The sequence below is a fragment of the Chitinophaga ginsengisoli genome (genome assembly GCF_003014595.1).
GTDB lineage: Bacteria > Bacteroidota > Bacteroidia > Chitinophagales > Chitinophagaceae > Chitinophaga > Chitinophaga ginsengisoli.
This window is the reverse complement of the sequence record NZ_PYGK01000003.1, coordinates 576,714-692,056: the sequence shown is the minus strand read 5'-3', so window position 1 is coordinate 692,056 and position 115,343 is coordinate 576,714. Positions and strand designations below refer to the sequence as shown.

Here is a 115,343-nt window from a genome sequence, read left to right as displayed (position 1 = left end):
GCCGCCCTTTAGCCAAGCAATAGAAAACAGTGATAATGAACCAGGTCGCCCGTTTCCGGGCGGCCTTTTTAATGATCTTATGCTTCCTTCTCCTGCATCCAGACTACCTTCTGTACGGCCTGATGAGGCGCGGCGAGGATGTGGCCATACAAGTCCGTCCGTCTTGCATTCCTGTATCGGTGGCCGCCGGATTGTGTAAGCTTCTCCCGCGTAAGTGTGGCAATCGCAATATCATCTCCCAGGCGTCTGCATTCCGCAATCACATCTCCGAATGGATCAAGGATCATAGAACAGCCATTCTTCAACTGATCATCATCCATGCCAATAGGATTAGAGAAGATGGCGTAAATACCATTGTCATAGGCCCTTGCAGGCAGCCACTTCATCAGCCAGCTGCGGCCTTTTAATCCGTCGAATTCAGCACGCAGGGATGTCGGATCTGTTTCGCGGGCGGCCCACAATGCCGGATCTACAAATCCTGCTCCCGGCCGGGTAGAAGGTGTACACATGGTTACGTGCGGCATGAAAATGATTTCAGCACCCAGCAATGCAGTGGCACGTACATTTTCAATGATGTTATTATCATAGCAGATTAATATACCGCATTTCCATCCCAGGAGGTCAAACACAACATATTCGCTGCCCGGTGTAAGATGCGGGTTAATGAAAGGATGCAGCTTTCGGTATTTGGCGATCAGCCCAGTTTTGTCTACACATACATAGGCTTTATACAGATTACCGTCAGCTGTTTTCTCAAACAACCCTGCCAGGATCACAATATCCAGTTCTTTAGCAATGGCAATTAAAGCCTGGATGCTTTCTCCGTCTGGAATAGATTCCGCGATGTCCGTTAATTGTTGCCGGTTCAGGTGCCTCGCAAAGGTATAACCGGTGATGGAGCATTCATGGAATGCGATCACCTGTGCGCCCTGAGATTTTGCTTGTGCAGAAAGGGAACGGATGATATGTAAATTGTAAGCTTTATCGTCGCTTCGGTTTTCAAACTGTGCAGTAGCTATTTTTATTGGCAGCATAAATGGAGTGATTATCCTGCAAAATAGGTCAACCTTGTTATCTCGGATTGTATAAATCCGACAGATTATAATTGCAGGAAATTCAGTGCCAGCGGATGTGCTTCGCGTTGGTATTGATGAGGTGTGAAACCGGTATATTTTCTGAAGTCTCTTATAAAATGAGCCTGATCAAAGTAACCACTTTCGTAAGCAATGTCTGTAAGCGTGTTTACTGCACGCATCTTCTTTACTCTTTTCGCACTGGCATTTAAGCGGGTAATACCCGAGAATTGCTTGGGCGTAAGCCCGGTATGTAGTTTGAATTTTCGTTCCAGTGTACGCTCATTCACTGACAGCGTTCTTAATAATGCTTCTATTGGCAGGGTGCCGTCATGCTTTGTAATTTCCTCCACTGCCTGCATAACAACCGCCTCGGGACACATGCTTTTCTCCAGCTGGCGCAAAAGAAATGTATCAATCAAACGGATCTGCTGGCTCAGTTGTTGCTCTTCCAACAATCTTGCGGCAACAGCATTGATGGAAGCACCCAGCATTTCATGGGCCGGGAAGAAAGAATCGCGCCATTCCTCTGCCGGTACACCCCAGAAATGATGAGCACCATAAGGCTGGAACACTACTATAATCCATTTTATATCGCCGGAAAGTGAAAGGTCGTGGTAGTTGTTGATCTGCCCGTATAGCCAGGCAGAGTGATAGGACGGGGTACCATTTGAAATATGTAAAGATGCATTTCCCAAATTGAAGACCAGCCCTGTATTGCCATCTGTAAACAGGCGGTGATGCCAGTTAACAGCCAGCCGCTCCTCCAGCACCAGGTAATGCCGGACAAAATGCGCTAAAGCAGGATGTGGCTGGATCTGCATATGGAATAATTATCTGGTGTAATTTAATATTATTAATTCATATGCTATTGGGGACATATTGCCGAAGAAACTATGCTTTTCCTTTCAACCGCTCTACCTCCTTCAACAACGTCCTCTTCTCCTTCGCTGATTTAGTCAATGTAATCGCCGTGTTATAATGATTAACGGCTTTCTCAACATCCCTGCCGGCATATAAACACCCCAGCAGTGAGTGATAATAACTATTCGCCTCCAGCCGCAACTTCTCCGCTTCAATAATCCCCTTGTCATCTCCATACACTTTCGCAAAAGCAAAAGTCCTGTTCAGGGCAGTCATAGGCGAATATTCAATTAATATAAGTTCATTGTACAGTTGCAGAATATGTTCCCATTTCTTATTGTCAGTGGGTGTTGTATGCCAGTAAGCAATGCCCGCTTCCAGGTGATATTTTGACACTTCATTTCCTGAACAGGCATTCACCAGATAGTAATTCCCTTTGTCGATCAGTTCTTTGCTCCACAGATCCTTATCCTGTTGCTCGAATAGTATGGTTTCTCCGGCTTCGTCTTCTCTGGCATCGAGTCTGGAGCTTTGATAACACATGAGTGCAAGTAGGGCATTCACTTTCGTGGAGTTTGTCAATGGATGTTCTACTAATAACAGCGTAAGGCGGATAGCTTCTGAACAGAGCTCCTTCCGGATAAGATGATTATTGGATGCAGAGAAATAACCTTCATTAAACAACAGGTACAAAGTTCTGAGCACCGTAGCAAGCCTGGATTGAATAGCATCCTCCCGTAAGGTCGTGATCTTAAAATCATCATTCCGGAGATTTGTTCTCGCCCTTAGCAAACGCTTTTTGATCGTTTCCCTTTTCGCAAGAAAGGCGTTCGCTATTTCTTCTACACTAAATCCACAGAGAATTTGCAGTGCGAGACAGATCTGTGACTCAGGAGAATTGGCGGGATTGCAAACAGCGAAGATCATCGCCAGTTGGCTGTCGTTGAAGAGCTGTTGTGTGAATGCGAGATCAGGTTCGGGTTGTTGCTCATCTGTCCGGATATTCCCTTTAACCTGTGTGTCGAAGAGCTGCTGCCGTTTGAGGAAGTCTTTGGTTTTGTTTTTCGCTACGGTGTAGAGCCAGGCCGTTGGATTAGCAGGGATCCCATGCAGACCCCAAAACTCGGTCGCCTTCAGGAATGTTTCACTGACAATATCTTCAGCTATCTCTATATGTTGCAAGCCAAAATGACGGCATAATACGGCCGTCATTTTAGCGTACTCCAACCTGAATAGATGTGGCAAAAGCTGTTGAGATGTTGCCTTTTCTTCCATTGGCGGTTAATTGTTAATCTCACGTTTTAACACTTCCCTGACCTCTACATTGCCACCAGATTTCAAAACTGGATTGTCTTTAGCCAGTTCTACTGCTTCTTCAAGGGTCTCCGTCCTGACGATCACATAGCCGGCAACAAATTCCTTGATCTCTGTATATGGGCCGTCGGTCACCACATTCCCCGGTCTTACGGTTTTAGCGCTGACGGGCGACAAGGAATTTCCTTTATCAACCAGTTTGTTCTGAGAGGCGATGCCGGCCATCCAGTTCATTCTTTCCTGCATCTGCTCTGGCGATGGCTTGAAATCAGCATTATTGCTGGTCCTGAAAATTAATACAAACTCTTTCATTACTGTGGATTTTATTGTTCCCTTCCATGACGATCAAAAGTACCCAATGGGGACACCTGAGTGGTCCTGCAAAAGTAAACGTAAGAAATAATTAATGCCAGCAGTGCAATAACAGGCGATATAAAGCTAGCCGCCGGCGCCTCAATGGCACAAAATGAAATAATGGCCGATATGACATTAATGCCAATCCCGGCATAAGCCCATTCTTTTACCCTGGTGGGAACCGGTAGCAATATTACAACTCCCCCTAGGATCTTAAATATGGCTAATGTGATCCTGAAATAACGGGGATACCCCATCCCGTTCACCGTGTCAATAAAGAATGGCAGCGCCAGTAAACCCCAGGCGCCGAAGGCGGAAAACAGCGTTACAAAGACGGTACTTGCCAGGTAGATAATTTTGTCGGTTCTTTTTGTCATAGTAGAAGTTTATTTCCGCCTATGACGATCGGAAGTCAAACACGGGGACACGACGCTCACATTATCGGGGAGATCCTAATATCCTGGGACCGGAAGAATATGAACAGATTGATGAAGCATATGGCGTGAATCTTTTCCGCCTACAGAAGATTAAACAACAGTATGATCCGAGCAAGGTGTTTAATGGTATACCAATCCCTCAATAGTAAAGAAAGCCACATCGCATTGATGTGGCTTCTTGTTTTTATGACACCCTTGTTAACCGATTGCATAAAATCCTTTCATAGCCGTTTGTTCGGCTGGCATGTTCACAATTTCTGTGTCAAAGAAAATATCATCTCCTACCTGCAATTCATACACCTGGTCCAGTCCCTGAAAGGCCACTTTATAACTGCCAGTGGCAAGTGGTGGATTTTCCGGCATAGGCGTAGACGGTAAGCCGATGAAACCTACATTGGCAGAGATGGCCAGTTGATCAATGGGTAACCAGTCTGGCACTTTATACAATGACATAATGTGGAGGAAGTCATCTTCTTCCGTCAGGTAGTGGTCAATAAAGGCCTCTTTCTCATTCCCGAAAACGATATAGGTCATATCATCAGGGTAAGGAATTGTATAATCGAAGTGACGTGCATATACGATCCTTTTGATGGTCGTTGTTACATTGTGGATAAGCGGCTTGTCCTTGTTGGGATCCGTAGGCATACCCCGGAATATGTCTGCCTGGAAGTTTTTGGTCTTACCTAAAATAACATCCGGAATAGTGAACAGATCGGTTTGCAGATTCCCTAATACATAATAATCGCCAGGATTGGTTTGGCGGTCATTCAGATAGGCTGCTCTCGCTTCTGGTGAAAGAGTTATTTCCAGTGTTACCTGGTACATATGGTTCTTCATATTGAACATTGGCAGATGGCATATGTACAATGCCTCGGTACCATTCAATATAAACCCATGTTGATCAGGTGTGTTGATAATAGCGTTTTTCATCATTAAAGACTTTAATGGTTTGGATATGATCTGATGAGTGTGATAAAAATATACCTCTTCCGGTGATGTATATACTGGGCATTGCGTTCAAGGATATGCCTGACGCATGTTATACGCTTTTATTAAAATGAGTAGCTTAAAAATGTTGTCTGGTAAATGTTAGTAGTAGAATGTTATTTTAAGGTTTTTCTGAGGTGTAAATCGAATAGAGCAATTCGCAGTTGTATTGTTAAGTTAAGGGATATTTCTAATTCACAAAAATATTTTTCATCAGTGCTGACCCTATATTAATAAGGATGGAGGTCGTCCTGTGATCTGCCTGCTATCTTTGGCGAAATGGGAGAAATCAGTGTAGCCGAAATCTTCGTAGTAAAAATGATAACCCTGTTTTTTGTATTCTTTTAATGCCAGTTTTAGTCTGCTGATCCGTTGGCAATATTTAGGCGTAAATCCGATGTATTGCAGGAAATCTCTTCTGGCTGATGCATAGCTAACCCAGTTACGCTGGCATATTTTTTCTATTTCTTTTTCTCCTTTCAGTTGTAGAGAATGAAAGGTCTTCACCAGCTGATGCAACCGCTGTACTTTCATGTAGTGACGGTCGTTGACAAAGCGTTTCAACAGCATATTCTGAAATAACTGTATCCTTTCCCTGAAATTACCGGCTGCTATTAGCTGTTCCGCCGATAGATCTTTCCCCCATAAACAGAAAAGGTCTATATGTGTATTGACAAAAGAAGCTGCCTCTTCTTTGAATAACAATGCGGCTATACCAGGTCTTAGTTTTACGAAGAAGGTGTGCATTCCCCCGGCATAAACGCCGGTATGTAAAACGGACGTATGCCCCAGCAGGTGTGCATAATTGAAAACAGCGGGCGTATCACTTCCCTCTTTTAAAGAGTGCCATGGCTGCTCATTCAGGTTGAAGGCTATCAGGGTATTGGAAGAGGGCAGGCCGTTGATGTAAAAATCTGCTGCATCAGTGTGTGGGCTGATTTCAAAATAGTAGTCAACATACTCCTGGAACGGAGCAGCCGGATAAGCAATTTTAAAAAAGTGCTCCTTTGCATCTTCTGTTAAAAGCTGACCTCTCTTCATCATACCTTACATTATTTGACTAAGATAGTCGATACCTAAACCGGATATAAAACACCGTTCCTTTTTATTTTCCAACAGCTGTTGTGTCCAGTCTACAAATCCTCCATCAGCAATTTCTATTTCCTCATCATGTATATTGATGACGGCCTTATATTGTATTCCCTGGTAATAATCATTCGGCATTACCGTTGTGTCTATAACAACAGGAAAGGTATTGTTAATGTCCTCAAAGATCTTGCCGGCCAACTGATCGCCTTGTTTATATCCCGCCCTTGGCTGCAGTTTAAAGTACTTTACCTCCATCTCGAAGACCTGCATTAATACTGTTTGCAATGCCAGAAAATGTTCCCTGATCGCATTGATTTCGAAGGCCAGATTACCAGTATCGATCCCTGCACTGACCAAACAGGCAACGGTGAAATGCGGACTATGCCCCTTGACTTTTACCGGCGGCGTACGTACATGCCGGTGAGCAGTACAATACTTCATAAGCCCCCCATCTCTCTTTTGTTTCTTCTGGTCAGCTATATGCAGGGCAATAGCATTGGTAGCATCCGACAATACTTCAGTACCTCTTGTAGCGCTGATGATTTTCTTCTGGCTGACAGGCGCAACGGCGGCACAGGTGCCCAATAAAGAAACAGGCGACAGCTCCAGGGGTACAAAGCCGCGCTGTTTCAACCATCGCAGTGTATCCAGTTCTTTTGCCCGCAGTTGCATTACATCCACCGCAACTGGCTGCACGAACCTGTTTATGCGGTATTGCTGTAATAACTGCGACGGTTTCAGCTGACCGGCTTTCCGGTCAAATACTTCCAGTAACAGCGAATTCAGTTCCGATCCCGACAGCTCTTCCGCCAGCATATTAACGAGATCGATGCCCGTTCGCTGTTGTATCTTCTCTAAAATCTCCTGCATGTCAAGACTTTAATAATGCATAAAAGTGCTCGTCGAATAGTTCATTATACTTTAATACAGCTTTCCTTTTGATCCCTTCCAGTACAAACCCGTTCTTTATCAGTGCCGCAGCGGAATACCGGTTGTAGGAAAATACACCTGCATAAATGCGGATGATCCCTGTCTGACTGAAGGCATGACGGCATACCAGCCGGATTGCTTCTGTCATGATGCCTTTATGCCAGAACGGTTCCCCCAGCCAGTAACCTATTTCTGCAGTATGCCGGTATACATCCTCCTGTGGTAGCAAACTGATGACACCTGCAAATGTATCCTGGTAATGAATGGCCTGGCAAATTCCCCATGCACCCTCCCGGGCCTTGCCGATATAAAAAACGGCGTCCTCCCTGCTATAAGGATAGGGAAATACATTTCTTAAGTTACGGGCAATTGCCGGATTGTTAGCCAGTTCTGACATGGCAGTTGCATCCGCCGGTTGCAGGTTCCTTAAAGATACACTATGTGCTCCTTCAATGATTGTATTGATGTCCATGTCGCAAAAATCGTCATTCCCTTCCGCTATGCGGGTGTAAGAAACTTACAATTTTCACGAAGCCTTAACGCTAAACCTGACGGCTAGATAAGAATAATTAAATTATTTCATTTAATTTTCGCCCCTCAAATAATTTAAATGCGAAACCAGCTTATTACATTGGCAGCCTGTCTGTCCGTTTTTTCATTCACTGCCTGCAAACATGCGCAGAAAGCAGCATCTACCACATCTGCCCCGTCAACTGCAGAAGAACTTGTTAGCACTATGTCTGTACCGGAAAAAGTAAAAGTAGGTAGCCCTGTTATGCTGAAATTTACCGTAACCAATAATTCCGGCAAGGAATTGCAGTTCTGTAAATGGCATACTCCATTCGAAAAGTTCATGAACTCTTACTTTGAGATCCAGGACAGCAAAGGCGAACCTGCACAGTACAAGGGTATCATGGCTAAAAGGATCATGCCTCCTCCGGCAGATGCTTACATCAAAGTACCTGCAAAAGGTAAGGTGTCTGCCGAGATCGACCTGCTGACAGGCTACAGGATCACCGCTCCCGGAAAGTACAAAGTGACCTACCAGGACAGCGGTATGAGTGGTCTTACCAAAGTAAATGAAGTATCATTCACTGTGACGGAATAACGCCTCACTTTGATAATCAGAAGGTCCATGGAAGTATTTTCATGGACCTTCTGCGTTAAAGGCCCCCAGATTTTTAATGAAGCCATAGAAAGTTCACCAACCATAAATTCTGTTCTGATAAGCAGGCAATTATTTATATTTTAGTTCTTCATGCTGAGGATCACCCGCCCTCATATTTTTATCATAAGCACTTTGTATGAAGAACATTGCTATTATTCCACTACTCATGATAGGCCTCTCTTACACCGCTACAGGTCAGGTGAAGAAGAAACAAAAGGCCCCTCAGGTCCCACAATTCACGGGCAACCGCGCCCCACTTTATCAGAAACCTTACATCGAACTGCCTTTAGGAGCCATCGCACCACAGGGATGGCTGAAGACCATGCTGGTCAACCAGAAGGAAGGTGCCACCGGTCAACTGGATAAGTTATATCCATTGGTGATGGGCCCGCGCAACGGCTGGTTGGGTGGCGATGGCGATCAGTGGGAACGTGGTCCTTACTGGATAGACGGACTGCTGCCACTGGCCTATATCCTGAAAGACACGATGCTGATTGCCCGGGTGAAACCCTGGGTAGAATGGACGATTAAAAGTCAGCAGCCGGATGGATACTTCGGCCCATCCCGGGATTACCCCTATGAACCAGGTATACAACGCGACAATAGTCGCGACTGATGGCCCAAGATGGTGATGCTGAAAGTATTGAAACAATATTATTCCGCTACCGGCGATCAGAGAGTCATCACCCTGCTTACTAACTATTTCAGGTATCAGCTGAAACAACTGCCCACCTTTCCGCTGGATCATTGGTCCTTCTGGGGCCGATACCGCGCCGGGGATAATCTGATGGTGATATATTGGCTGTATAATATCACGGGCGACCAGTTCCTGCTGGACCTGGCTGACCTGATGCACAAGCAGACCTTTGACTTTACGGATGCGTTTCAACGTAGCGACATGCTACGCCGTCCCGGTAGTGTTCACGGTGTGAACCTGGCACAGGGTATGAAAGAACCGGTAGTCTATTATCAGCAACATCCTGATAAAAAATACCTGGACGCTACAAAAACAGGCTTTGAAGATCTGCGGAGGTACAATGGCATGGCCCATGGCCTGTTTGGCGGTGATGAATCATTGCATGGTAACAATCCTACACAGGGATCTGAACTCTGCACAGCTGTAGAAATGATGTTCACACTGGAAAGTATATTGGAGATCAGCGGTGATGTCAGTTATGCTGATCAGCTGGAGAAGATCGCGTTCAACGCGCTGCCTTCGCAGATCGCGGAAGACTTTATCCAACGGCAATATTTCCAGCAAGCCAACCAGGTAATGGCTACCCGGTACACCCGCAACTTTGACGTGAACCATAGCGGTACAGATCTTTGTTATGGTCTGCTCTCAGGATATCCCTGCTGTACTTCCAATATGCATCAGGGCTGGCCTAAGTTCACGCAGAACCTCTGGTATGCTACCGCAGATAAAGGTATTGCCGCATTACTGTATGCACCTAGTGAAGTAACTACTTATGTAGGAGATCATACAGAGATCTCTTTTAAAGAAGAAACCAGCTATCCGTTTGGAGAATCTATCCGCTTCACATTATCCACCGGAAAGAAAACTGCATCGGTAACATTTCCTTTTCATCTGCGGATTCCTGCCTGGTGTAAACAAGCTACTATAAAGGTAAATGGACAGCTATGGAAAGAAGTGGACGGAAACCAGGTGGTAAAGGTAGATCGTGCCTGGACTACAGGTGATGTAGTGGAACTGCTATTACCTATGCAGATCTCTAAAAGCAGGTGGTATGAAAACTCCATGTCTGTAGAGCGTGGTCCTATTACCTATGCATTGAAAATAGGTGAGCAGATAAAGAAGGTAACGAATGATAAAGACCCTATTGAATATGGCGCCACTTATTATGAGGTACGACCTACTACACCGTGGAATTATGGCCTGATAGAAGTACCCGACGACAAACTGCAGGAAAGTTATGTGGTGGAAAAGAAAGACAGTACAGTCAGTTATCCATGGAAGCTGGAAAATGCGCCGGTATTGATCAGAACAAAAGCAAAACGCATTCCCACCTGGAACTTTTATAATGAAATGACCGGGCCCATTCCATATACAATGACATATGGATTGGAAACCGGTGAAGCGGAGGATATCATCCTGGTGCCTTATGGCTGTACAAAACTCAGGATCTCGCAATTTCCGGTAGTAAACAGATAAAGTTCAACCTTGTCAGTAGAACGAATTGCAATAAGACAGCCGGTACCATCAGGGCCGGCTGTCTTATATAATTTATTTAGCCGTGTACACTCTCACCCAGTCAACATAAGTATCACCCAAGACAATTTTGGATGGATCAATTGTGCCAAATTGATCGCCGCCAATAGCTGCATTCAAAGTAATGTGTTGTGTTCTGTTAAAGAACTTTGGAATGAATTGTCCGGCAGGTGTTGATGATACTAACTTCCTGATAATGTTGCCATCAAACAGGAAGGTAACAGTATCCTTCTGCCAGATTGCTTCATATACGTGATAGCAGGTAGTTTGATCTGACTGCGACTTTACATAGGTCATGGAAAGTGTATAGTCATGATCCGGCGTACCCGCCTGACTGCCATACCAGATATTGGTGTTATAAAGGTCTCGTTCTCCAAATCCTTCGATGATGTCCAGCTCTCCATTAGTAGGCCATTCACCGCCATATGACCAGAATGCAGGCCACATACCCAGGCCGAAAGGAAGTTTCATGCGTGCTGAGATGCGTACTTTAGGAGTAGCCGTAGATGCCTTAAAGTTGTAGTTGGATTCAATTCGGCCGGAAGTGAAATTGAATGTTTTTTTCGTGGAATTATCAGGATCGGTTGCACCGGTCACTCTCTCTCTTACAGGTTTAATTAACAGTTTACCATCAACGATGTGGAGGTTTTTGGGTGTATACAACTGCAGTTCGTTGTTATAGGCACCACTATTCCAGCGATCCCACTTTGTGCTGTCGAGCGTATTGAAATTGTCTTCAAATACTTTCGTGTAACCTTGTGCTTTTAATGCAGTCTCGTCCAGGTCATATTCGCAGACGCCAGGTACCTGTACTGTGGGTGGTTCAGCTGCAGCGAGCGCTGATCCATCGTTTAACCGGGGGCTTTCATCGTTCTTTTTTGAACACGCGGCAATCCCTGCTATTGCCAACAGGCAACAGGCTAACAATTGTGTTTTTCTCATGGTTATCCTTTTTTGTTTTTCTGAATAGGTGTTTAAGAACTAGACAACACCGTTAAAACATACTTTGATACCATGAGAAAAAATAACATCCTACAAATAGATATTCACCTTATATAAGTACCATCCACCTCCGAGCGGTCTTAACATAATGACTTTGTCAGGACGTAATTCCGGCAGATATTTTTTGTGAGAAGTATACAGATATCCTACCTGGTCGTTCATTATATGAAAGTCGATACATTCCTTAGGTAGGAAACCACCGGTGGTAACGTTGCTGATCAGTAACGGACTGTAGGTAGGCGTTCGCGTATCTACTAATGTGGGTGTTTCGGTTTCGGGAGATTTTGACGTCTTATTTACTTCCTTCAACAGTTGGTTAAATGCCGCTTTATGTCGCTGGAAATGTGCAATAAGACTATCATCAGGCGCTAGTTTCAAGCGTAAGCTATTCAATATAAAGGAAAACTCTTCTTTGCTTTTAAAGGGAGGATACTCCTGGTGCTGATAAATAGTAATAAGACTATCCAGCTGTGCAGAAGATATCGCTTCCATTTCCTGTTTTCTATGTTCGTGCAGGCGGGCAAGTGTAGGTGTTGCCATTGCATACATTTTCCAACGGGAACTGTCTTGGGTAAAGAAAAGATATTTATCAGTCACCTTGCCATTACTGTCCCGGGTATTCATTGCAATGACTGCTTTACTGTCTGTCTGCTGGATAAGCAGGAAGGAAGTATTTGTTGTTGCAGGCATATCCAGTCCGTTCGGATGGCCGCTATAATCGCCTGTACTGTGTTGACTGACAAAATCAGGAGCAGTTTTTGGGTCAAAGATCGCTTTTGCTACATCAAGCGGTTGAAGTGCCTGTGCGGAGCAGGAGAATGCACTTAGTATGCAGGCGGTCAGGATAAATATAGGTAGTCCTTTTCTCATCCGGGCAATTTAGCGAAAATTATCACAGGAGTTTTTGTATTATGTAGAACATAATGTTGATAACCCATGAAACACGTTACGATTCTACTGATACTATTGATATGCAGTGCATTTAATCCACCGGATAAAACAATCGTCAATGTACTGCGTGAGCAGGTACTCAAAGAAGCTGCCTGGGCGAAACAGCAGGCGCCCGTAACTGTAACTGCAGCCACTTGTACACGGAGTGCAGGAGGCAAACATGACTTTTATTCTGAAGGTGATTATTGGTGGCCTAATCCAGTGCATCCGGATAGTCCTTATATCCAGCGGGATGGTATGACCAATCCTGACAACTTTGTGGCACATCGTCATGCAATGATCCGTTTCAGCCAGATTATAGGCGCACTGGCATCCGCCTACCGCATTACTGGCAATGAAGCTTATGTCCGTGAGGCCTTACCGCATCTACGTGCATGGTTCACCGATACCGCTACGCTCATGCATCCAAACCTGCAATATGCCCAGGCTATTAAGGGTAGATTTACCGGCAGAGGTATTGGTATTATTGATGCCATCCATCTGATGGAAGTAGCACAGGGGGTACTGGTCATGCAGGACGCCGCCGCCTTTGACAAAAGCCTGTTGAAAGGCATCCGGGGATGGTTCACAGACTATCTCCACTGGCTCACAACACATCAGTATGGCAAAGATGAGATGAACGCAAAGAACAACCATGGTACCTGCTGGGTAATGCAGACCGCCTGTTTTGCCCGCTTCACCGGTGACACGGCTTTATTACGTTTCTGCAGGGATCGGTACAAACAGGTACTCCTGCCTAACCAGATGGCTGCCGATGGCAGTTTCCCCCTAGAACTGGCCAGAACGAAGCCTTATGGGTACTCTCTGTTTAACCTGGATGCCATGGTTACCATCTGTCAGATCCTTTCCGACAAGGAAAATGACTTATGGGCTTACCAGTTACCCGACGGTCGTAACATAAAAAAGGGGATCGCTTTCCTATACCCCTTTGTAGCTGACAAAGGAACCTGGCCATACAAAAAGGATGTCATGTATTGGGATGAATGGCCGGTGGCGCATCCCTTCCTGGTGTTTGGCGCAACCGCTTATCAACAGCAGGAATGGATGAATACCTGGACAAAACTGGACCACCACCCCTCCAATGCCGAGGTGGTGCGTAATCTGCCGGTGCGCCACCCCCTGATATGGTTATAGGAACAAACCATAATAGGACTCCGTAGGAGTCTCGTTGTTTGTAGCGCGGGGTGCAACCCCGGGAAACGAAATGAGCGCGGGGTGCAACCCCGGGAAACGAAATGAACGCGGGTGCAACCCCGGGAAACGAAATGAACGCGGGGTGCAACCCCGGGAAACGAAATGAACGCCGATGTGCCCCCAGGACGGCGTGACACACCCGGAACGGGCCCCCGCAAAGCGCGGCATCATACCATTCCGATATTATTTTAACATAATTCCCCTGGTCGAACAAGCATCGAACTAGCATCGAACAAGCGTCGAATCTGCGTCGAACAAGCACAAGGGTTAATCTGCTATAAAAACCTATTAAAATGCTAATATTTTTAGCATTTTGCTATTATTCCTTACCTTTGTGCCCTATGCAACTTTTTGATGATTGTGACCTGTTTGACGAGGGAAGGAGGCGTTACGTAGATTTTCAACTACCTGGTACAGAACTACGGCTTTGGGAGCAGTTTTTCTCCAAGGCGGAATCTGATAAATACTTTAGAATACTCAAAGACACCACCCCCTGGCAACAGCGAACCCGGAAAATGTATGACCGGATCCTCCCGGATCCCCGTTTAACCGCCTATTATGGAGGCGAAAAGGGAATGGAATGGACGGCAGAGCTGTTGGAGATCAAAGACAGGGTAGAAGCAGCGTGTGGTATCGAATTTAACCGGGTGCTGCTGAACTACTACCGGGATGGGAATGATTCCGTATCCTGGCACAGCGATACCTTGCCGGCAGATGGCAGGCATCACCCTATTGCTTCCGTCACCTTCGGAGAAACAAGGCTGTTTAAGGTAAGGCCTAAGAACCACGTGGGAACTTCCCTCCTGGACATTCCCTTAACCCATGGCAGCTTCCTGTTAATGGGAGAAACCATGCAGGACCTGTACGAACACCATGTCCCTAAAACTTCCAGGAAGATCGGCGCACGTATCAACCTCACATTCCGCATATCTGAGGCAGGAAAACCCGTTTATTACATTAGTTAGATAGGACGTCATAAGTTTTAAGAAAAGGGTCATATGGCACCTTAAATGGCCATTCTCCGCTATGAGCTATGTGCAACTGTTTCCTAATCGATGTAGTGTGTTTTATATCGAAATTCTTCGTACATTTGTACGCGAAATTTAAAAGCATTAATCACAATGACAAACATTCTTTCATATCAATCAGCGTTCAACGCAAGTGCTGCTATCAGGGCAGTAATTGCAAGCACCTGCATTGTCTTAATTAAGGACGGGGAGGCAGATCCTTGCCCGGATATGAGAGGTTAATTATTGTGTCTGGATATTCTTCAGAGGCCTCTTCATCCGAAGGGGCCTTTTTATTTGTCTCCCCCATTCTTCTTCAGACAATTAGACTTAGTGACATACCATCAGCAGTTACATACAACTGCTACATGTGAATCGTATGTCCACAAAACTAAGCAACATTGTATTCAACTAAATTTTCACTAACAACATTTATAACAAGCAATATGATAGCCATTATCAAAACATTGACAATATTCTTTACACGGCATGTCCGGTAACGTATAGCGCTATGCATATTGCAGCGAGCCTTCCGTTACCAGAGCGGAAGGCTTTTTTATTGCTTTAAAATCATTAGAAATGAAACGACAGGAACAATTCAGAAATATAGGGATCATGGCGCATGTGGATGCCGGTAAAACAACCGTTACAGAACGCATGCTGTATTATACAGGACTTACACATAAGTTAGGTAGTGTTGATGAAGGAAATACCGTCATGGATAGCGATCCGCAAGAGGAGAAACGTGGTATCACCATTTCCTCTGCGGCCATTACTACCTGGTGGCAACTCGATGGTAATAAATACCAGGTGAATATTATAGATACACCGGGCCACGTTGATTTCACGGCAGAAGTGGAACGTTCCCTGCGTGTACTCGATGGCGCTATTGCCGTGTTCTGTGCGAAGTCAGGTGTGCAACCACAATCTGAAACAGTCTGGCAACAGGCTAACCGTTACCATGTGCCACGCATCGTGATGATCAATAAGATGGACAGACAAGGTGCCGACTTCCGTCGTGTGGTGAAAGAGATCCGTGATGTATTACATACGAATGCCGTACCTGTGCAATTGCCTATTGGTGCGGAAGATACATTCTCCGGTGTGATAGACCTGATCACGATGCAGGCGTATGTATGGGATAGCCAGGATGGTAAAACATATACCGTCACTGATATTCCGGCGGATATGTTAGCCGAAGCAGCGCAGGCGCGTATTACTTTGCTGGAAGAACTATCATTATATGATGAAGGTATCTTCGAAAGTTATACCACTGATCCTGCTACTGTATCCGCAGAAGAGATCTACCGTGCTTTGCGCGGCACTACCTTACAGATGCAGGTCATCCCTGTACTGGCAGGTGCTGCTTACCGTAACAAAGGTGTTCAGCCTTTACTGGATGCTGTTGTGCGTTATCTCCCTGCTCCGACGGATGTGAAAGAGATACATGCAACGGATGTGGACACAGCAGAAAGCCTGCAGATCACCACTACGGAAGAAAGTCCGTTTGCTGCACTGGCCTTCAAGATCATCTCTGATGACTATGCCGGTAAACTGACCTTTGTCAGAGTATATGCAGGTACTTTACGTACCGGCGATACCGTATGGAATGGCCGTACCGGCAAGAAGGTGCGTATCAGTCGCCTGATGCGTATCATGTCTGACAAATATGAAACGGCAGATGCGATCAGTGCTGGTGATATCGGCGCGGTAGTCGGTTTGAAGGATGTGCGTACCGGTGATACCCTGTCCGATCCAGACAGACCGGTTTTGTTGGAAAAGATCAGCTTCCCTGAACCGATGATGGGGTACGCTATCGAGGCGAAGGTGGCCAAAGATGTGAACAGACTGGGCGAAGCGCTGGCGAAACTGGTAGAAGAAGATCCTACCCTGACCGTAACCGTGGATGCTGCCTCTGGTCAGACCATTCTCAAAGGGATGGGGGAATTACACCTGGAAGTGGTGCTGGAAAAGCTGGCTACCAATTACCAGTTGGAGATCAATAAAGGACAACCGCAGATCGCGTACAAAGAAGTGTTCACCAAGGCGGTGCAACATAAAGAAGTGTACAGGAAGCAGAATGGTGGTTCCGGTAACTTTGCTGAGATCGTGTTTGAACTGTCTCCGCGTGAAGACGGACAGCCTGGTCTGGAGTTTGTCAACGAGGTGACCGGTGGCGCCATCCCACGTGAATTCATTCTTTCCGTGAAGAAAGGTTTTGAGGAAGCGATGCAGAATGGTGTGCTGGCAGGTTATCCTGTACAATCGATGCGGGTACGTTTGCTGGATGGCAACATCCATGAGAAAGACTCTCATGCGCTGGACTTTGAACATGCTGCCCTGATGGGATTCCGTGTGGCAGCTGCGAAAGCGGCTCCCCGTTTACTGGAGCCTTTCATGAGTGTGGAAGTGACCCTGCCAGAGGAACATACCGGCGCTATTACGGGTGACCTGAACAGGCGTCGTGGTGTGATCAGGGGAATGGAAATGAAAGCGAGTGCCCAGTATATCAAGGCGGAAGTGCCCTTGTCAGATCTGTTTGGATATGTGACCACCTTACGCACGCTTTCTTCAGGAAGAGCTGCTGCATCCGTCACGTTCCAGGATTATCAGCTGGTGCCTAATAGCATCGCCAATAAAGTATTGGTGGAACAGTAATCAAAAGAGAAGGGGGCAAGCGCCCCCTTTTTCTATTTCTGTAATACCATGATATTGTTCATCATGAAGGCATCGCCGCCTTCCGCTACGATGTTGTAAACAGCCTGCTTTCCTCCGGCAGCTTCTGTTTTATTGACAACGGTATATGTGACGAGTGTTTTAGTGTGTTCATCCATGCAAAGCAGCTGATCGCCTGTTGTTACAGTCCCCATCTGCTTTTTACCTGCAATGGTCAGTATCGGATGATTTGGCGTTGCCTGCAATACCTTACCTGATAAGGTCACTACATGTGCACCTGCTGCTTCCTGTTCTGCTGCGTGCATAACAAGTAAACGGGTGATGGCATAGTTTTCAGCGGTATGTTTCACCAGCTCCTTCACGCGGATGGTAGTAGTCTGGTGAGTAGTCGCATCCGGACTGACAATCTCATCTCCCGGATGGATATCACGCAGCTCTTTCTGCGCTCCATTGGCCAGTGTAACCAGCTGGTCGCCCGGGAAACAGATATCCGTGCCATATGTGCCGGCTTCTTCCTTCACATTCTTCCCTGCGTTCATGCCTTTGTATAACTGGTAGCTGAATTCTTTCGAAAGTACATAAGACAGTTTCAGCACATAGTTCTTCTCTACTTTGTCAATGGCATGAATGTCCTCAAAGTATTGGTTCCAGATATCAGCATTGCTGTTGAACAGCGGCATTACAGCTGTATACAGCTTGCCGCTCTCATTGGTGTAAAAGATAACAGTTGCAATCTCCTGCATACTGTCTTTTGCCACCAACCGGTATAGATCAATTCTTTTTTTCTGACCATCATCGCCCGTAATGAAATAGGGTTTCCGCATTTCATAGCGATCCAATACATAAGCGTTGTTGAACTTTACATAAGTGTCGTTATCCAGGTCTTTTACTGTAAAGGATTTTGCTTTCACATATTCAGCAGTGGTGATAGGGCGGGATTGCGCCATTGCCTGCAGTATGCAAACAGAAGTGATTAATGTAAGCAGATATTTTTTCATACAGTCTGTTGATTAAGATAATTCCTTGAATGCAGCAGCAAATGCCTGCATTTCATCCATGCGTCCTATACTGATCCGGCACCAGTCCTGGTTGTTCAATTTCCAGTTGCGTAGGCCCACACTCCGTTTCAGCATTTCATCTGTAAAACGTTCGCCGTCCATTTTAAGGGGGAACATCACGAAGTTCGTATGAGATGGAATATAACTGTAGCCTTCCGCTTTCAGCGTATCATACAGGAATTGTTTGCTCTCCATTGTCTTTTGCACGACTTCCTGCATATAGGCATGGTCCTGATAACTGGCCAGTGCGCCGCTAATTGCAGGAGCGGAGAGCGCCGCCCAGCTACAGGATGTATGTGGCTGCAGTTTCGCTATAGTGGCAGGTTGTGCTACAATATAACCGAGGCGTAAACCTGCCAGTCCATATACTTTTGAGAAGGTACGTGCCACTATGATGTTCTGTCCTTTCTTGACACTACTGATCAATGTGGTGGCCGCTGCATCTGGCAAATAATCAATATAGGCCTCGTCAACAAATACCGTCACCTTCTGCGATACTCTTTCGCAGAATGCTTTCAGCTTGTCGTTGTCCACAATCGTGCCTGTCGGATTATTGGGATTGCAGATATAGACCAGTTTTGTCTCTGGTGTAATGGCCTTCTCCATGGCATCCAGGTCATGTGTGTAGTCTTTGGTCAGGGGTACTTTGATCCATTTGGCGTTCACCTTTTCACAGCGGGTGGGGAGATCGTCATAAGTAGGATCGGCAGTAACAACGTTGCCGCCATCCCTGCAAAGACTAACAGCGGTGCCTAACAGCAGGGGAGAAGAACCAGAGCTGAGCATCAGCATTTCCGGTGTGATGCCTTCATATGCACAGATTTTCTCTTCCAGCTCCGGCATCAATCTGATAGGATACTGATAGCTGGTCATTATGCTGTCCATAATGGCCTTTTTCGCATTGGGGGAAGGACCGAATGGATTCTCGTTGGCAAACAGTCTGGCTTTTAAGTTGGCAGGTAGTTTAGGCCCGAGCGCCATATCGTTGGCATAAGCAGGGCTATTACTGGCGATAGGACCCGTCGGTGCTGCCTGCAGCCGGCTGAGTGCCGGAGGAAGCATGGTCAATCCTCCGGTAAACAGTGCTGTGGTCTTCAGCCAGTCACGCCTGTTCATGGAGTTGGTGGTACTCATAGCAATTCGTTTTGGTTGTAAAAAATCTATGTCATCAACTGCCGGTAGCAGTGGGATAAGTGATACGTTGGTCTGTTACCCTGGCATGAATGTCAGCTACCGTTCTTCTGGCCGATTCGAAAGCGCCTGCCATCCAGGCATTCAGGTAGGTGGTGTGTTCACCTGCGAAGTATACCTGTTTGTCTGGTTGTAATAAGCTTTTGTAGTTCGTTTGCCGGGTAGCGCCGGTGTATAATGCCCACCCGCCCATACTGTAGGGCGTCTTATGCCAGCTGACGGAGAAAGACGTTTCGAACTCCTTCCTATATTGCGGATGTATCAGGCTACCTTTCTCCAATGCCAGTTTCTCGCGTTCAGTATGTGTAAGATTGCCTACCCGCTTTGCTTTCTCATGGAAGTTATAATAGCCGAGCAGGATCCCTTTTTTACTGAGATAGTCGTAAGAAGGATAGAAGATCTGTGTTAACTCATTGTTGGTATGGGTAATGCCTCCAAAGATCTGCTCATCTTCTTCCCAAAACCTTCTTTTGAATTGTAAGCCGATCTTCCCGGTGATCATATAAGGTACATAATCGATAGCCCGGCTCACATCAGAAGAGAAGTTATGCTGGATATTGCTCAACACCGGCAATGGCAGGGTACAGATACAAAGGTCCGCCTGCAGTTCGTTGCTGCCCTTCTTATCTTTATAAATGACCTTCACACCTTCCGGCTGATTCAAAATATCTGTTACTTCACATCCGAAACGGATCATCTTTCCTACCCGTTGTTCAAAGGCCCTGGCGATATTGTCCATACCACCGATAGCCTGGAACATGGTCATCTGTAGTTCATACGTATACTCCGCCACGTTATAGAAATCGGGGTCTGCCAGACCGGAGGAAATGATATCCGCCAGCCGGTGAGGATCCCCTATTTTGCCGGGTTTGTCACCTGCACCAGGAGCTTCAATAAATCCACGCCTGTCGGATGCCTTATATAGCTTGTCAATATCCAGTCCGCCTTCTGCCCGGAGGTATTCCAGGATCTTTTGCGTATCCTCTTTACTCAGGGCGGTGTCAATTTGTTGTTGATCAATCGCTTTGGCCAATAGTTCACTTGTATAACCGCGCAGGTCATTATGGATCTCCCTGGCCCTGATCTTCTTGTTTGAGAGAGGTCCCTTGCCCTCACTGAAGAAATAAGTCGCCTCGTTCACGTTATTGTATACCTGTATGGGCACACCTAATTCGCGGCAATAATGCATGGTCAGCTCATGATGATGTGGAATGCGGGAGGGCCCTGCATTGAAGTACTGGTCACTGTCGAAAGTGGCGGTTTGAGGCGCGATATCTGTTTCCTGGTGAACGGTACCCTTACGGATACTCCAACATCTTCCTCCAGCTCTGTTGCGTGCTTCCAGGATGGTACACTGGTATCCAAGTTTTGTTAACTCATAAGCGGCTGTCAGGCCTGCAAGTCCTGCTCCAAGGATAACGATACGTTTACCATTCCCATTTCCCGGAAGGTCAAAGGCATGGGCGGGTGCTTTTTGTAACATTCCCAGCGCCAGCATAGCGGGATAGGCAGCAGCCACTTTCCCTGTCTGGGATAAGAATGCTCTTCTTGAGATTGACATTTGGTTGATATAAGATAAATTCTGAATACTTCGCTTCCTGTCCTAATTTAAATATAATTGGCGACTGTTCCCGGTAATTTATTCAGATGGTATTATAAATAATATGTATATATTTTGTATATCTTGCAAAACAATTTCAGATTTTCGGATATGGGCATTTTCGCTAACTTATTTGGCCTTAGAAACAGCAAGAACAGGCAGGCTATTCCTGCCCCGGTATTGACAGACATAGAGTTATTTGACAAAGAATTCCTGGCTGCTGCCGCACGTTATACCAGCAGGCCCAAAGAAGAGATGAGTATGAGGGTCCGCTCGGAAGAAACGAATGAAGTGATTCCTTTTGCCATCGCTTTCCCGGAGGCGTTTGAAGACTGGAAGGAAGTAAAGTCGATATGGGACAGGCGTGGGATCATTTATAAGATCTTAGATAATTCCATCGGAGATTCCATGAAGCTCTGGCAGGTCATAGAGCGTTTCAACATAGACCGTTATCCTGAGCATGCCCTGAAGATGGCTGCCGAATATGCCACTGGTCCGGATCTTACAGATGCCAATTTTCACATGGCAGTGGCCCGGTCGTATTTCATCCTCACCAAATATAAGGAGGCGGAAGAGCGTGCCGAGAAAGCCTTGCACCTGGTACCTAATCATCTGAAAGCAAAGATCCTGCTGGGCGATATCTGGCATTATACGCATAAAGAAGAACGTGCGCACGAATTATATAACGAGGTGCTTCACTTCAAGTTTTTGAATGACAACCGGAAGTCGCTAACCATTCCGGAACTGGTCTGCTTCGAACAGGACCTGTTGCATTCTCCCGTATATGCCATCGCGTTGCTGAAAGCCGAATCGGCTGTCACTGAAGCCACCTGGGACGCAATAGCCGGTGAATTCTATCATTATCCACATTTCAGGGCAGCACATGCCTATTTCCTGATCCAGAAAGGCGAGCATATGAAGGGCTTCACAAAGCTGATGGTGCTAAGCAAAGAAATGCCCTGGTATAAAGAAGGAGTCATCAATAGCTACAGCCTGATGCAGCAATTAGGATTAGAGCCGCAAATGGGCGCAGATAAAGCCCGCCTGGAGGATATCATCCGCCGTGAACACTGGACGATGTGAGAAAGCAAACAACGCATTTAACAAAACACCAATAGGCTCCAGAGGAGCCGCGTTGTTTGTAGCCCGGGGTTTTTAACCCCGGGAACGGCGAAACCCGGGGCACGGGGCGCCGCCCCGGAATTTGGGATGTTCGTCTGCAGATGAATGTTATTATGTGTAACCCAGCATACAATGATCAATATTGCAAAACATATCTCGTATAACACCTTTAACCCCGTACGGTCAATCTAAAATGCTGCCTTAACATTTTCTCCCCTTCCGCAGTAATGACAATCGCCCTGGATTGCTTTGTCCTGCGCAGCCAGTCAGCCGATAACATCATATCCAGCAGGGCCGCTATTCAGCAATGGCGGAATACAGAAATGCATCGTATGGCACAATCAGCCGGGCGCGATCATGTGTTTGAGAATTATCGTTTGCGTATCGCGGCAGTGAGCAGGGACTATGGCATGTTTGAGAGGGCAGAGGTGCCGGAAGATAGTAGAATGATACATGATAAATGAATTATTGTAACTTTCCCTCATGAAGATGCGTAAATATCTGCAGGAGGGAAAGTCTGAAAATTACCAGGATGCTGAAGACAAGCAATTGCTGAAAGCGGGTGAAGTCGCTACATTATTATCCAAAAAATTCAATACTAAGATCAGTGCAAAAGAGCTGGAGCCCTTCGCTTCAGAATGGCATCATGCAGGGGTATTCAAAAGTGGAAATGGATTAAAAGGGCGTCGCGTTTACTTCTTCAGGGAAGCAGCTATCAATAATATCACCCTGGAAAAGATCCTGGAGAAAAGGGCAAAAACTGCGCAGAAGGCAGTTCCCGACAATCGTACTGTGCAGGGCTGGTATCCGCAATATTTCCGGATGACAGATCCCGTAACCCGTAAAACATTGTCAAAACCATTTGTAGGTATTTATAAAGGCCCGGCATCGAAAGCGCCCAAAGGATTTCAGGCGCTTTCGGATGAGGCTTTTGCCGCCGCAGAGCAACAGCGGGGCAGAGCACTGAAACCGGGAGAGCAACTAAAAACTATTGTTTGATGATCCTTAACGTTTCATTCTTACCTTCTCTTTCCACCCTGATAAAATACACGGCTTTCACCAGTCGGCTGCAATCGACATTCACCTGATGATGTCCTGCCGGATAGCGCTGGTTCGTCACCGTAGTCACAAGCGCACCACTGGCATCAAATAACCTGACAGCCACTCTTGTTTCCTGTTTATTATAGAAGCTGACAGTAGATGTATTCACCACCGGATTAGGGTAAACACGCGCTGCGTCGTTCACGGCTGTGTACGTGTCTTCTCCTTTATAGGCTGCTGCACTGAGCGTACCAGCGCTGCAAGCACCTGCTGAAGGACTGTTACCCGTCACTTCCAGCCAGTCTATCACGGCAAATTCAGTAGAAGAAGTCGTCTCAATTCTGACAGTATTGGTACCGGCGGCAAGTGTTGCGGTTACTGCCGCTGTGGTCGTCCACGCCGTCCAGGAACTGGTCTTCGGGAAGGATACGCTGGATACCGCTGTGCTGCCATTCACCAGCAGACGTGCACTGGTAGAAACGTTCGCGCCACCATTGGAATATCTCCATACAAAGGAATACGTTCCCGCTGATGGCACTGTGATACTATAATTCACGCCCTTCGCTGTAGCGTTGGACAGGTTGATATAATAACCGCCGTCTGCGCCGCTATAGCTGTTCTGGCGACTACCATCCGCGCCGCAATAACCGCTGGTAGTGGTTGCTGCATCATCTATGCGGAGCGTATTACCACCACCGCCATTGTTAGCGGTAAAGCTGGCAGTAACGGAGAGATTGGAATTAACCGTCACCGTCGCAGTGGTGGATATGCCACTGGCTGCACCACTCCATCCGGAGAAGGTATAACCGCTCGCAGGAGTCGCTGTTAATGTAACGACGGTACCTGCGGTATAAGAGGACGCATTAGGATTGGCCGTGACAGTCCCCCCTGTTGCCGGTGAAGCAGTAAGGCTGAGTGTATAAGTACCCGGATTGCTGGCACTGCCTGATTCCCGAGCGCCGATGTCAGGAGCAGAACCTGTGTAGGTAATGCCAGGCGCTGTTACGCCGGCATTGATCATATCACTGCCGCTCGCCAGGGCCAGGAAGTTACCCAGATTAGGACTACCGTCTGAGTTCTTGCCTACACTGGGGGTAGTAGAAATAAAATCTGCACTGCTCACTACCAGGCCGCCACTGTTGGTACTGACATTGTTCTTCCACCATACATTGCTGGATCCCACTTCAGTACCAATAGATTTATCGCTGGAGCCGGCATTAAAAGACAGGTTATTCCTGTAAGTGGCTGTGCTGCCATCCCTGAAATTGAAATTGGATTGCGCATTGTTGTAACTGGTGTTGTTGGACACTTCCATGGCGCCAGGGTTATTGTTGTCTGTAATGCCATGATGACCATTATTGAAAGCCACACAGCGACGGATAATGTGATTGACAGCAATACCTGAACCGCCCAGCTTAAAACCATTCTTATCGCCACTACCGGAAGTGCTGCCACTGCTGAGCGTACCGTTACCGTATGATACACAATTTTCCAGTGTTACAGGGCCAATAGGGCCTGTATCGGTTTTAGCATACAGATCCCATCCATCGTCAATGTTATTGTGAGAAATACAACCGCTGAATACATTGCCCGTACCACAGGTTAGTTTAGCGGCAAATCCGTCAGCATTTTCATTACCCGGGTCCTGGTTGTCAAATGCCTCACAGTTCAGGATAAGATTGTTGGAAGGCCAGGAGCTGATAGTTGTGTTGCTGGTAACATAACGACTCAGCTGCAGACCACTGTCATGGTTCTTGCTGAAAATACATTTTTCGATGATGTTGTTATTACCGGCCAGCAACATACCATTATCACCTGCACTGGAAATGGTGATGCCTGTAAAATGCCAATAATCGCCGTCCAGCACTACACCACGGTTAGCGTCTGCAATAGCCTGTCCGGAGAAGTCAAGCACAGGTACTTCGCTTGCATATGCTACAACATTCTTGTTGGCAGATGATGTACCGTTGTTGGTTGCCGGAATGATCACAGATGCAGAAAGACTGTAAGTGCCTCCTCTCAGATAAATAGTGCCTCCTGCAGAAATAGTAGCCAGTGCATTGGCCAATGTTGTGGGGGCATTGATATTTGTACCAGGGTTAGATGCTGAGCCGCCGGGGGCGACATACAGCGTGGTTTGTGCATAAGACATACCTCCTCCCAGAAGGCATGTAAATGCCAGTAGTATTAGTGTTTTCATATCGGGGATTTATTTGTTACTGAAATTACAGGATTTGATACGTGAGCGATCAGAACATAGCGTAAATATTTACGCAAACGTTCCCACTCTAAATCGGACAAGAAGGGTCACACGATAAGAAACAATCACACATCTGCTCAACAGAACAACGTAGTAAATCATCAGATGATGTGTACAGGTCTTCGTCCTGCGGCCTATAACAGTTGCACTGACAAATAGGATTCCTTACTATTATAAGCATGATGCCTTGCCTGATGAGGGGATCGGACGAACCTTCAATTCCCCCTAATACATTGAGAACTAAAGTAATTGTTTGAGAAAGCGTAAATAAATTAATACTTTAGTATCAAGAATTTACGTGAGATGCAAAAGTCCCTTTATGCCTTATGTCTCTTTTGGTTACCAGCATGCCACTCCACTATAGAGTCCTCCAGAGCCAAAGCCATTGGCATGAATAACATAGTTGAATCTGCTATAGACACAAGCGTCATGATACTTTCGTCTCCACCGGAAGATATCCAGATCATTCCTGACACTGTTCGTGTTGAGGGCCATTTCGATGGAGACACCAGTCGCGACATTGCGTATGGTGTGTTTTATGGCAGGATTGACAGTGACGCGCCACAGGAGGAAGGGGCTGAGGTGACAAGCGAAACACAGTATATTGTCCGGTTCCAGGATAACAAGATAAAACCAATGCCGGTAGTAACAGGCAGGCATATCAGGTTGGTGAACGAAGGCGATCTGGACGGGGATGGGAATGATGATATTTCCGTCTTTGTACAATCCATGCATGCCTGCATGTATACCGCCAGCACCTGGTCTTACGTTGCAGGCAGATGGATCAGGATCACTGATTACTGGAACATCCCGACTGCCTGCGATTACCTCAGTGATGAAGACCTTGAGAACAGAATTGTAATGGAAGATGGCGTGATTTACTATTTTGAAACAGACATCAATGACAAAGACCTTCCATTAGTGAAAAAAGAATTGACTTTATTAAGATAAGGTCTTACCGGTTCCTTCCTTTCTCATTCGGATACAATTGTTGTACAGGATCACTCTGCCAGAACTTCTTTGTATCAATATCCATGGCCGTCAGTTTCCCATAAAAAGCCGCCCCTGTGTCTACATTCCATACATTACAACCGTTCATTGGTATATCCACATCATAGTTGATGGTAGGGGTGTGACCAATAAAGATCTCATTAAAGACTAACAATCTTTTTGGGAATAACTTGGAATCTTTCTTGATACGCTTGTCCATGGTAATAGCCATTTCCCACAACGTTCTATCCCAGTGGTAGCTGGTGTCATATCTTTCCATGGCAGGGCCATGCATGGACGTAAAACCTGCATGTATGAACAATCTGTTTTCCGCATCGATCACATAATCTTTCATCCGGTTGAAGAAAATGATATGACTATTCTTTTGCGACTGACTATATCCGTCATAGCTGGCGACTGTCTCTCTGCCTCCATTGAATTGCCAGGTCTGGTCAGGGTATCCTCCCATTAACCACGACTCGCACCAGGCATCATGATTCCCTTTGATGAAGGTGCAATGGTATTGTTTTTCCAGCTGCATGAGATAGTCAATGACCTGTGCAGATTGAGACCAGCCATCAACATAGTCGCCCAGAAAGATGAGCTGATCATCCGCTTTCAGTTTAACCCTTTCAAGCACTTGTTCCAATGCTCTCAGTGCGCCATGTATATCCCCAATTACAAACGTCCGCGCCATTTACCTGTAAATTTTGGCTTGCAAGTTAATAATCAACTGGTCAATTGCATCTCTTTTAGCCAAAACATTTAACCAGTCGGCCGGAATTGCCTCCCAACTGTAGAGTAATCCTGCCAGCCCGCCGGTTACTGCTGCTGTCGTGTCTGTATCGTCTCCGAGATTTACGGCCTGTAGTACAGCTTCGCTGTAAGAGCCAGTATTGAGCAGGCACCAGAGCGCCGCTTCTAATGTGCGTAGCACATATCCGGTGCCATGGATTTCTTCTATGGGTAACTGTGGCAGCTCTCCTGATAGGATCTTGCTGAAGTAAGGTGCTTCACTGTTCTGCAGAAAATCTGTCAGTGTGAAGCAGATTTCTTCATATGCACTTTCTTTGGACTGTCCATTCAGTATCGCCAGGGCAAATTCGAGGTAAATAAAGCAGGCATTAACAGACCGTAGGTGTGCATGGGTAAGAGAAGATACTTCCTGTACATGTTTGAAACGTTCTTCTATGGGCATGTCTTTTATATAAAAGAGCAGTGGCAGGATGCGCATCAGGGAACCGTTTCCATTGCTACCTTCCGTCCTGCCTCCGGCAAGTGTAGGAGGAGTACCGGTTTGCAATCGGGTAATCGCTTCTGCTGTGGCTATGCCTATGTCAAATACATTTCCATGGGGTGTCCAGTAACCATAATTCTTCCAGTTAACAAAACGGTTAGCCAGATTCTGTAGATCATACCCTTTGCATAACATCTCCGCAAGACAAAATGTAAGAGCACTATCGTCAGACCAGGTACCTGCTGGTTGATGATGTGTGCCATATTCTCTCATCCCTGTAACAGGATCACGAAGTAGTAAACTCCTGGAACGGAATTCCACCGGTACTCCCAATGCATCGCCTGTTGCGACTCCCAGTAAAGCATCTTTAATAAAGTTCCTGTTGGACATTGGTCTCGTTTAGAAATTTATATACTTCGCCGGCACATGATCCGTCAGCCAGACGCCATTATCCGACAGATAGAACAGAAACCCGTCCTTATGCATCGCCCCGCTGTTAATATTAAGTATCACCGGAGCACCTCTGCGGCTCCCCACTTTAACAGCCGTTTCCCTGTCACGGCTCAGGTGCAGGTGTTGGCGGCTCATCCTTTGTAGTCCTTCTTTGTGAATGCTATCCAGAAACTTCGCTACTGTACCATGATAAAGATATTCCGGTGGCTCCTGCGGATCCAGTCCCAGGGAGATATTCACAGAATGTCCCTGGCTGGCGCGTATTTTATTATAATCTTCGCTGAAAGCGAAACGTTGTTTGTCGTTCGTGATGACTACTTCTTCTAGTTGATCAAAAGAAATGCGATGCCCCTTGGCATTCATTTTAGCGATCAGTTCATCTACATCAGTCCAGCCGTTCTCATCGAGTGTGATACCGATGACTTCCGGCTGATGGCGTAGGATCAGGCTCAGAAATTTGCTGATGCTTTTTGTTTGTTGTTCGTTCATTGTATCTATTGTTTAAGTTGGTCCCTGACTTCCATCAGGGCATATCCCAGAAGGTTCCTTCCCCGCCAGAGGCTGGGGTTCTCCGCATGTTCATGATTGGCACCCATTCCGATTCCCCAGATGCGGTCCAGTGGACTAGCTTCTACGATGATCGTATCGCCGGTACTGATCAGGAATTCTTTCATTTTGGGATATTGAGAGAATTTGAGCAGGTTCCCGTTCACTACGATGTTGAATTTTTTTGCATCCCAGATAGTGGGATCAAAATGTTGCACAAGCCTGCCCAGCTTTTTGGCAGCTGCCGGTGTAGAGGCCTTAAGTATTTTTTCTTCAGAGGCAGCATCGTTGAACAACCTTGCTTTTTCAGCCATCATCCAGTGTTCTGCTGTGGGGTAAACATGTTGTTCATCTTTGAACGCTGCTGGCCACCACTGGCTGAAACAGCTCTTGGTGACATTACCAGGTTCTCCTTTATGTCCCCAGAAGAAAGTGTAGGTTAACTTTTCCTTAGCCCGATACCTTTGTATCAGCCATTCATTATTGTATTTCATAGTTAGACATTTATCTGGAAGCTATTCTTCTTTAATTTTTTGTTGAACTTATATAGATCAGGATGCCTGTTCTGCGAGCCTTCTCTTTTCTTCCCGGTATTAATAATATATTCCGAGTCGAGGATCTTCCTTCTGAAATTGCGGCGGTCAATAGTCGTATCCAGTATACACTCATATAGTTCGTGCAACTCCGGCATGGTGAACAGATCATCCAGCAGCTCAAATCCCACGGGGAAATAGGTGATCTTGGAACGTAGGCGCTGGAGTGCCTGCTGGAAGATGCTATCATGATCAAACCCCAGAGCAGGTAATTCATTGATGTTGAACCAGCTCACGTCATTGGCCATGCTACCGGCAGCAATCGCTACTTTGGAGGGATTGACAAGCGCATAATGGGCAACGGATATGGCCCGGCCACGGGGATCGCGGTCTGGTTCATCAAAAGAGTATAATTGCTCCAGGTAAACGTCATCCATTCCCAGTTTGGTTTTCAGTACCCTGGAACAAGCATCCTTGAAGCGTTCTTCCATTTGCAGGAAGGCGCCGGGTAGCACCCAGCGGTCTTTAAAGGGCGCTTCCTTTCTGTTCAGGAGTAAAACGGACAGCTGCTGCTGACTGTAACCGAATACGACAAGGTCCACTGCAAGAGAGGGGTTCTGGTAACTATGAAAGGGTTTCATGTACTCTTTGTGTTAATCCGACGCAAAGGTAGTAAATATTCTAATATCAATTTCACAACTGCTGTGATGTAGCAGCAGACTATTATATCTTCGTGTCATCAATAAAGGAAAGACGGCCTTTTATCATCCATGAAAATTTCAATACCCTATTAAGTTAACCCCGTCACGACACAAAATGTAAACCCATGAAAAGGAAAAAAGCAAAGCGCTCATTGTTAACACTGGCAAACTTCGATAAGCACAAAAGAACATCGCAAGGAAACCGATATTAATATATTGACAGCGGACATGCTGTTAACAATGTCATCCTGTTGTTACCCCCGTTCACCCTACAAAATCAGACCACAAAATGAAAAATGTAAGATTCGCATTAATGGCGGTAGCCGTTACCCTCGCTGCCGGAACAGCGGTAGCTACCAATCTGCAAAACAAGGCTGAACGTGCTGAAATCAAGTACTACAAAACCAGTACGGGCGAGTTTGCTGTAGCAGGCATCAAAGATTATGATTACGTATGTGCATGGGATCATTTCGGTACCTGTACCTATACGTTCGACAGTGCTACCGGCACCTACAAACCAAGCGAGGCCGGCAAGATCCTGTTCCTCAGATAGAGCTGTAGAAAGAAATTATGAAACAGATGGGCTGCATAGGGTAGCCCATCTGTTGAATTTTCCATTGTTTACGTATTTATACGTAGTAAAACAGGAGTTTTTGCACTTGACGGGTAGGTTGAATTGATCGAATTTTGAGTCATCGATTTATTCATTCAATTAACCACAAACCCCAAAAGAAAATGCGTAAACATCTCTTGTTTACAGGCGTGGCTGCAATAGCTGCCCTGTCACTGTTTTCCTGCAAAAAAGATCAGCAGGCTAACCCACAATCATCTATAGGTTCCACGACTGAAACCGGCGCAAGACTAGCCGGCACAGATGAACTGGATGCTATCCTGAAAGATCTTTCACCGGATACCTACCTGTTGGCTTTTGATGGACTCCCCACCAACGACTACATTACCAAAGCCCGTTATGGCAGCCTGTCTGAAGAAACACAGTTCTTTGGCCCCGGTGGTCGCCCGCCATTCCCGGAACTGGCTAAGATCGGTTATGACAAGATCCCCTTCAGGAAGATCTGGATCAAAACCTGTCCTACCATGATCCCCATCCTGGATATTGCTTCCCGCGCAGCAGCATTGGCTCAGAAAGTTGACCCCAAACAGTTCTTTGATCTGGGTGTATATGAAGTCGGTAAAGGACAACAACTGCTTGCTACCAAGACCTTCCTGGCTGCCGGTGCACGTTTAGTGCCCGATGCGGTAGATCAGAAAGTGATCGGACAGGCAACACTGTCAAAATTCCGTTTGTCAATCCCAGCCGGTACACTTCCTTACTTTACCCGTGGTTTCTATGGCACTGCTGATATTACACAAGTGCCTACCGCTGGCGCCCGTCTGACTATCTACAACGGCCTGAAATGGGAAGATATCCTCAGAAGAAGGTTCCCCAACCTGATCGGTTGTTTCGACCCGCAGATCCTGAAAGATATCCGCGCCAATTTTGCCCGCCTGGATAGCCGCTTCGAAAAACTGAATGTTGAAGAAATAGCCGGTGGCGCCGTAATCGGATTCTAAGCTTTTCACACACGGTTCAATTGGAAATAGCATCCGGGAATGACGGCCTTCCCGGTGCTATTTCTACTCCTTTCCTGACTTTTTAAGCATCCCTTATGATATCAATAAAACATGGCTGCTGGATAGGGCTCGCCATTTTCCACCTGACGATAGCCGCCTTACACGCTGCTCACCTGGAAGAATGGACAACACACAAATCCTGGTGGCTGAAACAGATCACCGCCTATGGCGACTATACCGGCAGCGGGAATATCTTCAGCTTTTTCGCACCACATATCGGCAATGAAATAGCGGTGGTGTATACGCTGGCAGATGGAAGGGAACAGCGGGTCACCCGGCTGGAAAGCAGCAATACGGAGTGTAACCGCCGCATACAGACTATCTACAATTTCTTCAGCATAGACGAAGCCCAGTCATTGCTGGCCAAGAGCTGTGCTGCTTATATGTTACGTGAAAATCCTTCCAGCCAGATGGTACGGGTGACCGTCATCGGTAAGAGGGTACCGGATATGGCCGCCTACCGCGCTGGCGCTACGCCAAAGTGGGAGCCATTCCTGGTGAAAGATTTTAAAAAGAGACCCACCACCCTTTAAAACGTATCCACTATGCTTAGCCATCTTAAACGTTTCTTCCTGGCTCCTTCCACGGGCGAGCCACTGGCATTTTTCAGAATAGCGATTGCCCTGTTGGGATTAGTCCAGGGCGGCTGGCTGGCGGGGAGCATTACCCTGTTGTACGGCGCTAATGGACTGGTACCCTGGTCTATCAGCAGTGGTATTGTAGACCCTTATATGCCTCAATTATCCTGGTTGCAGCCATTGGCCAATGCAACAGGCATTGCGGCAGATACCTGGGTATATGTACTGATGGGAGTTTATCTGTGCAGTCTGATGGTATTACTGGTGGGTAAATTCACCCGCTACGCGGCCTTTATTGCATGGGCCCTACAGTTTACGTTTATCAACACCGGCTTTATGGCGGCATATGGTGTGGAAACGTTTATGCATATTGCCTTGTTCTATTGTATGCTGATGCCGGTGGGGAATGTTTATGCCTGGGATAACTTTTCGCGTCATACCAAACCCGTAGCTAATGAATGGAACACCTTATCGATCCGCGTCTTACAACTGCACCTGTGTGTGGTATACATTGCTTCAGGTGTTGAAAAGGCCATGGGTATTCAATGGTGGAATGGGGAAGCCATCTGGCAGACCCTGATGCAGGGACAGTTTGCCCGTTTTGATATGCACTGGATGGCCAGTTACCCGCTGTTGGCCAAGGTGATCGGCTGGAGCACACTGCTACTGGAGATGGGTTATCCGTTCTTTATCTGGTGGCGCCGCACCCGCCCCTATGGCTATCTGGCCATTGTAGGGATGCATCTGGGCATTGCCCTCTTCATGGGATTACAGTTATTCTCTTCTATCATGATCATTTTTAATACCGCCGCTTTTGGCTGGCCTTACCTGCAACGGGCCTACAAGACAATTGTACAGCCCCTGCGGGAAAGAAAACGTCTGCAAAGAGCCGGACAGCTGGCCACACAGGCATTCTGGCATCAATATGAATAATAGGGTCTGCATTCATTGTAGTCGTTAACCCCTCAGTCCTGCCACCAGGTTGATCGTCAGTGCTACCACAAAGGTATTCAGCAGAAAGGCCAGCAGGCCGTGTACCAGCACTATGCGGCGCAGCTTGCGGTCACTGATCTGCACGTCTGATACCTGGAAGGTCATCCCGATCACAAAGGAGAAATAGGCAAAATCCAGGTAGTCTGGCTCTGGTTCTTCCGGGAATTCCAGGCCTCCTGCCTGTTTTTTCACTTTATCCTCATCGTCGTCGTAGTAGATATGGGCATAGTGGAAGGCAAACATGGTATGCACCATGGCCCAGGACAACAGGATCCCTGCGATGGCTACCGACGAAAAGAGCAGTTTGTCTGCTTCTTTAGACTCGTCGGATATCATAAGCAGCAATACCATCAGCATACTGACAAAAGAGGCCAGCAGGATCACTACGAACACGAATGCCCGGCTGCCATCCTCCTTTCTGGCATATTTCCGGATCTCATCCACACTGCGGTTAAAGAACACAAACCAGCAGGTGATGTTATAGGCAAGGGCAAATACATCCCACAATAACACTACTTTAATAAGCGGCGGTAGGGATGCCGCTTGGGTAAACACAAATACCAGCCCGGCTATGCCTGCGCTGATCAATATGCGGTGTATCGGGTGCAATTTGACGAAGATTCTGCCTCTCATGGAATCGAATTATCTTTAAAGATAACTATTAGCAGGTTGTGTGCCAACGCCTGGTATTACTGACACCGAATCAGCAGATATCCCCCTTTTCGCCAATGTCAGTTGCTAGCCTTATCTTTGCCGCATGAAGTTTGAGCAGTACCATATATCCGAAGAGATTAAGAGAAGTTTAGCCGAGTTGGGTTTTAGACGTCCTACGGATATTCAATTTAAGGCAATTCCTTCCATTCTGAAGGGAGATGATGTATTGGCTATCGCACAGACAGGAACCGGTAAAACAGCCGCTTTTGCCATTCCTGTGCTGCATATGCTGCAAAGATACCATCCCCGGAAAACGAAAGGAGAAGTGAGATGCCTGGTAATGGTACCGACCCGTGAACTGGCTGTCCAGATCTCGGAAGTGTTTGAGAACATCGCGAAATACACAAAACTGAACATATTAGGGCTGCATGGTGGCGTAGACCAGGCGCCACAGCTGAAGAAGCTGGCCCAGGGTGTGGATGTACTGATTGCCACACCGGGACGTATGTTTGACCTGATCAGCCAGGGCTTTATTGACCTCGGCCAGACAGAAATCCTGATCCTGGATGAGGCAGACCATATGCTGGCCCTTGGGTTCATCCGCGATATCCGGGATGTGCTGAAACACCTGCCCCGTAAGCACCAGACCCTGTTCTTCTCTGCTACCATCGATGAAGACATCAAAGACCTGGCTTATTCCGTCGTAAGGAACCCTATCAGGATCCAGGTGTCTCCGCAGGATCCCGTATCCAAGAACGTACAGCATGCCGTAGCCTACGTGGAGATGGATGACAAGCGTTTCTTCCTGGAAAGACTGGTGAAAGAATTCCCCGATAGTAAGATCCTCGTGTTTGTACGCACAAAAGTGCGTGCGGAGAGGGTCGTAGCTGCCATGGAGCGTGTAGGTATCAAATCACTGGCTATGCATGGCGGCAAGGAGCAGGATGACAGGCTGCAGGTAATGGATGAGTTCAAGAAGGGAGATGTCAAACTCCTGATCACGACCGATGTAAACGCCCGCGGTATTGATATTCCGGATGTGGATTATGTGGTGAACTACGACCTGCCGGATGTTCCGGAGAACTATGTACACCGTGTGGGACGTACAGGCCGTGGCGTTAAAAAGGGACAGGCTGTCTCTTTCTGTAGTGAGGAAGAAAAGCCGGTGCTGGAGGCGATCCATGCCTACATTGGCAAGGATATCACCGTAATGAAAATAGACAAGAACGATTACCGGGAAACGATCAGTTTCTCTGAAGATATCCCTAATGATAACTGGCAGCTACTGCTGGATGAGCATAACAAACAGCAGGAAATGCTGAAGAAAAAGAAAAAGAAGAAAAAGTAAGCCATGTATAGTGGCTTACAATCCTTTTCTCAGCTGGTAGGTTTTCCTGACGAGTGAATGCGCCAGGTCCTCCATCTTTTTTAATGTCTCCCCTGAAATGTGATAGTAGTTTGACTGGAACGAGTTTCCTTCGAAAGCCTCTTTCTTCTGCACAGAGAAGCAGAGTGCCAGCAGGCGGAATACATCCTGCATGTTCCTGTTTTCTATAATACCCGCTTCTTTTAAGATCCTGAAGAGTGCTGCCAGCTCCGGCAGTGTCAGGCTGGTTTGCAGCTTGAAATTTTCCGGAAGGGTTTTGAATTGCTGGACACTTTTGGAAGAATGCCGTTTCATGCCCGACTGCAGGTATTTACTTTCCACCAGTAGCCATTCCTTCAGTAATGCGATAATAGACGGCGCATCATGACTATAAGCCAGTCCTTGTTTTACGGGTATCTGGCAGAGTGTTTTATGAATGAAGGACAACAGGTCCAGCTGCGTATGCGTGTCTGGCAGTTCTAATAACTGCTGACTGATATAAGAAGTGCAATAATGATAATAATCCGTGCTGTTGAAGTTGAGGGAAAAGAGTAACTGCTGCAATAAACCATGTTCCATGGTATTGTCTTCCTGCGACCAGTATTTGAGCAGTGCCTGTTGTAGTTCACGGAGGAAGTCCAGCTGATAATAATTCATCTTATTGGGTACTTCCGGCAGGAAGGCATCATACAGACCGAGGATCATCAGTTGTAGTTCTCTGCAAGTTTCGTCTGTTTCAGCAAACCAGCTGCGGATCACAGAAAGACCGGGAGCGATGCGTTGCCGCATCAGTTCCCGGTATACGTTTGGCGTGACCGCCATTTTATTATAAAACCTGGCATAGGTAAGCATGAGGTAGAGAATGAGATCTTCCAGCTGGTGGCAGATATCATTACAGAGGTAGCGCCATTCGTCGTATTCCACAGGCGCAGAAGTTTCTACTTCCAGCCAGCTGAAAGGCACGTCGTTGCAAAGCGCGGTGAGTTTTTCCTGGCAGGTACTCACATATTTATGAAGGGTTTGTTCACTGATGCCTGCAGCTAAACATTCTTCAAATTCAAGCGTGATCTCCTCTATAGCAGCCAGCGACTGTTTATGCAGGGTACTGGCTATTTCATAGGCAGATGGGTCGTCCGGGCGTGGTGGGTGCTGCATACAATCCAGCAGCCGTTGCAGTGGTAACAATGGCGTTCGCATGGAAAAATAAATTAGGAATTAGAAATCTTAACCGCCATCTCTTGCTGTTGCAGGAAAATGGCCCGGGTGTGGTGTGTGCCGCTACCAGGCCAATAGTCCTACAGCCGGGTCAACGATCAGCGTAATCGCGACGCTGAGGAAACAGTGGCATGAAGCGCCGGATGAACTTTGTGGTTACGAGGGAAATTTAATCTGTTAACCTCGCATTAACTTATTTCAATGTTGAAAGGTGTATCATTACATCCTGATTGAATTTTTTAGTCTGTATACATGTAGCCGGGCACTCCTGTCCGGCTAATTTCATGTATAGCTGATCAGGCGTGCTGTCCCGTTTTTTCTTCATGATACTCCTGTTCCGTATTGATGGACCAGATGTTATCCTTCCCTGTTTCACCAGCAATGATATTGTCTACTGCCACCATCGCTGTGAGCATGGAGTGGTCAGCGTTGTTGTACTTGTGCATACCATTCCTTCCTACGAGGAAGAGATTTGGAAAGGTGTTCACATATTGTTTCACTTCATCAAATCTTTCATAGGCGCCGAAATAAGCGGGATAGGTTTTCTCCACACGCAACACGGTAGAATCCAGCACATCGCTCGCATTGGCTAAGCCTATTTTCTGCAGTTCACGGATGGCAAGTGCGGAGATCCTTTCATCAGGCAGTTTCCAGAAATCGTCTGTTTCATTACAGAAGAATTCCATACCTACCCAGGCGGTGTTAGGATCGTTTACCAGGTAAGGACTCCAGTTGTTGAACAGCTGCAGTCGGCCTACCTTGACGTCTTTTTCCTGTATGTAGATCCAGGTATCTTTCAGCTGTAAAGGCTTCCATTTACCGGTTCGCTTATCCTGTTCGGAAAGGTTTTTAAGGAGAATGCCTACAGTGATGAAATCACGGTATTGCAGTCCGGCAGCTACCTCGCGTACATTCTGCGGAATGTCTGCCTCCATGCTGGCGATGAGCTCTTTTATAGGCATGGTGCTGAAGAAATAGTCCCCTTTTAATTCTATAGTCTGGAGGTCTTGTTTGTTGAAGGCCTCTACGGCGGTCACCTTACCGTCTTGTGTATTGACAGAGATCACGTCGTGGTGCATCAGGATGGTACCGCCCATTTCCTGTACCTGGCGGGCCACTTCTTCCCACAACTGGCCGGGGCCGAGTTTAGGGTAGAGGAACTGCTCTATCAGGCTTGTTTCGGTATCTTTCTGGGCGATGTCTCCTGGTGTTTTCTTTTTCTTTTTAACGGCCGATTGGACCGCGTGTTGGATCGCCTTGCGGATGCTCACGCCTTTGATGCGTTGTGCGCCCCATTCTGCCGGAATTTCGTGGCAGGGTACCCCCCATACTTTTTCCGTATAGTCTTTAAAGAATAGTCTGTAGAGTGTTTTACCAAAGCGGTTGATCATAAAGTCTTCCAGGCTATTTTCCGGTTTACGGGGAGATAGCTGGGCCTGAAGGTAGGAAACCAGGATAGAGATGGTGGTGCCTATTCCCAGTTTCCTTAGTGTATCGATAGAAAGCTGTATCGGGTAAGTAAAAAATTTGCGCAGGAAGTAGATGCGGGAGAGACGTTCCCTCACCAACATTACTTTGTCGCTGTTGCCGGAAGTAACGCTTTCACCGGGTGTTACCTGCCGGGATTTGTTCTGATAGCTGATGGTGAACTGTTCATTGCCTGTTTCCTGGGCAGGGAGTATGTTCAGCCACCAGTTCATCACACGGTCTGATTTTGAAAAGAAGCGGTGACCGCCAATGTCCATGCGGTTACCTTTATAATTAATGGTCTTTGAGATACCACCAATGTCTCCTGACTTTTCCAGTATTACCGGAATGATGTCGGATCTCTTCAACAATTCGTATGCGGCCGTTAATCCGGCGGGGCCAGCTCCTATAATAATAGCTTTTCTTTTTACAGGAACCTGGCTATCTGTTTGTGGTATTAAAATGGGTTGATCCATGGGCTAACTTTTGGAGAAACTATTAAATGGTAGTATGCAGTTTTCGTTCTTTCCAAAGGTAGTTGTGCCAGGCAGAAGAGAACTTAGGAGATGAGGAGAAAAACTTTGGAGGGAAGGGTATAGGGGGCATAAAAAAAGCTCCTGACGGAGCTTTGTGGTGAACAATGCAAAATGAAATTTACATGCTTCTGCGCAATGCAGCCAGATTGCAGCCGTAGTGCTTTTCCACGTCTCTGACCATGTCTTCTATGTGGGAATAGCCACCCACAAGGGCAAGGTCCCGCAGGGTACATGCCCGCTGCATGAGCGTGTGATAGATCATGTTCATTTTCACCATGTGCAGGAAAGGTGTGATGCCGATACTGAACTGTGCCCGGAACCCCTGTGCCAGTTTCACCCCCGGCATATTGAACATTTTGGCGATTTCCTGCACCGTATGGTTAATGTGCGGATGTTCAGTCAGGTAGGTGAAGATCTGGTTAAAAAGGGCCGTTTGCGCCTCGGTAGGAGGCCTGATCTCGTCAGCGATGGCATCCTGCTGGGCGAAGTTGAGGAAAAGGTCCAGGCAGCACCGCTGCAGGAAGTAGGCGGCAGGCATTTCTACATACCGGCACGACAGGATACTCTGGATCAGCATATTACAAACAGCATTAATACGGTAAGGCTTTTCGTTAATAACGCTGGATTTCCTTTGTACCCTTTTGTTGGCGAGATAATAAAGACCCGGGTACTGTTGTACGAGCACCATCATGTCTGATGGCAGTATATTAATATGGAATGAAAGAATTTTCTTCCCCCCCTGCATGGGTACACGGGGCATGTGGGAATAGAGGTTGAACAGGTTGCACTGTCTTTCCTCCAGGGTAAAAGTATTCGTTTTAACTAACTCAGCGCGCAGGGTGTCTTCATACATAAAATGCAGCGCCCATATATGGAAGGGCGTGTACGGGCGCAGCACAATGTCGTTACAGGCAAATACATCATGCAGCCATAAAGAAAATGGGCCTAGTTGTATATGCTGTGACAGCACATTGTAATCGTCATCCTGTTCATAATATAAGCCAGCGTAGGGTATGATAAGGGGCAGATACTCGGAAGGTACGTTCGCAGCAGGAAAATAGGCCTGGTCGAGGCGATCAATCAACAATAATTTGTTCTCTTCGAATAATGTAGGGTACATAATCGCGTTTTAACGGTCTATTTTGATTCAACACATGAACTATCATTTAAAGACCAGGCAGCAATCCGCTATTGGCTTGCATGGGGGCTGGTGATACTTGAACAATGCTTTATCGTTAAGCCGGTTTCGTTGGTGTATTCCATCGGGAATCGAAAAACGACAATCGCTATATACTTTAGCTAAGCTAGTAAATTGGAAAGTTAAGTTCGTTAATGAGATGTTAATGGGAGCAAAAAATTCTTCAAACTCAAGCTGGATAAGAACAAATACACTTCCTGCAAGGCTTCCAGGATCTGTTTCTCCTGCTGTCCGGGAGCAGTAAACACCTGTAATATTGTCTTGTTGCCTGCTATTAATGGTTCCTGCGCTGTATAACGGCTAAGTAGCTGGTTCTCATAATGATTCCAGGCCTGCACCGTAGGCGCGAGAATGTGAATGTTGAAGGTCCCTAAAGGATTTGCTGGGGTGGAATTAAAACTCCCACGGATATACAGCGATGGTTCAAAATTATCATAGGTTAATTCCAATCCTTCCATATCGGACCAACGATGATCTCCGGTAAGCTGACTTATACTTTTTTTAAGCGCGCGAATACGTTTTGCCTGTGCATTCATGACATGCTTATTATATGCTTCATAAAATTGGATGAGTGTATCAATTCTTTCCGCATTGTCATGGAAGTAGAAGCCCCAGTCTTCAATCCGTGTTTTGTCAAAAGTATCGAGTAGTTCGGTATAGTGAGCAATCATGAGAGGGAAGATAAAGTTGGTTCGATGCTAAGCTAACAAATGAAAAGTAAAAAGAAGTTAATATGAAGTTAATGTGCCAGCTGCGCATCTGGTGTGAGATGCGCAGCTGGCATGGGTTTATTTAGTTCCAGGTTTTTTCCCCTTTCTTCATTTTTTCGAGGGTGTCTTTGAAGACCGTTTCACGTGGGTCTCCTTCTACTGCTTTTTGCTCCCACTTTATAGCTTCCTGTTGGTTGCCTAGTTTATGTAGCAAATTTGCATAAGTATCCATCATCATTGGTACTTGTTCGTCTTCCAGACTATACTTACTCCATAGAAGTGCAGATCTCAATAGTGAAGTGTCTGATACATTTTCGAACACTGCCCAGGCGAAATCATTTAACATACCACTTGATACGCTTTTCCTGTATTTATCGATTAATGTAGATGCTGCAGGAACGAAGTTATTCCAATCTTTATGGTTTATGTAATGAATTGCTTTAGCATTCAATAAAATTTCCTCACCAGGAGATCCATATTTTGGGACTATCTTTTTTTCTAATTCGTTCCAGTCTGGATTCGCATCAGGTCCGGAAACATAAGCTTTGATTTCGTCATTGAATACAACAGACTTTATTTTATTTCTTACATTGTCATCACCAATTAATTCACCTGCTTTTTGTTGGTTTTTGAATAAGATATTAAAGCCAGGATCCTTGGTAGATCTTGTGAAACGATTGATAAAGGTCATATTCCTGAATGTGAATGGATCAGACATGCTATTGATATATGCAGCACTCAAATCGGGAACAGATTTATCGTCTTTTAAACGTACTGCCATGAGTGTCAGATCCCTTACAAACTCCGGATCTTTTTTGCCGTTATGAAACTGTTGTAACAGCGTTGCATATTGCAGGTCAGGATTAGCAGTGTCAGCCACTTTGGCTTGGAAAACGCCAGGCGCAGCTGCATAACTTTCTGCTTGCTTCAGTATCTGGCTGTGAATCTTCCTGAGATCTTCATCAGCTATTTTGATGACTTCCCGATCGTAGGTCATCATACCATTTTCTTCTGTTTCCACATCAAATGGCTCGGTATAAATAGAGCCAGACAAGCCTTTTTCTTCCAGGGATTTCAGGCTCTTTACCATGGAATCATACTTCGCTTTAAAAGCACTCGCAGGCACCTGTATATAGCCCCAACCTTCCATATCATTCCACTGATGTTTTAAAGTAGGAACTCTCACACCTCCCCATTCACCTAACACACGCGCCTTGCCAGGCAATGCAGGTGGAATGCCTGGACCAGGATAATCATGAATATCGGTCAGATCGCTGCTTGCCCATTTTTTTGAATCTTCAGGCGCACCACGGTCATAGTTCTCGCCAGTATGGCCGTTCACTATACGTGAGGGATCTGTCTGTTTCATCCATTCTGTCAGACGTTGCTGATCATAGCGTGCCCAACCTTCGTTAAACAATACCCAGGTGACAATGCTTGGGTAGTTATATAACTGAGCTATGTTTTCCTTGTTTTCTTTTTCAAATTCATTCTTTGCTTCTGCCTTGTCGTTCGCACAGGTTACCATATCCTGCCATACCAGCATACCAGCTTTATCCGCATGATAATACCAACGAGCGGGCTCTAATTTGATGTGCTTTCGGATCGTATTATACCCCATGTTCCTGATGGCCATGATATCAAATTTCAAGGCTTCATCTGTCGGCGCAGTATATAATCCCTCTGGCCAGAAACCCTGGTCTAATACGCCTAAATTATAGGTGTATTTATTATTCAGGAAGATGCGTTCCATTCCTTTCTCGTCTTTCTTCACTTCTATTTTACGCATACCGAAATAACTGCCAATGGTATCCACTACTTTGCCTTTGTACAGCAGCTTTACATTGAGATTGTACAAATATGGTTGATCAGGGCTCCAAAGCCGTGCATTAGGCACCGGTAGCAACAGTTGTGTATTGGGCTTACCCTTTACTTTCTTACCATTAGAAGCCACAGCTTCCACAGAGTATTCACGCTCTTTACCGGCAGTGATCACTTCCAGTTTTAAGTTGCCTTTATCAATATCCGGTGTGATGCGGATGTTGTTGATATAAGCAGCCGGTACGGTTTCCATCCATACCGTCTGCCAGATACCGCTGCTGGCGGTATACATGATATTCTGCGGGTTCAATACCTGCTTGCCATGAGGATTGATACCCTGATCGGTGGGGTCGAATACGGATACTTCCAGCTCGTTATCACCATCCTGCAATGCATCGGTGATATCGAAAGAGAAGTTTTGATAGCCGCCGGTATGGCCGCCGATCTCTTTGCCATTGATGTAGACAGTGGCCTGCCAGTCAACAGCGCCGAAATGTAGTAATACCCGTTTATCGCCGGTGATGTCTGGCTTGGTGATAGTGCGTTTATACCAAAGGCGCTGCGTAGGCTGTAATGGCTTTTTTACACCGGACAGGGCTGATTCCAACGGAAATGGTACCAGTATCTGTCCCTCGAACTGTGTAGGCATGGCAGCATCTTTCGGGGTGATGGTGTACTGCCATAATCCATTTAGGTTCTGCCATTGGTTCCTGACCATCTGTGGTCTTGGATACTCGGGCAGTACGTTTTGGGGATTTACATTTTTAGCCCATCTTGTTTGAATACTGACAGGTTGCATCTGCCAGGAGGATTTGGAGTTAATGGGCGCCTGTGCGTGGATATATTCATGCGATGCACACAACAATGCAATGGCAGCCGCTGCTACATTCAATCTCTTCATGGTTGGAATTTAAAGCTAGTTATTCATAATGTGTATTCACAATGTGGTATCTACAGCCTGACGTATACAGACTGTAGGAATAACTAGTTGCATTCCGAAAAGAATGGTAACAGCTTTGCCCAATATTGATCCCTACTTTTTCACTTTGAACGCATAGTAGGCTTCCAGTTGCTTCACCATTTCACCCACATCTTTAAAATCAGCTGCGTCTGCTAAAACCGGTAGCGAGCAGTTCTTTTTATGCAGCAGGTGAAAGGTCATCATCATACGGATCATGTGATTGAGATCTTCCACGGAGATGGCATAATGCTGCAGGAATCCCTGGGATAATTCAGCCGCAGGCAGGTGAAACATCCAGGACAGCTCTGCCAGCGAATACTTTTTGTATGGCTGCTCTATCAGGAACTTAAAGATCTGTCTGTAAGTTTCCTGGTGTTCAAGACTGCTGAACAGGAAGGGTTCATGCGCATGCGCTTCCCTTTGGGCATAGTTCAGCAGCAGGTCCAGGATGCTGCGATAAATGAACGTATGCGCCTTCCTGCCTGTATAACGACAAGTCAGGACCCGTTGTATGAGCAGATCGCACACCGCACTGATCGGATGCGGATGCTCATTGAGCACACTGCTTGTTGCAGGGCTCGGACGACTCAGCAGTTCTGTGAGTACAGGGTACTTTGCCATCAGCCTTGGAAAGAACTCCGGGCGGATGTTAACATGTACGGACAGTACTTTCCTGTTGGCCTCCATGGGGATAGGATGTAAGCCCGGGTGCAGGTTGAACAGGTTGCATTCCCGCTCTTCGAGCTGATAAGGAGGATTCCCCAGGTTTTCTATTACCAGGCTATCCTCATACATAAAATGCAGTGTCCAGATGTGATAAGGCGTGTATGGTAATAATGTGATCCTCTCCTTTGCAAAAACATCGTGCATCCATAGTGAAAATGGACCAGCGCCAATGTGCTGGGAGAGTATTTCACAATCCCCGTCTTCCCTGAAATACAAACCTGCATAGGGGATGACCAGTTTAAGGTACTCCAGTGGCAGGCAGTTGGCAGTAATGTAAGACTGTCTGTCCTTTTCGATTAATAGGAGTTTGTTAGCTTTAAATAATGTTGATCGCATAGCAATTTTTGTTTACGGTCGGAATAACAAATGCACAATAGTGTCTCCGTTTTTAAATTGGTAGTCAATGTTATCGAGTGTTTTTAATCGTTCCAGGAATTGTTCGAGTGGCGCCTCTTTTTCCAGGCGGGATGAATATCTCTTCTCTGCTGTGGCCTTTGAATCAATGACGACCTTCACACGGTAAGTACGCGCAATGACATCAGCGATCTCCGATATGGGCGTATTCTCAAATACATAATAACCGCTTTTCCAGGAAAATACTGTTCGGGCATCAAAAGCTGCGGCCCTGGGTCTTACTCCTGGTTGGTAGTTGACCGCCATTCCAGGCTGCAATAAAGCATCGCCATCATTCGTGAGCAGTTTAACGGCGCCCGATTCCAGGGCTACTTTTACCTGGCCACTATCATAGGTGTTGACGTTGAAGGAAGTTCCCAATACGGCTACAGTACTCTTCGGTAAATGTACCCGGAAGGGCTGTTCTTCATTTTTCGCTACCGCGAAATAGGCTTCCCCGTCCACCCTTACTTCCCGGCTGTCGTCGAATGCCAGCGGCATTTCCAGTGTGGTGGCTGCATTGATCGTCACCTCCGTTCCATCCGGCAAACGAACGGCATAGTCTTTCCCCGGTGGAACAATTAAGCGGGCTATCGAAGACCCTTCGCCGCCCGACCAGGACAATTTCCCGTCTTCCTCCTGGAAAATGATCCCGTTCACTGTCTGTTGCTGCCCGCTGCCCAGGCGAAGCAATTGTCCGTCGGGCAGCTGCAGTGCAACAGTATTGAGGGCTAGAGGAGGGATAGGCGCCGGTAATACGGGTTGATAGTCCGGCCACATTATCTTGTAGACTACTGCGCATACCAGCAGTGACGCTGCTATACCCAGGGTAGTCCCTATGAATATCCTACGTCGTTTACGCCTCCTGGCAGTGGTAAATACCTGCTCTACAGGCAATTCCTCCTGCAGGCTTTTACGAACAGACTGCATATACGCGCCTGTCAGGTCACGGTGCATCTGTTGCCAGATGGCATACGCCTCCGGTTCCTCTGCGAGGAGCTTTTTGAGGGTGATACTGTCTTCTGGTGAAATGATCCCTGTTATTTCTTCCAGCACCAGTTGTTCAATATAGTCTGGATCTACCGGCATGATAATCCTGTAAAAGTCTGATCTACTATATAGTAGTTGCCGGGTATAAAAAAGTACTGGGGAAAAAGGGTTAATTTTTTCGGAGATGTTGGCGGAGAATCTTCAGTGCCTGCTGCATATGGTTCTTCGCAGTCTGTACTTTCATGTTCATGACAGCTGCGATCTCTTTCAATGTCTTTTTTTCGATATATGACATGATGAACACTTTCCTGCTCGTTGGGCTGATCAGGGCCATGGCAGCCTGCAACTGGTTACTGAGTTCTTTTGTTTCCAATGGCGATGTACCCGTGATGGTGGTAGTCAGCGAGGCATAGATCTGCTGACGGCTGTTACGGTTGACCTTTTTCCTGAGCAGATCCGCACAGCGTTGTTGTACCGCCCCTGTGAGATAGGCCCGCAGGCTGGTGTTGAATTGAACAGTAGTACGATGGTTCCACAACCAGATCAGCACTTCCTGCACCACATCTTTGGCTTCATCTTCATTTTTCAATAAGGTATAAGCCCTGGCAAACAACAGATCAAGATAACGTTGGTACAGCACAGTAAAAGCCGCCTCACTTCCCTGCCGGATGAGTAGAAATAGTTCGTCTTCTGAATAGTTGTTAATCGAAGCATTCATAAAAAAGACGCTGTTTTCTTTGTGAGTAAAAGTATCGATTTTGAAATGCGGACGCGTTAATAGCTCGTTAAAGGCTAAAATTAATCGGTGTGAGTACTTTTTGTTATTTATTACTACTAATATGATAACAACCACAAGGTTGTTTTTATGGGGATGCCCAAGCCAGCTATATTTTGCATACTCCTCCTCTTATTGCATACCTGTTGTTTGTACCAGGTAAAGGGACAGGTCTATCCCCGCGATAAAGTGACCATCGTGGGTCGGCAGCTTACCCTCATTGACATCTTTTCCAGCATAGAAAAACAGACGCATTACTATTTCAGCTATAATCCCTCAGAAGTGGACATACGCCGTACATTGGATGTCCGCTTCCGGAAAGCCGCTTTATCCGATGTGCTCAATGCCATCCTGAAAGGCGCTTATGCCTGGAAACTCGACGACCGCTCCATCAATGTAGAGAAAGCGGCATTGCTGATGGGAGCTCCCCGGCAGCCACTGGATATGCCCGATACGCCTACACTGATCATGGGCAAGGTGCTGGACGAAACCGTCATTATCGGTTATGGTACCACCACCCAACGGTTTAATACAGGCAACGTCACTACTGTAAAAGGCGACTTCATCGCCGGACAGTCAGGTACCAATGTGTTAATGGCCCTACAAGGCAGGGTGCCAGGTATGCTCATTACCCAAACCGGCGGGGTATCTGGCATGGCCATGAAAGTGCAGATCCGCGGACAAAACAGCCTGGTAAATGGTACACAACCACTCTTTATCATCAATGGTATTCCTTATAATCCCATTATGACCGGCGGACTAGGTTCGCAGATCTGGGGTGATAAGGCTTCTGCCTTCAACTTTGTCAACCCGGAAGATGTGGAAAGTATAGAAGTATTGAAAGATGCGGATGCTACTGCCATTTACGGCTCACGGGGCGCCAACGGCGTGGTGCTTATCACCACCCGCAAAGGCCAGCCAGGGAAAACACAGCTGACAGTGAATGTAAGCCGGGGCTTCGGACAAACAGCCCGGAAGGTGAAATTGCTGAATACCCCCCAATACATCGCCATGCGCCGGGAGGCATTCCGGAATGATGGTGTTACACCCACAGAGAGAAATGCTATCGACCTGCTGAAATGGGATACCAGCCGTTATACCGACTGGCAAAAGGAATTGATAGGAGGTACCGCTTCCCTAACGAATGTCCAGGCATCTGTATCTGGCGGAAATAAAAGCATGCAATACCTGCTGAGTGGTTACTACCGGAAAGAAGGCACTGTCTTCCCCGGCAATTTCGGGGATAACCGCGGCGGCGTACATTTCAGTACCAGCGGCGCCTCAGCCGACCAGCGCTTCAAAGCTACCTTTACCGGCAGCTTCATGGCCGATAAAACGACCTTACCGGGCCTTGATTTCACCAGTAAGATCATGCTGCCACCCAACGCGCCGACCGCTTACCTGGAAGACGGTAGCCTGAATTACGCCTGGCTGAATCCCTACATTGGCCTGGTAGGACCTCTTTTTGATGCGCATGTGAAAAATGTACTGGGTAACGCCGGACTACAATACCGGCTGCTACCCGGTCTTGTGCTGAAGACTACCATGGGCTATAACTGGCTGACGGGTAAATCGCAGACTATCCTCCCCATTGCTATGTATGCACCTCCCACGCGGAACACCAGAACAGGTTCTTTGCATCAATACGAATATGAGGCGATTTCCCGCATTATTGAACCCCAGTTGAGCTATGTATACCAGCAGCGTGCATTGAGGCTGGAATTGCTCCTGGGAGGCACTATACAGGGGTATAATGAAACGCGTGAGAATATCAACGGAGATGGTTTCAAAGACGACCTCCTGATCCGGAATATCGCTTATGCGGACAGTGTATACGGTAAAACAGAAGGTGCGGCTTACCGTTATGTGGCCTTGTTCGGCAGAACAGGCCTGAACTGGAAGAACCGCTACCTGCTGAACATCAGCTTGCGCCGCGATGGTAGCAGTCGTTTTGGCCCACGGAAACAGTTCGCCACTTTTGCTGCTGTCGGTGCCGGATGGATCTTTTCTGAGGAACCCTTCCTCTGTCACCTGCGGAAGGTGTTGAGTTTCGGTAAACTGCGACTGAGTTATGGTACCACTGGTAATGACCAGATAGGGGACTACCAATACCTGGACCAGTACAGTGATGTGAGCGGATCTTACCAAGGCGTAGTAGGCTTGCAACCGAGTCGTTTGTTCAACGCGGACTTCGCCTGGGAGCTGACACAGAAGTCAGAAGCAGGACTGGAACTGGGTTTCCTGAACGACAAGATCCTGTTCTCTGCCAGTCATTTCATTTACCGGTCTTCCAATCAGCTGGTGGCTTATCCTTTGCCGGATATCACCGGTGCTGGTAGCATCATCGGTAACCTGTCTGCCGTGATCCGGAATACGGGCTGGGAGTTCGTACTGTCTACAAAGCAAATCCGGAAGGATCAATTTGAATGGGCTTCTTCCTTCAATATTTCCTTTGGTCGCAATAAGCTGGTACAGTATCCGGATCCTACGATCGCAATTCCAGGTACATCCCGGTATGTGGAAGGAAAACCATTGTCACAGCTGTATGTGGCTACCTCCATGGGCGTAGATCCTGCAACAGGGGCTTACCTTTTTGCGGATGCAGATCGTCACCCGGTACCGGCGGAAAAAGCGGCAGAAACTCAGTCGGTGAACAGCTACCCGGTTTTCTTCGGCGGCTGGCAGAATAGCCTGCGGCTGGGACGTTTCCAGCTGGAAGTACTGTTGCAGTTTACAAAGCAGATGGGTATCAATACCACTTTTGATCCCAGCTTTATGCCGGGATACCAGCAGAATCAATATGCAGTGGTACTATCCAGGTGGCAGCGCCAGGGCGACATGACCGACCGCCAGCGCTATACCCAAAATGGCACTTTGCGGGAAGGATATAAGAAGGCTATACAAAGCGACCTGGGATATGAAGATGCCTCCTTTATACGCTGCCGTTACATGGAAGCTGCCTGGTTATTGCCGGAAAAAATGCAAGGCCGCCTGCACCTGCATGATAGCAGGTTGTACATACAGGCACAGAACCTGTTTACCCTGACCAACTATAAGGGATTGAACCCTGAGACGCAGTCACGTACAGCCATTCCTCCCCTGAGGGTGTTATCTGCCGGACTGAAAATATCGCTATAAACTGTTTGGAATGCGATACACAATATTGTTCATCTGCCTGCTGTTTTGCGGTAGCTGCCGCAAACTGCTGGATCCCGGAGACCCAATAGATGGCGCCACCTCGGGTACGGTATATCAGTCTGATGTCACTGCTGCCGCCGTGCTGACGGGATTGTTCTATAACATGAGCAACGAAGGGGCATTTATGGGAGGCGAAGGTATTTCCTATCTCTGTGGTCTCTCTGCCGACGAATTCCTGCTCCTGCAGGAAGATGAACTGGCCCTGTCTATGTATAAAAACCAGCTGACACCCGGCAATATACCGGTATGGGCACTGTTATATAAGTACATCTACCAGGCCAATGCCGCTATCGAAGGACTGACAGCTGCTACCCGCCTTACACCCGCCATCAGGCAGCAATTGACAGGTGAAGCAAAATTTATCAGGGCTTTCTGTTATTTCTACCTCGTGAACCTGTTTGATGAAGTGCCGCTGGTGACCGGCACCGATTATAAGGTAAATGCCAATATGCATCGTACACCGGTGGTAAAAGTGTATGAACTGATCATTAAAGACCTGGAAGATGCTGCGTCTTTATTGCGGACGGATTATCTGCAGGCTGATATTGTATCTGTTACAGCTGACCGGGTACGCCCCAACAAATGGGCAGCTACAGCTTTACTGGCCCGGGTGCAGCTGTACCGGAACAACTGGCAGGCGGCCATCACAGCGGCATCGGCGCTGATTGACAATAAGGCGGTATACGACATGGTGCCCTTATCAAATGTTTTTCTGAAAGACAGTAAAGAAGCTATCTGGCAGCTACAACCCGTGAACAGCACTTTTACGGGAGATGCATCGCTGTTTATACAACAGCGCCCTGTGCTTGCCGCGCCGGTTTTCCTGCAGACATTCGAAAAAGACGACCTGCGTAAACAAAACTGGCTAGGTAAAGACGCTGATTATCCTTACAAATATAAAGCAGCAGATCCCGACAAGCCGGTAACAGAATACCTCATGGTGTTACGGCTTTCGGAGCAATACCTCATCAGGGCAGAAGCGAGATTACACACAGCAGATAAAACCGGCGCCCTGGAAGATCTGATGGTGGTGCGGCGAAGGGCGGGCCTGCCTGCGCCTAAGGTGAATGGCACAGGCCAGCTGGATGAGGTGATACAACATGAGCGACAGGTGGAATTGTTTTCCGAATGGGGCCACCGTTGGTTAGATCTCAAACGTATCCACACTGTCAATACGGTGATGAAGGCCGCTACTGCTACCAAAGGCGGCGACTGGAAAGCATATCAGCAATGGTTCCCTATTCCCAGGAGCGAGCTGTTGTTAAACCCTAACCTTACGCAAAACGAGGGGTATCAGGAATAGACGCTGTCTCCAAATTCTTTTCCATTTTAGTCATCTACCTTTAATGCAAACGTTATGTTATGAAAAAGGCCAGGATTATTTTAGCATTCATTACCCTGGCTGCCGTTTTGGTGGGGACTACATCATTCAGGGCCAAACGGCGGCAACTCAGCAACCTGTTTTATCGCACTACAGGTGTTTTCTCTCAGAACGGCGCTTCAAGGGTGTTGACCTATGCCAAAGAAGCGCCCTATCGTACCTTCCAGACAGATACCTGGGAACTGCCGGTAAATGGTGGCCGGCCTTTGTACACCGGCACTACCCAGTCTACCACGACCGTAGGCGGGGATTTCTATTTCATTACGGTCGTAACAGGCTCTCCATGGCCTACCTGGCTGGGTATCTATGATGATAACGGTCAGTGAGCTTTCATCCAGTCCGGCGCTGGTGTACCTTTCAGGTAATGATCGAAGAACTGTTGCTGCCGGATGCTGAAATCCAGTTTCTGCGGGTCGCGGAATAACTGATGTCCTTCATCCCTATACTGGATCAACCATACAGGCTGCTGCAGCCGTCTTAGTGCAGTGAATAGCTCTATGCTTTGCGCAAAGGGTACCGCATTGTCGTTGTCGTTATGCATCAGGAGGAGGGGCGTATGCACCCTGTTCGCACGGATAACGGGGGAATTTTTGCTATATAGTCCGGGTCTGTCCCAGGGTGTAACGCCCATATTATTTTGTCCCTGTTCATACAACTGCTGCATGGCAGTACCTGTGATCTTCCTGATAGCCCCATACCCACTGAAAAAGTTGACAGGGCCAGCACTGGCTTGTGCTGCGGCAAAAAGATCACTGTGTGTGATGATATAGTTGGTGATATATCCACCGAAACTATGACCCTGCAATCCCATTTTCTGTTTATCTACCCAGGGGAAGGCAGACAGGTACTTTGCTGCCCCTAATACCGCCTTGGCAGCGCTTTTGCCGGGATGCCCCTTTTTTGTACGGATCTCCGGGATGCATACAATATATCCATTGCTGACATACGCCGGTACATTCAGCGGACCTTCACTTAATGCAGGCGGTAGGTACCTGTGCAGGTAGTCCTTACTCCGTTCATAGTAGTGAAAGATGACAGGGTATTTTTTCTGCGGATCAAAATTGGTGGGCTTGTATAACAATCCTTCTTTTGTTAATGTTACGGTCAGCCAATTATAGTCTGCCTCCGGCCGGATGTTGGTAACAGGCGTAAAGTGAATGAAATCATCCGTCAGTAACAGATTCGGGCTTTCTGTGGCCTGCATCCGCTGCAATAAGTAAATAGTGGTATCCTTCGCTTTAATGGGTTTATATTGGTCCAGCGGATATTGCGGCCAGTAGTATAAGCAGGCATCCATCGTACAGGGCACTAAACGACTATTGTTCCATCTCCAGAAACCATTGTCTTTTGTTTTTGTATCAAATGCTGCGAATATACCAGGGAATAATAGCCGGAAAATAGTATGCCCTTGTTTGCCCTGTGTCAGGTTCACAGCTGGTTTCGCCCCGGTTGGATCCACCTGCCAGACATCTTCTGTAGTATGCATAAAAACGGTGCTATCGCCTGCGGTCCATTGTGCAATACCAATACCCTTTAGTAAATCACGCGTATGACCTGTCGCTATCTCATAACAGCGGATGTATTGACTGGAAGGATCATACCATGTCATAAATCTTTCCCCGGGAGAAATACTGATGGGTACCAATAGTTGCTCCCTGTTCGCCGCGATCGTTTTCCGCGTACCGGTCTCCGTATCCACGAGATACAGGGTAGAGATCACGGCTTTGTTCCAATAGTATTCGGGGTAGTTGAGACTGTTTTGGGTAATGATATATCGCCCGCCATCCTGGTAGGCGACCTGTGTACCGGGTACATTGACGGGCAGTGTCTGCCCATCGTCCAACCGGATGACCACTGTGGTTGGAACAGGCGGCGGTGTTTGCAGATAGTTATCCTGGTAATGCCAGATCCGGATCTTTTCCGGGGTGGGCTGTTTATCAGTCAATAACTGACAGGTGATCCGTTTTCCATCTCTGGAAAACTGTAAAGGCCCCATGCAGCTATCGTGTAATATCCGGATCGTATCCACCTCCCGTTGGTAATAACGGAGCGTCTGATCGGTGATAAACGCCAGCTGTTGTCCATTGAATGCTACCTGGCTAACCGGGCCTTCATAGATTGTTTTACTGCGACCGGTATTGAGATCCGTCCATACAAGCGTATCGGATTTTTGCAGGATGAGCTGCTGTTGTGCAATAGCATAGGTGCTTATCGCCGGCCAATAAGCCACACTATCTGCCGTGACAATCGCCAGTGTATCGCCCGGCAGCTGGAATAGAAAACGCTTATCCGAAAAGGTGGGATTGAATCCACGGGGGAACTCCCTGTGGTCTGTATGATCCGCCTTGTGTAATACCAATATATCCCCTGTTGCCGGTGAGCCGTACTGGTACCATACATACTGTCCATCGTTTCGTATGCCGTAGTTGGATGACAGTCTCGTCCAGGTACGGTAACTCTCATTTGTAATAAGCGGTTTTTGGGACCACGCCATGAAATGGCAGCAGCAGAACAGGAAAGGGAGCCATATACTTTTGGTGGTTAACACGAAGGTGCTTTAAACACTATTTAAATTAGCATTTAACCAGTAATTTTAACCACTTTCAAAAATATTCTCTATCTCCAAACCAGGCTATTGGCCCAGCCGGTTAAATTCCTGCATAATTATGAGAATGCGTTTTAAGAGATATGTATACCTGGCGATGTTCACCATGCTGCTGCAGTTGATTGTCTTCAAATATTTTTATCCATTCCCCAACTTCATGCAGGATTCCTACAATTATCTCCGCAGCGCCTATACCAATGCAGACGTCAATATGTGGCCGGTCGGTTATGCAAAACTGATCCGCTTTGTCGGTATCTTTACCCATTGGGATACTGCGCTGGTGTTCGTACAGTTCTGCTTTTATCATATCTGCGCACTCTACTTCTTTTTTACCGTGCTTGATCTGACGGCAGTTGGGAAATGGCCTCGCAGATTGATCTTTGCCTTCCTGTTCTTAAACCCGGCTATTCTTTACCTGAGTAATTATGTAACCAGTGATGTCTATTTTATTGGCATCAGCCTTGTCTGGATATCTCAGTTGTTCAGACTGGTGTACCAGCCTTCAAATTGGTTGTTAGCTGCGCATCTGGTAGTGTTGTTGCTGGCGTATACCGTCCGCTATCATGCATTGATCTATCCCATCATCAGTATCACTGTGATCGTCTTTTGTGATTTTACTGTACGTGTTAAGATCGCCAGTGGCCTGATCATGGCCGGCATGATCGGCGGCTTTATGTTATACACCACTTATCAGTCGGAAAAGGTAACGGGCACCCGGCAGTTCTCCGCCTTCAGCGGATGGCAGATGGCTAATAATGCCGTACATGCCTATGCACATATGCCGGAGCGCCCTCCTTTGCAAGTGCCGCCGGAATTTGCAGCAATACATCATCAGGTGAATGCGTACATAGATTCGCTGCAACACATTCCCATGTCCCAACGTCCAGATGCGCCATTGATGGCTTTTTACCTATGGGATGCTACCTCGCCTTTACAACCTTCGCCTGGTGCGGTGAACATCGCAGACAATGCCGATCACCTCCGTCAGATGGCAGCTGTGGCGCCATTGTACAATGACTATGGCAAATACCTGATCAGCCAGTATCCGCTGCCTTATTTCCGGTATTTTCTACTGCCGAATTTTTTCCAGTATGCCTATCCTCCGGTAGAGAACCTGGGGCTGTACAATGACGGGCGCGACACGGTGTGGCCTATTGCCCAGACGTGGTTTCACTATGCTTCCAATAAGATCTACACCGTTTCCAATAAACGGGAGTTGATCCTGTTCGACTATTATCCTGCCCTGATGGTCTTTATCATCCTGTTATTCATTTCCGGATGGATTGCGTATTACCGGGTATCCGGCCCTTCCTTTGCGGACATAAAGTTCCGTAGTGCGCTAAGGATAGGCACCTTTTACTGGATCGTACACTATGGGTTCAGCGTATTGGCTTCACCGGTAGTATTACGATATCAATTGTTTAATATGATATTGGGCGTGGTGTTTGGCGTGTTGCTATGGGGAGTAGTGTTGAAAAAAAGGATATTCAACCCGAGCATATACAATAATAAAATAAATGTGGATCATTCGCGACGATAGGCTCCGTTAGGAGCCGCGTTGTTTGTAGCCAGGGGTGCAACCCCTGGGACAAAATGCCCCCGGGACAAAATGCAACCCGACAACGAAATGGTCCCCCGGTAAACAAAATGCCCCCCAGACCGGATGGTTCCATGACCCGTTAGATCCCCCGATTGTATGGTTGATATTCAGTAGAGGTTCGCTCGAGGTAGCCTCATCCTCCCTTAATCCTCCGTTCCGGAACGGAAGATTAAGGGAGGATGAGGCTACCTCGAGCGAACCTCTACTATATCTCAATTGAATCTAAAACCGGGATGCCAGCTTTGTCATGGCAGGCACAAACCGAAAAATGCAATAACCCTAGGTGGCATGTGGATAAAAAAAATTCTCTTCTTTTCATCTCATTTGACCCCGAAATGTGACTATGATAAGGAGGGGATTAAATAAACCAACCACGTATGAAAAAGAAACTTAGCGGAACAGCCAACTGGAAGAAGCGAGCACGGCATGGCGCCTCGAATACACTATTGATAATCATGTTATTGCTGATCCCGTTCCTGCGCAAGCCGGTACCCAGCCTGCAGGGTACTATCCGGATCATTTTCGAGCAGCAGCGAACCGCTGGCCTGGACACACCACCACTGACCATCAACGTGGCAGTAAAGGATGAACTGATCCCCGTGGGCGGAGTTGCGCTGTTGCTACTACTTTTTTTATATGTCAGGAAAAGGGAGAAAAGCGCGGAAGGGTTGGATGATGCCGCCAGCTCAAATATGGTGATGGACGATGACGAAGTAAGGGCGGCATGGAACCAGATAAAACGCTTTTTGTCTGAAGAAGATGAGGAAGATGAGACTGAAAGCTAATTCCGCTGTATGGATATTTTAAAATCATAATACGACTCTACGCTGGATATCATGGTCTCTGTATCCAGGGCTACTGCGGTAGCTATCTCGCTGAAGTCCTGGTCCTGTTGCATCAGCAGGTCAAAGGCATGCATCATTTTCAGCATGTGGATACAGTCTTCCATGGTGATGGCAAAGGTGTTCAGAAAGCCGGTTGACAGTTCCCTTTCAGAGATCTCAAACATCCAGGATATTTTGCGGATGTCGTGATAGATGTTTGTATTCGCCCGCAGGTACTCGAATATCTTATGGTAGACATCATACACGTCTATATCGTCAACGAACAACGCTTTGTCTTCTATGGCATACTGGCGGCAGAAGATGTTGAACAGGTCAGTACAACAGCGTTCCAGGTATAAGGCCGCCTCCTGCCTGAGATAGCGGCAGGTCAGGATCTTCGTGATCAGCAGTTGGCTGACAGCATTAACAGTATAGGGGTGCTTGTTGATCACCCGGTTGCCGGAAGACATGTCAAGGAGCCGTTGATACATGGTCGGATAGCTCTTTGCCAGTTGGGGCATATATTCGGGGAGTATGTTAATGTGCAAAGACACGGCTTTGGTGCCTGCTTCCAATGGGAGATAGCTCACGCCTGGCCGCAGGAAAAAAAGATTGCAGCTGTCTTCTGCCAGCTGGAATGGCTCAGAATGGGGCATCCTGATACTAAGGCTGGTTTCAAACAGGTAGTGTAAACTATACAGGGGGAAGGGCACAAATGGACAGATCACCTGATCCTGGTAGGCCATAACATCGTGTACCCACAGGGAAAATTTCCCCAGCTGCAGATGCTGGGAGAGGATGTGAACATTGGCCTGTTGCCAGCAGTGGATCCCGGCATAGGGCAGCAGTAACTGAAGATATTCCTCCGGTATCCGTGCCGCGTTGGTATCTGAGGTTCGCTTACCTTCCAAAGGTAGCAGTTTGGCATCTCCTTGCGCTAAGGGTGACATTCTAATGGGGGTTTGGAGTATAACAGTCAGGGTTGTGCAATGGTTCGTTTTTTTACTTCTTCCTGTAACATTAATTTGATGGAGGTGAAAGGAAAGAGGTTAGGCTTGTGTTGCCAAAGCCAGGAATAGATCTCCGTGGTGACCGACCATGCCGCTGCCTGGTCTTTCAGACGCAGGTAAGCATCGAGGAATACACGCTGGCGATAAAATATGAATAATATTTCCAATGCTTCTATATCGCCCTGCCGGATCTTTCGGAGTAATAGTCTTTCTTCTGCGATGGTTAATTTACGGGACATGATTGAGTGAAATATGTAATATGCTATCCTTATCAAAGTAACATGTAAACTTGTTGTCTGACCGGTATAGAGGACCGGCATTCAGGAAGTGAATGATATCATTACCTCTCGCCATTTCCCTTGTCACGGCAGGTATCTGGTCCTGTGCCTCAGGCACATCCACACTGATCCTGTAAGGAAAGCAGCGTTCCATTACGCGGGCCAGGCCCCGTAAGGTAGCCTCGGTGCAGATGTAGGTGCCCTGCCGCCAGGAGAAGACCTTTTCGGGGTCAAATTTTGCCTTACTGATATTTGTTCCCTTTTGCCAGCTGGCAACAGAATCCGGTTCCAGCGTGGTAGATCCACTTTCATTTTCTATCCGGATCTTCCCGGTCTTTAATGCCGCCTGTATACTTCCCTGTTCGGCTGTGTTTATATTAAATGAAGTGCCAAGTACCCTTATACTGCTTTTTTGCGGCAGATCAACAGTAAATGGCCGCGTTGGGTCAGGGCTTATTGCTACAAAGGCCTGACCGCTGATGGCAATTTTACGGGAGCTGACTGCAGGATCCAGGAACAGTGATACAGCCGTCTTGCCATCTGTATAGATGCTGCTCGCATCAGGTAAGATCAGTTGATAGGTAGCTCCCCGTGGGGTAATGAATCTTGCTTCAGCAAAATGATTGATAGGCCCATTGATGGACAATATGCTGTGTTGCTGGTCGAATGATAGATTGGGTATGCTGTTCCCGTTTATTGTATCCAGGCGGATGAAGCTTCCATCTTCAAACAGTAGTACAGGGTATTTATACATCGCCGCTTCCAACACCATTGTTTTCTTTGATTCCTTTACCTGTTGACTGTATTTGTAAAGGAATGCACCAAGCGTGGTTAAGAGGAACACCAATATCGTAGCTCCGGGGCTTCCCAGTGAGCGTATTGTTTTCTTTCTTTTATACTTTTTCAACTGGGTGAGTGACCGCTCTATTGACACTTCCTCCTCCCTTACGCCTTCCATGTCTCCCTCAGTAAGCAGTTTGATAACATTGTCACGAAGAATGACCGCCGCAGGATTGTCCCGCAGGATTTGCTGGAGTAAAGCAGCATCTTCCGGCGTGATATCTCCCGCCAGTTCATCAATCACTAACTGCGTTATCTGTTCGTTATTCAATGTAACCAGATTATAAAGTAAAGCTTCCTTATCAGAAAAAAATGATCGCTACAACATTTTAAGCGAATTGAACTTTGCCAGACGCTTGAGTCCTTCAGAGGCATATTTTGTTACGGACTGGGGCGATATCTTCATTATCCTCGCCACTTCTTTCTTTTTCATTTCCTGCAGGTAACAAAGTTCTATGGCCATTTTCATTTGAGGCGGCAAAGAGTTGATTGCTTTCAATAGCTCCCGATACGTCTCTGCGTCTTCCATTCGGCTGGTGGCAGGTACATACTCTGTTATTGTTTGCCGGTATCCTTTCAGGATCTCTTTCTCCCGGTTCGCGCTGCCGATAAATGTAATACATCGGTTCTTTACGGCGCGAACCAGATATGCTTTTACGTCTCGGGTGATATTTATGTCTTCCTTCCGCTTCAATAGTGAGAAGAAAAGCTCATTGACCACGTCTTCTCCGTCCTCCCTGTTTAATAATATTGCTTTTGCGTGATAAAGCAGGATTTTGTAGAAGCGCTTATGTAATGCTGCAAGGGCCTTTATTCCACCCTCTCTAATACTGATGATTAGTTGCTGATCATCTTGTGGTTGATTCTTGATCATATGCAGATTGTTTTAAAATTGGGATTTTCAAAAACGGCAAATTATTAAATGCTCCCCTGCATACTGTTAATGCGGAGTTAACAAAAAAAAATAGGTAAATGGGCAGGAACATTTATGCAGTTTTTGAGACTAAGTAAAGGGGGAGATAATTTCTCATTCGTATGCTATTCCTATGACCGTCCCATTTTGTATGAATTCCTGTTAATAAAAACTGATGGTGCAAACATGAAGAAGACTAGCCTAACCTGTAGCCAGCTTGTCCGAGGCATTGCCGTAATCCTGATGTGTTTCTGCGCTGCTGGCACCTCAAGTGCCCAGGCACCGGAACGGGAGATGCGTTTCACATTTTCAAAGGATAGCATGGAGTTGGGGGAGGCGATTGATTCGATGAAGAAATGGACCGACTTTTATCGTTTTGAAACTAATGATGTCGATTTAAAGCAAATGGCCCCTGTGGGATACAGGAACATATCAGTTCCCGAGCTCCTGGAAATATGGCATAGACAGATACAACTTGACTATACGATCCAGGGACGGTATGTAGGTTTTAAGGCCGGGCAACCGGTAGCCAGGAAACCGCCCCTCATCGACATACTGTACGGGACAGTCATTGATAAAAAACGACGCCCTGTTTATAAAGCATCTGTAAGGGTGAATAGTGGAGGAAGTGGCACAACGACAGACCCCAACGGGAGTTTTTCCTTGTTTCATGTAATGGCTGGCACGGCCATCAGCATTAGCTGTGTAGGTTATGTTACGCATGATACCACAGTGCCCGGCAATGCGGTACTGGATGTTACCCTGGAAGAACAAACAAATATTGTAAAGCCATTTGAGGTAACAGGCAATAAGCCAAAGAAGCACTGGTGGCAGGACAGTACCTATCGTTTCCCGAATGTGAAGGAGATTACTATGGGGGCGCAATTTAATATGGTGGATGACCTTAGCGGGAAGGCACCCGGAGTAGTGCTACAGCGAGGCAATGGCCGGGCCGCAGCTACCAGGAGTACGGAAATAAGAGGTCCTACCAGCTTGAACAGGAATAGCCAGGCCTTATATGTTATCGATGGTGTGATCATCGTGCCGGATTTCAAAGGAGGAGAAGGCACTATGAGCCAATACAGCTCCACATTGTCTTATCTGTCCACTGCCGATATAGACACTATCATCGTATTGAAAAGTGCAGTTGCTACCGCCCTGTATGGCGCGAGAGGGGCGAATGGCGTCGTGCAGATCTTTACCAAGAAGGCCACTCATACAGACAAGACCCATTTCATGGCGGATGTTTCCTATAGTTTTGGTAAGGTGCCGCACCACGAACATATGTTAAACACCGATCAATACATTCAGCTGCGTTGGGATGCGTGGAACAATGATGGGCTGTCACCAACAAGCAAAAAAGCGCCTGATATGCTGGACTGGGATCAATACCGGTATACTGACTGGCAGAAAGAATTAATAGGTCATACTGCTTATTATAAGGATGCGGTCCTCACCCTTTCAGGAGAAAGGGCCGCTTTCCAGTATAGGATAAGCGGGAATTTCAGGGAGAACTCGACACCGTATATGCGGGAGGGCAATCAATATGGGGATCTTAGGTATGGTCTGCATGGCAGCACCAATATAAAACTGTTGAATGACCGTCTCCATATCTCGTTAACAGGACTGGCCAATAATAACAGGACCCGTCTGCCGGGTACAGATTATACTATGGGCATTTCGCTGCCTCCCAATGCACCGCCATTGTTTAAGGATGGAAAGATCAATTATGCCTTGAGCAATTCCATTGTTTCCCTGCCGGATTTTGAAGGGCACATATCCAATATGCTCATTACCACTAGTATGAATTATCATGTTAATTCCTGGATGAGTTTCCTGCTAACGGGAGGCTATCACCGAATGGGGGCACATAATACATCTATCTCGACTATTGCGAAAAGAGGGGAAGAGGGACAGGCGAACCTAACGGCATCTTCTACCGAAAATCGTTATCTCTCCCAGACCATTGATGTGGAGCCTTCGGTCCAGTTTAACCTACGCTGCGATTCGCATAAAGTGGGGCTGAACCTGGGCGGGGTGTATAATAGCATCTATGCGGGTAATACAACGATCGACGCCAGCGGGTACCTGCGAGATCAGGATATCCTGCATTATGAAACAATAGGAACAGTAAAGCGAACACCGTCGGCTAACCGTTACAAATATGCGGGCGCGCACGCGCATCTGAATTATGACTGGAAAGAGCGATATACCCTGGAACTCGTGTTGCGGTTAGATGGCAGCAGCCGCTTTGGGAAAGATGAACAGGTGAATCTGTTCGGCGGTGGTGCGGCCGGCTGGGAGTTTGGCCGGGAAGCGTTTGTACGGCATGCATTGCCTGGCCTCAGTTATGGGAAACTGCAGGTAGGCTGGTCGGCCACCGGTAATGACCAGATAGACGATTACCAGTACGCTGGCAGTTATCAGCCGGCAGGCAGCTATCAGGCAGTAGAGGGATTGATGGCGGCAAAGCAGCAGAACAGTGCCTTAACAGGTGGAATGACCTACAAGAAAGACCTCACCCTCAACCTTGGTTTGCTGGACAACAAATTGGAGATAGAGGCCGCCTATTATCATAACCGCTCAAGACACCAGCTGGTGGAATACCCCTTGCCAGAAATGGCCGGTGGAGGAACCATCCAGCGGAATATGCCCGTGGCTATCCAGAACATTGGTGTAGAACTGACGCTGAATGCCGGGTTGGTGCAGTGTAAGCATTGGAGCTTAGCCGTACGATTGAATGGCTCCACGGGCACCAATACACTGTTTGCTTTCGAGGGTATGACGGCTGCACCATCGGGGCAGACGCAGTTAAAACGTCCTTTAAGGGAACTGTTTTATTACAATTTCTATGGCATTGATCCGAAGAGCGGGGAGGCGCTATACAGGAACGCAGCAGGCAATATTGTCAACGCAGCAGCACTGACGGAAAATGACCGGATCGTGGCGATCAACACAGCTCCCCGGTTTTATGGCGGTTTTGGAATTACCTGTACTGTCGATGGTGTCGAAATCACTTGTTCAGGGCAATATATGGTGCGTACAGCGGAGAATGCCATCATTGACAAGCAACATATGATCGGTACTATGTGGAACCAAAATATTTATGTGGCTGACCGCTGGCGGGAAGCCGGTGATAACAAAAGCGTACAAAAAGCCACACAGGCATCTTCGGAAGCAGACCAGAAGAAGTATTTAAACAGCTCGGATATTTTTATGGATGTGCGGTACATACGAATAAATAACCTGACTGTGGCCAGACAGATCGGCCCCTACCGGGTGTATTGCAATGTCAGCAACCTGGTTACATTCACCAATTATCCATCACTGGACCCCGAGACTCTTAGCCGTACCGCTTTACCTTTTATGCGTATTACTAAAGTAGGGGTTCAATACTATTTTAAATAAGATCATATGCGAATAGCATTTTTATATTGCCTGTTGATATACACTTGCCTGTCATGCAGGAAAATCATCGATATAGGAGAGCCCTCAGATAAAATGGCACCTGAAGAGGTATACAGTTCAGATAGTGGGGCGATAGCGGTAATGGCGGGTATTTATTCTATTATTAACAGCAGTGAGCTGTCGGCCGGTGGTAAAGGTATTGCTGTTTTCTGTGCATTGTATGCTGATGAACTGAGCTTAATGGAAGGTAACCAGGAATACCAGCGTTGTTATGAAAATACCCTGTCCGCTGATGATAGCCCGTTCTGGAGCCCGCTCTATCGTTGCATACAGCATTGCAATATGCTACTCAATGGTCTTGAAGGTTCCAATAGGATCACGCCTGCGGTGAAACAACAACTCACCGGGGAGGCGAAGTGCATCCGGGCTTTCTGTTATTTCTACCTCGTTAATTTCTTTGGGGATGTGCCGCTGCTGACCACTACAGATTTGCATAAGAACACTACTGCAGGTCGCAGCAGTACAGAAAGTGTATACGACCAGATAGCCGATGACCTGCAGGATGCCATCTCCCTGCTAAGGGAAGAATATCTCGGTGGTGATGCACAGACGATGGTGAATGAAAGACTGCGCCCTAATAAATGGGCCGCTGTTACCTTGTTGGCCCGGGTACACCTGTACCGGAAAAATTGGGCGGCGGCAGAGCAGGAGGCCTCGAATATCATTGCACGTAACAGGTTGTATGCCATTCCCGCTTTGAAGAATGCTTTCGCACAGCATAGCCCTGAAATGATCTGGGCATTGGAAAACACCACCACTACCGGTGTGAACGAAGATGCAGCGCTGCTTGTTTTGCAAAACGGCCCTGACCGGGAAATGCATCCTTTATTTATGAATAAGCGATTGCTGCAGCGTTTTGAGAAAAAGGACCAGCGTCTGGTGGTATGGATAGGAACGGATAGCACAAATGGCAGTACTTATTACTATCCATATAAATACCGGTTGGCGGAAGATGGAAGATCGCCTACTCCTTACCTGGCGGTGTTACGACTGGCAGAGGTCTTCCTGATCAGGGCAGAGGCCAAAGTGTACATCAATGACTTTGCGGGCGCCAGGGCTGACCTGATGAAATTACGACAGCGGGCAGGATTAGGTTATGTGGTGGCAAACAGCCGCACGGCCTTGTTAAAGGCCATTGAACAGGAACGGCGGGTAGAGCTTTTCACAGAGTGGGGCCATCGCTGGCTGGACCTGAAACGTTATGAGAGAGCCGATGAGATCATGTATACGGAAGCCAATACAAAAGGGACTACCTGGATGACCTATAAGCAATTCTTCCCTATTCCTTATGGTGACATGGTGTTGAATCCTGCATTGAAACAGAATGAAGGATATTAGCATTGATCTCTAAAGTTGGACCGGGCTATAGTATGCAGGTTTGTCAATTCTAGCTATAATTTTAGAAAAACTTTATTGCTATGAAACGGGCAAGGACAATACTGCTGATCATTGTACTGTCGGCTGTTACGGCAGGGATCACTGCATCTACATCCCTGCGGGGATTGAATAATTTATACCTGACCACCAGTACGCGGGTAACGATTAATGGCGTAAGCCGTCTGCTTACATTGGCTGATATATCCCCCTACCGGAACTTCGCGACCAGTCCCACACAGCCAACAGTGAATGCCGGCAGGCCGCTGTACACCAGTGTGACACTGACCTGGGTAACGATTGGTGGTGTGCCATATACTTATGATGCTCCTTCAGGGCTACCCTGGACGAGCACCCTGGTATATGATGATCAAGGTCAGTGATCATTCTTTTTTGGTCGCTTCTTTTATGAGGTATTCCATGAACAGGAAAGCAAAGGAAGTCATGACCAGTATGGGAAATAGCTGGAACCGTAACGCAATGGGCGAGGCGAATATACTGAACCCGAAATTTGTTAGCCAGAGGCAGACCACGAGTAATAGTCCTTTACCCAATAAGGGCTGCCGTTTGTAACCCTGTAATAAAAGGAACCCGATCATACCCAGGAAGAAGATCACATTCATTGTACCGACCAGGATAGGATAGAAGTCCAATATATCTACTTTGAAATCTTTGAACTTCGTGGTGATCTTATTGCTTTTATATTCAAACCACATCTGGGCGATCGGGGATACACTGTCTACGCCAGTACTGTAGTATTCCAGGAATTCAATAGGGGGGGCATAATATTTTAGCGCATTGGGGAAGAGGTAGTACCTGGCGAAGGCCATCGGATAATGCAGGATGATGTATTTGCCGTATTCTTCATACAAGGGAGATACGCTGGCCCAGCGTTTCAATTCAGGCGCTGTAGAGTCTTTCTTGAACTGGTCGTGCATGTATTTACGCAGGGGCAAGCCAGGTGTCCACATGTAGACGGTACTGGCCATCATCATTTCAAAGGGGTATTTAGGATTATTGAATGTACTGTCAAAATACTCCGTGATCATTTTATCGAGCACCTGGTATTTTTTAGGTACGGGTTTCCGCTGATTTTTGGGAACAAACTTATACGCATACATGGCATTGTTTGCCATCTGCCAACCGGTAAAAGGGGTGAAGATCCGCTTCTTACTGATTTCGTAATATTTTGCTTTGTTGTATTCAATAAAGCTGCCTAATAATATTATACAGAGGGCAAATGCCAGCACCTTTTGCAGCATCTTTTGTTTGGACAGCAGAAACGCAATGCCTGCAATCAATGGATAATAAAGTGCATTATATCTCACCGTGAATGCCAGGAATAATACAAATGCATGATAGATCATCAGCTTGCGGGAAGGGCGGTAAATGATCCAGAGCAATATCGTAAACCAGGTGATGCTCAATGATAGGAACAATGTATCACTGGATACATAATTGGCCAGGTAGAGGAACACAGGATTGAACAGCATGAATCCGAACAATCCGATCCTGGTACATCTGTGTGGATTGTAAAAATAGAAGAGTGTAAATACCATTGATAGCAGGCTGGCCTGCAACATCAGATATTGGCATACTACCAGGGCGGTATCTGAATGTGTAAATACGCTGAACAGGCGTATGAACATTGAGTATCCTACCGGGTAAGTATTGATGGATAAGTTCTGATACGCCGTTTCCATGTAGGCATAGGAGTCTCCATTAATGTAACTGGCAAAGGGATAAAGATATTTGAAGAACATTAACTGGAGAATGATCCCGATAATGGCTGTCCAGACGTAGGGGCGGTTATTGGGATCTTTGAAAATATATTCTTTGAGGCTCGGGTTACTCATGGGGAGCTTGATTGTGGTTAACGGGTTTTTTAAAGTTATGTGGTATACCGGGAGGAATAGTTAGGAGATAGAGAGAATTTGGCAGATTGATGAGTACTAAATAGTTAATTATCCGACCGGGATATGAATTATTAAAAGTATGTTGAACCTCCCTAATGCTAAGGCCGGTCTTTATACCGATCTGTTGCAAAAAATAACCTCTTATCAGGACCGGTTGTCAGTACGTTATGTACTGGAAAAATTACTGATCACAGATTCTCAGAGTGCAGCGGTGGATCATGAAACGATGAAGGAGTATTTAAGCGCCTACACGATCCATCTGTTGCTCAGCCATGATTTCATTCTTCGACATGACACGCCATCTGGTACTTACTATGAATTGAGTAATGATGAGTTGATCGAAGAAGTGGAAGGGTATGCAGGTATTGCTCCCAATAAAGAGATTTTTGATAATGAGCCCCTGGTACAGATCACACTGAAGACCTGGCGGAAAAGGCAGGATCGTCTGGAGCGTGACCAGCGCATGCATCGCCTGTTCCTGCAGATAAGAAAGCAACGGGAAGCGCAGATGAACGCTTTTTTGTATGAGGTGGTGGTGCCATTGGTTTGTATTCTGCTGTTGGCAGGACTCATCTTCGGCGTGACACATCTGCTGGAGTGATAGTATACGTGGAATACGCTATCTCCTAACTATTATCCCGGTTAAACAGGTTATATTACTCTTGTGTTAACCATCTATACAATATGAAACAGCTACTCGTTTTGTTTGCCCTGGGTCTGGCCAGCTGTACCCAAGCTCCTCATGCCGACAATATGCCGAAAGATCCGAAAGCATTGCCACCGATTGTATTGCTGAAGGGAGATACTGTATCGAAGTTCAATACAGACAGTCTTGCCAAGGGGCGTCCTACTTTGTTATACTTTTATGGTCCGGGCTGTAAACCATGTGATACGATGTCGCAGAAGATGGCCGCTGCTATGGATACGCTGAAGGACATCAATATCGTTTTCATCAGTGCCGGCAGCTTTCATGATGTGAAGTTGTACCAGGAGAGATATAAATTTGAGCAGTTCCCGAATGTGAAGCTGGGATTGGATTATAACAATGTCTTTTTCAGGTTTTATGGAGGGCAAGCATACCCCCTGCTGGTGTTCTATGACAAGAACAGACAGATCAAACGGGCGAATTACGGCTCATTACCATTGGATACCGTCCGTGCGATCATTGATAAGTAGCACTTCTCATACAGGCATAGTAGTCTCTTAGCTGCATGACCATATTCGTGACGTTTGGATATTCGCTGATGCTGGCTATTTCTTCCGCAGGTGTATTGGCTTTCTGCAGCAGGTCATAGATGTGCATCATTCTGCACATGTGCATATATTCATGGATGGTCAGCGCGAAATGCTGTTTAAACTCAAATGCGAGTTGTTTACCGCTGGCTTTGAATATGTATCCTAATTGAACAAGCGTGTGTTTGATGAAAGGGTGTGCCTGCAGATAGTTGAATAGCCGATGGATCTTAGCTGCATTCAGCACACTCTGTGACATCAGCGGCTGATTGGCCAGGGTTTCCTGGGCAGCGATGTTCCTCAACAGATCTATGCAGGCGCGGAACAGATAAGGGTATGCTCTTTTGGGTGCATAGCGGCAGGAAAGGATCTTCTCCAGGAGGAAGTCGCATACCATATTGCTTTGATACGGATGTGCGTTGATGGCCCCAATTCCTGTAGGCATTTTATTGGCCAGGATCTCCAGGCTGGGAAATTCCTCGACCATGTCTTTTAATACATCCTGTTCAATATTGATGTGAATGGAGAGTATCTTCTTGCCTTCGGTGATGGGAATGCGGTGTAGTCCTTTAGGCAGGTTAAAGAAATTAAATTCTTTTTCTTCCAGCAGGTAACTGGGTGCTGCCGGATCTTCGAAGTGCAGGCTGTCTTCATATATGCCATGCAGACTCCACATATGTGAAGGGATGCAAGGGCATAGTACAAAATTTTTCTTCGCCCAGATGTCATGTATCCATAAAGAGAATGGTCCGAAGTCGATATGTTGTGTCAGTATCTCTGCTTCTGCATCATCCCTGTAACATTGACCAGCTGCGGGAATGATCAGGGACTGATATTCCTCGGGGATAGCTGCAGGAGCGACATAACTGGGATTCAGTTTTTCAAGGAGCAGCAGTTTATTTACGCTGGATGCTGACGTATTCATGGATGGTTATTTAATTGTCTGTAAATAGACGGGATGCTTTATACCACTTCCACTTCGCGTAAACGGGTACGGACTACTTTCAATGCACGGCTCACCTGGTTTTTCACTACCTGTGGCTGGATGTTCATATCCTGTGCAATTTCTTTATGGCTCCAGTCCTGCAGGTAGAGCAGTTCAAATACTTTCCTGCATGCAGGAGCAGATACGTGTCTGGCCGCTTCCCGGATCTGTTGTCCCAGTTCTTTATTTTCAAGATTCCTGGGTACTGCACTTTCGGGAGAGGTATAGTAGGTATGCGATACAAACCTGCGGGCTACCTCATTGCGCCGGCACTTATATGCATATTGTAAATGCACTGCTCTATATAGATAATGTTTCAGGGAGATGTTAATAGACAGTTCCCTGCGCCGTTGCCATAAAGATGTAAAGATCTCCTGTACTATATCTTCCGCCTCTTGTTGGTTGCGTACCTTCTGATATGCTTCCGTCAGCAGTTGCGGACGATACCGTTTGTAAAGTGTAGCGAAAGCGGATGCATCGCCTCTTTTCACAGACAATAATAGTTCTTCCTCGTGAAATAACATCATTTTACATTCAAAACTGCATGACAAAATTTAAAGACCCTGTAACGTTAACGTATGTGTATGACACTGTCGTTATCAAAGTAATAATCGAAGTGTCCTGTGAATTTTAAATCATCCAGGAAATGCTGCATAGGCCTGGATTTGTCGATATAACCGGTGAAACGGCGTTGGCCTGTGTTGGCGTTATCATAAATGATATTTATTCCGTACCATCTTTTCAAAACGGCGCACATTTCGTCTATAGTCGCTGCATGAAACACATAAGTACCCTCTCTCCACGCTAATAATTCTTCCGCATCAAAACGTGTGGCCTGCATACGTTGACCTTTCTGGTATCGAACTGAGAATCCTGGTTTCAATAGGAGAGTGGTGGAATCAGCTTTCAGTTTGATGGCGCCTTTTACGAGTGCGATTTCTTCGTGTGCGTTGTCGTAGGTGTTGACGTTGAACTCTGTGCCGAGTACATGTACAGTTGTGTTGGGCAGGTGTACGATGAATGGCCGCTTCGGATCTGCGGCTACTTTCAGGTAGGCTTCACCCTGTATGGTGATTTCGCGTGTATTGCTGCTAAAGGCTACCGGGAATGCCATCTTTGAGGCCGCGTTTAACTGTATTGCTGATCCATCGGAGAGTTTGATTTTATAACCCTGTCCCTCGGGTACCGTGATCATGGCCATGCCATTGTTCGGCTTCCCTTTGAGGGATACCTGTTTTTCGGTGGCGTTTAGTGTCACATCTCCTACGGTAACGTGTTGCTGCGTGCTGCCCAGATTGACAGTTTCGCCATTGGGCAGCTGCAGAGCAACAGTTTTCAGGGGAGACAATCCATGGACAACTGCCTTAGGCTGGCTAGGCTTTGTTGGCTTAAAAGATATATAGATGCCGGAGGCCACTGAGGCCATAAAGGCAAGGCTGAGCGATGAGCGTACAATGACTCTGATCCATTTTCTTTTACGGATCCTGGCCCATACTTGTTCGATGGGCAAATGTTCGGGAGACAGGGCTAAGAAGGCCTGTTCCTCGGGCCCCGAAAACTGTTCGTAGATGGCGTTTCGGATAATAAGTGCTTCCGGCTCGTCTTCGAGCAGTTTTTTGAGGGTGGCACTGTCTTCGGGAGTGATTATTCCCCCTAATTCGTCCAGTACCAGTTGTTCGATTTGGGTTTCATCTATCTGCATGATAACCCTATAGTCGAAAAAACTGGCAAAAGGTACTTACGACAGGCTATGTTTCAAATTCTCGCGCAGCACTTTCAGCGCGCGGTGGATGTGGTTCTTTACCGACTGGACATTGATGTTCATTTCGTCGGCAATTTCTTTCAGGCTTCTTTTGTAGAGGTATAATTGTTCGAAGGCTTGCCTGCTGGCGGGCGTGATGCTGTTGATAGCCGCCGTCAGCTGCCTGCCGAGTTCTTTATTTTCTATGGGAGAGGTGGTAGTGTAAGTATCCGCCAGCCAGGTATATTGTTGCTTTTTATCGCGTGTACTGGTCTTTTTACGGATCAGGTCTACGCATTTATTCCTGACTACCTGTACCAGGTAAGCCTTGAGGCATTGCGGTTGTTCCAGGGAGTGCTTTCTTTCCCATAACCAGAAGAAGACTTCCTGCACAATGTCATTCCCTTCATCTGCGTCTTGTAAACGGTTATAGGCTTCTACATATAAACGTTTGCTATAGCGGTTAAAGATGGCATTGAAGGCTGTCTCACTACCGTCTTGCAGTAGTTTGAAGAGATGTTCGTCGTTGTAACCGTCTAGATGCATACTTCAACAGAAAATATAGTTATACAAATGAGCTGTTTCCGGGACCTCAAGGGATAATAAACTACATCTGGGGTAGAACAATGAACGTACTTTATACGCTTGCTAAGCTACTGAATCTCAATTTGCGAGAAGTTAATACGGTGTTAATGGCGGTAGATTTTTTCGGGGATAAACAGGTTTAAGTTTTTGTTAAATTTCTTTGGGTACCTTTTAAATTTTACCCCGACTGAATGTCTGGGAACTGACTCATTTTATTCCAGATTAGCTAACCAAGACATTTGACTATTACAACGAGATAAGGAATCGCTTAATTAAAAACCAACCATTATTCGTTTTTTCGGCTGAATTCATTCGCTGCGCTATGTCATGTGGTGAAAACTGTGTATGCATGTCTGTTCCCATAACAGTGCTTATTGCTACGCTTTTAACCAACATCAACCAACTATTATGTGCATCTCTACGCCTCGCAGCAGCCTGGTCGTCAGGTTTCTTTCCGTATTCTTATTATGCTGTTCTTCTTTGTATGCTTCTACTGATCAAACAGGGAAGCAGAAGGTTACTGTGATCGGCACGGATGTGACACTGGAGACAGTGTTCAGGCAGATAGAGCGGCAGACAGGGTTGAGGTTTATGTATGCGGTGGATGCAGTGGATGTGAAGGAAAAGGTGACGGTGATGTTTGAGAAGGTAATGCTGGATAATGTGTTGGAGAGTTTGTTGGGGAAGAAGAGGATTGAGTGGGTGTATAGAGAGGGGGTGATATCGTTGCGTCCGACGATTACCAAGAACAATGTAATCTTGAACAGTGATACGTTATTAAGCCGCTTTAAAGTTAGTGGCAAGCTTTCTGATTCAAAAGGTAATCCGATACCGGGGGTTACTGTTATTCTCAAGAACAGTGTGCATAAAGGTACTAAATCAGATAGCGAAGGCAGGTTTAAGTTAGAGGGCATAAAAATGAATGAAACTCTTGTGCTGAGTTCAATAGGATATAAAACAAAGGAGATTGTAGTAGAAGACCAGAATATTGTATTGCAAATGGAAGAAGTTGTTAATAAACTAGACGAAACTATAATCAGAGGATATGGGATGACAACACAACGTTTTAATACCGGTAACTTGGTTTCAATAAAAGCAAGAGATTTGGCTAATCAGCCTGTATCAGACCCATTATTAACTCTACAGGGAAGGGCCCCCGGCGTAATTGTTACACAAACAACCGGTCTGCAGGGAGCAAAAGTGAATATTCAAATAAGGGGACGTAATAGTATTAATAGTGGTACTCAACCTTTGTTTATTGTTGATGGTGTCCCCTTTCAGCCTACTGTGGCAGCACCTCCGTTGGGAAGTTATGGAGCCTTGGGGACAACAATTTCTGGGCTAAATTTCATTAATCCGGCTGATATTGAGAGTATTGATATTTTGAAAGATGCAGATGCAACTGCAATTTATGGATCTAGAGGAGCAAATGGTGTAGTGATAATTACTACAAAAAAAGGAGGTGTCGGAGTCACCAAGGTCGATATTAGTGTAAACAAGGGGTGGCAGCATGTGGCTAAAAAGAGAAAATTATTAAATACTAAGGAATACCTCAAGATGAGACGGGAAGCATTTTATAACGATGATGAAACACCAACGATTGAAAATGCTCCAGATTTGTTAGAATGGGACACTAGTCGTTACACTGACTGGCAGCGAGAACTTGTAGGGCATGCTGCCAGTTATTTAGATGCTCAAGCCAACATTTATGGTGGGGAATCCATTATCCAATATCGGATTGGAGGAAATTATCACAAAGAGACAACAATATTTCCTGGAGATTTCTCGAATCAGCGAGGAGGAGGGCATTTCAGTTTTACAGCGTCTTCAGTTAATCAGCGTTTGAAAGCGAATGTTACAGGAAGTTACTCGATTAGTAAAATGAATTATCCTGGAGCTGATTTTGCCAGTAATGTTGATCTTCCCCCAAATGCGCCTGCTCCATATAATTTAAATGGGAGTCTCAACTGGGCTAATTATACATGGAGGAATCCGTATGTAGCTCTAGTAAGCCGGATTCTTGATGCTCAAACAACTAATATGGTTCATAATATAGAGGTGAATTATAGGTTATTCCCAACTGTGTTATTTAAATTTAATTTGGGATATAATGAACTCGTAAATAGTGGTTTTATGGGGACAACTATTGCTGGGGCTGAGCCTAGATTGCTTGCCTCGGCTCGTGCATCAGCTACATATACTAGTTCGAAGATCAGATCCTGGATATCTGAGCCCCAAATTTCATATAATGAAACTCTAGGAAATGGAAATATAGATCTGATAGTTGGTGCTACAATGTTAGGTAATAAACAAGACAATCAATATGTCTTTACAGGAGGTATAGAAAGCGATGAGTTAATAAGGAACCCCGCTGCCGCAAATTCTTACTCTGTTAGGAGTTTGAATAGTAAATATAGATACATTGCATTTTTTGGAAGAGTGGGATATAATTTAGAAGAAAAATATTTATTCAATATAACATACAGAAGGGACGGCAGTAGCCGTTTTGGACCTAACAAAAGATTTGCTTCATTTGGTGCATTGGGTGTCGGGTGGATATTCTCGCAGGAGAAGTTTGTAAAGAATATGGTTCCTTTTTTGAGCTATGGCAAATTAAGGGCCAGCTATGGAATTACTGGTAATGATCAGATTGGAGACTATCAATATTTAGATCAATATGAATTTCAGGAATATCCTTATCAAGGTACAAAAGGCTTAAGAGTGCTCGGCCTTTTCAATCCGGATTTTGAATGGGAGAAAACACAGAAAGCTGAGTGGGGAATAGAAACAGGAATTTTGAAGGATAGAGTGATTTTTTCTACTAGTTATTATCGTAACAAATCTAGCAATCAATTATCTGGATATAACCTTCCCAACATGACGGGATATAGTTTTGTGACAGGAAATCTACCTGCGATTATACAAAATATTGGATGGGAGTTTTTGCTGACTAGTCAGAACGTAAAAAGGGAGAAATTTAGTTGGTCTACATCTTTTAATCTCACTGTTCCAAGAAATAAGTTGATAGCTTATGATGGTCCCAATAATTCTTTAAAGGTAGGACGAGCATTGTCTGTAATTGATCTTTATGAATTTATGGGGGTGAACGCTTCAACTGGTATATATCAATTTGCCAATAGTGAAGGTAAGCCAGTTAGCATAAGTGATGGTGCTGATAATAAACGGGCTACTGTTAATCTTGCCCCCACGCTTTTTGGTGGTTTTCAGAATAATATTAGTTATGGAGGGTTAAGCATTGATATTTTCTTTCAGTTTACCAAACAACAGGGAAAGAATGGATTGTTTAACGAAAATATTCTTCCCGGTAGTCCACGAAATCAACCGAAAGAGGTCTTGGAACGATGGCAAAAAGTTGGGGACTTAACCAATATTCAGAGATTTAATCAAAATTTTCAACTTTTCAATGATAATGCTTATAAGGGAGTATACAGCACTGCTGGTTACGTTGATGCCTCGTATATACGATGCAAGAATATTGCTATTTCTTGGCAGATCTTGGAAGCATGGCGGAAGAAGCTTAAAATCAACAGTGGTCGTATTTATATTTTGGGGCAGAACCTGTTTACTATTAGTAGATATAAAGGATGGGATCCCGAAACGCAAAGTTTGACGGTTATTCCTCCATTGAGAAACATTACTGTAGGTATTCAAGTTGGATTATAAATAAAAAAGATAAAAATGAGATATTTCAAGTTACTATTGTTCTTTTTGGGGGGATTGGTACTTATGCCCTCATGCAAAAAATTCCTTGATGTAGGAAATCCCCCGGATAAGATTGTAGCTGATGCTGTGTTTAGAACTAATTCATCTGCAGCTGCTGTTTTAACTGGAATTTATTACGATTTGCAAGGCGAGCAGTATGGCGTCGCGCAAGGTCGTGGATCTATATCTTTGCACAGTGGGCTCGCTGCAGACGAATTGACTGCATTACAAGACAGCTATTTATACGGCGAATACACCAACAATAGTCGATTTGATTTTTGGACTCCCCTGTACAAACTTATATATCGTGCAAATACAGCATTGGAGGGGCTTTCTGCTTCTTCGTCATTAGATTTGGAACTGAAGCAGCATTTAATTGGAGAGGCGCTTTTCTTAAGGTCATTTTTGTATTTCTACTTAGTTAATTTATATGGTGATGTTCCTTTATTGCTTACTTCTGATTATAAAATTAATTCTTCAAGTTCTCGAGTTGCTTCCGAAGTCGTATATAAGCAAATCCTGGACGATTTAGAAAAGGCACAGGCTCTTCTTCCTGAGGTCTATGTGGACGCTACTGTATTGAACATTACAGATGAACGAATTCGACCGAATAAATGGGCGGCTTTATCGCTGATGGCGCGAGTATATCTCTATTTGGGAAAGTGGTCAGAAGCAATATCCTCTTCAACAAAAGTAATAGAGAATAAGTCATTGTTTGATACAGTTGAATTAGAAAATGTTTTCTTGAAAAATAGTAAAGAATCAATTTGGCAGCTGCAACCAGTTGATATTAATGGATTGCTTTTGAATACCACAGATGCTCGTTTATTCTTTCTTTACGGTGCGCCGGACAGCTATGAAAGGCCTGTAATGGTATCGCAGTTTTTACTTGATGCTTTTGAAAATGCTGATAGAAGAAAGAATGTTTGGATTGGAGATACAATCACAATGGGGAAATCATACTATTATCCTTTTAAATATAAGTTGTATAAAGAAACTGACCCTTCTGGCGAATATTTAACGGTTATTAGACTAAGTGAGCTCTTTTTAATAAGAAGTGAGGCCGAAGCACGATTGGGGGATTTGGCTAAGGCACGACAGGATGTGAATATTATACGTCATAGGGCTGGATTGCAAGATCTTCAGCCTGGAAGTCAAATTCAAGTTTTATCCTCAATTTTGCATGAACGGCAAGTAGAGCTTTTTACGGAATGGGGACATAGATGGTTAGACCTGAAAAGGTCTCAAACGATAGATGAAGTGATGAATGAAATTTGCCCTAAAAAAGGAGGTGTCTGGCAGAGTTATAAACGATTGTATGAAATTCCAATTAATGAGTTAAGATTCAATAAATTTTTAATACAGAATCCTGGATATCCGATCAATTGATGTAATCATTACAACTGCAGTCAACACAGAGTTTAAGTATACCCCCTGCCTTATAAAGGAGGAAAATGTGTATAGCTACAATATATTACAAGTTATAATGAAATAATGATTTGGTTTGTATCTTTATGATTGCTATAACAATCAAGGGTATTAGGTTATGGAATTTCTGTGAGAGCTGAATTGCCATTTTCAAGAAAAGACTTGAGGTTGGTATTATCAAACAGCCTTCCTCCTTCAAGTATCCAAAGCGTTTGGTGGCTGCCTATAGTCCATCAATTCTACTGAATATAAAGTCGACCTCGAAGAAAACTTGCTTCGCCAATATCCTCAGAATATCTGATTGCAGTTGGAGTTATGGCATTGCTATGTATAAATGCCCTGATAGTAATATAGATCAAAAGAGGATGAACTAATTCAAAATAATTGCAGCAATTAGTTAGGATATGATATTGGGCCGGTTTCGGGTTTGGTTTTGGTTGGAGTATTAATTGGGCTAATATTAGCTGTCACAATAGTTACCGGTAAATTAAGTGACCAATATGGCAGTCAATATCTTAAAATTGTTGAATGCATCTACAAATATTTGTTACTGAATTTTCAAGTCAGTCAGAAAGTGCCAAAAATCTCAAACACTTGAGCAGAAGAAAAATCGGGTTTGAACTGGATAGCATATAAGAGGAACGGATAACAATCGAACAGTAGGACTCAGAGCGACTAGGTATTACCCTACTGAGCCAAGCCATATTTGAGGAAATATATTAGACCCAAATCCTGCTCTATAGTAGCCTCTGGAATAATTGAGATAAAATGGTTAGCAATCCCTCTCATGGAGGAATGCGTTTGTCCACTGTCGAATTGTTTTATCCATGTCTGAGGATTGGTAGAAAATTTGTTTCGGGCATTGATGTCTTCATGGTGAGATTACTTTGTATCTCACTTAGCAAGTGTATGCTGGAGCTGAGGTAATAAATAACTTTAGTGTAGTACCCAGTTATGAGATAGCAGCTGGGGAGATACTTTATTAGGATGCTAAGACATACGGTATGATGCGTCTTTGATTCATGTGGATGGATTTATTTTATGTAGTTTATATGTCACAGGTAAGCTATATAACACGGCAGGTTTCTCGCGATTACATGCAATCAATGGATAATTTTTGCGACTTAACTTATGGTGGCAGGACGGAAGCGATTTTCAAATGGCGTCGTTGTTTATATGCAATTTTCCGTCTGTAATATGGGTACTTAGTTTATCCCAGCTTTTCGGGCTAAAAAATAACGCTTTGGCGATTTGGATTTTGAATAACACTTGGTCATACTCATAACTCATTCGTTAGCTGCGAGACCGATATTCGGTGCAGTACCTTTCAATAATGTTTGAGTTATGTAGAGTAGCTAGATCAGATACAAACCTTGCTCAACGAGATATTTATCGCTATCATTGCTTCAATAAGGTAACGTTGGCCATGTGCCATACAATGGAGCGGGGTAATGCCTTTACTTCCAGCAATGTTGTCATGCGTGCCAGGGGTACCAGTTTGGAGTATTCCTTTGACGTTCTGGAGCATTGTTGCATACCCCTCTTTATTTCTTTATTGCACCTTACCTGGTATGTAAGTACCCCTTAACGGCAGACAGTTTAAAATTAGATAAAAGTGTTAATTTTAAACTAATCTGTTCATCATGAAAAAGACAAGATTTACAGAATCCCAGATTGTTTCTATCCTTAAACAACAAGAATCCGGGATACCGACCAAAGAGATCTGCCGAGAACACGGCATTTCAGAAGCGACTTTCTATAATTGGAAGAGTCGTTATGGAGGTATGGAAGCCTCAGATGTAAGGCGTTTGAAAGATCTAGAAGAAGAAAATGCGCGTCTGAAAAGGATGTATGCTGATGTATCCCTGGATAATCAACTTCTTAAAGATCTCTTCACAAAAAAAGGCTGGGCCCTGCCACCCAAAGACAAATAGCGCATGAGCTGGTTAGTGAAGAAGGTATTTCTGTGAGTAGGGCCTGCAGACTTGTATCCTTTCCACGATCTCAATTCTATTACAATAGCCGTAAGAATGATAATGCAGTTATTACTGCATTGCAGGAATTGGCTTTTAAGCATCCTAATTACGGCTTCAGGAAGCTATCCTCTTATTTGCGGAGGGCAGGCCATAAATGGAATCATAAACGGATTTACCGTGTTTATAGGCTATTAAAACTCAACAAACGTAGGAAAGGGAAAAGACGATTACCCGCCCGGATAAAGCAACCACTGATCAGGCAACAAATGATTAACGTTAGTTGGAGTATGGATTTTATGAGTGATAGTATGACTGGTAATAGACGCTTCCGGACTTTTAATGTAATGGATGACTGTTCAAGAGAAGCATTGGCTATTGAGATCGATACATCCCTATCTGCCAAGAGGGTTACGCGGGTACTGGACCGAATATTGACAACACGTGGTAAGCCGAATAGTATACGAGTAGATAATGGACCGGAGTTCACTTCTACAGAGTTTTGCCTATGGTGCAAAACGAATAATATCATCGTTCAATACATCCAGCCAGGTAAGCCAATGCAAAACGGATATATATAAAGGTTTAACCGTCTATATCGTGAGGCTGTTCTTGATGCATACTTATTTTTTGACCTTAACCAGGTACGAGAGTTAACAGAGGAGTGGCTGGAAGAATACAATCAGCGTAGACCACATGAAGCATTAAATAATCTTACCCCAGAAGAGTGGAAAAACATGGTTCTTGAAGAAACGATTCTCCAGAAGAATACTGTTTGCTAAACGGGGTACTTACAGTTCCAAGAGCAACTATTCTTTTCATTGATAGACATGTGAGGCACTATCTGTGTCATAGAAGGAATAAATATGACGTGATTACTTTTCAAATAAATCTATGTCTGACCGCAATCTATAACAAAACATACTTGCTTGGACGGAAGCCCAAGCACTACTCTTATAAATTGGATTGTCGGAGTATAAAGTAGCCTTATAGCCGGGATGTAAATGAATGCAAACGAGTTTAATACTATTGTTTAGTATACGAAGCTACTAATTGTTCATCCAGAATTCAGATTGTTTATTTTTAAGATAATGATCAAAGAATTGTTGTTGCCGAATTGTAAAATCTAATGCCGTTTGTGTATTACCCAATACGTGGCCTTCGCCATCATATTGGATTAGCCAAACAGGTTTCTTTAATCTTCTTAGAGATAAGTAGAATTCTAGTGACTGAGAAAATGGAACCGCTTTATCATCCGCATTATGCATGATTAATAGAGGTGTTGTTATTTTATCAACACTAAAAATTGGAGAATTCTCAATATATAGAGACATGTTCTGCCACGGAGGAACTCCCATGTTGATTTGACCAATCTCTACAAATGCTGCTCTACTCTTACCTACAGCATCAAGGCTACCAAACATACTTATTAAGTTTGTGACCCCGGAGGAAGATTGAGCGGCGGCAAAAATATTGGAATGTGTAGTTATAAAGTTAGTCTCATATCCTCCATAACTATGTCCTTGTAATCCCATTTTTGTACTGTCTATCCAAGAGTATGTTTTAGATAAGTAGTTTGCACATGATACAACTATATTCAATGCACTTAGACCAGGCTGTCCAGTGCTATGGATAATGTCAGGTACAAAAACAAGATAGCCATTACTGACATACCATGCGATCTTAAGATCTCCTACGCTTAACTTTGGTGCCTGAAATTTGAATAATTCTGTACTCTTAGTTTCATAGTAATGAAAGATTATTGGGTACCTTTTAGTGGAATCAAAATTTTCTGGCTTATATAAGATTCCTGTACCAGTAAAGTTTGGTGAAATTTTCCACCGAACTAGGGTGGCTGTCATCCAGTTGTATTTTTTTTGCGGAGCTAAATTGGATATATAAAATATTTTTTTAAAATCTTTTGTGACTATAATGTTGGGCGATTGAGTTGCTGTTTGCTTGGTTAAAATATACATATTTGAATACCTAGCCTTTTTAACTTCTAGATTATTTTCATAAAATATCCCCGGATAATAATATAAACACGGTTCTAGGCCGGTCGTATCTATATCATTCGTTTCCCCTGTTTTTATCTTGAAAAGTCCATTAAATTTAGTAGTCTCGTTTAGTCCAGCTATTACTAACGAATCCTCATTCGCAGTTTTTGCTATTTCTCTTGGATTCGACACTAACTTAAAGGTGATTCCCAATCTTCTACCAATCCCTCCTGTTAAGCATACTGGATTTTTTATATTTAATGGATCAACTTGCCAAACGTCGTATTTATCGCAGATAACTATAAATCTGCCATTGTCTAACCAATTTATTCTATCAAACGGATTGATTTCACTCGCCCTTGCCTTATAAAAAAGAGGAACTCCAATGTCTTTTGTCAAATTTCTGATTAATCCAGTTTTAATTTCATAACAGTAATAATTCTTGCTTTGGGAGTCAAACCATGCCACAAATAGTTCATTAGGAGAAAGAGAAATATTTTTGGAATTTGCGGCTGCTGAGATTACCTTTTTTTGACCACCTCTAATATCTAATAAACCGTACATGGTTTTCTCTTTTTCGTTCCAATAAGAATCATCAGAATTTGTATAATTCCGCAGAAGTTGATAATTGTTTCTTACAGTTCTATCAAGCAAGAAAGTATCGGAGTTTTCTAGTTGGGTAACTAGACGGTTGCTAAGATTAATAACTGTTGTATATTTTTTTATATTTTCTAATGATGCATCAAATGTTTTTTGCGATTTCAAGAAGCAATCTTTATATGACCAAATATTGATGTTTGCAGGGATGGTCGCCTCTTTTATTTCGGGATCAAGTTGTGTTTTTAATAATTTAAAATACAATAGTGAACCATCTGGACTAAATTCCAAAGCATCATCACCTAAGAAATATCCGTGTTTTATGAAATTGTTTCGCGAAGAAACCAAACAGATTGCACTGTCCATTCGATCTTTATAATACATTATGTCTATTCCATTATTATTTCTTATAGTAAATGCTAAGCTTTTTCCATCCTCACTAAATAACAAGTTTTCTACCGGGAGCCCTCTATAAATAATCCGATCGGTATTTTGTATTAGGTTTATCAACTGAAATGAGCTGTCGTTTAGTAGCGCGATAGCGGAGCCTTGATTGTTAAAGTAGATACGGTGGGCATTCTTGTAATGGTTTTCTTCGAGTGTTATTATGTTTTTGACAACCATTTGATTATTTACTTTATATGCTATTAAACTATCGATCCCATCTCTAGGATATTTAAGATCGGTTGCTTCTTTTATGGTATGGAGTAAATCAGTCTCCAAGTTAAGTATGCAGATTCCTTGGGAGGTAGAGATTATTAACTTGTTATTGATATTTGAGAATATAGCTCTGTCTGCAGCTTCAAATTCTCGTTTATATGGTCTTTCTAGACCATTTACCATCAGTTTAAAACTGCTGTTCTCGGTGCCATAGTAGTAATATGCGTATTTCCCATTATTAGATATTTCGTAAAATTTTATTTCATCCCAAGTCTTGTATACACCATTGTCGAGTGTTGGCTTTTGTGCCAGGGTAATTGATATGCAACTGATAATTAATATAATAGTTCTTAGGAAATGCATGTTAGAATATGTGCACTATTTTAAAAGTGCCTCTTAATAGAGAAGTTGCAGTAAATTTAAGATAGTACCATAGGGAAACTAAATATTCTAAGGTGAGGACAAATGCCACAATAGTAGTGGCATTTGTCTTTTACTTTTTGATCACTTGATTAAAAATTGCGGAGAATGACTTACTGCTCCTTATTTTTTCTAGTACATCAAAAAAGTTTAATTAAATAACATTTGTTACAAATGTTGTTGTTGTTGTACAAGGGAATGTTTGGATCAAAGTAGTAGCTTGTGATCCATCCGTTGCAGTTGCGGTAACATTGGCTGGCACTTGGTTAAGCGTTGTAGATACCGTAGCCAAAAAGCTTTCTGCTCCAGGTGCTGGTATAAACAAGGTAGTAGGAGCTGTACTTGTACAATATGGACCAACTGCCTTATAAGTTTTTGTGCCAACCAAGGAGGTTATGTAAGTGGTTGATCTCCATACAGGTGTTGAGTTGAATTTAGCAACTTTAAAAGCTACTATGCCTCCTGATATGGCTAGAATACCAACTAGAGCTAGGAGAAGTTTTGCCTTTTTCATAATAATGATTTTATGTTTTTATATGTCAACCCACACTTTTGTTTAGCTTCGCAACAGGTGGTAGGTTTTAACCTTACGGCGAAGGATCTGATCAGATTTTTATTTTGTATATGTTCTGCTGTTTCAATAACCAAAAATCTAGCGTACAGATTTTTTTTGTTGGGAAATCGTTTATTCTTACTGAAATAAAATTTACTTATGTTGATCGGTGTTGTAATGAAGTAATAGTGGATTTTGAAATAGTGATTGGTAAAACTAATAACCTTGCTGTCCTGGCTATGGAAACTTCGCAATTTATCTATGCAGATAGCTTTTTAAATCAGATTGAAATATTACCATCATGTATGTTTGGTGTTGCTCACATGTTTGGCTGTAAAGCACTCATAGTAAATTAACATGGTTGATCAAAACCTAAAACACACTGTTCAAATGTTATTCTTGACCAAAGTTACATGGAACATTCCTCAAGAAAATTAGGTTATTGGAAAACTTTATAGGAGATACAGTCTTTGTTTAATGTAATGATCGATGCATGCGTTTATAATATGATGTATCCGGGCGATGTCGGTGGTGTGCAGTTATGCTTGCAGGTATTTAGGAGGTATTTTCTGGAGCTATAGAATGTGCAACGTCAATTTTAAGCGAGAGGATTTTCTGCGAATGCAAGAGGAAAGATGGGGAGCAATTATTTGAGAACAAGTATTAGCTATTACAAATGAATAAATTTGATATCGAATTGAAAAAATGTCACGAAATGGAAATTTGGCGGCTCGAGTTGTGGCGGAATACTTAAGCTGATTACTGTCGTCTACGTCGAATCTATCCCGTCTTCTCAAGGTGTAATTCAATGGCTCTTCTTGATGTAGTATACTTATGTGTTTAATGTTTTTTCGTACGAAGCAAGGACGGATCTTGAATTGATGTTTCCGATTTGAGATTTAAATATTCTCTATCTGGTAACTATAGTTTCCAATTCTTGTTTATATTGTGAATATTAGTTTTTATGTGTTAACCTGCAAATATATGACGCCAAAAGAACCATTATTATCGCATGATTTTTATAAAAACGTTTGGTACGACAAGGAGAACCGGATTTGTTTAATATTATCAGCAGTGATAACCAGTACATTTTTATCCATTATAGTTAAATTATATCCCTTCCCCAATTTTTTGCCGGATTCATACTCTTATATTGACGCTGCATATAATAATGCAAATATAAACATGTGGCCAGTGGGCTACTCCAAATTCCTCAGATTGATAAGTGTATTTAACCGTTCGGACACTGGGCTGGTTATTGTTCAATATTCATTGTTACAGCTGGCAATACTCTTTTTTTTATTCTCTATAAAATATTTATTGCAGCCCGGCAAGTGGGCAATGAGAGTATTATTTATCCTCCTTGTCCTAAATCCGCTCTGGCTTTATATCGCCAACTTTGTATCCAGTGATGCTCTATTTGCGACCTTCAGTCTTCTATGGCTGACAAGCCTATTTTGGCTGTTATTTCGACCCGCAGCTAAGATGTTCATCTTTCATGCTCTAGTATTGGGGTTTGTGTTCTCTGTGCGCTATAACGCCCTGTATTATCCCTTTATAAGCATTCTTGTAGTGTTACTGGCAAATGGAACAATTAGAGAAAAGTTGTTGAGATTAGCTATTGTTATAGTCCCTGTTAGCTGGTTCTTGCTTTATACCACACTGACATTTAAGGACAGATTAGGAGTAGCTACATTTTCTCCTTTTGGGGGCTGGCAAATGGGAAGTAATGCCTTGTTTATGTATGCTCATGTCGCACCTGCCAATAGAGGACCTGTTCCAAAGCAATTTGCGAGGATTCACTCCATTACCATAAAACATATGGATTCTCTTAGCCGCCTAAAACAACGGCCGGATCAGGAATTGGGTATCTATTATTTATGGGACGAAAAAGCGCCGCTAAAATTATATCTAGCTCAGAAATATAGAAAAGATAGTACTACCTATTATCTCAAGCGTTGGGCATCTGTCTCAAATTTTTACGGACAGTATGGCTCTTGGTTGATCAAACAGTATCCAGGTGAATTCCTTCGCTATTACATCTGGCCTAATTTTATAAACTATTATTCTCCACCGACCGAGTTTTTAGGAATATACAATATGGGAAGTGACACCGTCGATCCGGGCGCAGTAAACTGGTTTGGCTATAAGTCCAACAAAGTGCATCACTTCTCTAAGAATAAAATCATTATTCTCACTGCAATATTCCCGCTATTACTAGCCATGATCAACGTGATCTTCTTCTTTGGATTTATTGGGTTTGTCGTCCTTGGTGGCTTCTCAAAAGTCAGTCCCTATTACCGGGCAGTATTATGGATCATGCTGCTGATATGGCTCAGTAACCTGGCATTCAGTGTATTCGCTTCACCGATTGTATTGCGGTACCAGGCATTCCCATTCATCTTCACCCTTGCGTTTGCCGGTTTGTTGCTGGAGTTTGTGATCAGGCAGAGTTTCCAGGAATCTAAACCCAAAAAAGAGGAGGTTGAACCCGTCGTTGACCCGGCTGTATAATATCCGCTTTCTCCTAACAATTCAGAACGCATACTGTGGTATTTTAGAATAGTTAACCACGACCCTTGAGGTGCCCTGTTTACAATTATTCAATGCCATATTATGGAATCTAAAAGAAATGCCATTATCATAGGAGCGGGCCCCGCAGGATTGACTGCCGCTTATGAGATGTTACAACGCACTGACATTATCCCCATCATATTAGAAAAAAGCGGAGATATAGGTGGTATCTCAAAGACCATTAATTATAAAGGTAACCGCATGGACATCGGTGGGCACCGGTTCTTCTCCAAGTCTGACCGGGTAATGCACTGGTGGCTGAATATTCTGCCTTTGCAGGCCGGTAGTGAAGAGTCTTTTAAAATTAAGTACCAGAATAAGTCCCGGGATATTAATAGGAAGGATCTGCCGGAGAATCTAAAAAGTAATGATCCTGATAAGGTAATGCTGGTACGTAAGCGTTTGTCCAGGATCTACTTCTTACGCCGCTTCTTTACTTATCCGATTACTTTATCTATAGATACACTCAGGAAATTAGGGATAGGCAGGACCATTGCTATCCTGTTCTCCTACCTCTGGGCACAGTTATTCCCTCGTAAGCCCGAAAAGAGCCTGGCAGATTTTATGATCAACCGGTTTGGGAAGACTTTATACCATCTTTTTTTCAAAGATTATACGGAAAAGGTGTGGGGAGTGCCTTGTGACGAAATCCCTGCTGAATGGGGGGCACAACGCATCAAAGGGGTAAGCATCCGTAAGGCGATAGAGCATGCCATCCAGGAGCTCAGTAAAAAGAAGAAAAAGGTAACGACAGATGTTGCGCAGAAGGATACGGAAACCAGCCTGATAGAACAGTTCTTTTATCCCAAATTAGGCCCCGGGCAATTATGGGAAGAAGTAGCCCGCCAGGTGCAGGAGATGGGAGGCATTATCCACATGCATCATGATGTAAAGCATATTTATACGGATGATCATAAGGTAACAGCTGTTACTGCTGTCAATAACCAGACAGGAGAAGAATTATCCCTTACGGGAGATTATTTCTTCAGCACTATGCCTGTTAAGGAATTGATTGGGGGAATAGTAGGAGAGGTGCCGGAGCCGGTTAAAGACATTGCCTCTAAGCTGCAATACAGAGACTTCATTACCGTGGGGATTCTACTTCGTAAGCTTTCTTTCCTTGATAAACATACTGGCGAATGGAAGCCATTGAAACTGGAAGATACCTGGATCTATATACAAGAGAAGGATGTAAAGGTGGGAAGGTTGCAGTTATTCAACAATTGGAGCCCCTATATGGTAAAAGACCCAGACACTGCCTGGGTAGGTATGGAGTTCTTCTGTAATGAAACAGATGATTTCTGGAAGCTACCTGATGCAGAAATTGCCGCATTAGCCATTAGGGAACTCGAAAAGATCGGCCTGGCTACATCAGAGAATGTGCTGGACAGTACGGTACTGAGAGTAGAGAAAACCTATCCGGCCTATTTCGGAGCTTATGCTCATTTCGACGAGGTAAGAGCCTATACAGATCAGTTAGAGAACCTGTTCCTGGTGGGGCGTAATGGTATGCATAAATACAACAATGCGGACCACTCGATGTTGACAGCGATGGTAGCGGTGGACAATATAATTGAAGGTATCACCACTAAAGATAATATCTGGGCCATCAATACAGAACAGGAATACCACGAAGAAAAATCCGCAGATGCGGCGCCTGTAGCTGCAGTACCTAGGCGTGTGCCTTCATTCAAAGAATTCCTTTGGGATCTCCCCTGGAATAAAGCACTTGTGTGGTTCGCTGGTTTAGCCGTCATTGTCCAGTTTTTCATCTTCAAACACCTATATCCTTCAGCAGGGTTTATTGATGGGGATTCTTATGTATATCTCGAATCTGCTTATGGGAATTTTAGTATCAATACTTATCCTATTGGGTATTCTAAATTCCTACGTTTCTTCAGTACACTTACCATATCAGACACAGCACTGGTTGGATTTCAATATTTATTGCTGCAAGCCAGTGCCTTAGCCCTTGTATTTACACTTGCTTACTTCTATAAGCCGGGAAAAGTCACATTCGGGGTACTCTATGTCTGTATGGTTTTTAACCCGGTATTCCTGTACATGGCGAATTATGTATCCAGCGATGCGTTGTTCTTAAGTCTGAGTTTGATATGGTTTACCTTATTACTCTGGATACTCCACAGACCGAACCAAACCCTGATCATTTTACATGCCGTTACTATTCTCTTGGCATTCACCGTAAGATATAATGCCTTGTTCTATCCAATTGTTGCTGCACTGGCATTTATTATCAGCCGGCAGCCTTGGAAGAGAAAGGTAGTAGGGATTTTGTCCAGTGTAATTCTCATAGCAGGGTTTGTGTGGCACACCAGTAACCAGTATGATCGCCTGACTGGTATCCGACAATTCTCGCCTTTCAGCGGATGGCAGATGGCGAATAATGCTTTATATGCTTATCGTTTCGTACAGGATGAACCTCCACCTCCAATGCCGGCTAAGTTCAAACAGCTGGACAAGATGGTGCGGACTTATTTTGATACTACCAGGAACATCTTTATGCACCAGCAGGAGATGATGATCGCCAATACATGGTATATGTGGGATCCAAAATCTCCGCTGCAGCAATACATGTATCGTAAATTCCAGAAGGACTCAACTGCACATATATTAAAGAAGTGGGCTACCGTAGGGCCGCTTTTCGCGGAGTATGGCTCATACCTGATCAGGCAATATCCAACCACATTTGCCCAGTATTATTTACTGCCTAACACCATGAAGTACTATGCACCACCAGTAGAATTCTTAGATACGTACAACATGGGGAAAGACAGTATAGCACCAATAGGGCAGATGTGGTTTGGCTTTGAATCCAGGAAGCTGAAGACACATTTTAAGGATCTGAAGGTAACGGTGCTCAGCTTTTATCCTATCCTGGTAGGTGTGATGAATGTGGTGTTCCTATTCAGTCTGGTAGGGTTTGTAATACTGCATGGCATCAAGCATAACAGGGCCTTATCAATAGGCTTACTACTGGCCTTCGGCCTCTGGATCATCAATTTTGGATTTAGTGTATTCGCCTCTCAGATTGCCTTGCGCTTTCAGATGTTACCGATATTAATATTTTTCTCCTTTGGATTGCTACTGCTGGATTATATCTGGAAGGCAGCCAATAATAAAATACAATCGTAATGAGATCATTGTTGTTCGTTTTGATAATAGTCGGAATAGGAATAGCCAGTTGTACGAAATATAAGCGTGCCTTGCCTCCTGGGATAGATAAAGACATGCCGTCGTTTAATATCCAGTTGCTGGATACTACTATCAAATTAAATACGGCGAATATCCCTAAAGGGAAAACAGTCGTGTTATTCTTTTTTGGCCCGGATTGCCCTTATTGCCAGGCCCTGACAAGGGAGATCACGAAGCGAATGGATGAGTTAAAGGATGTGCGCTTTTATATGGCGACTATGTCAGACTTTAAGGAAATCCAGATGTATGACACCTTGTTTAAGCTGGATCAATACAAGAATGTGACCATTGGAAAAGATATAAAAGGCTTTTTTTTGAGTTATTACAAAGCGCCAGGTTTCCCATACCTGGTAGTGTATGATAAAAAGAAAGAGTTTAAGCAGATTGTGATTGGTGGGGTTGGGGTAGATTCATTGAAGAAGGTCATAAACTCCTAATAGATCCTGGCCAGGTGTCTTTTTAGGATGTTTATGACCGAATCATTTTTATAAAATAGCCGTTACACACGACGTAACAACAATACAAGACGCCTCGGGTATTGTGTATGTCAGGCTGGTATTGGCAGTATTCCTTAACGTAATTGTGGACGGTCCGCCTACCCATGGTGTCGAGATGCAGGTAGTAGTTATCTCAAAACATTCTGTAGTAAAGAAGGATACTGCTTGCGTTGAAGTACAAAACGACACTGTAGAAGCATACACACTCCCACCAATTGTAATAGCAGTTGTATATCTCCATGCGGGGTTGGCATTAAACCTGAAAGCTTTGAAGGCAAAAGCGCCTCCTACAACTGCCAGTAGGGCAATGATGGAAAGAAAGATCCTTGCTTTTTTCATGGCTTTCTGCTAAAACTACTTTAATATCTTACCTATCCGGTTTGGACGAAGTATACATTACTTGCTAGCAAGGGATAAAAGTTTGTCATCACCGCATCCACGCCGGAGCGGGCTTGTTTCTCAGGTAATAATCAAAGAACTCCTCCTGCTTAATACTAAAATCCAGCTGACAGCCCGGATCAAACAGCACATGCCCTTCCCCTTGATACTCCAGCAGCCACACAGGCTTTTTTAGTCTTCGCAGCGCGGTGAACAAAGCCACTGATTGTGAGAACGGCACTGCGCCATCCTCTTTGTTATGCATCATCAGTAAAGGCGTGCTGATTTCCCGGGCAAATAATATAGGAGAGGTCTGCACATACAAGTCGGGGTTCTCCCAGGGGGCCACACCCTGGTTCAGCTGTCCCAGCTCAGATATATAGTGGTAACTCCTACCTCCGAATCCTAGACCACCGTGGAGGCCAAATAGTTCCGAAGGCGCGGCAGACGACTGTGCTGCAGCGAAGAGATGGGTATGTGCAATGAGGTAGTTAGTTTCATATCCACCGAAACTATGGCCCTGTAGTCCCATCCTCTTTGTATTCACATAAGGTCGGGTAGACAGGTATTGTGCCGCAGATACGACTGTATTAAGAATAGCTGGCCCATTCTGGCCGGTGGGACGATAGATGTCGGGAACGAAAACGAGGTATCCGTTACTGACATACCAGGCAATGGTTAAAGGTCCATTACTCAGCCTGACCTTCGGAAAGAGGTAAAGTTCATTACTACGTCGTTCGTAATAATGAAATATAATGGGGTATTGCCTGGTGCTGTCAAAATCTTCTGGTTTATATAATATGCCGGTTCCGATGGAACCTCCGGGTATCTGCCAATGAACCAGTTCTGTCGTCAGCCAGTTGTAGGCTTGTTGTGGTTGGAGATCAGAGAGTGGTCTGAAGGTTTTAAAGTCGGTAGTAGTGACGAGATTGGGCGCCTGGGTGGCGGTTTGCCTTTGCAGGATATACACATCCGCTTTCTTCGCTTTAAGGGGAACAGGAGGCTCGAAAACAACCAGAGCGGGGAAATGATATACAGCAGGTTCCATATTGACTGGCTGCGGTGAGTGATTAACCCCTGCTTTAACGTGCATAAAGCCATTATATTTATTACTATCCAGGCAGGTGACCAGTAGGGGATCATTCTCCCTGAGTGTAGGCAACTGCTGAGGATAAACCACCCGGAGCATGGTTTTATACCGCTGGCCATAATGATCAGTAATATTAAGAGGAGGTGTGCCTGCACGCGGATCTAATTGCCATATATCAAATTCATCATAGATCAACAGACGCTGATCATCCGACAGCCAGCCGGCGGCTCCATAGGGCCATACCTCATCGCGACAGATATGGGTGTTGGTCAGCATAGTCGGAACATCCGCAGAAATATTTCTTGTGACCCCTGTGTTAATTTCATAAATAAAAAAGTGTTGGGTAGCAGGATCAAACCAGCTAACATAACGTTCAGCAGGAGACAAGGCCACGCCGATCGATGCCTGGGAAGAAGATACGATGTGCTTACGTGTCCCGTTTGTCAGCGAGACAAGATCGTAATTTCTTACCTGCTTCGCATCCCAGAAGGCGTCTTCCTCATTCACTACGTTTGATACCAGGGCATATTGATTCCCTGGCAGGCCCGATAAGGTAGTATCTGTATTTTCGAGTTGAATAACCACGCCTCCGGATACAGGAACAAGGGCTGTAAAAGGGCTGTAAGGATCGGGAGCCACCTGGGAATGCAGACGGACATCCCGGTAGTCCCACACACTGAGTTTATCAGTTATCTGCCCGGTATCCTTTGGAGAGGGTGTCCGTTCTCTGGCGACCTTCAGGAATATTAGTTTATCATCAGGGCTAAACTTTAGTGGCATGGGAGATAGTGTAGTACCCGGCTTTAATCCCAACAGTTGGATTTGTTTCGCGCTGTCCATTCCCTTCCCGAAATAATAAATATAACTACTGTCAGTAAACGCAATGGCGGTATCCGCATGATTAAAAGTAATGTTGTCAATGTGATCTCCTATAGCGATTAATTTGGATTGACCAGTTGCAGGCTCCATCCACATCAGACTGTCTTTAGTATAATATACCAGCACATTTCCTGCTTTATTAAATAGATAAGTAGTAACAGGGGCGTAGTAATGTTCTTCAGTAGTATGCAGATTTTTAAGCAGCAAGGTATCTGCCTGCTTTACGGCCAGCCATTTACCATTGCCGGCCACTGTATAGTTATTGATCCGCGGTATATAATTGACAGTCGATGTACCTAATGTCAATACGCCAAGACCCTTGGGTGAATTGAATACCAGGTGTTGATTGTCTGTCACGAAGACAGCATCCCATACGCCGGTGAATAATTTGGAGTAGCTACCATGAACGGCGCGTACCACCAGCGTGCTGCCGGTAAGTTCAGATCCATAAGTATACCAGACGTATTTGCCATTGTCGGAAATCTGATAATTTACCAGCATTTCCCAGCTTTTGTAAGTGAAGTTGTTAATAGGCGGCTTCTGGGCGTTTACGAGTGAAATATATAAGCAGAGAAGAATGGTAATTGTGTATTTCATAATCTTTGGAGTCTCTTTAAAGTAGGTTATGAACAACGTGAAACGCTTAGTAGATAAGGAATATTCAGGTACAATATTTATGGCTATCTCCTAAGTCTTTTGCCAGGGAAACAGATAACTTTGGAGAAAGTGGAACGTTTGAGAAGCCCTCTGACTAACCAATTTTGCTGATCATCCCTGACCACCCAACATAACATTGAATCGTAGCTAAATACTCCCAGACAAACTTTTCTATTCTATATAACAAGTCATTGCCGGCCGGCATTATGGAGTCGCCGAAAACCATCGAAAAGAGTAGGCATTTCGCAAATGATTAAACCCTTGTTTTATGAAAAAAGGCAGAATTATTCTTGCCCTGGTTGCCCTGTTCGCCGTTGCTGGCGGAGCATTGGCATTCAAGGCAAAGAGGTTTACGACTGATCAGGTCTTTTATCCTACAACGATCATTTATGTTACAATAGGTAATGTTACGTATTACACCACGGGGAATCTTTGTACAACCGGTGACCTGTGGATTTCTGATGTGGGTACCCCTGCCACAGTTTGGCATCTGCTCACAAATCCAACAACTACGCGTACGTTGAAACAATGGCCTTCAGGTCCATTGACGACTACATTGCTGTTTTATCCATGTGTACAAATAGCAACGAAAGTAACGAGTGATATGTAAGATTAACCCGGGGAGTCTTATCTGAGAGGCTAAGACTCCTCTTTTTAATATGCGGCCTTACAATAACAGACCTGAGTAATAATGTAAGAACAAGCATCCCCTGCAATAGGCTATCTCCTAAGTCCTCTCCTTATCTCCAAAGTGCCGCATAAGAGAGAATAGTAATTTGGACACGATGCATTTGTGAATCGGAGAGAGCAGATTCACCGTAAACGACTAAACTATTTATCATGAAAAAAGCTAAAATTCTACTGGTACTTATCCTCGTATGCGCCATGACCGGAGGTCTGCTGGCTTTTAAACTAAGCAGGTTTACTTCAGAGCCGGTCTTTACGCCAACATCCATCGTATATGAGACTGTTGGTAACAAGATCTACTACACAACGGGAAGTCTGTGTACAACCACACCATGGTTTATTACCACCGTTCCTGGTAGTCTGTCCCACGTTTATTACCTGGTTACCAGCCAGCCTATTGGTGTAAAAACATTACAGGCTGTTTCTGGAACGGAAACAATCACCCGTCAATTTTATTGGTGCACCACTACGATAACAAATATCACAACAGCTATGTAAGAGTGCATGTCCGGGAACTTTCCTATTTTGAACAGTTCGGGAAAGTTCCCTTTTCTTACCAGGTATTTACTTTCTTCATTTCTTCCACACTGATCTTCATCACCTTCCTATCATACGTCATAAACCCATTCTCCTCTGCCTCCACATCATACGGCTGCGTATATATGGCCGCGGATAATCCCTGTTGCTCATATAGCTTCAAACGTCCCATCATATACTTATACCGCTCTGCAAACCTGGCAGCACTCACTTCCACATATCCCCAGCCTGTTTTAGGCGCCCATTGATGCCCGGGAGTGATCACCCGCACACCACCCCATTCTCCTAATACCCGTGCTTTCCCAGGCAAGGCGGGAGCTATGTATGGGCCGGGATAATAGTGTATATCCGTCACATCACTGCTGATCCATCGGTCACGGACGGGCGTGTCGCTGTAGGTATCCAGGTTCTCTCCTGAATGGCCATTAATAACCCGCGAGGGATCGGCCTGTTTCATCCACTCCGTGAGACGTTTCTGGTCATACTTCCCCCATCCCTCATTGAATAGTATCCACATCACAATGGAAGGGAAGTTATGCAATTGGTAAAGGTTCTCATTATTCTCCTGTTCAAACTGGGAGGTAGAGTAGTAGTCTTCATCCGCACAAGGCACCATATCCTGCCATACCAGCATGCCTAAGCTGTCCGCATGATAGTACCAGCGGTCTGGTTCCAGTTTTACATGCTTGCGGATGGTATTAAATCCCATATCCTTCATCATCCTGATATCAAAGGCTAATGCGGAATCAGTAGGGGCGGTGTACAAGCCTTCCGGCCAATAGCCCTGGTCAAGTACACCTAACTGGAAGGTATATTTATTGTTGAGGAACAGCCGTGGCATACCAGTACTATCCTGCTGTACAGCTATCTTCCGCATCCCGAAATAACTGGTCACAGAATCTACGACATGCCCGTTCCGTCGTAACCGTATCTTCAGATGATACAAAAAAGGATCCGCAGGGATCCATAGATGTGCAAAAGGAATACCGAGGTCCAGCATTCTGCCGGCAGGGCCGGATGTGCTGGTAATAGCCTGCGTGCCTGCATAGGCAATGGCCTCAATGACGCTGCCGGATGTATCCGAAGTATTGACCCGCAGGTTGAGACAGTTGGCATCAATATCCGGTGTCATATATAGGTCACTGATATAGGTAGGCGGCACGGTCTCCATCCACACCGTTTGCCAGATACCGCTGACGGCAGTATACAGGATCCTCCGCGGACGTAAGCTCTGTTTACCACAGGGATTAGGCCCCAGGTTGGAGGGGTCGAGTACACTCACCACAAGCTCGTTATCCCCCTCCTGCAGGGAGGCTGTAATATCAAAAGAGAAATGTTGATACCCGCCCATATGCCTGCCTAACAGTTTGCCATTGAGAAAGACAGCCGCCCGCCAGTCTACCGCGCCGAAATGAAGCAGTACGCGTTTCCCGCCGTGGGTATCCGGCTTTTTAATGGTGCGTCTATACCAAAGTCTTTGTGTAGGCAACAACACCCGCTGTACACCGGAAAGCGCTGATTCAATAGGAAAAGGGACCAATATCTCACCGTCAAATTGTGAAGGTATATCGGCATCCCAGGAAGCAACGGCATATTCCCACAGTCCGTTCAGGTTTTGCCACTCGGAGCGCACCATCTGGGGACGGGGATATTCGGGTAACACATTGTCAGGAGAAACATCCGTTGCCCAGCGGGTTTGGATAGGAACCGGCTTCATGGACCATCTGAGGGAAAGCCAATCGCCCTTACCTGTGGCAAGGGCGATCTGAAAATAGGGGAAGCATAGGGTAACAAACAAAAGCGTGCTTTTAAACGGTTTCATGTACCTGGGTTAATGAGGTGAATGGGGAATACAAAGAATGAGATGAGAAAACAATTCATTGGCATTTTACAATTGGTATATGTTGCGATATATTGGAAATGGTAACATGTGAGAAAAGAGGTCCCGGCTAGAAAGCCAGGACGTTGTTTTCCTCAATATACCATTAAATGTTCTTGTCGTATTTTAAGTCGTTATGGCAACGAAAACGAATAATATTGTTCTTTCTGTATTAAAGTTACGTCATGATGTTACGGGGTTGTTTAGGAGTTCAACGCTGAACTTTGGAAAGAGGGAATATCACTTAGGAGTTAATACTGCTGTTCTTTCTCAGTTCACGTGGGCTCATTGAAAAACGTTTCTTTACGGCGTAGGAGAAGCTGGAGTAATCGGTGTAACCGAATTCTTCAGCAAGGTCCTGCAGGGGCACAATCGTCTCGGTGAGCTTGCGGTAAATGATACGCATACGCGCATTTTGGAAGAAGTCGTATACGGTAATACCGTGACGGCTCCGGAAGATCTCTTCCAGCTTCTTTTCATTCGTACCGGCAAATCTTGCCAATTGTTTGAGGGTCGGAGGTGATGGTTGCTGCAGATGTTTCAGCAAATGAACCTCTGTTTTCTGGCCCCTTTCATGGTCGGCCGCGCTCAGGCCGTTGGCATCTGTAAGGTAACGTGAAAGCATATCAAGTGATTCAATAATGAGTTCTCCGGTTTTCTGTTCTCTGTATTTTTCGCTGGCAGCCTTAGGTAACTGGCGTTCGGTAATATCCTGTATAATATTGCGAAGGCGTTCATGGGCGATCATATGCTGATCCAGGAGGGTAATGGTATTTTCATTGTCCAGCTTCTTCAGCAGGTCTTGTACTATCGGGAAACTTTCCTGGTAACTTTTCATCTCCTCCACCGGGATCTGGATGTCCAAAGCAACATATACTCCCGCTGCTTTGAAGCGGACCACGTGGCGGAGCCTGGAAGCTACCACTATATTCATCTGGTGCTGAAACGTCTCACTCTCGTGACTGTTCAGCTCATAAAACATACTCCCCTTTAATGTATGATGCAGCAGCAGATCGTCCACATTTCCTTTTACTTTGAATGCTGTCGGTTTATTAATGATATAATGACTCACCCATGCATTGTAACTATGATTCGCCACCTGCTGAAACAGGATACAGCCATAGCTGTCACTCACCGCATAAAACGGCATTGTGCCCTGCAGCGCGTAGCTGGAATAGGCGTCGGGCATACCGGGGGTGAACAGTATCGGCTGACCGATGTGGGTTGAAATTGACAATGGTAGGGTCATCGTACTACCAAATTAGAACACAGTACTGCAACGGCATTACCAGTCTCATAATTTTCTTTTTTTCCGTTTTGCGTAAATACTTTTCCCTTTTTGTCTCAAATATCTTTTGCCGCTGCCTGACCTTCGCACACTAGCCCGGTAAGGCCACCGGCTGATGCAAATGGGGAACGATATGCAAACAAACACCAGGAAAAAAGGGAAATCCCGGGGCAAGCAACTGAACGCCTGGCTACACTTATGGCTGGGGCTGGCGTCGGGTATCATTGTATTCATCGTCAGCATCACCGGCTGCATCTTTGTATTCCAGCAAGAGATCAATGAATGGGTACATCATGATGCCTTGTTCGTCGCCGCCCGGCATACATCTGTTCTCCCATTAAGCGTATTGCAGGAAAAAGCACAGACTGCTTTGGGAAAAGATTTTCCCATTCGTAGTGTCTTTTCCTACCGGGCGCCCGATCGTGCCTGGGAGTTCCTGACCTATGCCGAAGGCGACGAAAATGCCCTTACCATCTTCGGCGCTACCGCTTACTATAAAGCGGCATACGTAAACCCTTATACGGGAGCCATAACAGCCGTGCACGATCTGAAACATGATTTCTTTGTGATCATTAAATACCTGCACTGGAGCTTACTCCTGAATACAAAGTACGGTCAGCCGATAGTCGGATGGGCTACTTTCATCTTCGTTATCCTCCTGATCACAGGTCTGATACTCTGGTGGCCGAAAAAATGGACAAAAAAAGCCCGCGAACAAAGCTTTCAGATAAAGTGGTCAGGCAAATTCAAACGCGTCAATTACGACCTGCATAATGTACTCGGTTTTTATTCATTGTTGATAGCCCTGGTATTGGCCCTTACCGGAATGGTATGGGCCTTTAAATGGTTTCAGGCTACCGTGTATGTGGTAGCCTCCCGTAGTATGACGCCGCCACAACGTAAAGAAGTGCAGTCAGATACTTTAGCACTGCCACTGGCAGGCAGTAATCCCCTGGATGTGGCTTATACCACTGCTGTACAGCAATTCCCCCAAGCAAAACGTATAGCGGTATTTGCCACGCCCGACGCTAATACAGCCACCATCCGGATGGCTGCCTATTGGGGAAAGGAAACCTATTACGACCGTGACGACCTGCAGTTTGACAAGCACACCGGTAAACTGCTGGCACACGAAACGGCGAAAGACAGAAATGCGGGAGAGAAACTGATCGGTATGAACTACGATATCCACGTAGGAGCTATCGCCGGCCTGCCAGGTAAGATCCTGGCATTTCTGGCCAGCCTGATCTGTGCCAGCCTGCCTGTGACCGGCTTCCTGGTATGGTGGAATAAGGGGAGGAAAAGAAAAGGTCAACAATCAGTAAGCATGCTGTATGTTACGCAAAGTGGGGGTTTCACCACAAATATTGCCCCCATCCAGCATAACTGATACATATTACACTGTTTATATGAAAGCGTCAGCCACCGGCCGACGCTTTTCTCTTCCTCGTGTTCTTCCTGGGGTTAAGTCGTGGGGTGACAGGCCGTATCGTGACAGGCAGCTCCTGGCCCTTGAAGGCGGCAGTGATGATCTTCCCGACTGCTCTCTTGTCGCACCTGTCGAAATATGCTTGTATGAATGCGGGGTCCATAATAGTAGTTGTTGCGTGTGATCAATAGCTGTACGGGGTATTATGTTAAGTCAAAGGTAGGCTGGTGGGAAACCCTCCACAATGGGAAATAGCAGGGATATAGGGAGGGTGTTTTTCCCGGGGAAACGGCATGATCCGCCCCCGTGTCTATGACGCCGGATGATTCTCTTTAAAATAAAACGGGTCTTTTGTGATGGGAATGATCACAAAAGACCCTATATCTTTTCGTAGGTATGTTTGTTAATCCTGGACCACCGGTTCAAACACCTCCACCTTCTTCTGTAAGTCCTCCGCCGGTATGCCGGTAAGATCGGCTGCCTTCTCTATATCAATGATCTCTTCCGCCACTAATCTGTAGATCATTCTGTCAAAACGATGCGCTTCCTCCTGGCCTATATAACTGCCCAGGTCTGTTTCATCGGGATTATCGGCGAGCAGTTTTAAAAAGGTATTGGCATTTTTACGGTCAATGATACCTTTGAAGACTGCCTGCTGCATAATAGCCCGCATCGGCAATCCATATTGCGCTTTGATACAAACCAATTCACCCGGAGCGATCGCCATCCGTTTGCTACCTACACAATTCTCCAAAGCATCCCCCGGTAATAACATCGCTGCTGCGAAGATCTCGCAGATCTTATGCCTGTCTGTATCGGCAGGGATCTTCTGTTTGGGGGTATCGGTGGTGATCTTTAGTAAAAGCTGTCCCAGTTCGTACATGGCGGCAAATCGTTTGATAGCGGTGGGGCGATCTTTATGCAGTACGATGACTGGTATTTTCCCCACATAAGTACTCAAACCTTCAAAGTTATCCGGTGAGGATACCTGGATCACGCGCACGCCCTTTTCTTCCAGCATTTCCGTTACATTATGCAGGGCGCCCCCTCCCAGGTTCCACTTACTCAGCAGCTTGGTCGCAACATCCGCAGCCGCCTGTTCATCAGCAACAGGAATGGGCTTTATTGGGTTGGTGAATTTAGACCGGATATTGAGTAGTGCTTCTGCCTGCAGATAACGCTCCAGGATGTCTTTTACCTTTTCTTTGATGCTCTCGGCCTGTTTTGCTGATAAGTCGCCCTTGCGGGGAATCTCAAATTCCGGTAGGTTGAACACCGGCTGACTATCAAAATAAGTGGGTTTCACTTCCAGTGCTGTTGAGAGCAGCAGTAATATTTTACGGGAAGGCATCATCACGCCTGCCTCATATTTGCTGAGGGCCTGCTTGCTGACCGTATGAGAAGTTTTAATAACTAGTTCCTGTAAGGACCAGCCTTTGATCTTACGTGCCGCTCTTAATCTCTCTCCGAAATGTTGCATAAATTAAAATTTAAGGGGCATCGATCCATTGTTGTTGGGTTGAGCTCTGTGAGAGCTGTTTTCTTATAACGTGTCATTTTGATAACAGAACGATTAACCGGTTTGGCGGCAAACTTATAATTATTTGTTCAAAGAGCGAACTTCCTTTATAAATAGCACAAGAAAGACAGGTTGGAAATAATTTGAATATCTTTAAGTAAATACAACTTGTTGATGAAAAACCCATATTACCTGTTCTTGTGTACAGCACTGGCCCTGGCAGCCTGTAATCAGGGAAGCCGGCAGGCCGGTATTGCTGATGATTCAACGGCTATTAAAGCCATCGATTCCGCCGGACTGGCAAAGGATATTTCCGTGCTGGCCTCCGACGAATTCCAGGGCCGTAAGCCCTTTACGATAGGCGAAGAGAAAACACTGGCCTACCTCATAAAACGGTTTAAGGAAATAGGACTAAAACCGGGTAATGATACCAGTTTCCTGCAGGATGTACCCATGGTGGAAATTAAATCCGTACCCGAAGGAGACCTGCATATTGCCGGTAAAAAAGGTGACCTGAAACTCACTTACCTTGACCAATACGTAGCTGGTACCAAACATGTACAGGAACGGGTCGCGATCAGCAATTCAGAAATGGTATTTGCCGGTTTCGGTATTGTGGCGCCTGAGTACAACTGGAACGACTATGCCGGACTGGATGTAAAAGGGAAGACCGTGGTCGTGATGGTGAATGATCCCGGCTTTTATGACAGTACCCTGTTCAAAGGCAAGACCCGTACCATGACCTATTACGGTCGCTGGACGTATAAATTTGAAGAAGCCGCCCGGCAGGGTGCCGCGGGTATCCTGATCATTCATGATGTGTTGCCTGCCAGTTACGGCTGGACCGTAGTACGCAGTGGCTGGTCAAAACCCAAACTGGACCTGCAGACACCCGATGATAATAAGAGCCGCGCCACCATCGAAGGATGGCTGACCCTGGAATCTGCTAAAAAACTGTTCGAGCTGGCAGGCGTGCCTGATAGTATCATGAACCAGGCTAAACACCCCGGCTTTAAACCGGTGCCCTTGCATGTGACGGCCTCCCTCGCATTGCAAAGTAAGATCCGGAAATCTGTTTCCCACAACGTAGCCGCCCTGCTGCCCGGTACTGAAAGGAAAAATGAGTATATCATCTACTCCGCTCACTGGGATCACCTGGGCGTAGGAGAAGCCGTAAAAGGCGATTCTATCTATAACGGGGCGCTGGATAATGCTTCTGGTGTAGCAGGTCTCCTGCAACTGGCAACGGCCTTCTCGAAGCTGAAACAGGCGCCTAAACGCTCTGTATTGTTCCTGGCATTAACAGGAGAGGAACAGGGTCTGTTGGGCTCTGAGTACTATGCTGCACATCCCATCTATCCCATCAAATCGACCGTGGCAGATATCAACATGGACGTGCTGAATTTCTTCGGACGTACCAAAGACATTACCATCATTGGTAAGGGTCAGTCTGAACTGGACGACTATGCCGCCAGATCTGCAGAGAAACAGGGCCGTTTCCTGATTCCGGAAGCAAATCCTTCCGGCGGATGGTTCTTCCGCTCTGACCATTTCAATTTTGCGAAAGTGGGTATTCCATCCTTGTATCCAGGTAGTGGTAACAAATCGCTGGTGCACGATTCCGCCTGGGCGCCTGATCATATCGCCGCTTATGGCCGGGATCATTACCATTCTCCTTTTGACCAGATGGACCCCAGTTGGGAATTGTCAGGAATGGTGGAAGATGTGCGTTTCCTGTTTGATGTAGGTGCGACCTTGTCAAACGAAGATAAATTCCCACAATGGAAGGAAGGTTCTGAATTCAAGTCGAAACGTTAGGGCTCAATATATAGTCTGATAATCCGGAAGCAGCGCTAGTGCCACTTCCGGATTTTTTTATTCCACCACACTATATTTATCAGTAGCTATGCACCCACCAATGGCTGTATGCTAAACGGTGCCTGTGCGAGGAAGTCATACGCCTTATTCCCATAATGGAACAGGTTAGGATGTTGCTGGGCAGAAAACCCCTGTTTGATAGCAACAAAAAGAGCTGTATAACTGCTGATCTCCTCTTTCATGACCTCTTGCACCTTGGCGGTAAACATACCATTGCCCCATACTTCCATCGCCAGTTCATCATCCTGGCAGGCGCCAAACTGTACCACATAAGCTGCAATATCTGCCGGACCAGCGCTGAGTTGCGCCTGTATGCCATCGTATTCGCTTTTGTGGTTATTGTAAGTACGAACCAATACATCAAGGGGTGCTACACGGGCACGGATATAGGTAGCAGCGTCCGTTGTAGTGGTGACCGCTTCTGCGGCTCTGGCAACAGAGCCGGAATGACAGCTGTCGGAGAATATCAGTATGCGTACACCGGGTTTAAATTTGCTGAAGCATTCAAACAATTCATCGTCGATCAGCTGCCGGTCATACAGGCACCAGGTTTCATCAAAACCATCCATCTCACCGAAGTTGTTGGTTTCATCATGATTCGTGTCTATAATAGCGCCGCCATGCCCTGAATAGGTGAGCAACAGTATATCGCCGGCTTGCAGTTGACTGGCGGCATTGCTTAGGTGTTGCAATACGTTCTGAGAAGTAGCGTCTTTGGTCAACAATGGGTAAATGGATTGGAAACCTGCCTTTTCAGCAAGCGCTTTATAAACTGCTGCATCGTTCTCGCAGGCGAAGAGTTCTCCGTTCCAGCCTTCATAGCTGTCGGGGTTCACAGCATTCAAACCGATGTGCAGTGCATAACCTTGTGGTGTCATTGTTGGATGCTTTTTAGTTTGTCAATATTGCTGATATTAAACTGCTCTGGTTTGCTCTTTACATCTTTGATGCTGTCTGAGAAGGCAAGAATGTGATTGATCGTCTTTTTGACGACATTAGGTGGGATCTGTAACCTGCTGGCCAGGTCATTCACATTCAGATCATCATTCAACTTCTCAATGTAATACAACAGGGTGCTGACTGTCTGCGATTGCAATAGTCTTTCACCTATTTCCTCAGGTGTGACTTCATCACCGATAATCCTTTCTACAACATTGAAGATGCTATCCGTCAGCGAGCCTCCTGATGTAGCGTCTCCCGTTTGTTGCTTTGTTGCAGGAAGGGGCGCTGGCAGATAGGAGGTCCACACCATATCGCAGTACAGTTTATCAGTAATATCTTCCAGTAAACTATCGTCTACAATAATGTCCGGATGTGTAAGGGATGCCCTGATCACGGCCCTCACACCGGCCAGGAACATGCAGGGCTGACTGAGTGTAAGAGCCGGAATAGGGTCTTTGTAATACTGTGCGGCCATTACCTGTAAGGCTTTGACATCAGGTGTGTCTTCACCGAGGAGGGCGGGCAGGTCTTGTGCCACATTTCTGAACAAGGCCTCATTGTCAGTTTCAGGACTACTAAAATAGACATATGCCGCCAGCAGGCCTTTCATAGGAGAGGCCCACTGTCCCTGCTCAAACTCCAGCAATACCTTTTCCGGCAGGTAATAGACACCATTATGGAATTTATGCCGGAGCCCGTCTATACGGTAATTGCCTTCATCGTTGTTGATAAACCCACTTTTACGGGGTGCAATAAACACGCTCATAGAGGGGAAGATAGGGCCATATCCGAAGGTGAGGAAAACCTGTGTCTGCCAGCATTTATCCGGGAGTCCCGGCAAACAGGTATTGCTTTTAAATACCTGTAGCGGAATTTCCCTGGGAGGGATGTCGTCGGGACCTCCATCACCATTATGAAATTTATATCCACTGTAATGCAGGTAATAAGTGCCTATTGGCAATACTGCGTGAAAGGCCATCCAGCCGGTATCTGTGTCTTCCCTGATATTATTGCCTTCCAGTCGATATAATACCTGCCGGTCTGCATCCAGCAATGAGAAACCATTGCCCAGCGAAAGCTGTTTCGTGTTCAGTTCCTTCCGTTTCTCAAGGTCTGTATACCGGAAGAAAAGAAAGATGGCGCCACCTTCGGTAGTGTCGTCTGTCGGCACGGTAGGTTCGAGGCTGTAATGTTGTGCGTTGTGGGTATAATACTCATGCGACGATTCAAAGCGGTCGGCTACCAGTGAGGAATATACCGGAGGCGTAGGGATGTCATAACTGGTATCTTCCGTGAGCCTGACATGCTCCTTGACAATGTTCCCATCCAGCTTTAGCGTGATGCTATAGAGCCCTTGCGGCAGGTTGAGATCCAGTTTCTCATATCCCCTTGCGATATCTTCCAGGAAGCCGTTATACACCGTGAGATGCGCAAAGTCAGACATCACGCCAACGGCGGAAACGGTCAGTTTAAAGGTAGGGGCATTAGAATTCATAAATCATAGTTTTAAGGGTACCATCTATGGTGATAAATGAAGACTTTTTGGAGATCTTATCTGTTATCTGGTGATAACCTTTACCCAGCGGGATCAGCCAGGAATCACCCGCCTGCACAACGCCGGATTTGATATTACTTAGGTCAGGACCATCCAGGGAAATGTCGCCACCGGTCTTGAACTGTATCGTCAACACCGTGCCGGGCGTTCTGCCGGTTTTGTGGATCACATAATCCAGTCCGTAGCTGTTATTGCGGATATCTGAGCGTACTGTTTGTGTTTGATTCTTTTCTTTGGCATATGATTCGGTTTTCTCCCTCACATAGTCCAGGAAGCTGGTAATAGTGATATCGCCGCTGTTATTCACAGCGCCACCGTTCAGTGCTTCCAGCAAGGCCCGGGAAAAATACCCGTGTACCTGCAGATTACCGTTTGTGTTCATCATACCTTCCCAGGCGGGATTTTCATACTCTGAAGCATACATGAGCACTGCCATGGTATTGGCGCCTCCGGGTCTTGATCCGCCGAGCATAGAATGCAGGGGTTTGGTATTGATCTTCCTGTCACGGCAGCAGTCCAGGAAGAAATACACTTCCTTGAAAAGGTCCTTTTCCACCAACAGATCCAGGTAAGCTTTGGAGGAAAGGGCCGCATTATAAAAGCTGGGCGACCATATAGGCAGGCACATCCCGTTCACTTCCCAGTTGGCGCCAAAGCCATGACCGGAGAAGTAAAAGTAGAGGCGCCGGGCAGGTGTGGCTTCTGCCAGCTCAAGAATGTCTGACAGTGCCTTATCAATCGCCAGCTGGTCAGGCATTATACTACCGGGCGCTGAAGGAATAAAAAAGACATGCTTCGGATGGAGGTTACCGCCATCCGCTTTGATCAGCCAGTTCCTTAAGCGGCAGGCATCGGTGACAGGAGCGTTTAACTGCGCTAAACTTGCATAGTGGCTTACGCCAACTATGATGGCATAATCCTGTTCATTAACAGGTAGTCCTTTGATCAGGTTCTCGTTCGTCACCTCTTCACAGGGGCCTGTGGTGGTAGGTGCTGGTGCTTCGGAGACAAGTGGTTGGGAGCTCATGGGGTCATTTTTTTACAATTGAATAATGTTGCGCCGCATGGGAGGAAATACCAGTACGGTCTGCATAAAGTCATACACATAAGTGAATGCTGGGGTCTGTTTGATAAAAGCGTGCTGTTAGAAAATGTCAGTCTTTATATCTTTCAAATGCCGGTTTCTTTGGGGTATGTATTCTGAATATAAAATTAAACTACTAGTGTGATGTTAACAACTTTAATTGACATATTATAGTGTTTTATGTATTGAGAATAAACTATTTGTGAGGAGGAGATTACAGTGGTCGAACAAGCATCGAATAAGGAACGAACTAGGTTCGAACAAGCGTCGAACAAGTATTATGGTCAATCCAGGGTGAAAAAGCAGCAAAATGACAGATTACTGATACTATTTTAACCAAAAAGCTTTGAGAGAACGAGCAGAGAAGAAGCAGAGACTTAGCAGAGAAGACGGAGAGAATAAGCGATGATGTCAGTTTTGTATGGGAACCATCAGGAAGGCGGCGGGGCAAAATACAGGTGTGCGTATTGTTGGCAAAGGTGGTAATGTGCAAGAGCGATACGGGTGTTTTTCCCATAGTAAAACTTCTTTGTCCCGTATTTGTGATGATCGTGTTGAAAATCCGTTGAGGCGTTCTAAATTGTACCTGCTAAATAACCTCAATAACAATTTAAAACCCCACAACATGAAGAAGATTGTAGACTTCAACGGGCTTCCGGCCTTCAACATCCTTAACAGGCCAGTAAAGGTAGTCGAGATTCATCCGGATCTGCACTCACCAATGTCCTTCCGGAGCGATCCATTAAGTATCGGCAGGCCGATTCCTTATGCAAAGGCTGAACAATGTATGCTTGCCCATTCGGCCATTATGAAATTGCACGGTTTTGAAGAAAATGAAGGAGATACAATAAATGTTGTTCTCACCCGGAGCCGTCAAATAACATCGGCTGAACAGTTTCTGGGAGTGCCTTTTATCCGTTGGCTAGAATATATTCATAGTGTGCTTGAGAGCCAGTATGCACCTGGATTGGTTCAAATAGTGACCAAGCTGGTATTTGCATTTTATACCGATACTTTTTTAAATGATCCTGAATTGAATTTTTCTGAGGCTGAGAAGGAAAATAAGAAAGGTCGCATTTCGGTATTTCTTGTACCGGTTGTATTGGATACATCTAAAAATATACTCGGCGCAGGTTCAGAAGTATACGATTTTGGAAGTCTGCAACCCTAATAAGATATGATCATAGACTACTTTCAGTACTTTCAATTGTTAAGCCTCCTCGTAGCCATCATCTGCTACAGGGGGCTTAACGCCTGTAACCTTGTATTGTTTATCCCATTGTTATTGCTCACCAATATCATTGAGCTGGTAGGAAGCAATTACCGGTTACTCGGCTGGACGCATAACTATACCATGTACAACTGGTATATTATTTTGTCAACCCCCATCAATCTTTACCTGTATGGTCAGATGCTACATATCAGAAAGAATGAAAAGCCCGTGTATGTGACCATCGCCGTCCTGTCTATGCTGTTTATCATCCTGAATTATATTTTTCTCCAGGGGCCTGACCAGTTCAACAATATTTCTGTTGTTTTGATTGAAATCCTTAATATTGTTTTCTCTTGTTTCGTGTTATTGCGATTGGCATTTAGAGGCGATGTGCTGGTTAGTATATTCAGAGAGCCTTATTTCTGGATCAGTGCCGCCAATTTGCTGTTTGGCCTCATTACCTTAGTGCTGCTTGGATTGCAGCAATATATCAGAAGTAATCATATTGTGATCGGTAAGGATAGTCTGTATCATGCTATTTTGCCTGTAGTAAATATTATTCTCTATTCCTGTTATTGCCTGGCGTTTATATTATGCAGGATGCAAATAAACAGATCATCATCATCATTATTGCAGTAATCGCCGTATTGCTGTTTCTGGGTATTTTATTTCTGATAATGATCTGGGCATACAACAACAGGAAGCAACAGGTGGAAGTCGAAAAGCTACAGATGAAACACGATTTTGACAGACAGCTGCTGCAATCCACGTTAGAGATCCAGGAAGAAACGTTTAATAACATCAGCCAGGAATTGCACGATCATGTAGGGCAGCTACTCAGCCTGGCCAAGGTACAGTTGAATATCATGGAGCAACGCGCAGAACAGCCATCCGGTAGCCTGCGGGAAGTAAAAGATACAATAGGACAAGCTATGACCATCCTGCGGGACATTGCCAAAGGACTCAGCACAGAAAGAGTACAGATGTTCAGTCTTGCGGGCAACATTGACCAGGAGGCCGAAAGGATCAACAGGAGTGGTGCTACCCATGTGGTTTTTCAACTGGAAGGTACCGAAAGACCCATGGAGGCGCAGGGAAAACTGATCCTCTTCAGGATCATACAAGAGGCTTTGCAGAACGTGCTCAAACACGCCGCTGCAGCAGAAGTGATTATCACCTGCAAATACATGACAGACCTGCTATATATCAGTATTTGCGATAACGGCACAGGTTTCAACGTAGAAGATGCCCTCAGCAGAAAGAACGGATTAGGGCTGCAGCACATCACCAGCAGGGCCGCTGTACTGGGAGGGCTTGCCAATATTACCAGCAGCGCCGGCAAAGGAACCATCATTACGATCACCATACCTAACGTATGAATTTAACCGCACCTCATGTCAGAAATAAAATATATCGCCATTGTTGATGATCATACAATGTTCCGTAAAGGACTATCGATCCTGATCAACCTCTTTCCTGCTTACGAAGTATTATTTGAAGCAGCTAACGGTAAAGAACTGATCGATAAAATTGATCCCGACCGCTTACCCGACATTGTATTACTGGATGTAAACATGCCTGATATGGACGGCTATGCCTCTGCCGAATGGCTGCGGGTAAACTACCCTGACATCAAAGTACTGGCCCTAAGCACCATGGATGCAGAGACGGCGATCATAAAAATGATCCGCCACGGGGCCAAAGGTTACATCCTCAAAGATGCAGAACCGGACGAATTAAAACAGGCGCTCGATGAAGTGTTGACCCTGGGCTATTATTACAATGAGCTGGTCACAAGAAAGGTGATGCAATCCATCAATCACCTGGTAGATGAGAAGTCGCCCTTGAATGCTATTGTGAAATTAAGTGACCGTGAAATGGAATTCATCCGACTGGCCTGTAGTGAAAAAAGTTACCAGGTCATCGCCAAAGAGATGTTTGTAAGTGAACGTACCGTAGATGGTTACAGGGAAGCCCTGTTTAAAAAACTGAATGTATCCACACGTGTCGGCCTGGTATTGTATGCCGTAAAGAACAATCTGGTGGTGTTGTGAAACGATTGGAGTAATTTGCAGAAAATGCGCACGTATGAACGGACGACCAGGCCTCAGTATCATTGAATCTATCAGGAAAAGACCAGTTATGTTCCTGGGAACTACTAACAGCTACGGCATCCGCAGGTTGTTGAAAGTAGTGATATCTGAATACCTGGAAGGTGTTACCGGCATCCATACAATAGAAGTTACCTTTAACCCTGACAATCACATCAGTATTGTCATATCTGGTCTGTCAACAGACGAGCTGGAGCATGAAATTGCCCTGCTGCATCATGTCACATCTCCCAAGAATTATAAGATCGGCATGCTAATAGGCGTCAGCAAGGTATTCCTGTCAAGGATAGTGTCCCACCCCGACAGGCATGTACTGGCGGCGCAGGCAGGCACATTTGAGCTCTCCGCAGCCGCCTGTTCTCCGGAGGAAACGGATGTCATTAAGCTGGATTTTCAGCTGGATGAAGAAATATTTAAGGATAGTCATGCCTCCTACATCCCCATGAACATTATGCTTCAGCAGCTGGCTTACCTGAATGCGGGCCTGAAGATCATCAGTGTGGATAACAGGGGAGAACTGCAGCGTAATGTTTTCTATTTCAAAAAAGGAATAAAGGAGTTATTCAATAATGTACTGGAGAAACACGACTATGGCAAAAAGGATTCCTGGCTGGCCATGGAGTTAAAGACTGCCATTAACGGTTACATCTATCACATTATCTTCAGATATCATTACATCTATACGAATTATCCTGCGCCCTACGTCCGGGCTTTTGCCAACAATGACAGCACCAAATCAGGCGGCTCATTGATTGATGGTGTATTTAAAGGATTACAGGATGCATTCAAGGCGATAGGAGAAAAAGAAGGCGTGGAGCTGAAAGCGCCAAGGAAGAAGATTGGCCGGCAATTGGTGCTGATGGCATCCGTCAAAGGAGAACCACTGGTGTATGCTGGCAACTCCAAAGACAAACTGGATATGCGTGCCATGAAAAGTGATGTACGTAAGTACGTAGGGAAAGTTGTTTATAAACACCTCCTGGCGCATACCCGCGACAGAAGAAGGGTATTGGAGCGATTTAAGAAGGATTAAGAAAGATAGATAAGAAAACAAAAAAGGTAAGAATGCAAAAGCAGGAAAGCCAGGAAACGCGAGAAAGATAAAACAGATAAGAACAATGAGAATGGGAAGAAAGCATTAATGAAAGTCCCAAAGAGATTGATGGCTAACTATAGTTGGACGTCCGGAAGCAGTCGTTTTCAGGTGGGAAGTACTGGCCTTAGTTATTTGAAGTGCTGATACGCCATACAGGGGTTTAATAAACAACCCCACGCCCAATGCGACCCACCAAAGCTCCATATATAGGAACTTCAAAGAACTACAGCCAGTACTCCCACCTGAAAACGCGGCAAACGCGGCAAACGCGGCAAACGCGGCAAACGCAGCAACCACGCCAACCGCCATTAAACTATTTCAACAACGCAACTATCTTCTTAAAGATCTCGGTATTCTCATACACCCCTCTGAAGTCGAGTGAATGCGGGCCATAAGCAAACACGGGTACCATCACAGCGCTATGGTCATTGCTACTGAAATGTCCATCCACATATCCTTTGGAAATATTACCATCCAGTAAGGATAATCCGCCCGTCTCATGATCCGCTGTAACGATCACCAATGTATGACCATCTTCATCTGCAAATTTCATCGCCGCGCCAATCGCCTCATCAAAATCCATCATTTCAGTCGCAACATAGGGCAGGTTGTTCACATGCCCGCCATAATCGATCTGCGCTCCTTCTGCCATGATAAAGAACTTTTGACGCAGTGTAGCAATGCTCTTTTCCAGGGAATGAGTCAGGAAGTTGCCTCTGCCACCCAGCATGGAAAGCTCTGCCCGTTTGTCCAGTACCAGGTATTTTGAAGCATGTAAAGTGTCAAGATCTTCCAGGCGGGTACTGAATACATAACCTTTCTCCTGCAGCAGGGCAGGCATATTCAGACCGTCTTTACGCTGATTGAAATGTTTTGCACCACCACCGATCATAATGCTGACAGGGCTGGAAAGGAAATGGGCAGCAATGGTATCTTCCAGTGCTCTTTCCGGTACGTGGCCATAAAAGGCAGCAGGAGTAGCATCTGTAATATCTCCGGCGCTGATGAGGGCACTCTTGTAACCTTTAGGCGCAATGATATCCGGGATGGGATTGAGGCGTACACCGGTATTATCCACACCGATGTAGCGGTTATTGGTCTTATTGCCAGTCGCCATGGCCGTACCACCAGCCGCGGAGTCAGTAATATAACTGTCGGAAGAATAAGTCTTCGAAAACCCGATATTACGCATCTGCAACAGGTTCAGCTGACCGCGGTTACCGGTGAAGCCTGCATAGATCTGTGCCAGTCCCATACCATCACCGATCAGGAGAATGACATTATTCACCTGGCCAAGGCTGTCGTTGTTCACATAGCGCGCAGGGTAGAGCGTATGCGGAGCAGCAGTACCGTTGTATTCCAGATTTTTTCTGTCAGTGAGGAAGGTGGCCAGGTCTTCCAGCTGGTCAGTACCTACGTAATTCACGCCCATGTTCATCAGCGTCTTCCAGGTATTTACATTATCTGCCGTACCCCAGAAACGTACTTTCTTACCGGCATTATGAACACTGTCAATCCAGTGCTGCATTTTCTCCCGTTCTGCTTTTACGATCAGCCCTTTGCCATTCCAGTTAGTGAAAAGTTTCACATCCACACTGTACATAGGGATACGTTTTAACTGTGCCGAAGTATAGCGCCCTTCCCGTTTGCCATCAAAATGGATGTAGGAAGGATATTGATCCCACAGCGCAGGCGCTGGTTGATCGCCACTGATGGTAACAACGATAGTCGGCGTTTTAGTGATCTCCGGATAATTTTCCAGTGTTTTTATCAATGCCTTTACAGTAGGTATACCGATGGTCTTAAAGTCGATCATCAGCTGTAAAGTATCCTTACTATTTTTAAAAGCAGTACCGCCGTTCTTGCGTACCTGCTCCTGTAATGGCTGCAGGTATAACTTTTCCAATGTACGTTCCGGGCGGATATCTTCTTCGTTATGCGCAACGAGTAATTGTCCGTTCCGCTCATATACATCTGCCTCTATAGATCCGAAATGACGGTAGTAAGCGGTCAGAAAAGGAATAGGATGCTCATAATCGTTGTGGGCATGAGCGCTTAGTGTGGTATACGCGCTGGTTTGCGCCCCTGCGGTCAGTGCCGCGAACAGAGAGAGGGAAAGAAAGGTAGACCGAAGCATGTGTTCTCGAATATTAAATAGTAAATAAAAAATTAGGAACTAAGTTCCGGAATATTAATACTCCTGGTCCTTAATTCCTAATTATTACATTGAAAAGATATTATTCCCAGCCAACGTTCTGTTTCACAACACCGTTGCTGCTGGTCACTTCACTTCTTGGTACCGGCCATACATTGTGGATAGCAGGATTGAAGTTACGTGCAGGCCATATTTCAGTACCGGCAAAACCGTGTAATGGTTTTGCATAAGTAGCCTGTGCATCGCCCCAGCGTACCAGGTCGAAGTGGTGGTTAGCCCACTCGCCCGCCAGTTCAGAACGACGTTGTTTTTTCAGCTCGGTCATGTCGGCATTGGTTACATCTGTCAGACCGGCACGGTGCCTGATCATATTGATCTCTTTATCTGCATTCTTACCTTGCATTAATTCTGCTTCCGCTTTGATCAGCAGCACTTCTGCGTAGCGGATCAGTGGCAGGTTCAGGTCTGTAGTAGGATGGTCTCCGTTAGGGCTCAGGTGAGCGCCGGCAGCATAGGAGAATGGCTCCATGTATTTGCGGAACTGGTAACCGGACAAGCTGTTGGTAGAACCATATGTGGTATCCTTTCCAAAAAAGGTAAATTGATCTCCTGGTTTCAGGATAGTCGCTTCTCTTCTTTTGTCGCCTGCCTCGTAGGAGTCGTACAGCTCTTTGGTAGGCATATAATATCCCCAGCCATTGTATTTACCCCAGCCTTTGTTCTCCAGCATAACACCTGGCAGAATACTACCCCAGCCGCTTTGGCCTTTTGCGTTGGAATATACTGACCAGATATATTCGCCGGTCCAGTTGTTGGCAATGGTGAATACATCTGCGAAGTTGTCCAGCAGTTTATGTTTACCACTCAAAATAACTGAGTCAGCATATTTCTCAGCGTTGGCATAATCCTTTTTATAGAGGAACATCTTACTGAGGAAGGCATAAGCAGCGGTTTTATGTGGACGACCATATAGATCGGCAGTGTATGTATCGAAATAAGGCAGCAGGGAGGCAGCCTTTAGCAGTTCTTTCCCTACATAGTCATATACCAGGTTCACGTTCGCAACACGTGGAATAGGTTTGTCGCCGGAGATACTATCACGGTTTACAATAGGTACGCCTGCACGGGCATCGCCATAAGTGTAGGCAAGTTCGAAGTACATAAGACCGCTGAAGAAATATGCTTCCCCGAGAAGGCGGTTCTTCAGCTTTTCATCCATATCGATAGAAGGCACATGTGTGATCACGTCGTTAGCACGTTTGATAACGATGTACCTCATTTTCCATTGTCCTTCCGTATAGGAACCACCGATGAAATTGCTGTTGAAATTTTTGATGTTATCACCTTCCGCTTTCACACGACCGGTTACCATATCATCGCTGGCGTTGATAAACCACCAGTAGCCACGGCCGTAGAAGTTTTCATCGTCAAAAAGGTTATACATAGAATTGGCGCCGGATACGGCGTCTGTTGACGTTTGCCAGAAGTTTCCGCTGGTAGGTGCTCCTTCAGGAGTAATGTCCAGCTTTTTATTGCAGGCCGCGAGCAGGGAAAGACCTGCGAGCGATAGGGTGATATGCTTTATTAGTTGTTTCATTATAATCGTCATTTGTGTGTATTAGAAATTAACGTTCAATCCGATCAGCACATTCTTAGCCTGCGGATAACGGCCCTTGTCGATGCCCAGTTCGTCCATACCCACTTCCGGATCGTAGCCGGTGTATTTGGTAATAGTGAACAGGTTGGTAGCAGTAACATATAATCTTACAGCACCAATATGCGCCTGGTTGGTCAGGTTGGCCGGCAGTGTATAACCCAGTGTGATGTTCTTGATGCGCAGATAAGAACCGTTCTCAATATACCAGTCAGAAGTATTACCGTAGTTACCATTCTTGTCGGTTGAAATGATACGGGTTACATCAGTATTTGTATGCTGTGGCGTCCATGCATTCAGGATGCCGGAAAGCATGTTGTAGTTGTTACCAACGCTGGGGTTCATGCTTGTAAATTTCAGTGCGTTGAACAGTTTGTTGCCCTGTACACCCTGTGCAAACACGTTCAGGTCAAATCCTTTATAGCTGGCATTCAGGCTGAGGCCATAAGAGAAGTCCGGGAACGGGCTACCTACGATCTGCCTGTCGTTGTTGTTGATCACGCCATCACGAACGCCGTTTTTGTCAGGCTGGTCGATAAACTTACGGTCACCTGGTTTCGCGTTCGGTTGGATCAGTGCACCATCTTTGTTCACGTAGTTATTGATCTCTTCCTGTGTCTGGAAGATGCCATCAGTTCTGATCACGTTATAAGCATAGATTTGATGGCCTACACGCGTTACGATCGGGTTGAGTGTACTGCGGACGTTGATGTTAGATGAGCTTACAACTTCGTTCCTGCCTTCTTCCAGTTCCAGCAGTTTGTTTTTAATGGCTGTTGCGGTAGCGCCAACACCGAAAGTGAAGTCTTTTCCAATTTTGCCATTATAGTTAATACCCAGTTCAAAACCGGCATCACGTGCTTTACCCATGTTTTTGTACATGCCTGTGCTAACGCCTGCTGTACTTGGTGGATCTAACTGCAGTATCATATTCTCGGTAGTCTTAATGAAGTAGTCGGCATTGATGGACAGGCTGTTTTTGAAGAAAGCGAGATCAGCACCGAAGTTGAGCTGGCGGGAGTCTGCCCATGTCAGGTTGGGATTAGACAGTGCATCTTCAGCAAGACCGGTTGTCTGAGCACCGTTACTACCGGTGTAGATATTAACAGATTTCATGTTGACGTTGATAGCGTTCGCAGGAAGACTTCCCAGGTTACCTAACACACCATAACTGGCACGGAGCTTCATAAAGCTGAGAACGTCGTTCTTCCTCAGGAAATCTTCTTCTGTCAGTACCCATCCACCGGAAACAGAGTAGTAATTCTGATAATGGTTCTGTGGCGCAACGAGAGAGCTACCATCACGGCGGCCCAATACAGTCAGCAGATATTTGCCTTTGTAGTCGTAGTTAATACGCCCCAGGATAGCTTCCATTGCAGTCTGGGACCTGCCGCTGGATGGTTTGTCCCAGGTGCCTGCGTTATCGAAATAGCGGTAAACATCCTTTTCATCACCAAAGTTGCCGGCAGATAAATAGAGAAAGGTATTGTCATCATGCTGATAAGTGTAACCAGCTACCGCAGTGATGTTATGTACTCCCGCAAATTGTTTGGTGTACGTTAATGTCTGTTCAGACAGGATGTTGGTTCCGTTCTTGATATTTTCAATCAGTCCATTGCTGGTATTGATCTTACCGATCTCCAGTGCGCGGGTGGTGAAGTTTTTCTGATCGCTGAAAGATTTGGTAACTGAGAAGTTGGAACGGAATAACAGGTCTTTTGTCAGTTTTACCTCAACGTAAGGATTGATGTTGATATTGCTCACCGGTGTTTTATTGTCCATCCTGCTCAGGATCGCTACCGGGTTGGCAAGGTCTCCGTATGAACCAGCATACGCGCTCGGCATACCGCTGAAAGCGCCGGTAGACGTATAAGGAGTAATATTACGCGGATAACCCAGCGCAGTGAAGATAGCACCAGTATAAGGGCTGGTGGTGTTCGCACCATTGCCGTTATTATAGGTAAAGGAAAGGTTCTCACCTATTTTCAGCCATGGTTTTATCTGTGCATCTGAATTCATGCGGAAACTATAACGTTCGGCATGTGTATTGAGCAGGATGCCTTCATTACGACGGTAACCAAAGCCCATGTAATATCTGCTTTTGTCAGTACCGCCTTTTACGCCCACGTTGTAGTCCTGGATCTTACCTGTGCGGAAGATCTCATCCTGCCAGTCTGTGCGTGTAACCTGGCCGTCAGGATATTTTGTAGCATTAAAAGCATCTGCCGGCGCTATACCTGCTGCGGTATATGCGATGTTCTCAACATCTGCGAATTGCTTTGCATTCAGCACGTCGAGCTTTTTAGCCGCGTACTGCCAGCCGGTTTTAGCATCCAGGGTAACAGTAGCAGTACCTTCCTTACCCTTTTTGGTAGTGATCAGTATCACACCGCCGGAAGCCCTTGCGCCGTAGATGGCGGCAGACGCATCTTTCAGTACGTTGATAGATTCGATATCATTTGGATTGATTGGACCGCCGTTATAGATAGATCCGTCAACAATATAAAGAGCCGATTCACCATTGATACCACCCATACCGCGAACGTAAACGGTAGGATTGGAGGTAGGATCGCCACCATTGTTCTGTATGATCACACCGGGAGCTTTACCCTGTAATGCTTCCGCAGCGTTGTTCAATGAGCGGGACGTCAGTTTGTCCAGCTGAACATCCGCAACAGCGCCTGATACAGTAGCTTTACGTTGTGTACCATAACCTACTACTACCAGTTGGTTCAGGTTAAGACTGTTTTCCACCAGTACGATCTGAAAGCTGCGTTGGCTGCCAACAGCGATCTCCTGTGTCTTAAAACCGATCATGCTTACTACCAGCACGAGGTTGTCGCTGGCTGTAGCAGACAATTTAAAATGGCCGGAAGCATCTGTACCGGTACCGATGGTTGTTCCTTTGATCATTACGGTAGCGCCGATCAGCGGACCATTATTATCATATACCGCACCGGTGAGTGTGATCTTTTCGGCTGTTGCCTGCAGGGTATTCATGGCAGCGAGAGAGGCGCTGTCATAGATCAATACGGTGTTGTACTTTTCTTCAAATTTCAGGGAAGACTGGCTGAGCAGGTCCTGCAGGATGCTGATCACTGTTTTCTTCTGATAGGTGTTTGCATGCACCTGAATCTTTTGCAGTGCAGCTTCATCGTAAGCAAGGCTGATCTGTGCTTTTGATTCCAGTTGTTTCAGTGCAGACGAAAGGCTGCCTTGCTGTACCTGGAAACGCTGCAGGATCTTTTGTAGCGCCTGTGCGCTGGAGGGCGAGGCGAAGGCGGTTGACGCCAGTACGAGCAACGCAAGTCCCGCGAGGAATACAGAGCGAAGCCGTAGAGAGAATTGTAGAGTGTTTTTTTGCATATATTATAGATTAAGGTAAAGGCATGAATATGGCTGTTCCACCGGAGTGGAAGCAGTATGCTGAGTAATGGATTGTCAATTCCTGCTGCTCTTAATTAACTTGTAGCTGATTGTTTTGCATGCTAAAATGAATTTTTGGTCTGTAACTGATTTTTTCAATAATGTCCAGGACTTCCTGCAAAGTCATTGTAGCCGGAATATGTAATGTGTAATTGCCCTGTTGTACGTCCAATGCTGTGGTAGCTGTGATACCGTACTGATTTTTTATGGTTAGTAATAGATCCTGTAAAGTGGCATTGCGTAGTATGATCTCTCCTTTTGTCCATGCGAGGAGGTC

At 45.5% G+C, this 115,343-nt stretch carries 95 protein-coding genes and 1 pseudogene (2 of these 96 cut by a window edge); 42 read left to right on the top strand and 54 right to left on the bottom strand.

Features of this window, described 5'->3' with window-relative positions:
* Nucleotides 1-23: the final stretch of a hypothetical protein gene (locus CLV42_RS10750; protein WP_106601905.1), read on the top strand. The gene continues 685 nt to the left of window position 1, outside the view; the window shows 23 of its 708 coding nt (coding positions 686-708); its start codon lies off the left edge, out of view; its stop codon occupies nt 21-23.
* A 54-nt stretch (nt 24-77) separates the two neighbouring features.
* On the opposite strand, the gene CLV42_RS10745 is transcribed toward CLV42_RS10750, so the two are convergent.
* The 5 genes from CLV42_RS10745 to CLV42_RS10725 form a co-directional block, all read right to left on the bottom strand.
* On the bottom strand, nt 78-1,034 hold the full coding sequence (locus CLV42_RS10745) for a nitrilase family protein (protein WP_106601904.1): 957 nt from the start codon (nt 1,032-1,034) through the stop codon (nt 78-80).
* A gap of 65 nt (nt 1,035-1,099) precedes the next feature.
* Nucleotides 1,100-1,897: a helix-turn-helix transcriptional regulator gene (locus tag CLV42_RS10740; RefSeq protein WP_106601903.1), complete on the bottom strand. Its 798-nt coding sequence runs from the start codon at nt 1,895-1,897 to the stop codon at nt 1,100-1,102.
* A 70-nt stretch (nt 1,898-1,967) separates the two neighbouring features.
* Complete coding sequence (locus CLV42_RS10735; protein ID WP_106601902.1) at nt 1,968-3,212, bottom strand: RNA polymerase sigma factor; 1,245 nt, start codon at nt 3,210-3,212, stop codon at nt 1,968-1,970.
* A 6-nt stretch (nt 3,213-3,218) separates the two neighbouring features.
* A complete protein-coding gene (locus CLV42_RS10730) occupies nt 3,219-3,563 on the bottom strand; it encodes a YciI family protein (protein WP_106601901.1) in 345 nt (114 codons plus the stop codon).
* 11 nt (nt 3,564-3,574) lie between these two features.
* Nucleotides 3,575-3,982, bottom strand: coding sequence for a DoxX family protein (locus CLV42_RS10725; RefSeq protein ID WP_106601900.1), 408 nt, complete (start codon nt 3,980-3,982; stop codon nt 3,575-3,577).
* 11 nt (nt 3,983-3,993) lie between these two features.
* On the opposite strand from CLV42_RS10725, the gene CLV42_RS34585 reads away from it, so the two are divergent.
* Entirely contained in the window at nt 3,994-4,188 is a 195-nt protein-coding gene (locus CLV42_RS34585) for a BBE domain-containing protein (protein ID WP_106601899.1), read from the top strand.
* Between the two features lie 52 nt (nt 4,189-4,240).
* On the opposite strand, the gene CLV42_RS10715 is transcribed toward CLV42_RS34585, so the two are convergent.
* The 4 genes from CLV42_RS10715 to CLV42_RS10700 form a co-directional block, all read right to left on the bottom strand.
* Nucleotides 4,241-4,972, bottom strand: a complete 732-nt coding sequence (locus CLV42_RS10715; protein WP_146154362.1) for a hypothetical protein — start codon at nt 4,970-4,972, stop codon at nt 4,241-4,243.
* A 282-nt stretch (nt 4,973-5,254) separates the two neighbouring features.
* On the bottom strand, nt 5,255-6,073 hold the full coding sequence (locus tag CLV42_RS10710; RefSeq protein ID WP_106601897.1) for a DUF6597 domain-containing transcriptional factor: 819 nt from the start codon (nt 6,071-6,073) through the stop codon (nt 5,255-5,257).
* Nucleotides 6,074-6,076: 3 nt separating this feature from the next.
* Nucleotides 6,077-6,988 carry a hypothetical protein gene (locus CLV42_RS10705; RefSeq protein ID WP_106601896.1) on the bottom strand — a complete coding sequence of 304 codons (912 nt, stop codon included), beginning with the start codon at nt 6,986-6,988 and terminating at the stop codon, nt 6,077-6,079.
* A 1-nt stretch (nt 6,989) separates the two neighbouring features.
* Nucleotides 6,990-7,520: a GNAT family N-acetyltransferase gene (locus CLV42_RS10700; protein ID WP_106601895.1), complete on the bottom strand. Its 531-nt coding sequence runs from the start codon at nt 7,518-7,520 to the stop codon at nt 6,990-6,992.
* 138 nt (nt 7,521-7,658) lie between these two features.
* On the opposite strand from CLV42_RS10700, the gene CLV42_RS10695 reads away from it, so the two are divergent.
* The 3 genes from CLV42_RS10695 (at nt 7,659) to CLV42_RS10690 (ending at nt 10,389) form a co-directional block, all read left to right on the top strand.
* Nucleotides 7,659-8,156, top strand: a complete 498-nt coding sequence (locus CLV42_RS10695) for a protease (protein ID WP_106601894.1) — start codon at nt 7,659-7,661, stop codon at nt 8,154-8,156.
* A 196-nt stretch (nt 8,157-8,352) separates the two neighbouring features.
* Complete coding sequence (locus tag CLV42_RS34295; protein ID WP_245901589.1) at nt 8,353-8,832, top strand: hypothetical protein; 480 nt, start codon at nt 8,353-8,355, stop codon at nt 8,830-8,832.
* Between the two features lie 9 nt (nt 8,833-8,841).
* Nucleotides 8,842-10,389 carry a beta-L-arabinofuranosidase domain-containing protein gene (locus tag CLV42_RS10690; RefSeq protein WP_245901587.1) on the top strand — a complete coding sequence of 516 codons (1,548 nt, stop codon included), beginning with the start codon at nt 8,842-8,844 and terminating at the stop codon, nt 10,387-10,389.
* 72 nt (nt 10,390-10,461) lie between these two features.
* Here CLV42_RS10690 and CLV42_RS10685 read toward each other — a convergent pair whose 3' ends face one another.
* Complete coding sequence (locus tag CLV42_RS10685; RefSeq protein ID WP_106601893.1) at nt 10,462-11,388, bottom strand: glycoside hydrolase family 16 protein; 927 nt, start codon at nt 11,386-11,388, stop codon at nt 10,462-10,464.
* Between the two features lie 90 nt (nt 11,389-11,478).
* A complete protein-coding gene (locus CLV42_RS10680) occupies nt 11,479-12,318 on the bottom strand; it encodes a hypothetical protein (RefSeq protein WP_106601892.1) in 840 nt (279 codons plus the stop codon).
* A 66-nt stretch (nt 12,319-12,384) separates the two neighbouring features.
* Between CLV42_RS10680 and CLV42_RS10675 the strand changes: the two genes are divergently transcribed.
* The 3 genes from CLV42_RS10675 (at nt 12,385) to fusA (ending at nt 17,258) form a co-directional block, all read left to right on the top strand.
* Nucleotides 12,385-13,533: an alginate lyase family protein gene (locus tag CLV42_RS10675; protein ID WP_106601891.1), complete on the top strand. Its 1,149-nt coding sequence runs from the start codon at nt 12,385-12,387 to the stop codon at nt 13,531-13,533.
* Between the two features lie 401 nt (nt 13,534-13,934).
* On the top strand, nt 13,935-14,558 hold the full coding sequence (locus CLV42_RS10670) for an alpha-ketoglutarate-dependent dioxygenase AlkB family protein (protein WP_170117458.1): 624 nt from the start codon (nt 13,935-13,937) through the stop codon (nt 14,556-14,558).
* Between the two features lie 621 nt (nt 14,559-15,179).
* Nucleotides 15,180-17,258, top strand: coding sequence for an elongation factor G (fusA, locus tag CLV42_RS10665; RefSeq protein WP_106601889.1), 2,079 nt, complete (start codon nt 15,180-15,182; stop codon nt 17,256-17,258).
* Between the two features lie 32 nt (nt 17,259-17,290).
* Here fusA and CLV42_RS10660 read toward each other — a convergent pair whose 3' ends face one another.
* Genes CLV42_RS10660 through CLV42_RS10650 form a run of 3 tightly spaced genes read right to left on the bottom strand, consistent with a single transcriptional unit; the run spans nt 17,291 to nt 21,086 of the window.
* Complete coding sequence (locus CLV42_RS10660) at nt 17,291-18,274, bottom strand: Hint domain-containing protein (protein ID WP_106601888.1); 984 nt, start codon at nt 18,272-18,274, stop codon at nt 17,291-17,293.
* 12 nt (nt 18,275-18,286) lie between these two features.
* On the bottom strand, nt 18,287-19,468 hold the full coding sequence (locus tag CLV42_RS10655; protein ID WP_106601887.1) for a pyridoxal phosphate-dependent aminotransferase: 1,182 nt from the start codon (nt 19,466-19,468) through the stop codon (nt 18,287-18,289).
* 34 nt (nt 19,469-19,502) lie between these two features.
* On the bottom strand, nt 19,503-21,086 hold the full coding sequence (locus CLV42_RS10650; protein ID WP_211303426.1) for a flavin monoamine oxidase family protein: 1,584 nt from the start codon (nt 21,084-21,086) through the stop codon (nt 19,503-19,505).
* Nucleotides 21,087-21,236: 150 nt separating this feature from the next.
* Between CLV42_RS10650 and CLV42_RS10645 the strand changes: the two genes are divergently transcribed.
* From CLV42_RS10645 to CLV42_RS10635, 3 genes are all read left to right on the top strand, one after another.
* On the top strand, nt 21,237-22,208 hold the full coding sequence (locus tag CLV42_RS10645) for a tetratricopeptide repeat protein (protein WP_106601886.1): 972 nt from the start codon (nt 21,237-21,239) through the stop codon (nt 22,206-22,208).
* Between the two features lie 266 nt (nt 22,209-22,474).
* On the top strand, nt 22,475-22,711 hold the full coding sequence (locus CLV42_RS10640) for a hypothetical protein (protein WP_106601885.1): 237 nt from the start codon (nt 22,475-22,477) through the stop codon (nt 22,709-22,711).
* A gap of 19 nt (nt 22,712-22,730) precedes the next feature.
* Complete coding sequence (locus CLV42_RS10635; protein WP_106601884.1) at nt 22,731-23,246, top strand: hypothetical protein; 516 nt, start codon at nt 22,731-22,733, stop codon at nt 23,244-23,246.
* On the opposite strand, the gene CLV42_RS10630 is transcribed toward CLV42_RS10635, so the two are convergent.
* Nucleotides 23,236-25,488, bottom strand: coding sequence for an InlB B-repeat-containing protein (locus CLV42_RS10630; RefSeq protein ID WP_106601883.1), 2,253 nt, complete (start codon nt 25,486-25,488; stop codon nt 23,236-23,238). The two genes, CLV42_RS10635 and CLV42_RS10630, sit on opposite strands and share 11 nt — an antisense overlap.
* Nucleotides 25,489-25,938: 450 nt before the next feature.
* Here CLV42_RS10630 and CLV42_RS10625 point away from each other — a divergent pair, with 450 nt between their 5' ends.
* Nucleotides 25,939-26,499 (top strand): hypothetical protein, encoded by a 561-nt coding sequence (locus CLV42_RS10625; protein WP_146154361.1) that lies wholly within the window; start codon nt 25,939-25,941, stop codon nt 26,497-26,499.
* A gap of 4 nt (nt 26,500-26,503) precedes the next feature.
* Here the strand turns inward: CLV42_RS10625 and CLV42_RS10620 are convergent, their stop codons facing one another.
* Genes CLV42_RS10620 through CLV42_RS10600 form a run of 5 tightly spaced genes read right to left on the bottom strand, consistent with a single transcriptional unit; the run spans nt 26,504 to nt 29,948 of the window.
* On the bottom strand, nt 26,504-27,235 hold the full coding sequence (locus CLV42_RS10620; protein ID WP_106601881.1) for a metallophosphoesterase family protein: 732 nt from the start codon (nt 27,233-27,235) through the stop codon (nt 26,504-26,506).
* Complete coding sequence (locus CLV42_RS10615) at nt 27,236-28,165, bottom strand: ADP-ribosylglycohydrolase family protein (RefSeq protein ID WP_106601880.1); 930 nt, start codon at nt 28,163-28,165, stop codon at nt 27,236-27,238.
* Nucleotides 28,166-28,174: 9 nt separating this feature from the next.
* On the bottom strand, nt 28,175-28,717 hold the full coding sequence (locus tag CLV42_RS10610) for an RNA 2'-phosphotransferase (RefSeq protein WP_106601879.1): 543 nt from the start codon (nt 28,715-28,717) through the stop codon (nt 28,175-28,177).
* 5 nt (nt 28,718-28,722) lie between these two features.
* The gene (locus CLV42_RS10605; protein WP_106601878.1) at nt 28,723-29,268 is read right to left on the bottom strand and encodes an NADAR family protein; all 546 of its coding nucleotides are present in this window, start codon (nt 29,266-29,268) and stop codon (nt 28,723-28,725) included.
* 2 nt (nt 29,269-29,270) lie between these two features.
* A complete protein-coding gene (locus CLV42_RS10600) occupies nt 29,271-29,948 on the bottom strand; it encodes an NUDIX hydrolase (RefSeq protein ID WP_106601877.1) in 678 nt (225 codons plus the stop codon).
* Nucleotides 29,949-30,297: 349 nt separating this feature from the next.
* On the opposite strand from CLV42_RS10600, the gene CLV42_RS10595 reads away from it, so the two are divergent.
* The 4 genes from CLV42_RS10595 to CLV42_RS10580 all read left to right on the top strand — a co-directional run bounded on the left by CLV42_RS10595 (nt 30,298) and on the right by CLV42_RS10580 (nt 33,151).
* Entirely contained in the window at nt 30,298-30,561 is a 264-nt protein-coding gene (locus CLV42_RS10595; RefSeq protein WP_245901586.1) for a hypothetical protein, read from the top strand.
* A 182-nt stretch (nt 30,562-30,743) separates the two neighbouring features.
* Nucleotides 30,744-31,580: a hypothetical protein gene (locus CLV42_RS10590; RefSeq protein ID WP_106601876.1), complete on the top strand. Its 837-nt coding sequence runs from the start codon at nt 30,744-30,746 to the stop codon at nt 31,578-31,580.
* 95 nt (nt 31,581-31,675) lie between these two features.
* Entirely contained in the window at nt 31,676-32,173 is a 498-nt protein-coding gene (locus tag CLV42_RS10585) for a hypothetical protein (protein ID WP_106601875.1), read from the top strand.
* A 12-nt stretch (nt 32,174-32,185) separates the two neighbouring features.
* Nucleotides 32,186-33,151 carry an HTTM domain-containing protein gene (locus tag CLV42_RS10580; protein ID WP_106601874.1) on the top strand — a complete coding sequence of 322 codons (966 nt, stop codon included), beginning with the start codon at nt 32,186-32,188 and terminating at the stop codon, nt 33,149-33,151.
* 24 nt (nt 33,152-33,175) lie between these two features.
* Here CLV42_RS10580 and CLV42_RS10575 read toward each other — a convergent pair whose 3' ends face one another.
* Nucleotides 33,176-33,844, bottom strand: a complete 669-nt coding sequence (locus CLV42_RS10575) for a DUF1345 domain-containing protein (protein ID WP_106601873.1) — start codon at nt 33,842-33,844, stop codon at nt 33,176-33,178.
* Nucleotides 33,845-33,968: 124 nt separating this feature from the next.
* Here CLV42_RS10575 and CLV42_RS10570 point away from each other — a divergent pair, with 124 nt between their 5' ends.
* Nucleotides 33,969-35,213 carry a DEAD/DEAH box helicase gene (locus CLV42_RS10570; protein WP_106601872.1) on the top strand — a complete coding sequence of 415 codons (1,245 nt, stop codon included), beginning with the start codon at nt 33,969-33,971 and terminating at the stop codon, nt 35,211-35,213.
* A 15-nt stretch (nt 35,214-35,228) separates the two neighbouring features.
* Here the strand turns inward: CLV42_RS10570 and CLV42_RS10565 are convergent, their stop codons facing one another.
* The 8 genes from CLV42_RS10565 to CLV42_RS10530 all read right to left on the bottom strand — a co-directional run bounded on the left by CLV42_RS10565 (nt 35,229) and on the right by CLV42_RS10530 (nt 45,966).
* Nucleotides 35,229-36,428 (bottom strand): hypothetical protein, encoded by a 1,200-nt coding sequence (locus CLV42_RS10565; RefSeq protein ID WP_106601871.1) that lies wholly within the window; start codon nt 36,426-36,428, stop codon nt 35,229-35,231.
* A 314-nt stretch (nt 36,429-36,742) separates the two neighbouring features.
* A complete protein-coding gene (locus CLV42_RS10560; RefSeq protein WP_106601870.1) occupies nt 36,743-38,389 on the bottom strand; it encodes an NAD(P)/FAD-dependent oxidoreductase in 1,647 nt (548 codons plus the stop codon).
* A 178-nt stretch (nt 38,390-38,567) separates the two neighbouring features.
* Entirely contained in the window at nt 38,568-39,569 is a 1,002-nt protein-coding gene (locus CLV42_RS10555) for a helix-turn-helix domain-containing protein (RefSeq protein ID WP_106601869.1), read from the bottom strand.
* 209 nt (nt 39,570-39,778) lie between these two features.
* Complete coding sequence (locus CLV42_RS10550) at nt 39,779-40,318, bottom strand: hypothetical protein (RefSeq protein ID WP_106601868.1); 540 nt, start codon at nt 40,316-40,318, stop codon at nt 39,779-39,781.
* 121 nt (nt 40,319-40,439) lie between these two features.
* Nucleotides 40,440-43,079, bottom strand: coding sequence for a glycoside hydrolase family 2 protein (locus CLV42_RS10545; RefSeq protein WP_106601867.1), 2,640 nt, complete (start codon nt 43,077-43,079; stop codon nt 40,440-40,442).
* Nucleotides 43,080-43,211: 132 nt separating this feature from the next.
* On the bottom strand, nt 43,212-44,201 hold the full coding sequence (locus CLV42_RS10540; RefSeq protein WP_106601866.1) for a hypothetical protein: 990 nt from the start codon (nt 44,199-44,201) through the stop codon (nt 43,212-43,214).
* 12 nt (nt 44,202-44,213) lie between these two features.
* Nucleotides 44,214-45,347 carry a FecR family protein gene (locus CLV42_RS10535; protein WP_106601865.1) on the bottom strand — a complete coding sequence of 378 codons (1,134 nt, stop codon included), beginning with the start codon at nt 45,345-45,347 and terminating at the stop codon, nt 44,214-44,216.
* 70 nt (nt 45,348-45,417) lie between these two features.
* Nucleotides 45,418-45,966, bottom strand: coding sequence for an RNA polymerase sigma factor (locus tag CLV42_RS10530; protein WP_106601864.1), 549 nt, complete (start codon nt 45,964-45,966; stop codon nt 45,418-45,420).
* Nucleotides 45,967-46,173: 207 nt separating this feature from the next.
* Here CLV42_RS10530 and CLV42_RS10525 point away from each other — a divergent pair, with 207 nt between their 5' ends.
* The 3 genes from CLV42_RS10525 to CLV42_RS10515 are packed head-to-tail and all read left to right on the top strand — an operon-like array spanning nt 46,174 to nt 50,928.
* Nucleotides 46,174-49,161: a SusC/RagA family TonB-linked outer membrane protein gene (locus CLV42_RS10525; RefSeq protein ID WP_170117457.1), complete on the top strand. Its 2,988-nt coding sequence runs from the start codon at nt 46,174-46,176 to the stop codon at nt 49,159-49,161.
* 10 nt (nt 49,162-49,171) lie between these two features.
* Nucleotides 49,172-50,524, top strand: a complete 1,353-nt coding sequence (locus tag CLV42_RS10520; protein WP_106601862.1) for a RagB/SusD family nutrient uptake outer membrane protein — start codon at nt 49,172-49,174, stop codon at nt 50,522-50,524.
* Nucleotides 50,525-50,583: 59 nt separating this feature from the next.
* Complete coding sequence (locus CLV42_RS10515) at nt 50,584-50,928, top strand: hypothetical protein (protein ID WP_106601861.1); 345 nt, start codon at nt 50,584-50,586, stop codon at nt 50,926-50,928.
* Here the strand turns inward: CLV42_RS10515 and CLV42_RS10510 are convergent.
* On the bottom strand, nt 50,922-53,096 hold the full coding sequence (locus CLV42_RS10510) for an alpha/beta hydrolase family protein (protein WP_106601860.1): 2,175 nt from the start codon (nt 53,094-53,096) through the stop codon (nt 50,922-50,924). The genes CLV42_RS10515 and CLV42_RS10510 overlap by 7 nt on opposite strands.
* A 178-nt stretch (nt 53,097-53,274) precedes the next feature.
* On the opposite strand from CLV42_RS10510, the gene CLV42_RS10505 reads away from it, so the two are divergent.
* Together CLV42_RS10505 and CLV42_RS10500 are read left to right on the top strand one after the other, a co-directional pair.
* Entirely contained in the window at nt 53,275-54,747 is a 1,473-nt protein-coding gene (locus CLV42_RS10505; protein WP_106601859.1) for a hypothetical protein, read from the top strand.
* 437 nt (nt 54,748-55,184) lie between these two features.
* The gene (locus CLV42_RS10500) at nt 55,185-55,592 is read left to right on the top strand and encodes a hypothetical protein (protein ID WP_106601858.1); all 408 of its coding nucleotides are present in this window, start codon (nt 55,185-55,187) and stop codon (nt 55,590-55,592) included.
* Here the strand turns inward: CLV42_RS10500 and CLV42_RS10495 are convergent.
* The 4 genes from CLV42_RS10495 to CLV42_RS10480 are packed head-to-tail and all read right to left on the bottom strand — an operon-like array spanning nt 55,589 to nt 58,633.
* Nucleotides 55,589-56,581 carry a hypothetical protein gene (locus CLV42_RS10495; RefSeq protein WP_106601857.1) on the bottom strand — a complete coding sequence of 331 codons (993 nt, stop codon included), beginning with the start codon at nt 56,579-56,581 and terminating at the stop codon, nt 55,589-55,591. The genes CLV42_RS10500 and CLV42_RS10495 overlap by 4 nt on opposite strands.
* 26 nt (nt 56,582-56,607) lie before the next feature.
* Nucleotides 56,608-56,880, bottom strand: coding sequence for a hypothetical protein (locus CLV42_RS10490; RefSeq protein WP_106601856.1), 273 nt, complete (start codon nt 56,878-56,880; stop codon nt 56,608-56,610).
* Nucleotides 56,870-58,030 carry a FecR domain-containing protein gene (locus CLV42_RS10485; RefSeq protein WP_106601855.1) on the bottom strand — a complete coding sequence of 387 codons (1,161 nt, stop codon included), beginning with the start codon at nt 58,028-58,030 and terminating at the stop codon, nt 56,870-56,872. The genes CLV42_RS10490 and CLV42_RS10485 overlap by 11 nt, the downstream gene beginning before the upstream one ends.
* Before the next feature lie 48 nt (nt 58,031-58,078).
* Nucleotides 58,079-58,633 carry an RNA polymerase sigma factor gene (locus CLV42_RS10480; RefSeq protein WP_106601854.1) on the bottom strand — a complete coding sequence of 185 codons (555 nt, stop codon included), beginning with the start codon at nt 58,631-58,633 and terminating at the stop codon, nt 58,079-58,081.
* 225 nt (nt 58,634-58,858) lie between these two features.
* On the opposite strand from CLV42_RS10480, the gene CLV42_RS10475 reads away from it, so the two are divergent.
* The 3 genes from CLV42_RS10475 (at nt 58,859) to CLV42_RS10465 (ending at nt 63,897) form a co-directional block, all read left to right on the top strand.
* A complete protein-coding gene (locus tag CLV42_RS10475; protein ID WP_170117456.1) occupies nt 58,859-62,080 on the top strand; it encodes a SusC/RagA family TonB-linked outer membrane protein in 3,222 nt (1,073 codons plus the stop codon).
* A gap of 6 nt (nt 62,081-62,086) precedes the next feature.
* A complete protein-coding gene (locus CLV42_RS10470; protein WP_106601852.1) occupies nt 62,087-63,478 on the top strand; it encodes a RagB/SusD family nutrient uptake outer membrane protein in 1,392 nt (463 codons plus the stop codon).
* Between the two features lie 80 nt (nt 63,479-63,558).
* Nucleotides 63,559-63,897 (top strand): hypothetical protein, encoded by a 339-nt coding sequence (locus CLV42_RS10465; RefSeq protein ID WP_106601851.1) that lies wholly within the window; start codon nt 63,559-63,561, stop codon nt 63,895-63,897.
* Here CLV42_RS10465 and CLV42_RS10460 read toward each other — a convergent pair whose 3' ends face one another.
* Nucleotides 63,898-65,370: a hypothetical protein gene (locus tag CLV42_RS10460; RefSeq protein WP_106601850.1), complete on the bottom strand. Its 1,473-nt coding sequence runs from the start codon at nt 65,368-65,370 to the stop codon at nt 63,898-63,900.
* Between the two features lie 139 nt (nt 65,371-65,509).
* On the opposite strand from CLV42_RS10460, the gene CLV42_RS10455 reads away from it, so the two are divergent.
* Both CLV42_RS10455 and CLV42_RS10450 read left to right on the top strand, forming a co-directional pair.
* Complete coding sequence (locus CLV42_RS10455) at nt 65,510-66,031, top strand: hypothetical protein (RefSeq protein ID WP_106601849.1); 522 nt, start codon at nt 65,510-65,512, stop codon at nt 66,029-66,031.
* 83 nt (nt 66,032-66,114) lie between these two features.
* Nucleotides 66,115-66,606 (top strand): TlpA family protein disulfide reductase, encoded by a 492-nt coding sequence (locus tag CLV42_RS10450; RefSeq protein ID WP_106601848.1) that lies wholly within the window; start codon nt 66,115-66,117, stop codon nt 66,604-66,606.
* Here the strand turns inward: CLV42_RS10450 and CLV42_RS10445 are convergent.
* The 4 genes from CLV42_RS10445 to CLV42_RS10430 are packed head-to-tail and all read right to left on the bottom strand — an operon-like array spanning nt 66,593 to nt 69,935.
* Nucleotides 66,593-67,588, bottom strand: a complete 996-nt coding sequence (locus tag CLV42_RS10445; protein WP_106601847.1) for a helix-turn-helix domain-containing protein — start codon at nt 67,586-67,588, stop codon at nt 66,593-66,595. The genes CLV42_RS10450 and CLV42_RS10445 overlap by 14 nt on opposite strands.
* A 38-nt stretch (nt 67,589-67,626) precedes the next feature.
* Entirely contained in the window at nt 67,627-68,175 is a 549-nt protein-coding gene (locus CLV42_RS10440) for an RNA polymerase sigma factor (RefSeq protein ID WP_106601846.1), read from the bottom strand.
* Nucleotides 68,176-68,219: 44 nt separating this feature from the next.
* Entirely contained in the window at nt 68,220-69,350 is a 1,131-nt protein-coding gene (locus CLV42_RS10435) for a FecR family protein (RefSeq protein ID WP_106601845.1), read from the bottom strand.
* Between the two features lie 36 nt (nt 69,351-69,386).
* Nucleotides 69,387-69,935 carry an RNA polymerase sigma factor gene (locus tag CLV42_RS10430; RefSeq protein ID WP_106601844.1) on the bottom strand — a complete coding sequence of 183 codons (549 nt, stop codon included), beginning with the start codon at nt 69,933-69,935 and terminating at the stop codon, nt 69,387-69,389.
* Nucleotides 69,936-70,382: 447 nt separating this feature from the next.
* On the opposite strand from CLV42_RS10430, the gene CLV42_RS10425 reads away from it, so the two are divergent.
* Together CLV42_RS10425 and CLV42_RS10420 are read left to right on the top strand one after the other, a co-directional pair.
* Nucleotides 70,383-73,658: a SusC/RagA family TonB-linked outer membrane protein gene (locus CLV42_RS10425; RefSeq protein ID WP_106601843.1), complete on the top strand. Its 3,276-nt coding sequence runs from the start codon at nt 70,383-70,385 to the stop codon at nt 73,656-73,658.
* Between the two features lie 15 nt (nt 73,659-73,673).
* The gene (locus tag CLV42_RS10420) at nt 73,674-75,086 is read left to right on the top strand and encodes a RagB/SusD family nutrient uptake outer membrane protein (protein ID WP_106601842.1); all 1,413 of its coding nucleotides are present in this window, start codon (nt 73,674-73,676) and stop codon (nt 75,084-75,086) included.
* A 1,437-nt stretch (nt 75,087-76,523) separates the two neighbouring features.
* On the opposite strand, the gene CLV42_RS33890 is transcribed toward CLV42_RS10420, so the two are convergent.
* A complete protein-coding gene (locus CLV42_RS33890) occupies nt 76,524-76,661 on the bottom strand; it encodes a hypothetical protein (RefSeq protein ID WP_170117455.1) in 138 nt (45 codons plus the stop codon).
* Between the two features lie 107 nt (nt 76,662-76,768).
* On the opposite strand from CLV42_RS33890, the pseudogene CLV42_RS10415 reads away from it, so the two are divergent.
* Nucleotides 76,769-77,880 (top strand): annotated as a pseudogene (locus CLV42_RS10415) (IS3 family transposase).
* A 267-nt stretch (nt 77,881-78,147) separates the two neighbouring features.
* Here CLV42_RS10415 and CLV42_RS10410 read toward each other — a convergent pair.
* Together CLV42_RS10410 and CLV42_RS10405 are read right to left on the bottom strand one after the other, a co-directional pair.
* Nucleotides 78,148-80,715, bottom strand: coding sequence for an alpha/beta hydrolase family protein (locus CLV42_RS10410; protein WP_106601841.1), 2,568 nt, complete (start codon nt 80,713-80,715; stop codon nt 78,148-78,150).
* A gap of 211 nt (nt 80,716-80,926) precedes the next feature.
* A complete protein-coding gene (locus CLV42_RS10405; protein ID WP_106601840.1) occupies nt 80,927-81,286 on the bottom strand; it encodes a hypothetical protein in 360 nt (119 codons plus the stop codon).
* A gap of 1,023 nt (nt 81,287-82,309) precedes the next feature.
* Here CLV42_RS10405 and CLV42_RS10395 point away from each other — a divergent pair.
* The 3 genes from CLV42_RS10395 (at nt 82,310) to CLV42_RS10385 (ending at nt 87,549) form a co-directional block, all read left to right on the top strand.
* Entirely contained in the window at nt 82,310-83,839 is a 1,530-nt protein-coding gene (locus CLV42_RS10395) for a hypothetical protein (RefSeq protein ID WP_106601838.1), read from the top strand.
* A 102-nt stretch (nt 83,840-83,941) separates the two neighbouring features.
* Nucleotides 83,942-87,052 (top strand): NAD(P)-binding protein, encoded by a 3,111-nt coding sequence (locus CLV42_RS10390; protein WP_106601837.1) that lies wholly within the window; start codon nt 83,942-83,944, stop codon nt 87,050-87,052.
* Nucleotides 87,052-87,549, top strand: a complete 498-nt coding sequence (locus CLV42_RS10385; RefSeq protein WP_106601836.1) for a TlpA family protein disulfide reductase — start codon at nt 87,052-87,054, stop codon at nt 87,547-87,549. The genes CLV42_RS10390 and CLV42_RS10385 overlap by 1 nt, the downstream gene beginning before the upstream one ends.
* 48 nt (nt 87,550-87,597) lie before the next feature.
* On the opposite strand, the gene CLV42_RS33685 is transcribed toward CLV42_RS10385, so the two are convergent.
* Nucleotides 87,598-87,948: a hypothetical protein gene (locus CLV42_RS33685; RefSeq protein WP_146154360.1), complete on the bottom strand. Its 351-nt coding sequence runs from the start codon at nt 87,946-87,948 to the stop codon at nt 87,598-87,600.
* A gap of 88 nt (nt 87,949-88,036) precedes the next feature.
* The gene (locus CLV42_RS10375; protein ID WP_106601834.1) at nt 88,037-90,553 is read right to left on the bottom strand and encodes an alpha/beta hydrolase family protein; all 2,517 of its coding nucleotides are present in this window, start codon (nt 90,551-90,553) and stop codon (nt 88,037-88,039) included.
* A 328-nt stretch (nt 90,554-90,881) separates the two neighbouring features.
* Between CLV42_RS10375 and CLV42_RS10370 the strand changes: the two genes are divergently transcribed.
* Entirely contained in the window at nt 90,882-91,223 is a 342-nt protein-coding gene (locus CLV42_RS10370) for a hypothetical protein (protein ID WP_106601833.1), read from the top strand.
* 230 nt (nt 91,224-91,453) lie between these two features.
* The gene (locus CLV42_RS10365) at nt 91,454-91,798 is read left to right on the top strand and encodes a hypothetical protein (RefSeq protein ID WP_106601832.1); all 345 of its coding nucleotides are present in this window, start codon (nt 91,454-91,456) and stop codon (nt 91,796-91,798) included.
* 55 nt (nt 91,799-91,853) lie between these two features.
* On the opposite strand, the gene CLV42_RS10360 is transcribed toward CLV42_RS10365, so the two are convergent.
* Both CLV42_RS10360 and CLV42_RS10355 read right to left on the bottom strand, forming a co-directional pair.
* Entirely contained in the window at nt 91,854-93,659 is a 1,806-nt protein-coding gene (locus tag CLV42_RS10360; RefSeq protein WP_106601831.1) for a glycoside hydrolase family 2 protein, read from the bottom strand.
* 301 nt (nt 93,660-93,960) lie between these two features.
* Nucleotides 93,961-94,965: a helix-turn-helix domain-containing protein gene (locus CLV42_RS10355; RefSeq protein ID WP_106601830.1), complete on the bottom strand. Its 1,005-nt coding sequence runs from the start codon at nt 94,963-94,965 to the stop codon at nt 93,961-93,963.
* 172 nt (nt 94,966-95,137) lie between these two features.
* Between CLV42_RS10355 and CLV42_RS10350 the strand changes: the two genes are divergently transcribed.
* A complete protein-coding gene (locus CLV42_RS10350; RefSeq protein ID WP_245901585.1) occupies nt 95,138-96,394 on the top strand; it encodes a PepSY-associated TM helix domain-containing protein in 1,257 nt (418 codons plus the stop codon).
* Between the two features lie 442 nt (nt 96,395-96,836).
* On the opposite strand, the gene CLV42_RS10345 is transcribed toward CLV42_RS10350, so the two are convergent.
* Complete coding sequence (locus CLV42_RS10345) at nt 96,837-97,913, bottom strand: helix-turn-helix domain-containing protein (RefSeq protein ID WP_106601828.1); 1,077 nt, start codon at nt 97,911-97,913, stop codon at nt 96,837-96,839.
* 213 nt (nt 97,914-98,126) lie between these two features.
* Here CLV42_RS10345 and CLV42_RS10340 point away from each other — a divergent pair, with 213 nt between their 5' ends.
* Nucleotides 98,127-99,770 carry a M28 family metallopeptidase gene (locus CLV42_RS10340; protein WP_106601827.1) on the top strand — a complete coding sequence of 548 codons (1,644 nt, stop codon included), beginning with the start codon at nt 98,127-98,129 and terminating at the stop codon, nt 99,768-99,770.
* An 86-nt stretch (nt 99,771-99,856) separates the two neighbouring features.
* Here the strand turns inward: CLV42_RS10340 and CLV42_RS10335 are convergent, their stop codons facing one another.
* Genes CLV42_RS10335 through CLV42_RS10325 form a run of 3 tightly spaced genes read right to left on the bottom strand, consistent with a single transcriptional unit; the run spans nt 99,857 to nt 103,354 of the window.
* Nucleotides 99,857-100,708: a caspase family protein gene (locus CLV42_RS10335; RefSeq protein WP_106601826.1), complete on the bottom strand. Its 852-nt coding sequence runs from the start codon at nt 100,706-100,708 to the stop codon at nt 99,857-99,859.
* Nucleotides 100,705-102,267, bottom strand: a complete 1,563-nt coding sequence (locus tag CLV42_RS10330; RefSeq protein ID WP_106601825.1) for a hypothetical protein — start codon at nt 102,265-102,267, stop codon at nt 100,705-100,707. Before CLV42_RS10330 ends, CLV42_RS10335 begins: the two co-directional genes overlap by 4 nt.
* Nucleotides 102,257-103,354, bottom strand: a complete 1,098-nt coding sequence (locus CLV42_RS10325) for a caspase family protein (RefSeq protein WP_106601824.1) — start codon at nt 103,352-103,354, stop codon at nt 102,257-102,259. The genes CLV42_RS10330 and CLV42_RS10325 overlap by 11 nt, the downstream gene beginning before the upstream one ends.
* Nucleotides 103,355-104,036: 682 nt before the next feature.
* Between CLV42_RS10325 and CLV42_RS10320 the strand changes: the two genes are divergently transcribed.
* From CLV42_RS10320 to CLV42_RS10300, 5 genes are read left to right on the top strand one after another with little or no spacing between them, the layout of a single operon-like run.
* Nucleotides 104,037-104,582, top strand: coding sequence for a hypothetical protein (locus CLV42_RS10320; RefSeq protein WP_106601823.1), 546 nt, complete (start codon nt 104,037-104,039; stop codon nt 104,580-104,582).
* Nucleotides 104,583-104,588: 6 nt separating this feature from the next.
* Nucleotides 104,589-105,263: a hypothetical protein gene (locus CLV42_RS10315; RefSeq protein ID WP_106601822.1), complete on the top strand. Its 675-nt coding sequence runs from the start codon at nt 104,589-104,591 to the stop codon at nt 105,261-105,263.
* Nucleotides 105,218-106,003 (top strand): sensor histidine kinase, encoded by a 786-nt coding sequence (locus CLV42_RS10310; protein ID WP_106601821.1) that lies wholly within the window; start codon nt 105,218-105,220, stop codon nt 106,001-106,003. The genes CLV42_RS10315 and CLV42_RS10310 overlap by 46 nt, the downstream gene beginning before the upstream one ends.
* A 15-nt stretch (nt 106,004-106,018) precedes the next feature.
* Nucleotides 106,019-106,678 carry a response regulator transcription factor gene (locus tag CLV42_RS10305; RefSeq protein WP_106601820.1) on the top strand — a complete coding sequence of 220 codons (660 nt, stop codon included), beginning with the start codon at nt 106,019-106,021 and terminating at the stop codon, nt 106,676-106,678.
* Between the two features lie 34 nt (nt 106,679-106,712).
* Nucleotides 106,713-107,768 carry a DNA topoisomerase subunit B gene (locus tag CLV42_RS10300; RefSeq protein ID WP_106601819.1) on the top strand — a complete coding sequence of 352 codons (1,056 nt, stop codon included), beginning with the start codon at nt 106,713-106,715 and terminating at the stop codon, nt 107,766-107,768.
* Nucleotides 107,769-108,144: 376 nt separating this feature from the next.
* On the opposite strand, the gene CLV42_RS10290 is transcribed toward CLV42_RS10300, so the two are convergent.
* The 4 genes from CLV42_RS10290 to CLV42_RS10275 form a co-directional block, all read right to left on the bottom strand.
* Nucleotides 108,145-109,968, bottom strand: coding sequence for an alkaline phosphatase (locus tag CLV42_RS10290; RefSeq protein ID WP_106601817.1), 1,824 nt, complete (start codon nt 109,966-109,968; stop codon nt 108,145-108,147).
* Nucleotides 109,969-110,068: 100 nt separating this feature from the next.
* Nucleotides 110,069-111,583 (bottom strand): RagB/SusD family nutrient uptake outer membrane protein, encoded by a 1,515-nt coding sequence (locus tag CLV42_RS10285; RefSeq protein ID WP_106601816.1) that lies wholly within the window; start codon nt 111,581-111,583, stop codon nt 110,069-110,071.
* Between the two features lie 21 nt (nt 111,584-111,604).
* Nucleotides 111,605-115,006 (bottom strand): SusC/RagA family TonB-linked outer membrane protein, encoded by a 3,402-nt coding sequence (locus tag CLV42_RS10280; RefSeq protein WP_106601815.1) that lies wholly within the window; start codon nt 115,004-115,006, stop codon nt 111,605-111,607.
* A 91-nt stretch (nt 115,007-115,097) separates the two neighbouring features.
* A protein-coding gene (locus CLV42_RS10275) for a FecR family protein (RefSeq protein WP_106601814.1) crosses the window boundary here: on the bottom strand, nt 115,098-115,343 show its final stretch. Its footprint extends 714 nt past the window's final position; only the last 246 of its 960 coding nucleotides appear in the window; its start codon lies beyond the right edge, outside the window; its stop codon occupies nt 115,098-115,100.

Excerpts from the sequence above, each read along its gene's own strand:
- CLV42_RS10745 (WP_106601904.1), bottom strand. The coding sequence starts at position 1,034 with ATGCTGCCAATAAAAATAGCTACTGCACAGTTTGAAAACCGAAGCGAC.
- CLV42_RS10740 (WP_106601903.1), bottom strand. The coding sequence starts at position 1,897 with ATGCAGATCCAGCCACATCCTGCTTTAGCGCATTTTGTCCGGCATTAC.
- CLV42_RS10735 (WP_106601902.1), bottom strand. The coding sequence starts at position 3,212 with ATGGAAGAAAAGGCAACATCTCAACAGCTTTTGCCACATCTATTCAGG.
- CLV42_RS10730 (WP_106601901.1), bottom strand. The coding sequence starts at position 3,563 with ATGAAAGAGTTTGTATTAATTTTCAGGACCAGCAATAATGCTGATTTC.
- CLV42_RS10725 (WP_106601900.1), bottom strand. The coding sequence starts at position 3,982 with ATGACAAAAAGAACCGACAAAATTATCTACCTGGCAAGTACCGTCTTT.
- CLV42_RS10715 (WP_146154362.1), bottom strand. The coding sequence starts at position 4,972 with ATGAAAAACGCTATTATCAACACACCTGATCAACATGGGTTTATATTG.
- CLV42_RS10710 (WP_106601897.1), bottom strand. The coding sequence starts at position 6,073 with ATGATGAAGAGAGGTCAGCTTTTAACAGAAGATGCAAAGGAGCACTTT.
- CLV42_RS10705 (WP_106601896.1), bottom strand. The coding sequence starts at position 6,988 with ATGCAGGAGATTTTAGAGAAGATACAACAGCGAACGGGCATCGATCTC.
- CLV42_RS10700 (WP_106601895.1), bottom strand. The coding sequence starts at position 7,520 with ATGGACATCAATACAATCATTGAAGGAGCACATAGTGTATCTTTAAGG.
- CLV42_RS10695 (WP_106601894.1), top strand. The coding sequence starts at position 7,659 with ATGCGAAACCAGCTTATTACATTGGCAGCCTGTCTGTCCGTTTTTTCA.
- CLV42_RS34295 (WP_245901589.1), top strand. The coding sequence starts at position 8,353 with ATGAAGAACATTGCTATTATTCCACTACTCATGATAGGCCTCTCTTAC.
- CLV42_RS10690 (WP_245901587.1), top strand. The coding sequence starts at position 8,842 with ATGGTGATGCTGAAAGTATTGAAACAATATTATTCCGCTACCGGCGAT.
- CLV42_RS10685 (WP_106601893.1), bottom strand. The coding sequence starts at position 11,388 with ATGAGAAAAACACAATTGTTAGCCTGTTGCCTGTTGGCAATAGCAGGG.
- CLV42_RS10680 (WP_106601892.1), bottom strand. The coding sequence starts at position 12,318 with ATGAGAAAAGGACTACCTATATTTATCCTGACCGCCTGCATACTAAGT.
- CLV42_RS10675 (WP_106601891.1), top strand. The coding sequence starts at position 12,385 with ATGAAACACGTTACGATTCTACTGATACTATTGATATGCAGTGCATTT.
- CLV42_RS10670 (WP_170117458.1), top strand. The coding sequence starts at position 13,935 with ATGCAACTTTTTGATGATTGTGACCTGTTTGACGAGGGAAGGAGGCGT.
- fusA (WP_106601889.1), top strand. The coding sequence starts at position 15,180 with ATGAAACGACAGGAACAATTCAGAAATATAGGGATCATGGCGCATGTG.
- CLV42_RS10660 (WP_106601888.1), bottom strand. The coding sequence starts at position 18,274 with ATGAAAAAATATCTGCTTACATTAATCACTTCTGTTTGCATACTGCAG.
- CLV42_RS10655 (WP_106601887.1), bottom strand. The coding sequence starts at position 19,468 with ATGAGTACCACCAACTCCATGAACAGGCGTGACTGGCTGAAGACCACA.
- CLV42_RS10650 (WP_211303426.1), bottom strand. The coding sequence starts at position 21,086 with ATGTCAATCTCAAGAAGAGCATTCTTATCCCAGACAGGGAAAGTGGCT.
- CLV42_RS10645 (WP_106601886.1), top strand. The coding sequence starts at position 21,237 with ATGGGCATTTTCGCTAACTTATTTGGCCTTAGAAACAGCAAGAACAGG.
- CLV42_RS10640 (WP_106601885.1), top strand. The coding sequence starts at position 22,475 with ATGACAATCGCCCTGGATTGCTTTGTCCTGCGCAGCCAGTCAGCCGAT.
- CLV42_RS10635 (WP_106601884.1), top strand. The coding sequence starts at position 22,731 with ATGAAGATGCGTAAATATCTGCAGGAGGGAAAGTCTGAAAATTACCAG.
- CLV42_RS10630 (WP_106601883.1), bottom strand. The coding sequence starts at position 25,488 with ATGAAAACACTAATACTACTGGCATTTACATGCCTTCTGGGAGGAGGT.
- CLV42_RS10625 (WP_146154361.1), top strand. The coding sequence starts at position 25,939 with ATGAATAACATAGTTGAATCTGCTATAGACACAAGCGTCATGATACTT.
- CLV42_RS10620 (WP_106601881.1), bottom strand. The coding sequence starts at position 27,235 with ATGGCGCGGACGTTTGTAATTGGGGATATACATGGCGCACTGAGAGCA.
- CLV42_RS10615 (WP_106601880.1), bottom strand. The coding sequence starts at position 28,165 with ATGTCCAACAGGAACTTTATTAAAGATGCTTTACTGGGAGTCGCAACA.
- CLV42_RS10610 (WP_106601879.1), bottom strand. The coding sequence starts at position 28,717 with ATGAACGAACAACAAACAAAAAGCATCAGCAAATTTCTGAGCCTGATC.
- CLV42_RS10605 (WP_106601878.1), bottom strand. The coding sequence starts at position 29,268 with ATGAAATACAATAATGAATGGCTGATACAAAGGTATCGGGCTAAGGAA.
- CLV42_RS10600 (WP_106601877.1), bottom strand. The coding sequence starts at position 29,948 with ATGAAACCCTTTCATAGTTACCAGAACCCCTCTCTTGCAGTGGACCTT.
- CLV42_RS10595 (WP_245901586.1), top strand. The coding sequence starts at position 30,298 with ATGAAAAATGTAAGATTCGCATTAATGGCGGTAGCCGTTACCCTCGCT.
- CLV42_RS10590 (WP_106601876.1), top strand. The coding sequence starts at position 30,744 with ATGCGTAAACATCTCTTGTTTACAGGCGTGGCTGCAATAGCTGCCCTG.
- CLV42_RS10585 (WP_106601875.1), top strand. The coding sequence starts at position 31,676 with ATGATATCAATAAAACATGGCTGCTGGATAGGGCTCGCCATTTTCCAC.
- CLV42_RS10580 (WP_106601874.1), top strand. The coding sequence starts at position 32,186 with ATGCTTAGCCATCTTAAACGTTTCTTCCTGGCTCCTTCCACGGGCGAG.
- CLV42_RS10575 (WP_106601873.1), bottom strand. The coding sequence starts at position 33,844 with ATGAGAGGCAGAATCTTCGTCAAATTGCACCCGATACACCGCATATTG.
- CLV42_RS10570 (WP_106601872.1), top strand. The coding sequence starts at position 33,969 with ATGAAGTTTGAGCAGTACCATATATCCGAAGAGATTAAGAGAAGTTTA.
- CLV42_RS10565 (WP_106601871.1), bottom strand. The coding sequence starts at position 36,428 with ATGCGAACGCCATTGTTACCACTGCAACGGCTGCTGGATTGTATGCAG.
- CLV42_RS10560 (WP_106601870.1), bottom strand. The coding sequence starts at position 38,389 with ATGGATCAACCCATTTTAATACCACAAACAGATAGCCAGGTTCCTGTA.
- CLV42_RS10555 (WP_106601869.1), bottom strand. The coding sequence starts at position 39,569 with ATGTACCCTACATTATTCGAAGAGAACAAATTATTGTTGATTGATCGC.
- CLV42_RS10550 (WP_106601868.1), bottom strand. The coding sequence starts at position 40,318 with ATGATTGCTCACTATACCGAACTACTCGATACTTTTGACAAAACACGG.
- CLV42_RS10545 (WP_106601867.1), bottom strand. The coding sequence starts at position 43,079 with ATGAAGAGATTGAATGTAGCAGCGGCTGCCATTGCATTGTTGTGTGCA.
- CLV42_RS10540 (WP_106601866.1), bottom strand. The coding sequence starts at position 44,201 with ATGCGATCAACATTATTTAAAGCTAACAAACTCCTATTAATCGAAAAG.
- CLV42_RS10535 (WP_106601865.1), bottom strand. The coding sequence starts at position 45,347 with ATGCCGGTAGATCCAGACTATATTGAACAACTGGTGCTGGAAGAAATA.
- CLV42_RS10530 (WP_106601864.1), bottom strand. The coding sequence starts at position 45,966 with ATGAATGCTTCGATTAACAACTATTCAGAAGACGAACTATTTCTACTC.
- CLV42_RS10520 (WP_106601862.1), top strand. The coding sequence starts at position 49,172 with ATGCGATACACAATATTGTTCATCTGCCTGCTGTTTTGCGGTAGCTGC.
- CLV42_RS10515 (WP_106601861.1), top strand. The coding sequence starts at position 50,584 with ATGAAAAAGGCCAGGATTATTTTAGCATTCATTACCCTGGCTGCCGTT.
- CLV42_RS10510 (WP_106601860.1), bottom strand. The coding sequence starts at position 53,096 with ATGGCGTGGTCCCAAAAACCGCTTATTACAAATGAGAGTTACCGTACC.
- CLV42_RS10505 (WP_106601859.1), top strand. The coding sequence starts at position 53,275 with ATGCGTTTTAAGAGATATGTATACCTGGCGATGTTCACCATGCTGCTG.
- CLV42_RS10500 (WP_106601858.1), top strand. The coding sequence starts at position 55,185 with ATGAAAAAGAAACTTAGCGGAACAGCCAACTGGAAGAAGCGAGCACGG.
- CLV42_RS10495 (WP_106601857.1), bottom strand. The coding sequence starts at position 56,581 with ATGTCACCCTTAGCGCAAGGAGATGCCAAACTGCTACCTTTGGAAGGT.
- CLV42_RS10490 (WP_106601856.1), bottom strand. The coding sequence starts at position 56,880 with ATGTCCCGTAAATTAACCATCGCAGAAGAAAGACTATTACTCCGAAAG.
- CLV42_RS10480 (WP_106601854.1), bottom strand. The coding sequence starts at position 58,633 with ATGATCAAGAATCAACCACAAGATGATCAGCAACTAATCATCAGTATT.
- CLV42_RS10475 (WP_170117456.1), top strand. The coding sequence starts at position 58,859 with ATGAAGAAGACTAGCCTAACCTGTAGCCAGCTTGTCCGAGGCATTGCC.
- CLV42_RS10470 (WP_106601852.1), top strand. The coding sequence starts at position 62,087 with ATGCGAATAGCATTTTTATATTGCCTGTTGATATACACTTGCCTGTCA.
- CLV42_RS10465 (WP_106601851.1), top strand. The coding sequence starts at position 63,559 with ATGAAACGGGCAAGGACAATACTGCTGATCATTGTACTGTCGGCTGTT.
- CLV42_RS10460 (WP_106601850.1), bottom strand. The coding sequence starts at position 65,370 with ATGAGTAACCCGAGCCTCAAAGAATATATTTTCAAAGATCCCAATAAC.
- CLV42_RS10455 (WP_106601849.1), top strand. The coding sequence starts at position 65,510 with ATGTTGAACCTCCCTAATGCTAAGGCCGGTCTTTATACCGATCTGTTG.
- CLV42_RS10450 (WP_106601848.1), top strand. The coding sequence starts at position 66,115 with ATGAAACAGCTACTCGTTTTGTTTGCCCTGGGTCTGGCCAGCTGTACC.
- CLV42_RS10445 (WP_106601847.1), bottom strand. The coding sequence starts at position 67,588 with ATGAATACGTCAGCATCCAGCGTAAATAAACTGCTGCTCCTTGAAAAA.
- CLV42_RS10440 (WP_106601846.1), bottom strand. The coding sequence starts at position 68,175 with ATGATGTTATTTCACGAGGAAGAACTATTATTGTCTGTGAAAAGAGGC.
- CLV42_RS10435 (WP_106601845.1), bottom strand. The coding sequence starts at position 69,350 with ATGCAGATAGATGAAACCCAAATCGAACAACTGGTACTGGACGAATTA.
- CLV42_RS10430 (WP_106601844.1), bottom strand. The coding sequence starts at position 69,935 with ATGCATCTAGACGGTTACAACGACGAACATCTCTTCAAACTACTGCAA.
- CLV42_RS10425 (WP_106601843.1), top strand. The coding sequence starts at position 70,383 with ATGTGCATCTCTACGCCTCGCAGCAGCCTGGTCGTCAGGTTTCTTTCC.
- CLV42_RS10420 (WP_106601842.1), top strand. The coding sequence starts at position 73,674 with ATGAGATATTTCAAGTTACTATTGTTCTTTTTGGGGGGATTGGTACTT.
- CLV42_RS33890 (WP_170117455.1), bottom strand. The coding sequence starts at position 76,661 with ATGCAACAATGCTCCAGAACGTCAAAGGAATACTCCAAACTGGTACCC.
- CLV42_RS10410 (WP_106601841.1), bottom strand. The coding sequence starts at position 80,715 with ATGCATTTCCTAAGAACTATTATATTAATTATCAGTTGCATATCAATT.
- CLV42_RS10405 (WP_106601840.1), bottom strand. The coding sequence starts at position 81,286 with ATGAAAAAGGCAAAACTTCTCCTAGCTCTAGTTGGTATTCTAGCCATA.
- CLV42_RS10395 (WP_106601838.1), top strand. The coding sequence starts at position 82,310 with ATGACGCCAAAAGAACCATTATTATCGCATGATTTTTATAAAAACGTT.
- CLV42_RS10390 (WP_106601837.1), top strand. The coding sequence starts at position 83,942 with ATGGAATCTAAAAGAAATGCCATTATCATAGGAGCGGGCCCCGCAGGA.
- CLV42_RS10385 (WP_106601836.1), top strand. The coding sequence starts at position 87,052 with ATGAGATCATTGTTGTTCGTTTTGATAATAGTCGGAATAGGAATAGCC.
- CLV42_RS33685 (WP_146154360.1), bottom strand. The coding sequence starts at position 87,948 with ATGAAAAAAGCAAGGATCTTTCTTTCCATCATTGCCCTACTGGCAGTT.
- CLV42_RS10375 (WP_106601834.1), bottom strand. The coding sequence starts at position 90,553 with ATGAAATACACAATTACCATTCTTCTCTGCTTATATATTTCACTCGTA.
- CLV42_RS10370 (WP_106601833.1), top strand. The coding sequence starts at position 90,882 with ATGAAAAAAGGCAGAATTATTCTTGCCCTGGTTGCCCTGTTCGCCGTT.
- CLV42_RS10365 (WP_106601832.1), top strand. The coding sequence starts at position 91,454 with ATGAAAAAAGCTAAAATTCTACTGGTACTTATCCTCGTATGCGCCATG.
- CLV42_RS10360 (WP_106601831.1), bottom strand. The coding sequence starts at position 93,659 with ATGAAACCGTTTAAAAGCACGCTTTTGTTTGTTACCCTATGCTTCCCC.
- CLV42_RS10355 (WP_106601830.1), bottom strand. The coding sequence starts at position 94,965 with ATGACCCTACCATTGTCAATTTCAACCCACATCGGTCAGCCGATACTG.
- CLV42_RS10350 (WP_245901585.1), top strand. The coding sequence starts at position 95,138 with ATGCAAACAAACACCAGGAAAAAAGGGAAATCCCGGGGCAAGCAACTG.
- CLV42_RS10345 (WP_106601828.1), bottom strand. The coding sequence starts at position 97,913 with ATGCAACATTTCGGAGAGAGATTAAGAGCGGCACGTAAGATCAAAGGC.
- CLV42_RS10340 (WP_106601827.1), top strand. The coding sequence starts at position 98,127 with ATGAAAAACCCATATTACCTGTTCTTGTGTACAGCACTGGCCCTGGCA.
- CLV42_RS10335 (WP_106601826.1), bottom strand. The coding sequence starts at position 100,708 with ATGACACCACAAGGTTATGCACTGCACATCGGTTTGAATGCTGTGAAC.
- CLV42_RS10330 (WP_106601825.1), bottom strand. The coding sequence starts at position 102,267 with ATGAATTCTAATGCCCCTACCTTTAAACTGACCGTTTCCGCCGTTGGC.
- CLV42_RS10325 (WP_106601824.1), bottom strand. The coding sequence starts at position 103,354 with ATGAGCTCCCAACCACTTGTCTCCGAAGCACCAGCACCTACCACCACA.
- CLV42_RS10320 (WP_106601823.1), top strand. The coding sequence starts at position 104,037 with ATGAAGAAGATTGTAGACTTCAACGGGCTTCCGGCCTTCAACATCCTT.
- CLV42_RS10315 (WP_106601822.1), top strand. The coding sequence starts at position 104,589 with ATGATCATAGACTACTTTCAGTACTTTCAATTGTTAAGCCTCCTCGTA.
- CLV42_RS10310 (WP_106601821.1), top strand. The coding sequence starts at position 105,218 with ATGCAGGATGCAAATAAACAGATCATCATCATCATTATTGCAGTAATC.
- CLV42_RS10305 (WP_106601820.1), top strand. The coding sequence starts at position 106,019 with ATGTCAGAAATAAAATATATCGCCATTGTTGATGATCATACAATGTTC.
- CLV42_RS10300 (WP_106601819.1), top strand. The coding sequence starts at position 106,713 with ATGAACGGACGACCAGGCCTCAGTATCATTGAATCTATCAGGAAAAGA.
- CLV42_RS10290 (WP_106601817.1), bottom strand. The coding sequence starts at position 109,968 with ATGCTTCGGTCTACCTTTCTTTCCCTCTCTCTGTTCGCGGCACTGACC.
- CLV42_RS10285 (WP_106601816.1), bottom strand. The coding sequence starts at position 111,583 with ATGAAACAACTAATAAAGCATATCACCCTATCGCTCGCAGGTCTTTCC.
- CLV42_RS10280 (WP_106601815.1), bottom strand. The coding sequence starts at position 115,006 with ATGCAAAAAAACACTCTACAATTCTCTCTACGGCTTCGCTCTGTATTC.